At 39.6% G+C, this 115,343-nt stretch carries 90 protein-coding genes, 4 tRNA genes and 2 pseudogenes (2 of these 96 only partly in view); 29 read left to right on the forward strand and 67 right to left on the reverse strand.

Going from position 1 to position 115,343, the window contains the following annotated elements:
* The 14 genes and pseudogenes from QWY93_RS03980 to QWY93_RS04045 form a co-directional block, all read right to left on the reverse strand.
* Nucleotides 1-33 carry the 5' portion of a glycoside hydrolase family 88 protein gene (locus tag QWY93_RS03980; protein ID WP_290246888.1) on the reverse strand. Its footprint begins 1,182 nt before the window's first position, so the window shows 33 of its 1,215 coding nt (coding positions 1-33); its start codon is at nucleotides 31-33; its stop codon lies beyond the left edge, outside the window.
* 45 nt (nucleotides 34-78) lie between these two features.
* Complete coding sequence (locus QWY93_RS03985) at nucleotides 79-1,395, reverse strand: BNR repeat-containing protein (RefSeq protein WP_290246889.1); 1,317 nt, start codon at nucleotides 1,393-1,395, stop codon at nucleotides 79-81.
* Complete coding sequence (locus QWY93_RS03990; RefSeq protein WP_290246890.1) at nucleotides 1,395-2,636, reverse strand: DUF2264 domain-containing protein; 1,242 nt, start codon at nucleotides 2,634-2,636, stop codon at nucleotides 1,395-1,397. The genes QWY93_RS03985 and QWY93_RS03990 overlap by 1 nt, the downstream gene beginning before the upstream one ends.
* Before the next feature lie 76 nt (nucleotides 2,637-2,712).
* Nucleotides 2,713-3,570 (reverse strand): glycoside hydrolase family 16 protein, encoded by an 858-nt coding sequence (locus QWY93_RS03995; protein ID WP_290246891.1) that lies wholly within the window; start codon nucleotides 3,568-3,570, stop codon nucleotides 2,713-2,715.
* A 165-nt stretch (nucleotides 3,571-3,735) separates the two neighbouring features.
* Entirely contained in the window at nucleotides 3,736-5,412 is a 1,677-nt protein-coding gene (locus QWY93_RS04000; RefSeq protein ID WP_290246892.1) for a RagB/SusD family nutrient uptake outer membrane protein, read from the reverse strand.
* Nucleotides 5,413-5,436: 24 nt separating this feature from the next.
* Nucleotides 5,437-8,406, reverse strand: coding sequence for a SusC/RagA family TonB-linked outer membrane protein (locus QWY93_RS04005; protein WP_290246893.1), 2,970 nt, complete (start codon nucleotides 8,404-8,406; stop codon nucleotides 5,437-5,439).
* Between the two features lie 445 nt (nucleotides 8,407-8,851).
* Nucleotides 8,852-9,655, reverse strand: coding sequence for a 3-keto-disaccharide hydrolase (locus QWY93_RS04010; protein WP_290246894.1), 804 nt, complete (start codon nucleotides 9,653-9,655; stop codon nucleotides 8,852-8,854).
* Between the two features lie 406 nt (nucleotides 9,656-10,061).
* Nucleotides 10,062-11,270, reverse strand: a complete 1,209-nt coding sequence (locus QWY93_RS04015; protein WP_290246895.1) for a hypothetical protein — start codon at nucleotides 11,268-11,270, stop codon at nucleotides 10,062-10,064.
* Nucleotides 11,271-11,517: 247 nt separating this feature from the next.
* On the reverse strand, nucleotides 11,518-12,717 hold the full coding sequence (locus tag QWY93_RS04020; RefSeq protein WP_290246896.1) for a DUF4998 domain-containing protein: 1,200 nt from the start codon (nucleotides 12,715-12,717) through the stop codon (nucleotides 11,518-11,520).
* A 26-nt stretch (nucleotides 12,718-12,743) separates the two neighbouring features.
* A complete protein-coding gene (locus tag QWY93_RS04025; protein ID WP_290246897.1) occupies nucleotides 12,744-13,943 on the reverse strand; it encodes a DUF5000 domain-containing lipoprotein in 1,200 nt (399 codons plus the stop codon).
* 25 nt (nucleotides 13,944-13,968) lie between these two features.
* Nucleotides 13,969-15,876, reverse strand: coding sequence for a RagB/SusD family nutrient uptake outer membrane protein (locus tag QWY93_RS04030; RefSeq protein WP_290246898.1), 1,908 nt, complete (start codon nucleotides 15,874-15,876; stop codon nucleotides 13,969-13,971).
* A 10-nt stretch (nucleotides 15,877-15,886) separates the two neighbouring features.
* Nucleotides 15,887-18,919: pseudogene (locus QWY93_RS04035) on the reverse strand (SusC/RagA family TonB-linked outer membrane protein); the annotation flags it as partial.
* Between the two features lie 980 nt (nucleotides 18,920-19,899).
* Complete coding sequence (locus QWY93_RS04040; RefSeq protein ID WP_290246899.1) at nucleotides 19,900-20,544, reverse strand: hypothetical protein; 645 nt, start codon at nucleotides 20,542-20,544, stop codon at nucleotides 19,900-19,902.
* 86 nt (nucleotides 20,545-20,630) lie between these two features.
* On the reverse strand, nucleotides 20,631-25,046 hold the full coding sequence (locus QWY93_RS04045; protein ID WP_290246900.1) for a LamG-like jellyroll fold domain-containing protein: 4,416 nt from the start codon (nucleotides 25,044-25,046) through the stop codon (nucleotides 20,631-20,633).
* Nucleotides 25,047-25,811: 765 nt separating this feature from the next.
* On the opposite strand from QWY93_RS04045, the gene QWY93_RS04050 reads away from it, so the two are divergent.
* The 3 genes from QWY93_RS04050 (at nucleotide 25,812) to QWY93_RS04060 (ending at nucleotide 29,395) form a co-directional block, all read left to right on the forward strand.
* Complete coding sequence (locus QWY93_RS04050) at nucleotides 25,812-26,960, forward strand: helix-turn-helix domain-containing protein (RefSeq protein WP_290246901.1); 1,149 nt, start codon at nucleotides 25,812-25,814, stop codon at nucleotides 26,958-26,960.
* A 215-nt stretch (nucleotides 26,961-27,175) separates the two neighbouring features.
* A complete protein-coding gene (locus QWY93_RS04055; protein WP_290246902.1) occupies nucleotides 27,176-28,120 on the forward strand; it encodes a glycoside hydrolase family 43 protein in 945 nt (314 codons plus the stop codon).
* Nucleotides 28,121-28,414: 294 nt separating this feature from the next.
* Nucleotides 28,415-29,395, forward strand: a complete 981-nt coding sequence (locus QWY93_RS04060; RefSeq protein WP_290246903.1) for a glycoside hydrolase family 43 protein — start codon at nucleotides 28,415-28,417, stop codon at nucleotides 29,393-29,395.
* Nucleotides 29,396-29,427: 32 nt separating this feature from the next.
* Here the strand turns inward: QWY93_RS04060 and QWY93_RS04065 are convergent, their stop codons facing one another.
* The 6 genes from QWY93_RS04065 to QWY93_RS04090 form a co-directional block, all read right to left on the reverse strand.
* The gene (locus QWY93_RS04065) at nucleotides 29,428-29,883 is read right to left on the reverse strand and encodes an NUDIX domain-containing protein (RefSeq protein ID WP_290246904.1); all 456 of its coding nucleotides are present in this window, start codon (nucleotides 29,881-29,883) and stop codon (nucleotides 29,428-29,430) included.
* A 332-nt stretch (nucleotides 29,884-30,215) separates the two neighbouring features.
* Nucleotides 30,216-31,376, reverse strand: coding sequence for an aldose epimerase family protein (locus QWY93_RS04070; RefSeq protein WP_290246905.1), 1,161 nt, complete (start codon nucleotides 31,374-31,376; stop codon nucleotides 30,216-30,218).
* Between the two features lie 23 nt (nucleotides 31,377-31,399).
* The gene (locus QWY93_RS04075; protein ID WP_290246906.1) at nucleotides 31,400-32,104 is read right to left on the reverse strand and encodes an L-ribulose-5-phosphate 4-epimerase; all 705 of its coding nucleotides are present in this window, start codon (nucleotides 32,102-32,104) and stop codon (nucleotides 31,400-31,402) included.
* A gap of 315 nt (nucleotides 32,105-32,419) precedes the next feature.
* Nucleotides 32,420-33,430, reverse strand: a complete 1,011-nt coding sequence (locus tag QWY93_RS04080) for a zinc-binding alcohol dehydrogenase family protein (protein ID WP_290248820.1) — start codon at nucleotides 33,428-33,430, stop codon at nucleotides 32,420-32,422.
* Between the two features lie 116 nt (nucleotides 33,431-33,546).
* The gene (gene fucP, locus QWY93_RS04085; protein WP_290246907.1) at nucleotides 33,547-34,860 is read right to left on the reverse strand and encodes an L-fucose:H+ symporter permease; all 1,314 of its coding nucleotides are present in this window, start codon (nucleotides 34,858-34,860) and stop codon (nucleotides 33,547-33,549) included.
* Nucleotides 34,861-34,877: 17 nt separating this feature from the next.
* Nucleotides 34,878-35,912, reverse strand: coding sequence for an aldo/keto reductase (locus QWY93_RS04090; protein ID WP_290246908.1), 1,035 nt, complete (start codon nucleotides 35,910-35,912; stop codon nucleotides 34,878-34,880).
* A 149-nt stretch (nucleotides 35,913-36,061) separates the two neighbouring features.
* Between QWY93_RS04090 and QWY93_RS04095 the strand changes: the two genes are divergently transcribed.
* The 4 genes from QWY93_RS04095 to QWY93_RS04110 all read left to right on the forward strand — a co-directional run bounded on the left by QWY93_RS04095 (nucleotide 36,062) and on the right by QWY93_RS04110 (nucleotide 40,800).
* Nucleotides 36,062-37,078: a LacI family DNA-binding transcriptional regulator gene (locus QWY93_RS04095; protein ID WP_290246909.1), complete on the forward strand. Its 1,017-nt coding sequence runs from the start codon at nucleotides 36,062-36,064 to the stop codon at nucleotides 37,076-37,078.
* A gap of 150 nt (nucleotides 37,079-37,228) precedes the next feature.
* Entirely contained in the window at nucleotides 37,229-37,978 is a 750-nt protein-coding gene (locus QWY93_RS04100; protein WP_290246910.1) for a VIT1/CCC1 transporter family protein, read from the forward strand.
* 1,051 nt (nucleotides 37,979-39,029) lie between these two features.
* A complete protein-coding gene (locus QWY93_RS04105; RefSeq protein ID WP_290246911.1) occupies nucleotides 39,030-39,191 on the forward strand; it encodes a hypothetical protein in 162 nt (53 codons plus the stop codon).
* 376 nt (nucleotides 39,192-39,567) lie between these two features.
* On the forward strand, nucleotides 39,568-40,800 hold the full coding sequence (locus tag QWY93_RS04110) for a DEAD/DEAH box helicase (RefSeq protein ID WP_290246912.1): 1,233 nt from the start codon (nucleotides 39,568-39,570) through the stop codon (nucleotides 40,798-40,800).
* A 146-nt stretch (nucleotides 40,801-40,946) separates the two neighbouring features.
* On the opposite strand, the gene QWY93_RS04115 is transcribed toward QWY93_RS04110, so the two are convergent.
* The 11 genes from QWY93_RS04115 to QWY93_RS04165 form a co-directional block, all read right to left on the reverse strand.
* The gene (locus QWY93_RS04115) at nucleotides 40,947-41,846 is read right to left on the reverse strand and encodes an SAM-dependent methyltransferase (protein ID WP_290246913.1); all 900 of its coding nucleotides are present in this window, start codon (nucleotides 41,844-41,846) and stop codon (nucleotides 40,947-40,949) included.
* Between the two features lie 265 nt (nucleotides 41,847-42,111).
* Entirely contained in the window at nucleotides 42,112-43,797 is a 1,686-nt protein-coding gene (locus tag QWY93_RS04120) for a ribulokinase (protein WP_290246914.1), read from the reverse strand.
* Nucleotides 43,798-43,984: 187 nt separating this feature from the next.
* Nucleotides 43,985-45,502, reverse strand: a complete 1,518-nt coding sequence (locus tag QWY93_RS04125) for an alpha-N-arabinofuranosidase (RefSeq protein WP_379945333.1) — start codon at nucleotides 45,500-45,502, stop codon at nucleotides 43,985-43,987.
* A gap of 70 nt (nucleotides 45,503-45,572) precedes the next feature.
* Nucleotides 45,573-47,513, reverse strand: coding sequence for a glycoside hydrolase family 97 protein (locus QWY93_RS04130; protein WP_290246916.1), 1,941 nt, complete (start codon nucleotides 47,511-47,513; stop codon nucleotides 45,573-45,575).
* 89 nt (nucleotides 47,514-47,602) lie between these two features.
* The gene (locus tag QWY93_RS04135; RefSeq protein WP_290246917.1) at nucleotides 47,603-49,096 is read right to left on the reverse strand and encodes an arabinan endo-1,5-alpha-L-arabinosidase; all 1,494 of its coding nucleotides are present in this window, start codon (nucleotides 49,094-49,096) and stop codon (nucleotides 47,603-47,605) included.
* A gap of 11 nt (nucleotides 49,097-49,107) precedes the next feature.
* A complete protein-coding gene (locus QWY93_RS04140) occupies nucleotides 49,108-50,700 on the reverse strand; it encodes an alpha-N-arabinofuranosidase (RefSeq protein ID WP_290246918.1) in 1,593 nt (530 codons plus the stop codon).
* A 36-nt stretch (nucleotides 50,701-50,736) separates the two neighbouring features.
* Nucleotides 50,737-51,717: an arabinan endo-1,5-alpha-L-arabinosidase gene (locus tag QWY93_RS04145; RefSeq protein ID WP_290246919.1), complete on the reverse strand. Its 981-nt coding sequence runs from the start codon at nucleotides 51,715-51,717 to the stop codon at nucleotides 50,737-50,739.
* An 82-nt stretch (nucleotides 51,718-51,799) separates the two neighbouring features.
* Nucleotides 51,800-52,477 carry a DUF3823 domain-containing protein gene (locus QWY93_RS04150; RefSeq protein ID WP_290246920.1) on the reverse strand — a complete coding sequence of 226 codons (678 nt, stop codon included), beginning with the start codon at nucleotides 52,475-52,477 and terminating at the stop codon, nucleotides 51,800-51,802.
* 12 nt (nucleotides 52,478-52,489) lie between these two features.
* Nucleotides 52,490-54,340 carry a RagB/SusD family nutrient uptake outer membrane protein gene (locus QWY93_RS04155; protein ID WP_290246921.1) on the reverse strand — a complete coding sequence of 617 codons (1,851 nt, stop codon included), beginning with the start codon at nucleotides 54,338-54,340 and terminating at the stop codon, nucleotides 52,490-52,492.
* Between the two features lie 13 nt (nucleotides 54,341-54,353).
* The gene (locus tag QWY93_RS04160) at nucleotides 54,354-57,557 is read right to left on the reverse strand and encodes a SusC/RagA family TonB-linked outer membrane protein (RefSeq protein ID WP_290246922.1); all 3,204 of its coding nucleotides are present in this window, start codon (nucleotides 57,555-57,557) and stop codon (nucleotides 54,354-54,356) included.
* A gap of 498 nt (nucleotides 57,558-58,055) precedes the next feature.
* Nucleotides 58,056-60,011, reverse strand: coding sequence for a M1 family metallopeptidase (locus QWY93_RS04165; protein WP_290246923.1), 1,956 nt, complete (start codon nucleotides 60,009-60,011; stop codon nucleotides 58,056-58,058).
* Nucleotides 60,012-60,437: 426 nt separating this feature from the next.
* On the opposite strand from QWY93_RS04165, the gene QWY93_RS04170 reads away from it, so the two are divergent.
* On the forward strand, nucleotides 60,438-60,902 hold the full coding sequence (locus tag QWY93_RS04170; protein ID WP_290246924.1) for a COG2426 family protein: 465 nt from the start codon (nucleotides 60,438-60,440) through the stop codon (nucleotides 60,900-60,902).
* Between the two features lie 326 nt (nucleotides 60,903-61,228).
* Here QWY93_RS04170 and QWY93_RS04175 read toward each other — a convergent pair whose 3' ends face one another.
* The 3 genes from QWY93_RS04175 to QWY93_RS04185 form a co-directional block, all read right to left on the reverse strand.
* Nucleotides 61,229-61,351 (reverse strand): GIY-YIG nuclease family protein, encoded by a 123-nt coding sequence (locus QWY93_RS04175; RefSeq protein ID WP_290248821.1) that lies wholly within the window; start codon nucleotides 61,349-61,351, stop codon nucleotides 61,229-61,231.
* Between the two features lie 51 nt (nucleotides 61,352-61,402).
* Nucleotides 61,403-61,476 (reverse strand) — tRNA-Asn (locus QWY93_RS04180).
* Nucleotides 61,477-61,619: 143 nt separating this feature from the next.
* Entirely contained in the window at nucleotides 61,620-63,983 is a 2,364-nt protein-coding gene (locus QWY93_RS04185) for a mechanosensitive ion channel family protein (protein WP_290246925.1), read from the reverse strand.
* Nucleotides 63,984-64,420: 437 nt separating this feature from the next.
* Between QWY93_RS04185 and QWY93_RS04190 the strand changes: the two genes are divergently transcribed.
* From QWY93_RS04190 to QWY93_RS04235, 10 genes are all read left to right on the forward strand, one after another.
* Nucleotides 64,421-64,849, forward strand: a complete 429-nt coding sequence (locus QWY93_RS04190; RefSeq protein ID WP_290246926.1) for an Hsp20/alpha crystallin family protein — start codon at nucleotides 64,421-64,423, stop codon at nucleotides 64,847-64,849.
* A 223-nt stretch (nucleotides 64,850-65,072) separates the two neighbouring features.
* Nucleotides 65,073-66,569: a Do family serine endopeptidase gene (locus tag QWY93_RS04195; protein WP_290246927.1), complete on the forward strand. Its 1,497-nt coding sequence runs from the start codon at nucleotides 65,073-65,075 to the stop codon at nucleotides 66,567-66,569.
* A gap of 112 nt (nucleotides 66,570-66,681) precedes the next feature.
* Complete coding sequence (gene amaB, locus QWY93_RS04200) at nucleotides 66,682-68,226, forward strand: L-piperidine-6-carboxylate dehydrogenase (protein WP_290246928.1); 1,545 nt, start codon at nucleotides 66,682-66,684, stop codon at nucleotides 68,224-68,226.
* A gap of 155 nt (nucleotides 68,227-68,381) precedes the next feature.
* Nucleotides 68,382-68,456: transfer RNA gene (locus tag QWY93_RS04205), tRNA-Val, on the forward strand.
* 102 nt (nucleotides 68,457-68,558) lie between these two features.
* A tRNA-Val gene (locus QWY93_RS04210) sits at nucleotides 68,559-68,633 on the forward strand.
* Nucleotides 68,634-68,671: 38 nt separating this feature from the next.
* Entirely contained in the window at nucleotides 68,672-68,920 is a 249-nt protein-coding gene (locus tag QWY93_RS04215) for a GIY-YIG nuclease family protein (protein ID WP_290246929.1), read from the forward strand.
* A gap of 106 nt (nucleotides 68,921-69,026) precedes the next feature.
* Nucleotides 69,027-69,275 carry a GIY-YIG nuclease family protein gene (locus QWY93_RS04220; RefSeq protein WP_290246930.1) on the forward strand — a complete coding sequence of 83 codons (249 nt, stop codon included), beginning with the start codon at nucleotides 69,027-69,029 and terminating at the stop codon, nucleotides 69,273-69,275.
* A tRNA-OTHER gene (locus tag QWY93_RS04225) sits at nucleotides 69,274-69,343 on the forward strand. Before QWY93_RS04220 ends, QWY93_RS04225 begins: the two co-directional genes overlap by 2 nt.
* A 279-nt stretch (nucleotides 69,344-69,622) precedes the next feature.
* A complete protein-coding gene (locus QWY93_RS04230; RefSeq protein WP_290246931.1) occupies nucleotides 69,623-70,951 on the forward strand; it encodes an ammonium transporter in 1,329 nt (442 codons plus the stop codon).
* A gap of 227 nt (nucleotides 70,952-71,178) precedes the next feature.
* Complete coding sequence (locus QWY93_RS04235; RefSeq protein ID WP_290246932.1) at nucleotides 71,179-71,847, forward strand: response regulator transcription factor; 669 nt, start codon at nucleotides 71,179-71,181, stop codon at nucleotides 71,845-71,847.
* 44 nt (nucleotides 71,848-71,891) lie between these two features.
* Here QWY93_RS04235 and QWY93_RS04240 read toward each other — a convergent pair whose 3' ends face one another.
* From QWY93_RS04240 to rpmB, 8 genes are all read right to left on the reverse strand, one after another.
* Nucleotides 71,892-72,896: an adenosine kinase gene (locus QWY93_RS04240; RefSeq protein WP_290246933.1), complete on the reverse strand. Its 1,005-nt coding sequence runs from the start codon at nucleotides 72,894-72,896 to the stop codon at nucleotides 71,892-71,894.
* A 52-nt stretch (nucleotides 72,897-72,948) separates the two neighbouring features.
* Complete coding sequence (locus QWY93_RS04245; protein WP_290246934.1) at nucleotides 72,949-74,112, reverse strand: hypothetical protein; 1,164 nt, start codon at nucleotides 74,110-74,112, stop codon at nucleotides 72,949-72,951.
* Nucleotides 74,113-74,326: 214 nt separating this feature from the next.
* Nucleotides 74,327-74,575 (reverse strand): hypothetical protein, encoded by a 249-nt coding sequence (locus QWY93_RS04250; protein ID WP_290246935.1) that lies wholly within the window; start codon nucleotides 74,573-74,575, stop codon nucleotides 74,327-74,329.
* Nucleotides 74,576-74,813: 238 nt separating this feature from the next.
* Nucleotides 74,814-76,127 carry a 30S ribosomal protein S12 methylthiotransferase RimO gene (rimO, locus tag QWY93_RS04255; RefSeq protein ID WP_290248822.1) on the reverse strand — a complete coding sequence of 438 codons (1,314 nt, stop codon included), beginning with the start codon at nucleotides 76,125-76,127 and terminating at the stop codon, nucleotides 74,814-74,816.
* Nucleotides 76,128-76,589: 462 nt separating this feature from the next.
* Nucleotides 76,590-77,549: a signal recognition particle-docking protein FtsY gene (ftsY, locus tag QWY93_RS04260; RefSeq protein WP_290246936.1), complete on the reverse strand. Its 960-nt coding sequence runs from the start codon at nucleotides 77,547-77,549 to the stop codon at nucleotides 76,590-76,592.
* Between the two features lie 95 nt (nucleotides 77,550-77,644).
* Entirely contained in the window at nucleotides 77,645-77,797 is a 153-nt protein-coding gene (locus tag QWY93_RS04265; RefSeq protein WP_290246937.1) for a DUF4295 domain-containing protein, read from the reverse strand.
* Between the two features lie 51 nt (nucleotides 77,798-77,848).
* Nucleotides 77,849-78,031, reverse strand: a complete 183-nt coding sequence (gene rpmG / locus QWY93_RS04270; RefSeq protein WP_015264419.1) for a 50S ribosomal protein L33 — start codon at nucleotides 78,029-78,031, stop codon at nucleotides 77,849-77,851.
* A gap of 28 nt (nucleotides 78,032-78,059) precedes the next feature.
* Nucleotides 78,060-78,302, reverse strand: coding sequence for a 50S ribosomal protein L28 (gene rpmB, locus QWY93_RS04275; protein WP_290246938.1), 243 nt, complete (start codon nucleotides 78,300-78,302; stop codon nucleotides 78,060-78,062).
* A 271-nt stretch (nucleotides 78,303-78,573) separates the two neighbouring features.
* Between rpmB and rocD the strand changes: the two genes are divergently transcribed.
* The 5 genes from rocD (at nucleotide 78,574) to QWY93_RS04300 (ending at nucleotide 85,855) form a co-directional block, all read left to right on the forward strand.
* The gene (rocD, locus tag QWY93_RS04280) at nucleotides 78,574-79,818 is read left to right on the forward strand and encodes an ornithine--oxo-acid transaminase (protein ID WP_290246939.1); all 1,245 of its coding nucleotides are present in this window, start codon (nucleotides 78,574-78,576) and stop codon (nucleotides 79,816-79,818) included.
* A 216-nt stretch (nucleotides 79,819-80,034) separates the two neighbouring features.
* Complete coding sequence (hemB, locus tag QWY93_RS04285) at nucleotides 80,035-81,009, forward strand: porphobilinogen synthase (protein ID WP_290246940.1); 975 nt, start codon at nucleotides 80,035-80,037, stop codon at nucleotides 81,007-81,009.
* 744 nt (nucleotides 81,010-81,753) lie between these two features.
* Nucleotides 81,754-83,064: an ammonium transporter gene (locus QWY93_RS04290; RefSeq protein WP_290246941.1), complete on the forward strand. Its 1,311-nt coding sequence runs from the start codon at nucleotides 81,754-81,756 to the stop codon at nucleotides 83,062-83,064.
* Between the two features lie 125 nt (nucleotides 83,065-83,189).
* Complete coding sequence (locus QWY93_RS04295; RefSeq protein ID WP_290246942.1) at nucleotides 83,190-84,350, forward strand: porin; 1,161 nt, start codon at nucleotides 83,190-83,192, stop codon at nucleotides 84,348-84,350.
* A gap of 1,196 nt (nucleotides 84,351-85,546) precedes the next feature.
* Nucleotides 85,547-85,855: a hypothetical protein gene (locus tag QWY93_RS04300; RefSeq protein ID WP_290246943.1), complete on the forward strand. Its 309-nt coding sequence runs from the start codon at nucleotides 85,547-85,549 to the stop codon at nucleotides 85,853-85,855.
* Between the two features lie 57 nt (nucleotides 85,856-85,912).
* Here the strand turns inward: QWY93_RS04300 and QWY93_RS04305 are convergent, their stop codons facing one another.
* From QWY93_RS04305 to QWY93_RS04360, 12 genes and pseudogenes are all read right to left on the reverse strand, one after another.
* On the reverse strand, nucleotides 85,913-86,647 hold the full coding sequence (locus QWY93_RS04305) for an RluA family pseudouridine synthase (RefSeq protein WP_290246944.1): 735 nt from the start codon (nucleotides 86,645-86,647) through the stop codon (nucleotides 85,913-85,915).
* A gap of 104 nt (nucleotides 86,648-86,751) precedes the next feature.
* Nucleotides 86,752-88,332: a peptide chain release factor 3 gene (locus tag QWY93_RS04310; RefSeq protein WP_290248823.1), complete on the reverse strand. Its 1,581-nt coding sequence runs from the start codon at nucleotides 88,330-88,332 to the stop codon at nucleotides 86,752-86,754.
* A gap of 127 nt (nucleotides 88,333-88,459) precedes the next feature.
* Nucleotides 88,460-89,695 (reverse strand): sensor histidine kinase, encoded by a 1,236-nt coding sequence (locus tag QWY93_RS04315; RefSeq protein ID WP_290246945.1) that lies wholly within the window; start codon nucleotides 89,693-89,695, stop codon nucleotides 88,460-88,462.
* A 247-nt stretch (nucleotides 89,696-89,942) separates the two neighbouring features.
* Nucleotides 89,943-91,255, reverse strand: a pseudogene (locus tag QWY93_RS04320) (ABC transporter permease).
* Nucleotides 91,248-92,150, reverse strand: a complete 903-nt coding sequence (locus QWY93_RS04325) for an ABC transporter ATP-binding protein (RefSeq protein WP_290246946.1) — start codon at nucleotides 92,148-92,150, stop codon at nucleotides 91,248-91,250. The pseudogene QWY93_RS04320 and the gene QWY93_RS04325 overlap by 8 nt, the downstream one beginning before the upstream one ends.
* A gap of 257 nt (nucleotides 92,151-92,407) precedes the next feature.
* Complete coding sequence (locus tag QWY93_RS04330; RefSeq protein WP_290246947.1) at nucleotides 92,408-93,277, reverse strand: toast rack family protein; 870 nt, start codon at nucleotides 93,275-93,277, stop codon at nucleotides 92,408-92,410.
* A gap of 120 nt (nucleotides 93,278-93,397) precedes the next feature.
* A complete protein-coding gene (dnaJ, locus tag QWY93_RS04335; RefSeq protein ID WP_290246948.1) occupies nucleotides 93,398-94,513 on the reverse strand; it encodes a molecular chaperone DnaJ in 1,116 nt (371 codons plus the stop codon).
* Between the two features lie 5 nt (nucleotides 94,514-94,518).
* On the reverse strand, nucleotides 94,519-95,136 hold the full coding sequence (locus QWY93_RS04340) for a nucleotide exchange factor GrpE (protein ID WP_290246949.1): 618 nt from the start codon (nucleotides 95,134-95,136) through the stop codon (nucleotides 94,519-94,521).
* Between the two features lie 74 nt (nucleotides 95,137-95,210).
* Entirely contained in the window at nucleotides 95,211-96,203 is a 993-nt protein-coding gene (gene obgE, locus QWY93_RS04345; protein ID WP_290246950.1) for a GTPase ObgE, read from the reverse strand.
* 90 nt (nucleotides 96,204-96,293) lie between these two features.
* Nucleotides 96,294-96,866, reverse strand: a complete 573-nt coding sequence (locus QWY93_RS04350) for an adenylate kinase (protein ID WP_290246951.1) — start codon at nucleotides 96,864-96,866, stop codon at nucleotides 96,294-96,296.
* Between the two features lie 38 nt (nucleotides 96,867-96,904).
* Entirely contained in the window at nucleotides 96,905-97,432 is a 528-nt protein-coding gene (gene hpt / locus QWY93_RS04355; RefSeq protein WP_290246952.1) for a hypoxanthine phosphoribosyltransferase, read from the reverse strand.
* An 85-nt stretch (nucleotides 97,433-97,517) separates the two neighbouring features.
* Nucleotides 97,518-98,426, reverse strand: coding sequence for a M20/M25/M40 family metallo-hydrolase (locus QWY93_RS04360; protein WP_290246953.1), 909 nt, complete (start codon nucleotides 98,424-98,426; stop codon nucleotides 97,518-97,520).
* A gap of 179 nt (nucleotides 98,427-98,605) precedes the next feature.
* Here QWY93_RS04360 and QWY93_RS04365 point away from each other — a divergent pair, with 179 nt between their 5' ends.
* The 3 genes from QWY93_RS04365 (at nucleotide 98,606) to QWY93_RS04375 (ending at nucleotide 101,534) form a co-directional block, all read left to right on the forward strand.
* Entirely contained in the window at nucleotides 98,606-99,880 is a 1,275-nt protein-coding gene (locus QWY93_RS04365) for an OmpA family protein (RefSeq protein ID WP_290246954.1), read from the forward strand.
* A gap of 70 nt (nucleotides 99,881-99,950) precedes the next feature.
* On the forward strand, nucleotides 99,951-100,598 hold the full coding sequence (upp, locus tag QWY93_RS04370; protein ID WP_290246955.1) for a uracil phosphoribosyltransferase: 648 nt from the start codon (nucleotides 99,951-99,953) through the stop codon (nucleotides 100,596-100,598).
* 6 nt (nucleotides 100,599-100,604) lie between these two features.
* Nucleotides 100,605-101,534: a calcium/sodium antiporter gene (locus QWY93_RS04375; RefSeq protein WP_290246956.1), complete on the forward strand. Its 930-nt coding sequence runs from the start codon at nucleotides 100,605-100,607 to the stop codon at nucleotides 101,532-101,534.
* A gap of 563 nt (nucleotides 101,535-102,097) precedes the next feature.
* On the opposite strand, the gene QWY93_RS04385 is transcribed toward QWY93_RS04375, so the two are convergent.
* Genes QWY93_RS04385 through QWY93_RS04395 form a run of 3 tightly spaced genes read right to left on the reverse strand, consistent with a single transcriptional unit; the run spans nucleotide 102,098 to nucleotide 104,916 of the window.
* Nucleotides 102,098-103,057, reverse strand: a complete 960-nt coding sequence (locus QWY93_RS04385; RefSeq protein ID WP_290246958.1) for an FKBP-type peptidyl-prolyl cis-trans isomerase — start codon at nucleotides 103,055-103,057, stop codon at nucleotides 102,098-102,100.
* A 10-nt stretch (nucleotides 103,058-103,067) separates the two neighbouring features.
* Nucleotides 103,068-104,387, reverse strand: coding sequence for an outer membrane beta-barrel protein (locus QWY93_RS04390; protein WP_290246959.1), 1,320 nt, complete (start codon nucleotides 104,385-104,387; stop codon nucleotides 103,068-103,070).
* Entirely contained in the window at nucleotides 104,368-104,916 is a 549-nt protein-coding gene (locus QWY93_RS04395; RefSeq protein ID WP_290246960.1) for an RNA polymerase sigma factor, read from the reverse strand. The genes QWY93_RS04390 and QWY93_RS04395 overlap by 20 nt, the downstream gene beginning before the upstream one ends.
* Before the next feature lie 574 nt (nucleotides 104,917-105,490).
* On the opposite strand from QWY93_RS04395, the gene QWY93_RS04400 reads away from it, so the two are divergent.
* Together QWY93_RS04400 and lipA are read left to right on the forward strand one after the other, a co-directional pair.
* Nucleotides 105,491-106,222, forward strand: a complete 732-nt coding sequence (locus QWY93_RS04400; RefSeq protein ID WP_290246961.1) for a hypothetical protein — start codon at nucleotides 105,491-105,493, stop codon at nucleotides 106,220-106,222.
* Between the two features lie 60 nt (nucleotides 106,223-106,282).
* Entirely contained in the window at nucleotides 106,283-107,161 is an 879-nt protein-coding gene (gene lipA, locus QWY93_RS04405) for a lipoyl synthase (RefSeq protein ID WP_290246962.1), read from the forward strand.
* 69 nt (nucleotides 107,162-107,230) lie between these two features.
* On the opposite strand, the gene atpG is transcribed toward lipA, so the two are convergent.
* From atpG to QWY93_RS04455, 10 genes are all read right to left on the reverse strand, one after another.
* Nucleotides 107,231-108,109, reverse strand: a complete 879-nt coding sequence (gene atpG / locus QWY93_RS04410; RefSeq protein WP_290246963.1) for an ATP synthase F1 subunit gamma — start codon at nucleotides 108,107-108,109, stop codon at nucleotides 107,231-107,233.
* Between the two features lie 54 nt (nucleotides 108,110-108,163).
* Nucleotides 108,164-109,741 carry a F0F1 ATP synthase subunit alpha gene (atpA, locus tag QWY93_RS04415; RefSeq protein ID WP_290246964.1) on the reverse strand — a complete coding sequence of 526 codons (1,578 nt, stop codon included), beginning with the start codon at nucleotides 109,739-109,741 and terminating at the stop codon, nucleotides 108,164-108,166.
* Between the two features lie 34 nt (nucleotides 109,742-109,775).
* Complete coding sequence (atpH, locus tag QWY93_RS04420; RefSeq protein ID WP_290246965.1) at nucleotides 109,776-110,336, reverse strand: ATP synthase F1 subunit delta; 561 nt, start codon at nucleotides 110,334-110,336, stop codon at nucleotides 109,776-109,778.
* A gap of 9 nt (nucleotides 110,337-110,345) precedes the next feature.
* Complete coding sequence (locus QWY93_RS04425) at nucleotides 110,346-110,840, reverse strand: F0F1 ATP synthase subunit B (protein ID WP_290246966.1); 495 nt, start codon at nucleotides 110,838-110,840, stop codon at nucleotides 110,346-110,348.
* 79 nt (nucleotides 110,841-110,919) lie between these two features.
* On the reverse strand, nucleotides 110,920-111,177 hold the full coding sequence (gene atpE / locus QWY93_RS04430; RefSeq protein ID WP_290246967.1) for an ATP synthase F0 subunit C: 258 nt from the start codon (nucleotides 111,175-111,177) through the stop codon (nucleotides 110,920-110,922).
* Nucleotides 111,178-111,211: 34 nt separating this feature from the next.
* A complete protein-coding gene (gene atpB, locus QWY93_RS04435; RefSeq protein WP_290246968.1) occupies nucleotides 111,212-112,231 on the reverse strand; it encodes a F0F1 ATP synthase subunit A in 1,020 nt (339 codons plus the stop codon).
* 19 nt (nucleotides 112,232-112,250) lie between these two features.
* Nucleotides 112,251-112,637, reverse strand: a complete 387-nt coding sequence (locus QWY93_RS04440) for a hypothetical protein (protein ID WP_290246969.1) — start codon at nucleotides 112,635-112,637, stop codon at nucleotides 112,251-112,253.
* Between the two features lie 54 nt (nucleotides 112,638-112,691).
* A complete protein-coding gene (locus tag QWY93_RS04445; RefSeq protein ID WP_290246970.1) occupies nucleotides 112,692-112,934 on the reverse strand; it encodes an AtpZ/AtpI family protein in 243 nt (80 codons plus the stop codon).
* Nucleotides 112,882-113,355, reverse strand: a complete 474-nt coding sequence (locus QWY93_RS04450) for a bactofilin family protein (RefSeq protein ID WP_290246971.1) — start codon at nucleotides 113,353-113,355, stop codon at nucleotides 112,882-112,884. Before QWY93_RS04450 ends, QWY93_RS04445 begins: the two co-directional genes overlap by 53 nt.
* 2 nt (nucleotides 113,356-113,357) lie before the next feature.
* On the reverse strand, nucleotides 113,358-114,239 hold the full coding sequence (locus QWY93_RS04455; protein ID WP_290246972.1) for a M23 family metallopeptidase: 882 nt from the start codon (nucleotides 114,237-114,239) through the stop codon (nucleotides 113,358-113,360).
* Between the two features lie 109 nt (nucleotides 114,240-114,348).
* On the opposite strand from QWY93_RS04455, the gene porW reads away from it, so the two are divergent.
* On the forward strand, nucleotides 114,349-115,343 hold the 5' end (the start) of the coding sequence (gene porW / locus QWY93_RS04460; protein WP_290246973.1) for a type IX secretion system periplasmic lipoprotein PorW/SprE. Its footprint extends 1,651 nt past the window's final position; only the first 995 of its 2,646 coding nucleotides appear in the window; its start codon is at nucleotides 114,349-114,351; its stop codon lies off the right edge, out of view.

Raw genomic sequence — 115,343 nt, forward strand, 5'->3', positions numbered from 1 at the left:
GGCCAACAACAGGAATAATAATCGCTTTTTCATATAAGTATTTAATTAATTCTTTTATCCAATCTCCTCAAATACAAACTAAGGATTTAATTCTATCACCTTAACTGCTGTATTCATTTCTTGAGCAAGTCCCTCACTGTCTACTTGCTGGACCTCCTGAACAAAAACATGAAGTTGTTTTTTTTCCTTCCATAATTCAATATCATAATTTGGTTCCCACTGCCCAACACCATATTGGGTCAGGTCCATGACTTCCCAAAATCCATTATCCTCGAGTGCAGAAGTGTAGGCCAAGGAAACTTTATTTCCCCGTTCTTCATCCCTAAAAAGGATAAACAAAGACTTGTCGGAGCCATTTTCCTCCACCAATATCTGTGGCCTTGAAATGGGAATCCGTTTGGTTCCACCACCGCCTAACTGAAAGCTGGTATTCCGGAATCCAGTATTGGCTTTTTTCCACTCCTGTCCGTCCTGATATACAACCTGATATTGAGTAACTCCATTTTCTTCCCAATAGGTCACGATATAAGGCTGACTATTCTCATCCGCATACATAGCAGTTTGATTGATCAAATTGCTTTTTTGTGGAATATTCCAGGCATATTCTGCTGTAGAATTGGTAATAGGCAATTGGTATTTATCACCATTGGACCTTTCCCAGCTTTGGCCCCCATCGGTTGATCTGGCATAAGCCAAATCATGATTGGTAGAGACATCCCAGGTTTCCCGCCACACCCAGCTCAGATGAACCGTGCCAGCCTTATCCACAAAAGCCTGCCAATAGGCATTTCTTTGGCCTTCACCATCAATTAATTTGTCATGAAGTTGTATCCAGGATTGTTGCTCCACATCATACCTATTCATAACCAAATTTCCTTGCCCGGAAGCGCCCGACCGATAGAAAAACAGCAAATCTCCATTGGGTAAAGCATGAAATTCCGGATAAGTCACCTTTTCTTCTTCTACCCCAGTCATTGGCTCTTTAGGTCCCAATTCTAATCCCAAAGGGGCTTTACTTTTTGCATACCTTAATGGATTGTCGTGATGATCCCAGGAAACATGTAAATATCCAGCTCCATCCACTGCAATGCTGATGGTATTATGGGCATCTTTTACATTGCCCGTGTATTTAGTTTGATGGGTTTCCCAATGCTCATCGCCCAATTCCCTCTTGGCCAAAACCACATGACCGGAAGGGTCATAGTAGGCGGTGAATTGGGTGTCTTCAAATGTTGTCAAGGCATTTCTTCTGAAGATAACCGTATTAACAGAATTATTGCCCCAGCCTTCTCCGACATAAGTTTCCCGAACCTGGCTGTCCTGGAGCATTTGGGCTTTACAAGCTCCCAATGCCAGGATCAACCCCATTTGTACCCAAATTTTTTTGACATTCATTAGTAAAGCGCTTTATCAATATTTGCTTCTCCTCCGCTCCAAATCTTTTTCTGGGTCCAGGGCTGGGCGGGTGCAGCCCAAAACTCTCCATCAGCAGGAATCCCCAATACCAAAAACACTTCAGCACATAGGTACAAGCTTCCAGTGGAAATATAAGGTTCGGCAATTTCCCGTTGGTGTCCATAAAAACCAAGGGTCAGCCATCCTTCTTCATCAAACATATCTTCTGCTTCCATATGCTTTTTGATCACGGCTTCAAGGGCTTCCCTCACTTGGGCAGGGGAAATTTCCTGTGGCAATTCTTCCCAAAGGGCCACTTGAGACAACAACTGGAATGCTCCAAATCTATAGGCCATTGACCTTCCGATAACAGGATAGGTTCCTTCTGGTGAAATCAGCCTTTCTTGAATTTCTGCGTATCTTTTGGCTCTTTTAAGGAAAAGATCGTGGTCTTTGCCCATATCATTCCCTTTTTCTTTAAGGACTTTCGAAATGTCCAGTAGCATTGGCTGGATCACAAAACTATTATAATAATCCCAATGGAAATCCGGCCCATCACCGTACATACCATCTCCCAGGTACCACTCCTTATGCTTATTCAGCCCATACGCCATTCTAACATGGTCGGCTTTACCGTCAAACTTAAGCAAGGCAGCTTCAACCATTCCTGAAAAAAGTAGCCAGTTGCTATAATAGGGTGAAATAACCCGGGATGATTTCAAGGCATCAATCACATTCTCCTGTGTTTCGGGTTCTAGCCTTTCCCATAATTGGTTAGGAGCTCTTAATAAAGCATGGGCAAAAAATGCAGCATCTACCAAGGGCTGTCCAAGTTGGGTAAAATTCATAAAATCCGGAGATCCCGGATCTGTGGCATTGTGGATGCATTTTAATGCCAATTGAATATATTTCTCTCTTAAATGACCTTCCACTGTTTCATCAGGCCCCAATTCCAGCCAGGGAGCCATACCTGAAAGCAAGCGACCAAAAGCTTCCAGGTAGGTCACTTGATCCCTTCCTCCATAAGCATTAGGGGCCACTTCCACAGGCATCTTAGCTTTGAGTTGGTTCTCACTCAAAGCCTTTAAAACGGGGTCGGCAATTTTTGTCATCACCTCGATATAATATTTCCTGGCTTCCTTTCCCTCTTCCCCCACCTGGTTGGACTGAGCCAAAACAAGTTGGTTTACACTCATTAAAAATATTATTGTGGGGAATACTTTTCCCAGGAAATTTTTCATCAATCTCATTTTAATGTCTTTTTTCTTGAAACTTAAATCTTGATACGGGATTCTGTTTTTCTTTACTCAATATGCATTACTCGCTACTATCCTCTTGAAATATCCTCACATAATCCACCAAATATTCCCGTGGAAAGTCAGTTTCAGCTGGATCGCCCCCATTTGATCCCAAGGCCAGGTTTAACAAAATATAGTGGGGTTGATGAAAAGGGTTAAACCCATCGGGGTTTTGGGTTTGGCTAAGGTCAATTTCATTTAACAATTCATCATCCAAATAAAGGCGGATAAAATCCTCTGTCCAATGCATTTTCCACAAGTGGAATTTGTTGGGCCAGTCAGGATCGCTTTCCAAAAAATTTGAAAATGGTATTTTACTTTCATCCCACTCAGCTTCATATCTACCACCAGCCTTTTTCCAGGCTGCATTGGCCAAAATGGTGGCTTTGCCATCCACTCTATAATATTCCATTATATCCACTTCACCATTAGCAGGCCAGCCTTTGGTTGTTCCCAAAGTCCAGATGGCAGGCCACATACCAAGAGCAGTATCTATTTTTGCCCTGACTTCTATGATGCCATATTGAAATTCTTTTTTACCACGGGTATTGATACTTGCGGAGGAATACTGGGCGAATTCCCTGCTTTTCCTCCAATCATTGCTTTCAGAATTAAAAAATTCATTTTTAATTTTTTCTCTTTTCCCCTCAATGACCAAAAAACCATTTTTAACATTGGCATTTTCTGGTTGGTACCATTGCAGTTCATTATTGCGGACAAATCCAAATTCAAAAGACCAAAAAGTTGAATCAGGTTTTCCATCTTCCTCAAATTCCTCACTCCAGACCAGTTTATAGCCTGGATATTCCACCAACTCATAAGGAACATACCTATCCACAGCCCTGGTATTAGAATTGGAGCAGGAGGAAAATCCCATTATCATTAAAAAAGAAAATAGAAGAGTTATTGAGTTTAGTTTCATTTTTTGAAGGCCAAAACCAGGCTTAACTTTATTGGTTGGGTTCATTAGGGGACGGCCGAAACCATCCCCATAACAAACCTCAAAATGAACTTTAAATTTCAGCTATTAAATCAAGCTTAATTAGTTATATCCAGGATTCTGCTCCAATTCAGCATCCTTATTTAATTCAATTTCTGTCAATGGTATTGGCATCAAGGTATGGGTTTCAGTAAGTCCATTGGTTGTTTCAATGGCTCCATCGGCCAAAGGAGTTGTTCCTGTCAATTCTTTTGCTCTATCTACTAAGGTTCCGGTACGCACCAAGGTTTTCCTTCTGTTTTCTTCTGCCAACAATTCCCTTACCCTTTCATCAAGAATAAAATCCAGGGTTATATCTGATGGTTCAACTAAACTGGCATTGGCTCTTTCCCTTAGTTCATTGATATCATCCGCAGCTCCGGAAAGGTTTCCTTGTTTAAACCTGGCTTCTGCACGGAACAGGTAGGTTTCACCTAATCTCATTAGCATAAAATCCTTCCACATACCAAAACCAAAATTGTCCCTTTCATCATAATGTCCCCATTTTCGGGTATATGGAACGTACTTGAAAATAGTATCAGCGGCAAAGATTCTAATAACCGTTTCACCATCCGCAAGGGTAAATTCCGCATCCTCCCCATATGGAACTGGCAACCCTCTGATATTGTCATAATTTTCACCTGGATGGTTAAAGTATAATTGGCGTTTGAGATTGAATTTAGAATTCCTCATATCCTCCTCCTCGTAGAGTTCATAAACTACCCAATTATTCAAACGGACTCTGGCAATCCCTCTGCCTCCTAAAGAATCAGTAGGCTGCATTCCGGGTAGGTCATGGTAGGAAGAACCCCAAATCCTTCTTTGTTGTGGAAATCCTGAACTACCACCAGTTACATCGGTTGGATTTTCAGCTTCCAGCACCCAAATGGCTTCTGAATTTCCCTCTCGTCTTCTTTGGTTACCAAATAAAAACATATCGGAAAAAGCATCCCCTGGTTCATTGGCGTTGACTCCATATCGTTCTTTTACCAAGCTTAGGTCACTATTGATGATTTCATCACACTGGGCTTCTGCCAGTGCATTTTCACCTCTTCTCAAATAAACTTCAGCCAATAGATGCCTTGCCATTTCCTTATTTCCTCGGGCATCATAAGAGGCGGTTCCAATGGTAGGCAAACCATCTATAGCAGTCATTAAGTCATCAATAATTACCTGATCTACTTCATTCACCGATGTTCGGACAAAATCCGTTTTAGGGCTCCTCAATGGTTCGGTAACTAAGGGCACATCCCCATACAATGTTACTAGCATATTATAAGCCAGGGCTCGGAAAAACCTTCCTTCTCCATTATAGATGGCCAATTCCTCTTCAGTCACTCCAGACACGCTTTCAACATTGGTACTGGATATCAAGATATTGGCATTATTGATAATGCTATATAACCATTGCCAAACCTTACGGGAAGCGTTGTCCGCCGGCATAAGGGTTTCATAATTGAAATAATGCCGGGCATCCCCATTGGATCGGCCAGCAGGAGCCCATACTATGTCGGTACCCAGATGCCAGATTCCCTGCAGGGTTTGGTCATTTGTAGTAGTTAAGAAAGTTCCATATTGATAATGAAGACCTACAACTGCAGCTTCAAAGCCTAATTTATCATCCAATACCTCAGGAGCATAACTGTCCAGAACTTCCTCATCCAAAAAGGAGTCCTTACAGCTATTCATCGTGGCCAATAAGCAAAAACCACTTAAGAATAATTTTATATATCGATTCATAACATTCATTTTTTCTGGTGAAAATTACAGGGTCAGGTTAATACCAAAGGAAATGGATCTAACCAATGGATAATTGTTGGTCCAGTCACCGGAACCTCTGGGAGAGTAGTTGTTTTCCGGATCCCATCCAAACCAGTCCGTAAAGGTGTGCAGGTTCCTGCCAGCGGCATAAACCGTCAAACCTTTGATGTGGTATTTCTCCAACATATAAGCAGGCACCACATAACTCAAGCGTGCATCTTTGATCCGCACATAGCTGTAATCTTCTGCAAATCCATAACCTCTATAATTCCTAAAAGCTGCTAATGAAGGCCAATAATTGCTCGGGTTTTCAGGGGTCCAGTAATTAAATTCAGCTGGTAGGTTTCTCCTTCCTGCCTCATCAGCATAGGTAAGGTTATTATTGTTTTTCATGCCTCCCTGGGAGGTTTGGATAAATACACTTAAGTTCCAATTTTTGTACCTGAAGGTATTAGTCAGACCTCCTATCCACTTGGGGTCTACTTGACCTACAATTACCCTATCTGCATCAGTAATTTGACCATCATTATTTTGATCCCTGAATTTGATATCTCCAGGATTGGCCAATGGGTCTGTATCAGAAGCGTCCTCACCTTCTTGCCAAATGCCTAATTTCTCATAGTCATAAATCACCCGGAGAGGTTCTCCAATAAACCAACGGTTACCAACATCATCCTGGCCATCACCATACAATTCAAGAATCTCATTTTTATAAGTAGAAAAGTTTAAAGAGGTTTCCCAGGAAAAATCCTTATTCTCAATATTTACCGTATTAATGGTAAATTCAATACCCTTATTCTGCATTTCTCCTAAATTAGTCAAAACACTTCCATACCCTGTTACAGTTGGTAGGTTTCTTCTAAGCAATATGTCCTTGGTTTTGGTTTTATATACTTCAACCGTACCTCGTACACGGTTATTTACCACACCAAAATCCAATGCCAAGTTGGTGGAGGTCGTTGTCTCCCAATTCAAGTTGGCATTCCCCAGGGAATTATATATAACTCCTACTAAGGCTGCTCCTCCAAAAGGTTGCAAAACAGTTGCTGCTGTGGAGGCAGTTTGATTGACACCAATGGCTTGGTTCCCTGCTTGTCCATGGGATAAACGCAATTTGAGTTCCCCTACGGATGGGTGATTTTTCATAAACTCCTCATTATGGATATTCCAACCTATGGCCATGGAGGGGAAAAATCCATATTTGTCCGTATCAGCTCCAAATGCGGAATATCCATCCCTTCTACCGGTTACGGTCAGTAAGTAACGGCTATCATAGGAATAATTGATCCTACCCATTTGGGAAAGTAAAGTATAGCTATTTCCTTCCGAATCCGTGGATTGCGTAGTACCCGCACTCATATTATAATAGGAAAGGGCATCATTGATAAAACCCCTGGATTGGGCTGAGTTATTAAAGTAAGTAACTTCCTGGGCACTGTACAAGCCAGTAATATCGATATGATGTTTGTCAATGTCCTTTGCATAGCTAATGATATTTTCCAATACCCAGTTAGATCTTTCAGTATTAGATACATTGGCCGTACCACTTTGGTCATTTGCTGCCCTACCAGTGTATTGAGCAGTCCTGTCAATGTTGTAAACGTAAGTTCCGTTTAACCTATATTTTAATCCAGGAATAAAGCTAGGTGTAATCTCTGCATAACCACTCCCTGATAAGGTCTTATCTCTATCTACCCTGTCAACTGTTAATCCCAAAAGTGGGTTTCTGAACAATTCCTCCGGAGCCATTGGAAAAGTGATATAATTACCTTGATCGTCAAAAGGGACGGAATAGGGACTCATTGCAGTAGCCTCCAATAAATTCACCCTTCCACCATCAGAATTATTATCGGAGAAGAAAGCAGAGGTTCCCACCCTTAAGAAGTCTGTAATATTGGCATCCAGGTTGGAACGGATGCTGGTCCTTTGAAATTGATAACCTCTTACAACACCTTTTTGCTTTAACCTGCTTCCTGAAACATAATATTGAACATTTTCTGTTCCACCGGTAATGCTCAGGTTATGTTCGTTAATGCGTCCTTGTTGATCAGCCTGATCCAACCAATCCGTAGTTATTCCAGCATTGTAATTTTGAACCTCTGAAGCATTGGGAAGAACATCGGTCATTGGAAGGTCATTGGCAGATACGAAATCTGCATATTTTTGAACATACCTATCAGGTCCCATTGGTTCTAATACATGGGCCATATTTTCAAAACCAGTATATCCACTGTATTTAATGACGGGCTCACCAGCAGTTGCCGAACCGCGTTTGGTAGTAATAAGAATCACCCCATTGGCACCTCTGGTACCATATATGGCCACAGCAGAAGCATCTTTAAGGATTTCGATAGATTCAATATCATTGGGATTCAAGTCATTGATGGATCCAAAAAATGGAACTCCGTCTACCACAATAAAAGGGCTGGTGTTTGCATTGATGGAGTTCACCCCACGTATCTGCATATTAGCTGAACTCCCAGGAACAGAAGAAGTCTGGGAGACATTAAGTCCGGCTGTGGTTCCCTGAATGGCCTGGGTCACATCGGTTACAGGAAGGTTGGTTAACCTTTCTTTTGGGACAGAAGCAACTGAACCCGTGATATCTGATCTTTTTTGGGTACCATAACCTACTACTACTACTTCATCAAGCTGGCTGATATCTTCACTCAATTCTACATTGATCTCAGAGGCATTGCCCACTTCGATTTCCTGAGTAGTATATCCAATAAAAGATACTTGTAAAACCGCATTTTCAGTGGTTAATTCCAGGGTATAATTCCCATCCAGATCTGTAGCGGTACCATTAGAAGTCCCCTTCTCAAGGACAGTTGCCCCGGGGATGGGCTGTTGGGTGGCTTGGTCCACCACCATTCCATTAATTGTTTTGCCGGACTGTGCCCAAGCGGACAAGCTGACCAAAAGAAAGCAAAGCACTAAAGCCGCCATCTTTTTTTGTAAATACTGTTCCATTTGTTTTTGGGTTTTATTTTTTTAAGAATTGATTAATCTCCTGATGGACCAAAGGGAAGCCAATCCTTTCTCCAACTGAAAATCAAATCAACTGCGTCACACAACGCTTAGTAAATGAACCTAAATGAAGCCAAAAACAAAAGTTAATCTGACTTTTAACGGTAGTTTTAACGGTTAAAAGCGCACCCTACCCAGTATGAAAACCAGGTAATTAATGGATTTTCAAAATAAAATTTGGTTGTCGCTTTCAAAAAATTCTGCCTAAACTCAAGCAAAAAGAATACCTAGTAATAGTTTAGTTACCCCTCATTGTTTACCCATTAATTAAATCCAGATTTCTTAACTTACATCCTCTGAAAAAAAATAGAGCTTAACCTTCAATAATGAAGTTTGGATTTCTCGGAATGCCCCCAGTTCAAATCCCTATACTCATCTCTAAAATCTATTATTTCAAATCTAATATCTCAATTTTTCTAAACTCCACACCTTGCCCTTCTGACTGTAAACCAATATAACCTTGCCTTAATGGTTTCCCGTCTTTTTTCACTTTAGGGTCATACCCATTTACCACTCCTCCACCGATTTGGGGTTTAGTGTATTGCAATACCGTATCCCCATTTATTAAGTGAGTGACCAAACTGTCCTCATAAACAATCAAATCAGCTTTCACCCATGCATTCCATTTATATGTGGGTGATGAAGAGTTGATACAATGTCTGGGATCCATTTCTCCATTGTAAAACACCTCTGTTCCTGGTGAACACATATTACCGGTCGGCCTTTCTACTCCTTCTTCCACTTCTGCCAACATCTGAAATTCCACGGATATTGGCCAATCCTGTTCTTTGAAAATACTTTCTGGTGACTGGGAATGAAACATTACTCCACTATTGCGATAGGTATAGCTAGGGGCATCTTCCAGCCATTCTTCTGTAAAACGATATTCCCATTTCAAGTGAAATGAAGAAAATGGCTGTTTATAAAACAAATGCCCATACCGTTCCTCAAAACCTTCATAGCCTTCATAATTAACCTGGATTTTATCATTTACAACCCTGAATGTTTTGGCATAATTATCACCCAATTCATGATGATGGATTTTGGGCACCCAACCCTCCAGGTTTTTCCCGTTAAATAAGGAAATCCATTTTTTATTTGCTTTTGAATTCCCGGAAGCGCAGGAAAAGCTTATTCCCAATAGAAGGATTCCTACAATTAGCTTATCTACTTTAATTTCACTTGCTAGCATTTCGATTTAATTTATTTGCCTTCTAAACTACATAATCCCGATCATACCTTTCATCATATTCAACTTGGTATTTCTCCAAAAAATGAAAAAATCCCGCCCCTTCGGGGCTCAAGGATTGGAGATTATGAGAAAATAATACCTCAATTCTTGCCCGAGGTGGATCTTCCATAATTCGACCGGGCAGGTTGTTAAATTTGTTTGAGGCGGATTAGTGGACCTCTTTTTTTCTTGAAAGAAGGTATGGCCTCAGAGAAATGGACCTAAGAAGCCTTTTTAAGGCTCCAACTAAAATAACCCCGGGTCAAAACCCGGGGTATCTCGTCAAAATTTCTAAACAACCCTGGAAGGGTTAAACTAATTTGAGTTCCAGTTCTGGAATAAATGTGCATAATCAAATCACCTTTTATCAAAAACTTGGAAGTCCATCATCTTTCATTCCCTGCATGATCAGCGCATGCCAAATATAAAGCTCAGGACTTCCTGAATCTTCATGGGCACCATTGATACCATAGGGCCAAAAATGAGTTCCATCTCCTCTGAGGATTGAATTATTGTCTCCTGATAAAATCTGTATTATTTCATTGGCCCTTGGACCGACATAAGTCCCCCCTTGAATGAGTTCTCCCCATTTCCAATGGGTTCCTACCCCCACAACATGGGCAATTTCATGCATTGCCGTTCCTGTTCTTTGATAACTGACATTCGATCCTATCCGAATGGTGCCATTAATATTGCCGTCTGCTGTAGGCACTCCTGGGTTATAGTATACATTAATATGTTTTTCAATACTTGTATAACTATTATAGTATTCAACTGCCTTTTTAAATGCTTCCTTAATCCGGTCATAATTTTCCTGTAATTCGGTAGAAGGATTGGGATCCTCATGGAGGGTAAAAGTGATATTGCCCTTCTTCCGGGTTGTCACCTCAAGGGTATTTCCATAACTGACCCCTTTTTCATTTTTTGCATAAGCCCTGAGGTAATATTTCTTTTCAGGATCCAAACCTTTTATTTCAGCTAGAAAGCTGTTCATTCCATTACCCATCTCTATAACCTCCTCATCAATGGAAGGAGAAGGTTCTAAATCCCAGCATACCCCTTTCTCAGTTATTGGAAAACCTCCATCATTGTTTAACGCCACCCTTAGATGGATGCTATGGGCTGCCGAGATATATTTCACACCTGTTTCCACTTCAGGCTTGTCGGCAGCAGGAGTCTCGAATTTCAATTTCTCTCCATATCCAACTCCAATTTCATTTACTGCATAGGCCCTTGCACTGTATTTTATTCCGTCATTAAGTGCGTTTAATGATGCACTAAACTCTCCACTTCCTTTTACAGATGATGCTTCGATATAATGGTTTTCCAAAGTCGGTACTCCATCTCCCTCCATAAAACAAACTCCTCTTTCCAAAACAGCATATCCCCCATCATTTTCAACTTTACTATCAAAAATGGCACTAGAATTGGTGACCTGAACCATTTCCAAACCTTGCAAGGTAGGCACCTCCCCTTCATTGTTGGATGGCTCTTCTTCAATTTTCGGTGGGTCGACTTCCTGATTACAACTTAAAATCAACAGGACTAATAAACTGATATTTATTATTTTATTCATTTAAGAATACATTTGAAAGGAATTAATAAAAAATCCTTTTTGGTTAATAAATCAATAAAAACAAATCCCCTTCTGCAAGAGATAAAAACCAGTTGGGTAACCATTTTTTAAGGGAGGTAATAAAAATTGTTTTAGGGTCAAAACCACGGTAACCTTGGACTGTTAACAGTGGATTGTCGCTCCCTAATTGAAAAAACAACCCTCCCCAACCTCAAAAAGAGCCAGGGAAGGTTGTCAAACCCCAAAATTAATTCTGTACAAAATCAAATGCACGGATATTGCAATACCTACCTGGCCAACCATCTGGCTGCGTTGTCAGGTAACCCACTGCTATTTGTACCGGTCCATCTTGAATTTCAAAATCAACTTTTAAATCAAGAACGGATTTTCCACTATAGATATGGCTATAACCTATTGCAGAATCAATATTTTCCACATCCGGCAACTCATCTCCATAGGCTACAACCAAGTAAGCATTATCATTTTCAGTCAAATTGGTATTCATAAGATCCTTAATCTTAAAGGTAAAGCTCCCTGCAGGTACCTCAAAAGTCTGATAAATCTTTCCATTAGAAACAGCAGGAGCACCCCAACCTGATTCAAGGTTGAAAATATTATTATTCCATTCGTCCCAGCCTCCCTGGCCATTATGGATTTTTGCTGCATCATTAGTGATCCATCCAGCTTGCGTTCCCCAACGTCCACTCCTAGTAGCTGCTTCAAATGGAACCTGCATATTTCGCATATAAGTAACTTTAGGCACAATAGCTTCAAAACTGGAAGGGAAAGTGTCCAAGCTGTGTTGTTCAGGCTTGTAGTAGGTTCTGACCTTAAATTCATTACCCACTTGATAATTTTCCAATACTACCTCCGAAACATCAATTGGGATCTGAATCGTGTGCTCATCCTCATTTACATCAATGTATTTGACTTCAGTGTAGATTGCCCCGGAAGCTTCATCTGCTTCTCCAAAAACCAATTTGGTATTAGAATTCCAAACAGTCAAGTTAGAGGCCTCCAAAGGTCTTTGGTTCAAAGAATTCTGGTACCGCTCTCCATAAGCAGCACCCGTTGCAAACACGGGTACAGATTCATTACCTTGATTGTCTATGGTTACTACTTCAAAGGTATAATTGTTCTCCTCCAAACCTTCGATGACATATTTCATCGTATCCACAGCAGAAGTCCTTTCAACTGGAACCGTAACAGATTCCGCTCCGGCATTCCAGGAAATTCTGGCTTGCTCTATTTTGGGATCTGCTTTAAACAGCCCCCAAATCATTACTTTATTTTCCCCTCCAATTATCTGAAGGGAATCGATTTTTCCACTATAGGTCTTTTCGCCATTGGGGACAAAATCCTTGTAGGCATCCATCTCACTGCATGACCAGAAGGCCATGGTGAGCAGGGACAATGCCAAAATATATTTATTGATATGCTTGATCATGTTAATTGATTTTAAGATGGAACAAATTATCTTGGATCACCATAAACCTGGATTTCTCCAATGGCCATATAGGAACTACCCCCCCAATTTTGTATAGACCGGATTCTCAAATACCTTACCTTAGGAGCATCGATATCAAACTCCCAATTGAAGCCTTCTACAGCTACGCGGTAATCTTCGTCACTTTGTTGACCAAAGGGCAATCCAGAAGGTTTGGTTGCATTATAAGTACCCAATTTCACCCAGTTGTCATAACTTCCATCAGATGGTGGGTCATTAGAACCCCATACTTCAAATTTTTTCAGGTTACCCAAGTAATAGTAAGTCCTTCCATTAAAATACTCTGGATAGTCCCAAATGACAATTCGGCTCATTTTTGCTTCCACTCCTGTATCAATAGTAATGGTATGTGGACCGGATATTATAGATTGGGTCATGTATATGGCTGGCCAGTTCATGATTTCTCCATCCCACATACCAGCCATAGAAGTGGATGGGTGATGGGGAGCATCGCCAGGGAGATGGACTCCTCTATAGTTTGACTTAGGCAAGGCTGATTCATAAAGTGGATAAATATCCGAAAAAACAGTGTCTGTATAATTCAGCCATCTATCTCTTACTGTAAAGGCAAATTCATGCTTTAAGGTATCCATCCCGCGAAGGGCATAATCAATGGAATCTGTAGAAGTATAAATACTATTAGGGTCAGCCACCCATTCCCCATATTCATTCTGCTCCATGATTAGAATGGCAACATCTTCCCTGTTGGGATTTAATGCATCGACCTGGATTCCTCCAAAAGAAGCTTTCACCTCCATGGATTCATAAACATCCCATAATGGAGCTTTTTCTGGTTTGATGGTTACTGTAACCGGTTCTGATTCTTGCTGAGCCCGGTTTACTGCATATAATTTCACCTCATGTTCCTCAGTATCGGCGAAGCCTTCCACCATAAGGGAATTGTTATAGTAGGAGGATTTCACCTCTGCAGTCTTTCCGTTTGATCGCTCAAATTCTGCTTTGACATACAATAAATCCCCATCATCTGGAAGCGCATAGGAAATCTTTGCTTTCCCAGGAAGGTTTTCTACAGTGGTTTCATATACCATTCCAGGTGCCTTACCGGAATCCGAATAAGGTGAATGGATTTCTTCTACCTCACAGGCCCAGGTCCCTGCTAAGAGGGACATGGCCATGATGTATTTATATTTTTGGAATAATTTCATTTTTGGATCAATTTAAATTTTCAGATTACCAACCTACATTTTGAACCAGGTTGGGATTTTGAATTAAAGTTCCCTCATTGATCGGCCAGAAATAATCCCTAGGAGAAACAAATTTTTGGGAATAGATGGTATTAACCTGATAATAGCTGTTGGTAGTTTCACCCTGCATATTCCAACCTTGGATAGGCTGGTTCAACATTTCATTGGCTTTTTTCCACCTTTTAAGATCCCATAACCTGTGGCCTTCAAAGGCCAATTCGATTAATCTTTCCTGATGGATAATTTCACGCAAACCGTTTTTGGTGCTGTACTTATCAGGTTGGGTGGAGTAATTTTGCCAAGCCTCCTGAACCCCGGCCAATCCAGCTCTTTCACGGATCTTATCCAAATATTCAAATACCGTAGCATTAGGGCCTTCCACCTCATTAAGGGCTTCTGCATACATCAGGTAAAGGTCAGCCAACCTGATCTCAGGCCAGTCATAAGTTCTGTAATTGGCACCTGAACTACTCATTGCTTGGTTCCAATCCACCAGTTTTTTAATAAAATAACCGGTTACATTTTTATGGAATGCATGGTTACTTCCTGCATAGTCCACAAACTTAGACCTTACCACATAGGTATCTTCATCGGAATTGGAAGGGCTATCATACTTATACCATTTTCCGCCATCAAAACTTAAAGAAGCATAGAATCGTGGTTCCCGGTCAAAATTGATTCTTGCTGTTTCAAATCCTTCCTCTATATAGAAGCGCTCTTCAGAGGTGGCAATTCTCAATTCATCGATATCACTGAAGTCCAAAGTTCTGTCCTCATTGATAGGCACCCCATTTTCAGAATAAAACTGACGGGCAATTTTAAGAGGGGCTGAAAAGATTTTTCTGGCATTATTGTGATTATGTTGGGTAGAAAGTGGCGCCATGGCATTGGCCTGTAAATCCCAGCCAGCTGGAGAATTTGAATTTCCCCAAACATGTTCTAAGTTCCATCGCTCACAAACTGCCTGACGAATGCTCAGTTCAGTTCTGGTGGTATCGGTAATTTCAACACCAACTTCATTGAACTCATACAATTTATGACCTGCTTCCTCAGCAACAGCAATAGCTTCTTCTGCAGCATCCGCCGCCAACCTCCATTTGTTTTCATCATAGTCCAAATTAAACAACTGTTCTCCCCCTGGACTTTTTAAGGAAGCCATATCCGGGTTACCATTAAATAATGGACTGGCAGCCATCAAAAGCAACTTAGCTTTGAGGCCTTTGGCCACAGGTCTGGTCACCCTGCCCAGTTCGGTAATTCTATCAGATATGGACATAGGGAGTTTTTCTGCTGATTGATCCAATAAATCGGAAATATAACTAACCACCTCATCCACAGGCTGTCTCTCCACATTGACCAACTCTTCAGGAGCATCAATGGGTAAATTCTCATCTACAATTGGAATTGGCCCATACATTCTCAACAGGTAGAAATGAAAATAAGCTTTCAAAAACTCCGCCTCACCAATCCATCTTCTTCTTTCGATTTCACCAAGATCAGGAACGGCTCCTTGTTCCAAATTTTCTATGAAAATATTACAATGGCGGATTCCTACGAAAATCCCTCCATTCCATACATCCACGTAGGGATTGGATACTCTTTGGTTCCCTCTTGCAATTTCAAAAGGGTTACTCAGTAAACTTGTTTGATAGGGAATCCACATTTCATCCCCAGCCAAAAAACCTAAATTCCCGTTGGGATCGCCATTATTTGGCATATAGGAATAACAGGTAAACAGGTATTTTTCCGCTTCATTTCTCAGTTTAAAAGCATGGTCAATGGTGGCCACATTATCCGGCACCACATCCACAAAACTCTCGCAAGCTGTTCCACCCAACAGTCCCATAAGACCCAGGGCACAAGCTGTTATTTTATATTGAAATTTATTCATCATTAATACTTTTTTAGAAATCAACCACAACACCCAAGTTATATACTGATTGCACCGGATAGCCCAGTCCATTTCCTCCCATTTCGGGATCCCACAGATCGAACTTGCTCCATACGCCTAGATTGGTTCCATTGGCATAAATCCTACAATGGTTAACCTTAAACCGGTCGGTAATATGCTTAGGGACTGTATATCCCAATTCCACATTTTTCAGCCTTAAGAAGGCACCATTTCGCATCCACCAAGAAGATGGTTGATTGTTATTTTCAACAAAATAATTGCTCAATCGAGGCCAGAAAGCATACAAATCCCTGTTTTCTTCAGACCAATGGCTTTCAGCAATCACATCCAAAAGTCCATTTTGTGCGCCACCATTAATCACAAATGGTGAAATGTTTTGAGAATTAATAAAAAGCGAGGTACGGGCAACTCCTTGGAAAAAGGCAGATATATCCCAGTTTTTAAAACCAAAAGTACCACCAAAACCATATACAATTTCAGGAGTTGTAGGATGACCAATTGGCACCTGGTCCAAAGAGGAAATCACGCCGTCATCATTCATATCGTAATACTTGATATCACCGCCACTGTATTCACCAAATTGGGCAGGAGAGTTGGCTACCTCTTCATCATCCACAAATAAACGTTCGGCGATATATCCAAAAGGTTGACCAATCCTTTGCCCTACTCTTGATAGGTAACTTACTTCCTCAGGATAGGCATTTTCGTCTCTCTTAAGAATTTCACTGGTCGCATAAGTGAAATTCCCTCTTAAATTCAACCAGGTATCACGTCCAATGGACTTGTTATACCTTAAGGTCAAATCTATACCTTTACTCATGGCCTCACCGGTATTAGCAGATGGTTGGGCCATTAAGCCCATGGTTGAGCCAATATGTGAACGTACTTCAAGGATATTATACCTGTTCTGTTGGAAGGCATCAAAAGTAACATCAAAGGCATTGAACATGGTCAAGTCAAAACCTAAGTTGATCTGTCTTGATTTTTCCCAGGTAATGTTTCTATTGGGATATCTGGAAATGGATACTCCAGGGCGGTAATATCCAAATTCCTCACCAAATGTCGCTCCATAACCACCATTGTTTAGGTTAACTTCGGAAAGGTAGAAGAACCTGTCTTCATCCCGGCCTATAGCATCATTACCGATCCAACCCAAAGTACCTCTTAATTTCAAATGATCGATGGCACCTTTGAGCGGATCAAAGAAGTCTTCATTAGAAATACGATAGGCCAATCCAATGGAAGGGAAGAAACCAAAGCGGTAGTTTTCTGCAAAACGCTCAGACCCATTATAACCAAAGTTAAATTCCGCCAAATAGCGGTCATCATATCCATAAGTAAATCGGCCTGAAACCCCCGTATTTCTAAAAGGAAGGGATTCCTGCACGGTAAACTTACTCCCATCCTCATAGCTATTGAAAATAGCTATTAACATTCCGGAAACCGCATGTTTATCATTAAAGGTCCTGGAATAATCAAAAGCTGACTGCACATAAGAACGGAGAGTAATGTCCCTGTCTCCTGGCTCAAAGCTCAGGTATTCGGATCCAGTTGGTCCTACAGAACTCGGACCTCCATCATTCAATACAGAAAGATCTATTTCTCCAGTTGCCGGATTTAGTCTAGAACTGTAATAAAAAGGATTGTAGGACCTAGCCACATCAAATCGGGCATATCTTTTCAAATACCCCATAGTACGGAAACTCAAACCTTCTGTAATCATTCCCAAATCCTGTTTGATCTCCATTTGAGGTTGGATCATGGAAGTTTTATAGGTTTGATAACCTTTTACCATTTCCGCATATGGATTTGTCAACAGGGTAGTGCTTCCTCTTCCGGTAATGGCACCTCCAAACAAAGGATGTTCTACATAAGGCAACAACTCCTTAGGATACACAGCAGGGAATTTGACGGGGTTAGACCAAATCGCTCGGTTAAAGGTAGTTGCCCCTCCGCCAATTGGACCATTGTAATCATCAAACTGGCCATACATTTTCACACTAAGATCCGTAGTTGGGGTCAAAGTAACATCCACATTGGTACGCAAAGAATAATTTCTCAATTTAATGTTACTGTTGAAATTGTTGATAGGATCAACCTTAAGCACCCCATTATCCTGATTAAATGTACCAGCGATATAGAATCTCGCTTTATCACCCCCACCACTGGCACTCATATTATAGCCTTGGTTAATCGTATAATCCTTAATCAACTGTTGGATCCAATTATTGCTCGGGTAAAGCAAAGGATTGGTACCAGCCTCAGTATTGACGATTTTGGTTTGAGAATAAGGCAATACAGCATTCCGGTCCCTGGTTAGGGCTGCCTCATTGGCTAGATTCATATAGGTGATATTGTCCGCAAACTGGAAGTTTTTGGTATTGGAAGAAACACGGGTTTCGGCTCGGAAGTGAAATTTTGTTTCTCCTTTTGTACCTGTTTTGGTATTGATCAATACCACACCGTTGGCACCTCTTGCACCATAAACAGCAGAAGCGGTAGCATCTTTCAAAACAGAGAATGATTCAATATCATCCGGCTGCAAACGGGCCATATCAGTTGTGGTAGATTCCACTCCATCAATCAAAATTAAAGGGTTTACCTTACCTGCACCAAAAGAGCCCAAGCCCCGGATAAAGAACTGGGAATTATCCATGCCTGGCTCACCACTTCTTTGGAAAGCAATCATTCCCGACACCCGGCCTGCTAACATATTGGTCAGGTTACTGGTGGGTCCTTTTAGTTCTTTCGGGTTAACAGTGGTAATGGAACTGACCAAACTGGCCTTTTTCTGCATACCGTAACCTACTACAACTGCTTCATCAAGACTTTGAAGGTCCTCCTGAAGGGTTACATTGATTTTATTCCGGCCATTGATGGGCACTTTTGTTTTTTGGAAGCCAATAAAACTGAAAACCAGATTCCCATCAGCTGGAGCCATTATTTCATAATTTCCATCGATATCAGTAACTACCCCTCTGGTAGTTCCCTCAACGAGGATATTGGCTCCAATAATTGTTTCTCCACAAGGGTCCGTCGGTACCCGTCACCTTAATGTCATTGCCCTGAGCCAGCGTTTCCTGGAGGCCAAACGCCATCCATAAGCCAGCACAAAGCAGCAACACTTTGTGTTGTAATCGTCTTTTCATAGGGTCAAGAATTGATTAAAATTTGTTAATTGATTGTTGAATTAAAAAACAAAGGGCATGTCTTTTCAAAAAGAAGTTGGCCAATAGAAAACACCAACAATTGTCGGGGTAATTCATAATGGTTTTGGGTTTGATTTAATTAATTGGACTATTTTCGAAGAGCTTTTTCAGGCTGATTTTGAATCAAGGATTATGACCAAACAAAAACCTGATTCCAGATACCTTTTCAGCAATTTCGATGGTTTGAATATGGTAAATAACAAATAAAAAGTACGTATTTAACGTGGTTTTAACTGTAGTTTTAACGGTTAAAAGACCTACTCAAAAGCTTTTAATTGTGGTTTTTACACTTTTATTAGCGATAAATAATTCTTCTTTATTTCCCCTTATTTTTGAAAATAATAATAGGTTTGGATGTGACACCCCATCTCCTATTCTAAATTTTCCATTTCGAATCCGAATATTCCAGATTTATAATCTTTGGAAATGGAAAATAGAAGCCATTGTTGTGCTGACTTTACCTGGCCTTAGCAAGATTTAGGCTTTCACTAAAAAGTGTAGGCTGGAATTATTTATTAAATACTAAAGATTGCGAAATCCTCTCTATTGAGATTCGGGTTTCCAAACCCCAAATAATAGTGAAAGAATAGTCTAATCAGGGCTATATTCAACATTACGGATTAATATTTAATTTAATAATAGAAAAGTGTTTGCACTTTCCAACATTTAAGCATTTCAGAACGCTTAATTCAACCATTCAAACCAACCCCTCCAAACAGAAAATGGGTCAGACAAAATTATGCCTGACCCATTTTAGTTGAATAAATGTTATCTCCCCTTTATTGGAGATACCTATTTACTTCACGAAAATCCTTCTCATTTTTGACCTTTCTGCTGTATTGGACTTTGTCTTAAGCTCTTGCCCTGCATAGCGTTCAACATCCCCTTCATAAGTCATCTCTAAACTCACTCCTGATTTTGTATTGGTTATTTCACCATCACTATAATAAGTTGCAGTTCCAAAACCTGTAAAACTCACTTTATATTTTTCACCATTTTCAGAAACAGCAAATGTTCCGCTTGTTGGTCGAATGCTTATCCCTTCATTTATGGTGTAGTCATTTTTTGATGAATCTATTATCAGGTCGGAACCTAATGCAATTTCCCCCCATTTAGTATAGGTATTCGATTGGGCATCTTCATATTTACCCAAACTGTAAGTTCCGGTAGCTAAATCATCTTCTTTGGATGAAAATAGTTCAAAATAAACTACTGATGCAGCCTTTTCACTGTTCGCCCCCCTGGCCGAAAAATCAAGGTTATAGGAACTTCCTATTTGCCCATAATCTTCAATATATCCTTGGGACAGGTTAATAGTAATATCATCTACTGAAACCGCCCCAAAATTCCCCCCAGGCTCATTATCACCTTTAGATTCATCACTACATCCCGTACCAACCAATGCAAAGAGTATCGCTATAATGAAATATTTCTTTCTCATAGTATTTTTATAATGATTAACTAAATTATTAATCCTAAAAAGCAGCCCTAAGGCACTTAAAAGCACCTTAGGGGTTTAGGAAAAAACTATTTTTTAATTATTCGGGTTGTTAGACCTGTTTTCAAACTCCTGGCCACATAAAGCCCTGTTGGTAGGTTACTAAAATCAAACCTTTCCTGAACTGAAGAGGTTTGCAGTCTTTTTACGATTACTCCAATGGAGTTGGATAAAATGATCATATCATTGGCCTCACTAGACCTGAAGGAAACTGTCCCTTCAGTTAAAGTAGGATAGGCAATAAATTCACCCTTTAATTTCCAACGTCCATATATCTCCATATCTGAGCTATTGTTTCCCTCTATGCTGGATATTTCACTGGTAAAATCAGCATTTAAATACCACCCCATAAAACGATAACTAGAAGCTATTGCACTTTGTAATTCTAATACTGTACCTACTTCCTGCTCTGTTGGGTTTGGATTTACCACTCCTTCAAAATCAACATTATGGTAAGTAATGGCATATACTTCAACAGGAATTTCCTCCCAAATGGCAAATAGTGTAATACTTCCATCAGCATCTGCGGGAATAATGGCAGATAACTCCGTCACCAATTCACCATCAGCTTTTTTCCACCCCTGAAACAAATGGGTATCAGTATCTTCCATTTCCGGAAGATCAGGAATTTCATCAACCGAGGTAAATCGCATTTCCTGTGGCATTTGACCATATTCTGATTCAAACGATATAACATATTGGAAGGGCGCTGGGGTAATTTCTTCTACAAATAAATCCCCAATCTCTCCAGAATTCAGGGCATAATTATATATCCTAAACTCATCCACATTTCCTTTCATCAGAGGGTCAGGCCATTGCGATTTCCCGATCCAGTTTTGGGTCGTTGTTCCCAGATCGGTTGGGTTAAGATCCATATTTTCATTTCGACCCACTTCCTTACCATCAATATAAAGAATCCCTATTGTATCTTTTTGGGTTAATGCCAAGTGATGCCATTCATTTAGTGAAAGCGGTGAAAGTCCATTAATCCGTTGTTCATTCCCTCCTTTTTTAATAGCATATCTTACCGTATTATTGCCACTTTTTGGAGTCAAGAACATATAGGTGCCAGTTCCTGAGCCAAAATCAAAGATTCTATTCCAGGTAGGATTTTCTTCCAGTTTAACCCAAACTGAAATGGTGTATTCTTTTATGCTTTCCATCACCCCATCTACCAAGGCTACATGGGAATTATTATTTCCACTTAGAAAAGCTGATTTCCCAGCTTTTCCTTCCGACCAGAAAGCTCCACCAACGAGTTTTCCATCCAAACCGGACCAAGAGTCCTCGGCAATTTCTCCTTCCCCTTCATCAAATCTGAGGTAAATATACTTATCTGATTGCTTAGTGCTAACCCGATTCGAATGCGGTGACTCACCAAACTCATTTACAGCCACCACTAAATAATAAGTAATGTTCCCATCGAAATTATCCTTAAAATCCGTAGTAGTTATTCCTTCAGCAATTGTTTCAAAAGGACCTCCCCTTGAGGAAGACTTTTTGATTTTATAGGAAGTGGCAAAGGCTGCTTCCTCCCAGTTCAAGGAAGCTTCATTTTCATTGACCTCAATGAACAAATTTCCGGGTGCCTGAGGAGGATCATTCCTCAGAATTTTCACCGTTCGGGAATAGACGGATTCGGTATCCTTATAACTTGTAGCCTTTACGCGATAATTAGCGGAATTGTGTCCAAGACTATCGGTGTATTCTACTGTGGTTGATCCATATTTATAATCCTTTGCTGCAAAAAGTGTATCTATTGGGGAGTAAGAACTTTCACTGTCAAGTTTCCTTTCAATGATATAGTTCTTTCCTGTTTCACTGTTATGGTCATACCAGGAAAGCGTTACATTATGGTAATCTTCTGACTCCCAAGATCTACAAAACGGGGGTGCAATCTTCCATATATGTTTATATTCATTCTTCTTTTTGAACCCTACTTCAGATTTAAAAGCATTAAAAGCCTCCCCTGCAGGAGTTAGTTCGCCGTTAATTTCAAGTTGACGAGCATCATTTACCCATTGATACAAGAATTGGTGCTCAAATATATCCACGGTTTCGAAATGATTGAGAACCTCCAACAGTTTATTTTTTTGCCTTTCTGCATTGGCAGCCGTAAGGGGAAGTGCAACATTTACTTCATTTCCATTTTTATCTAAAATTGGATATCCGTTTACATCCACGCGGACTCCATTATCATCTGGCCATTTTGAAGCATCCGCACCATTGGTCCAGTTGGCACCATTGTTCCATTCTGTTATCCAAATGGGTCTTCTCGGGGTCTCTCCTGCAGCCATTCCTCCAAAAGAGGCCATATAAATAAACCAATCCCACCAACCTGTAGATTGATCCTGGTAGGCATGAGTTGCGATAAAATCTACTCGCAAATTCGTGCTGTCACAAATGTGCATAAATTCTGTAAGCCAAGCCCTGGGCATGTCTGCTGGAGCTGGAGACCCGATTCTTAAGCCAGATTCAAACAAATTTGGCCATTGCCTGATTGCTTCAGTAACCGGCATATTGGCTTGATCAGGTCTTTCAGGTTCATTAAATCCAAGAACATGACTGGTATTTTGCCTATTGTTGATAAGGCCGTAGCTATCCCAACCGGCATTATGACGCATGGGAATATATTCAGTATCTAAGGTGGATTGCCCTCCCGCACTCCAATCATATACAACATCTGCATTTATAGGACCTATATTTCCCGCAGTCCCTTTTTTGGAAGTCCATCGCCATCTGAATACTCTCACAAATGAGATAAAACTTTCACCTGTGGTTTCGGAGGCAACAAAACCTTCAGGCATCGTACTGATTTCCAAATCCTCATCGCTGGCAATAAACATCCTACTATGTCCTGTACCATCAGGATTATTGGCAAAGGTTGCTGCAAAACCTTTCTTTAATTTGAAGGATTTGATACTATTATTCCATTCCTCAAGATTGTTATAATAGGTTTCTATTTCAATTGCTTTGGAATCCCCTCCGAAATTGGGTTCACTATATACAATCAGTGCACTTTCATTGGCAATTTTCATCCCATTTGGAATGATAACACAACCGGACCCATAAATTTCAACCCTGTCGATAGTTTCATCAAAAACACGCCCGTTTACCGTAACTTGGCCTGATAAATCAGATAAAAACTGTGATGGCCGGAACTCGGAAAAATACAACCAGGAATCATTTGACTGTAGATCAATAGAACTATTGACCAATGGATCCCTGCCACTCAGATGGAGTTCTGATTCCCCGCTTACGGAAATATGGCTATTGATAAGTTTGGTGGCTGAAAAGGTTTCATCTGAAATACTTTTTGAAATGGTCTCCACTTCCATATTGGGTAGTGGGGCAAAGGCTCCATCTTCATCAAGAGTCACCGATGACAAATCAATATCTACGGCCCCATCCTTGTAATTCTTACCGATAATTATCCTGGATACGGCATCAAGTTTTTTAACCTCAGGATCAGCTACTATCCAAATTCCGTTACCATCATTTTGAAACATCAGGTAATAGGTACCTGCTTCCGATGTGGTGAAGGATAATGACCCATCAAATAGCTGTTGCTTTTCATTATATGATCCTTCGAAGCTTGTTTCACTAATAAGATTATTCCCTGTTATTTCTTTGCTCACTCCTACTTTTAGAGAATTAGGGGAACCATTATCCCAGTAGCCTTGAAGATAACTAAAATTGTAAGCTGTGTTCGCTTCTAATTCAACGGGATAATAATAAGAGGAACCATTGGTCACCCCACTTTCCCAGCGAAGGAGGATTAAGGGATAAGTATAAGTTTCTCCATTGTAGGAGGTGCCATTCAAGGGATCCATTATCCTAACCCCACTGCCACTGTTGGTGGTTTTCCAGGGAACAGTGCCCGCACCATTATTCCCCCAGTCTATTTCATTTGGAGTAACAATTTCTCCGTATCCAAAAATATCAGAAACAATATTTTCCCCATAGGTGGAAACTAAAGGATTTTCAACGCCATCTACGATATCATAAATAGAAGTAGCTGGTTTGGAAACTATATAAAAGCCGTTTTGATAAATATGTACCTTGTTTCCTTCCACTGCAAAACGAAATGTTTGTTCCTTTGTAGAAGAAAAGTAAAGCATATCCGAAACGGAAAGCGGAGCCCTCCAGTTGAATGTTTCAGTATCTGCAGAAGTTCTGAAACCATTTAAGTCTCCTTTTCTGGCTTCAATATCAAGCCCTCTGCCCTCCGCTGAATTTATCCGGGCCTTCACCTCTAAGGTAAAATCCCCTGGTAATTGCGTTGGGATAACTACAGTGTCCACATCAGTCGCACTGTTAAAAGACTTTACCCCATAAAGTTGTACTGGCAAAGTCTCCTTTTCCGTTAAGTTGGGTTCTTGGGCCCGGATTTGGTTTGAAAGCATAAACAATGCAATCAAAACTAAAAGTAAACGTACTTCCATAGATTGATTTATTTTTTTGTAAATAGTTTAGGTTATTATTAGAGTTTATTTTTTCCGACATAAGGGAATCTTGCTGTATCAATTGTTCATTAGAAAAACTTTATTGAATAACCTTTAGTAGACTCAAAGACAAAGCCCATTGGATATTTCTTGATCCTTTGATATGGTTTTCATTGATCACTTACCTTCGCATTTGAGCTGTTATCCAAGAAATTTTAATGAAATCCAATCATCCCATTTTTTTGAGAATTTCAGATTTTATCATCTCCCGGAGTAAATTTCAATTAAGTGTCATTGCTGCTTATCTTCTTTTGACCGGAGATAAAAAACAGGAAAGCCATTTGGTTTAAAAAAAGGAAACCAGCAACCTGGCCTTATTAAAAATTACAGCTAATTGCCTTTGCATTTTTTTCTGTAATGAAAACAGGGGACTCTTAATCACTTTGACATGGACAAAAATTCTTATTCCTTGAAAAAACCAGTTGTTGTAGATTTTATTCATAATCATTTTGGGTTATAATTGTTTATTGTATTTTCTTTCTAAACTCCTTATCATACCAATTTCAGAATGAAGCATTTGACAAAACAAACTTTTATTTCCAATTCGCTTCCCAGTATGATCAATGGTTTGAATATGAAGAATTAAAAATAAAAGCGTACATTTAACGTGTATTTAACTGTAGTTTTAACGGTTAAAAGTATTGTCTTTAAACCTTTAAAACTTGATTTTAACAAAACCCAAAATTGATTATTAACCCTATTGTAATGGAAAAAAAGTTAAAAAAAGAAGTACTGGATGATGTATTGCAGAGCCCTCCCTTTAGAAGATCCCCCTCCAGCTGTACTCTTTTGAAATTTTTGGTAGAAGCCACCCTTGCTAACAAAGACCTAAAGGAAGCAACTATCGGTATGGAACTTTATGGCAAATCTTATGAGGACGAAAAAAGTGCTGCCAATATTCGAGTCAATATTTACCACCTCCGGAAAAAGTTGGATAAATACTATCAGGAGGAAGGAAAAGACAATGCCTATCGAATAAAGATCAAAAAGGGACAGTACCAGGTAGAGTTTTTAAAAAACAAGGAAGAACAACCCCAGGAAAAAACCAATCAAAAAAAATATTATATCGCCGGAGGTATTGTTTTGGCATTTTTGGCTTATTGGTACTTCAGCAGTAACAAGTATGTACCCTTATGGAATGAATATTTTGACAATAATGAAGAAACCACCCTTTTTATTGGGGATTTCTTTGGGGTAATGGGCACAACTGTCACCGGTAGTCATGGATGGAACAGGGATTATAATATTAACAACTTAGAAGATTACTATAGGTTTTTAGAACAACATCCAGATAAAAAAGAAGATATAAAACCTGCAAATTACCCTTATGTCACAGGGATGGCCGCAATCGGCACAATGAATATTTCAAGGCTTTTTCACAGGCAAAACAAAGATTTCAATATTCTTTTCAGCTCCCAAACCAGTATAAAAGATATCACCGAAACCAATTCCATTTATATTGGCCCCATCAAAAACGGCAACCTTTTTATTGATTTCTTCAATGATGCCAATCCCAATATTTCTATAACAAGGGGAATGCTTTCCTATACCAACCCTAAAACTGAAAAAGATACTTTAATCAACCTCAGCATAGAAGATGGCTCCATTTATGAACATGCTGTGGTTTCCCGTTTTCAGGGCCCTAATAATAGAGAACAATTCATCTTCTTTTCCGACCATGATATTGGCGTAAAGGCTACCACAGAAAGGTTTACTGACATAGAATGGATTGATAGTGATTTCAAAGAAATGATTGGTGAACACCCCTATTTTACTGCCATTTTTCTGGTTAAAGGAAAAGAAAGAACCAGCATGCAATTGGAATTGCTGCTTTGGGATGTTTTGGAGGAATGAGCTTAGGAAAGCATTCTGCTTTTGAATAAATTGGGGTGCTACTAATAAGTATTTGGAATTTGAGTTGCTAGGAATATTTGTCTTAGCTTTCTCAAATCCACCATCACAATTCTACCCAAGTTTTAACTGTAAAAAACACACCATACTGTATTGTTTGTTGTTTTAAGGTTTTATTGGCACTATTTTGGCCCTTTGATCAATAAACCTATTACAGCATGAAGAAATCATTATTCGGATTATTACTTTTTTTCGCGGCAAGTTTTCAATTATTTGCCCAAACGGATGAAGTGTATCTTTTCTCCTATTTTATGGGCAATGGGGAAGATGGATTACATCTCGCCTACAGTGAAGATGGCCTCAAATGGAAAGCATTGATTGATAATAAAAGTGTACTTGCCCCAACTGCAGGAGGAGACAAATTGATGCGAGATCCTTGTATCATCAAAGGCGGGGATGGAAAATTCCATATGGTATGGACTGTAAGCTGGAATGAAAAGGGAATTGGCTATGCCTCTTCAGAGGATTTGGTAAACTGGTCCGAACAACAATTTATTCCGGTAATGGCCCATGAAGAAGGTGCCAGAAACACCTGGGCACCTGAAATCTTTTATGATGATAAAAAAGACAGGTATATGATTTTCTGGGCCAGTACAATTAAAGGGCTTTATCCCGAAACCCAGGATACCTTGGAAAGTGGTTATAACCACAGAATGTATTATACCACTACCAAGGATTTCAAAAAATTCAGCAAAACAAAATTATTTTATGAACCAGGCTTTAACGTAATTGATGCTACCATCATCCCTCATGATGGAGAATATGTCATGTTTGTTAAGGACGAAACCCGCACTCCGCCTGCCAAGAATATTAGGATTACAAAAAGCGATAAACTGACACAAGGATATCCTGCAGCAGGTGAACCCATTACTGGAGATTATTGGGCAGAAGGGCCTACTCCATTAATGGTAGGTAAGCGTTGCATCCTTTATTTTGACAAATACCGGGAACACCAAATGGGCGCGGTGGCCTCAACAGATATGAAAAACTGGAAGGACATTTCGGACCAAATCCATTTTCCTAATGGAACCCGACATGGTACAGCTTTTAAAGTAACAAGGGAAGAATTCAAGCGACTGAATAAGTTACTGGCGGAACAATAAGCTTCCTTTATTTGAGATTTCTCGTTTAGGAAAGGTTGAAATGTTAAAAGGATTAAAGGTTGGAAAGTGGGTTTTCCAACCTTTAATTCCAAATCTTCAAAATAAGTTGTTTAATAGCTTTTTCCCTCGATAAAACACTTCCCACCTACCCTCACTTAGGCCCCCTGAGACTTTGAGAGAAACTAATATGAAATTTTCGTGTATTTTTTACACTTATAATTTTAAATTATAAAAACTAGTACTATTTTTGATAAAGCTTGTTATATCAAGTCATTACTGAAAATAAACCCTGTTATGAAACTAAAACACTTCCTTTTAACTGCTCTTATCACAGGAGCTGCAACTTATTCCCAAGCACAAAGCAAAATTGAAGCGGTAGAACCACCAGTACCCGGCAATCCAGTTATTACTGAGAAATATACAGCAGATCCAGCAGCCATTGTTCATAATGATACTGTATTTCTTTATGCAGGTCATGATCAGGCCCCTCCAAGAAAAGAGTTTTATGAAATGCACGAATGGCTGATTTATTCCTCTACTGATATGGTCAACTGGGAGGAAAGAGCTGCTGTCAATGTCAAAGAAACTTTCTCCTGGGCAAAAGATGATGCTTGGGCAGCAGAGGTAATCGAAAAAGACGGAAAATTCTATTGGTTTGTCACCGTAACCCACAATGAAATCCATGGAAAAGCCATTGGTATCGCTGTTTCTGACAACCCGGTTGGTCCATGGAAAGATGCCTTAGGACATGCCCTGATTACCAATGACATGACCACGGATACCAAAATCAGCTGGGATGATATCGACCCAACCGTTTTTATTGATGATGATGGTTCCGCTCATCTTTTCTGGGGCAATACCATTTGTTATTATGCAAAATTAAAGGACAATATGATCGAATTGGATAGTGATATCCAATACATTGACCTTCCCAACTTTACTGAAGCCCCATGGGTGCATAAAAAAGGCGACTATTATTACCTTTCATATGCTTACAAATTCCCTGAAAAAACAGCCTATGCCATGAGCAAGAGCATTGAAGGCCCTTGGAAATTTAAGGGCATCCTCAATGAGGTAGCCGGAAACTCTAATACCAACCATCAGGCTATCATTGAATATAAAGGAAAAGATTACTTCATCTATCACAATGGAAGTATTCCAAATGATGGAGGAAGCTTTAGAAGATCTGTTTGTGTAGATTATCTGTATTACAACCCTGATGGCACTTTAAAAAGGGTTCAAATGACCACTGAAGGTGTAGATCCAGCAGAATAAAATTCTAAAATCCGCAGTTGCAAGGCTGCGGATTATTTTTTTGCATAACCATAATAAATTGGTTTACAATAATCGGAATTTTTTCCCTTTAACCACTCCTCAAAAAAAGGCCGAACAAATCCTCCCAGATCATAATCAAACAATTTTTCAAGTGCAACCCAAACAAACCCATCTGCTTCATCATTTAACTTAACTTCATACTGATCTGTTTTGCAGGTATAATCAATGAAGATAAAATGCCGCATTTCTTCAAAATGATCTGAATTCACACTCTCCTGAACACTGGCCAATTGGAGGTCATAAATATCCAACTCCGTTTCCTCTTTCACTTCCCTTATTAGGGCCTCCTCCATTTTTTCTCCCTTTTCAATATGCCCACCGGGAATAACGTATTGATTATTCCACTTAGCAGATTTGCAAAGCAAAATTTCATTTTTTGGATTAAAGATAATGGCGCTTACGGTGGGTTCTGGATATATGGATTTCATGGTCTAAAGATCAATATTATAGGATAGAAATAAAAAGGTATCGACCTGTGGAATCTATTACTTGGTTATTAAGTTATTCGAGTTTCATCACCCAAATTTCCCCAGGAATTTTCCATAAGTTTCAAAATGATAGGTTTAGGAGCAGTTAGTATTTTATGTTAAAAATAAACCGAAATTTGTTCCTCCACATTCTTTTGGTATACACAGTTATGCAAGGCTGTTGACTTAAAACAAAAAAACCACAGTCCATCGAAAGTTTCAATCTTTTCATGATCAAAATTGATCATTTGACAAACTTCCCGAACTGTGGTTTTTCAGGTATCAAATGAGAGTTATTTCACCCCAAAATGATATTTGATATTATGCGTATAAGTTTCTCCTGGTTCTAATTTGGCAGAAGGGAAACTCTCCTCATTGGGAGAATTTGGGAAGGTCTGTGGTTCAAGGCACAAACCAAAATGCTTTTTGTAGGTCACCCCATCCACCGTGATAGTTCCATCCAAAAAGTTTCCGGAATAAAACTGAACTGCAGGTGAATCCGCATAAAGCTCCATAACCCTACCGGTTCCGGGGTGGTAAAGCTCAGCCATTTTACTCATTTCACCGTCAGGTTCTGTTTCTAATACATAATTATGGTCGTATCCTCCCTCAACCTGATCTATTCGCTCTCCAATGGTATGAGCTGAAGTAAAATCAAATGGAGTTCCTGCAACAGGCTTCACCTCTCCAGTTGGGATTAAGGTATTATCTACCGGGGTATAGAGCTCAGCCATAATGGTCAGCTTATGCCCTAATATATCTTCTTCCAAACCACTCAAATTGAAATAACCATGGTGAGTCAAGTTAACAATAGTTGCCTTGTCCGTAGTGGCTTCAAAAGAAATGGAAAGGTCATTTTCATTATTCAATTCATAGGTCACCTCAGTCGTCAATTCACCAGGGTAACCTTCTTCTCCATCAGCACTGACATAGGTCAGTTTAACACCAACGGACTCCTCATTTTCGATGGGTTCTGCATCCCAAAACACCTTATCAAAACCTTTTTCTCCCCCATGGAGGTGGTGGTCACCATCATTGGTAGCAAGTTGATAAGTTTCTCCCTCAAGGTCGAATTTCCCTTCAGCAATCCGGTTGGCATAGCGGCCTACTGTGGCACCAAAATAATTGGTACTGGTGCTATATCCTTCAAGGTTTGCATAATGCAAAACTACGTTTTCCAAATTGCCTTCCTTATCCGGCACAACCAAACGGGTAATAACCCCTCCATAATTGGAAAGATCCACTTCAACCCCATTGGCATTTTTAAGGGTGAAAATCTGGGCTTCTTTTCCTTCTACTGTAGCAGTTTGTGAAGTGATACTTAGGCCGGAGACTACTTCCTCGGCCGATCCCTCTTCTTGGTTTTCTGATGATTTTTTAGGTGAACAACTGTAAAATGACATTGCCCCTGCAAGCAGAAGAACACCGAAAAGGTTCGATTTTAATAGGTTCATATGAGTTTATTTAGGTAAAAAGATTAACAACCTTGGCCATAATAGGCATCTTTCCCATGCTTCCGTTCATAGTGTTTTTTGATCAAAGCATCCTTCAATCGTGGAGCATTAGGGTTAATTTGGAGCGTAAGATAAGCCATTTTTGCAACTTCTTCCAAAACTTTACTATTGTAAACGGCTTTGGCTGCATCCTTACCCCAGGCAAATGGACCATGGCTTCCTACCAGGATCATTTCAACCTCCTCATAGTCTAGCCCTTTTTCTTCAAAGCAATCTAAAATCTGCTTGCCAGTCATGTGTTCATAATTACCCTCAATCAGCTCATCAGCCATAGGTGCAGCACAAGGAATGTCTTTGGTCAAGTGATCGGCATGGGTAGTTCCAAAAATCGGAATATCCATTTGAGCTTGCGCCCAACTCACACCATATAGAGAGTGTGTATGCACAATACCACCGACCTTTTCCCATTCTTTGTATAAGTAAGCATGGGTTTTTGTATCGGAAGATGGTCTTTTATTTCCTTCAATGATTTTATTGTCAAAATCACAGATGACAATATCCTCAGCTTTCAACTCTTCATAGGGCACACCACTGGGCTTAATGGCAAACACTCCTTCATTCCTATCCACAGCACTCACATTTCCAAAAGTGTAAACCACCAAATCCAATTTTGGAAGCTCCATGTTGGCTTCGTAACATTCTCTTTTTAGCTCTTTAAACTTGCTCATAAGGCTTAATTATTTATCTGCTATTATTATTTTCTAAATCTGCTTCTCAAAAATTCAACCGTCAATTTAACGTCTTTTTTATCCTTTACCTTTCCATAGGGATAATATTTGTCAATTTCCACTCCTTCTCTTTTTAAGGCCGTAATCAGGTTGAATGCTTAAAGCTACCAAATTTAAAAATTATTATTTGTATTTTTTACACTTATACTAATAAATCAAAAAAATAGCTGTCAGCAATAACAATACTGACAGCTATTTGTCAAAAGCGGTTCGGAATTTGCATTTCGGAACAAATCGTATCTTTAAAACAGGATTTTACAAATTCACCATAGCTTTTATCACCTTATTGGCAGGGTCCAACCAGGTTGCAAAATCCTGCTTTACTTGATCAAAAGCCACTTGGTGAGTGATATAGGACTCAGCTTTCACCTTTTTGTCCCTCAATGCTGTTAATACCGTATCAAAATCTTTCCGGGTAGCATTTCTGCTGCTCATCAAGGTAGATTCACGCTTATGGAATTCCGGATGGCTGAATTCAATTGGCCCTTTTTGCAAGCCAACCAATACATACCTGCCACCATGGGCTAACAATTCAAACCCATTATGAATGGCCCTGGAGCTTCCTGTGGCATCAATGATCACCTCAGCAAAACTTCCTCCAGTGATTTCATCAATTTGTGCTTTAAAATCCTCCGTGGCATTGACGGTATATTCCACTCCAAGGACATCCCGGCAGAACTTCAATCTGTCTTCATTGATATCCATAGCAATAACTTTTCCTCCGGCGATACGGGCAAATTCCATTACACCCAAGCCAATTGGGCCTGCACCCATGACCAAGACAAATTCTCCCTGGTTCACTCCTGCTCTTCTCACACCATGGGCTCCAATGGCCAATGGTTCAGCCAGCGCCAATTGATCCAAGGTCAACCCTTCTTTTTTGACCAAAGCAGAGGAAGGAACGGTAATATATTCTTTCATCCCTCCATCTTCGTGAACGCCAAACACACTGATTTTCGCACAACAGTTAGGCTTTCCGGCTTTACAAGCCACGCATTCCCCACAATTAAAATAAGGAATGATTGTTACCAGATCACCCGGGGAAAAACCCTCAGCACCATCCGCCTCTACCAATTCACCCGCAAGCTCATGGCCCAATACCCTTGGGTAATTGAAATATGGCTGAGTACCTTCATAAGCATGAAGATCGGTACCGCATATACCTATACGCTTGATTTTTATTATGGCCTTTCCTGACTCCAAGGCTGGTTTTTCGTCTGTTCCATAGGTAAATACACCTGGTTCATCACAAGTTAGAATATTCATCATTTTTCTCAAGTATTTATTTCGTTCTCCTTCTTGAGTAATTTATTAGGGGTAATTTTCATTGGAGGGACATAATTCCCTCCTTTAGTTCATTTGTTAAAGGCTAGGCCTATTTACTAATTCTTTGCTTTGGCTGCTGCCATTATTTCTATTTTGTGATTATAATGGTAAATGCCATAAGCCATTACCACCAAGAAACAGCCAGCTGGAACATAATAAGACAGCTGAATGCTTTGCAAATTATCAGAAATAAGGCCCTGAATTACGGGGAAAACTGCTCCACCCAGGATTGCCATGATCAGCCCTGAACCTCCAAGCTTGGTATCATCTCCCAATCCTTGGGCTGCTAAACCATAAATTGTAGGGAACATCATGGACATACATCCTGAAATGCCTACCAAGGCTATGGCTCCTACCATTCCATTGGCATAAATAACAACCAAGGTACAGCAAATGGCCAAGCCAGAAGCTAGTGACAGGAGCACACTTGGCCGGATTATCTTCATCAAAGCGGTAAAGACAAACCTAAAACCGGTAAACAAGAACATGGCAATCAAATAATAATTTGATGCATCACTTTCATTATGGCCAAGCTCCTGCATTACATACCGGATGGTAAATGACCATACCCCAATTTGGGCACCCACATAAAAGAATTGGGCCAAAACACCAAAGACATAGTTTTTATTGGCCATTAGCCTTTTAAATCCATTGGCCAGTTTATCAGGTACACCTAACTCCGAAGCTTTGGGCATAGGGGTCATTTTGATCAGGATCCACACCAAAACCAAAAACAAAGCCACACCCACATAGGTCCCCATCACGGAAGAAAGCTCTTCTTGTTGAATGGACCGCAACATCTCCGGACTCATTTGACTCCTTTCTTCTGCCTCTGCCACATTTAATTTGGAAAGGATAAACACTTTACTCAGTAACACTCCAATAATGGATCCAACTGGATTAAAGGACTGGGCAAGGTTTAGCCTTCTGGTAGCTGATTCTTCTGGCCCCATCACAAGGATGTATGGATTGGCAGAAGTCTCCAGGATGGAAAGTCCCCCTGCCAAAACATAAAGGGCAAAAAGGAAAAAGCCATAGGACATGACAATGCTGGCAGGATAGAACAACATCCCTCCCACAGCAAATAAGCCTAAACCAAGCAATACACCTGACTTGTAAGAATATTTCTTTATAAAGATGGCAGCTGGCAGAGCCAAACAGAAATATGCTCCATAAAAGGCCATTTGAATCCAGGAAGTCTGGGTATCCGTCATGCTCAGGATCTTCTTAAAGGCCGCCAACAAGGTATCTGTCATGTTGTTGGCCAGTCCCCAAAGCAAAAACAAACTGGTTATTAATATAAAGGGAATCAAGGTTTCCCTGGAAACCAATGCGGCTTTCCCCTTTTCTTTCATTGTTTGAACGGGCATATTGTTAATCTTTTTTATTAAACAGGACTGTATTCATGTAGAAGTGACCTGTTTTTCAGTTCACTCCAAAAGGCTTCAGGTAACTTTTGCTCTGTAGCAATTACGTTCCTTTTTACCTTGGAAGATTCGGTGGTACTTAAAGCAACGCTGGACACCCCAGGGGCTGAGAGGCCAAATTGCACACAAGCATGCGCCGGGGCAATTTCAAATTCCTTACACACCTGGAAAAATTGATCCCTCCAGTCAAATTTCCTTTTTGATTCCTCGGTGTCAGGATGGATTAATTGGTAATCATAATGATCTCCTCCTACCAAAAATCCGGATTGGAATATGGCAGAATTAATAATTCCGACACCTTGATCAGAAAGTTTTTGCATAAAGTCCAGCAACTCCTTGGGATGGGAAATAATGGTCATGCTATTAGCAAACATAACCCAGTCCAAATTGACATGCTCATAAATCCTGGGTATTATTTTCCAGTCCTTGGCACCCACTCCAATGCCTTTTACCAATCCTTGCTTTTTCAAATCTTCCAAGGCACGGTAGGCCTCCAAAATATCCTCAAAAAGTCTAGCTTCTTCTTCAGGATTTTTGGCCTGAGCTAAATATTCATCCGGGTCATGTACGGACACCAGCTGGGGCACATAGCCTTGTAGCAGTTCATTACCTTCTTCAAAACACCTTAAAATGCCTTCATAACTGATTTTTTGAACAGCATCATATTTCAACCCTTTCCAAATTCCAGGTTCAAATTGGGGCTCATAACCTACTAAGGGACTTCGCACCCAACCCAATTTATTGCTGATCACTACATTTTCCTTGGGGATTTCCAGGGCTTTGAGACTTTTGCCCAAAGCTTCCAGGGCCAATCCGGCCCCATATTTTCCGGCTGAGTCAAAAACTGTTTGCGGCTGAGTAAACCGGATACTTTCTCTTACAATATCCAACTTCACCTCGGGATCCAATACCTTAAAAAGATTTCCTAAAGCACTGGTTCCGAATACAATCGCAGGGACTTGGATTCCTGTTTTTCCTAATGGTTTTAACTTCATAATTTGATCGTTATTCTGGGAAACGGCTTCCAATTTAGCCAATAATTTGATCCAAAAAACACGATAACCAACCGATTTTTAGGCCACTATACCTGCAAAGGTTTGTGCAAAGGTTTGCGGGTTAAAATTATTTTCAATTATTTTAAGACATGAAAAAAAAGCGGGTTACTCTAAAGGATATTGCTAAGGAATTGGAGGTTTCCATTTCCACAGTTTCCCGGGCATTGAAGGATCATCCAGACATCGACAAAAAGCTAAGAGAGAAAATCCAAAAATTGGCCCAAAAGTGGAATTACATCCCCAACCCATTGGCCATGGGCTTGCTCCGCCAACAAACCCGGGTAATTGGGGTCATTGTTCCGGATATAGTGACTTATTTTTTCTCTTCCATCATTGAAGGAATTGAAAACGAACTTAGGGAAGCGGGCTATTATATTGTAATTTCATCTTCTAAAGAATCAGTACAAAAGGAGATTGAATGTGTCAACAACCTTTTAAACCTTCGCATTGATGGATTAATCGTATGTTTGGCACAAGACAGCCATTCTACTGCCCATTTTAAAAAGGTATTGGAGCATGAGGTGCCATTGGTTTTCTTTGATAGGGTATGTCTGGAAAAGAAGGTATCCACTATTGTAACGGACAATATCAGCATGGCCAGGGATATCACCACTCATTTTTTTGAAAACGGAGCCAAAAAAATTGCCCATATTACAGGGCCCAAACATCTTAATATTGTAAAGGAACGAGCGGAAGGATACCTTAAGGGCCTGGAAATTGCTGGAATTAACTTTGATAAGAAATACTTGATCCATACTGACCTTTCCCCTGAAAGTGCAGGAAGGGCAACCAAAAAACTATTAGCTTTACCGGAAAAACCTGATGCCATCCTAGGGGTAAATGATACCGTTATTTTTTCTACCATGAAGGCTATAAAAAGAATTGGCCTAAGGATACCCGAAGACATTTTGTTAGCTGGTTTTTCAGATGAATTCCATGCCACAGTAGTAGAACCTCAATTGACCTCAGTAGCTCATCCCACCCATGAAATAGGCAGAAATGCCGCCAAACTCATCTTGGAACAAATCCTGGAAGGCCGCCCAATTCAGAAAAAAATAGTACTGAACACAGAACTCCATATCAGGGAGTCTTCAATTAGAAACTGAGCCTCCAAAAAAGTATTTCATTCCTAGTTTCCTACATTTTTCCTACATTTAATTAATTGCAATTATTGCCCAAAAGACCATATTTTTTAATATTTTGTATCAGCAGTTGAAGTCTTATCCTGATGGATAAAACAAATTCAATCAATACTGATGGAAAACCCAGAAGCTTTAGATGAAAACACCCTCCATGGGGAAAAGGGATTTTTATCCAAACACGAAAAATACCTTGGTGAATTTGTATATGGAGGCATCGATGGTTGCGTCACCACTTTTGCAGTGGTAGCAGGTTCGGTTGGTGCAGGACTCGACAGCTCCATCATTATAATTCTAGGTTTTGCCAACCTGTTTGCTGATGGCTTTTCCATGTCCATCGGGGCTTATTTATCTTCCAAATCTCAAATTGACAATTTCCATAAACACCAGGAAATAGAATATTGGGAAGTCAAACACATTCCAGAAACGGAAAAAGATGAAATCAGGTCTATTTATAGGGAAAAAGGATTTGAAGGAGAAATGTTGGAAAGAGTAGTGGAGACAATAACTGAGGACAAAGACCGATGGGTAGATGTGATGATGAAGGAAGAACTTGAGATGATGAAAGACAAAAAATCACCCCATATCATAGCAGGAACTACTTTTTTTTCATTCCTTTTAATTGGATTCATCCCCTTGTTGGTTTATGTTTTGGATTACATAACCTCTATCGGACAGCATCTGTTTTTTCTTTCTTCATTAATGACTGGTGCAGGATTCATTATTATAGGGGCTCTAAAAACCTATGTTACCAACACCAATATTTGGAAAGGCATATTAGAAACCCTTTTCCTGGGACTTATAGCTGCAGTAGTAGCCTATTATGTTGGAGATTTTTTGGAAAAATTGATAACCGGGGGGTTTTAGGATTGGAACGGTATTTTCCGTTTGAAGTTTTTAAAGTTGAAATGTTGGAAGGATATTGCAGTTTCTAAAATGTTGGGCAGGAATTAATAATATATGATGGACTGAAACCTTGATAAGGAAAGGCCAGTTGGAATTTGAAACCCCAATTAGCGTCTAGATGTCACAAGGCAAAAATTTGATGGTAAGCTTTAACCTTGAAAGGACAAATTATTTCAACATAGAGTGAAGCCTGGTCAAAATAAAATGACTTCCCTTGGCTTTTGCAGCTAAAACTTTATTACAGCCAACACTTTTCCGCTAAAGCCCAACCTACTATTGACCTTAGATAAAGGAAGTGCCAAGTTTTCAAATCACGCTCTCCATGATTACAAATCCTTTCCATCAAAAATGAGGGATTACAAATCCCGAATAGCAGATTAGTTATTTGACCTTCAATTATCGAATAGCTCAAAAAACTAAGTACTCCATTTACCTTTTAGATTTATTATCGCATCTGGTCTAAATTTTAGGCACAAAAAAAGCTATGAATAGAACCCATAGCTTTTAGTCAATTAACAATAAACCCAAAATAACCTGCTGTAGGGGAAGGATTCGAACCTCCACGGGGCAGTTAGGCAAAACACGAGCTCGATATTTGCTTTTTCCTGGACTCCCCACCTCTGAGACAGAGAGGCATGTCTGCCAGTTTCAACACCCTACAGTATGTAAAGCTTTTAAGCGCTTTTCGCTTTGCATTATATTACAAACGTAATACACACTTGATTAATTTTCAAATATTACAACAATTAATTTTATTTTTTACATATTTTTCAACATAAACCAGATCCTACCAGCAAAACAATAATTTAACAACTACTAAAAAGCCCTGGTTTTCATTTTTGAAAATCAAATTAATCCCTATTAAACCGGCAGACCAAAATAGCATAAGCTTTTTAATTTTGCTTTCTGGATTTGTTTGGGTTGAAAGGCAGAAAAGTTAAATTGTCAGTAGGGTATCAAAGCATCCAATTTGTTTGAAAACCTGTTGATTGGGTCAATAGCAAAACTCCAAATGGGGCAAAATAGGACACATCTGAGTCAAGCCCTGGTCAATATAACCACCCCACAACGCTATAGAAGACTTGCAGGCATTATTGGCGCCACTTTTTCCCTAAAGCCCAATTTCGAATGGTCAGATTTGGTCTCTCTTAGCTATGGGATCTTGACTTTGTAAAACCAATAGTTATGAGGAACATTGGCCCCAGATAAACTCTTGCTAATAAATTCCTCTTTTTTGATAATTTCTATAATCCAAAGATGTTATAATCCCTCCTATTTATCCCTATCTTAAATAATCCCTCTAAAACCATTTCATTATTTTATTTTCATGGTTATTTATTGGTTTAATATGGGTACCTTTGGGTTTAATTAACTTTACCCCTCAACATCAATCCAATCCATTAAGATTGCATTCTCCTCAAAATAAATAAATAAAGCGCCTTTCCATTTCCTTTTTCTCCAATCTACCTTAACGTTTTTTAGTAAAGAGGACTTGGCAAAGTCTCAGCATAAATCCGGAAAATGAAATCCGGAAAAAAGAACAAGAAATTATGAGTTTTAAAAAATTGAATATCATTCCGCCTATTTTAAAAGCGTTAGAAGATAAAAATTATACCCAGCCTACATCCATACAAAAACAAGCCATCCCTCTTATTTTGGAAGGCAATGATGTATTGGGCTGTGCCCAAACTGGAACGGGAAAAACGGCTGCCTTTGCCATTCCTGTTATCCAACACATTAACGAAACTACACCCTCAAAAGAGTCCCGTCCAAAAATACGGTCCTTGATCGTCACCCCCACCAGAGAATTGGCCATTCAAATCGAGGAAAACATTCAAAAATATGGCAAATACACCAATGTAAAACATGCCGTCATCTTTGGAGGGGTAAAACAAAGTCAACAGGTGGACAAACTAAAAGAAGGAGTCCACATATTGGTGGCCACACCTGGCCGGTTATTGGACTTAATGGACCAAGGTTATATCAGTTTGAAAAACATTGAGCTTTTTGTCCTGGATGAGGCAGACCGGATGTTGGATATGGGATTTATCAACGACATCAAAAAGCTCCTAAGATTGCTCCCGGTCAAAAGACAATCCTTATTTTTTTCCGCTACTATGCCTGAAAACATCCTCAACCTTTCGAAGGAAATCCTGAATAAACCTCAAAAAGTAGAGGTCACCCCGGTTTCTTCCACTGCGGAAACGATCCAACAATACCTTTATTTCACCAATAAAAGCAGTAAAAAAAGCTTGCTATTGCATATTTTAGAAACAGAAGAAATTGACCAGGTGCTTTTGTTTTCCAGAACCAAACATGGTTCCGACAGGATAGTCCGTGACCTGAAAAAGAAAAAAATCAATGCCGCTGCCATTCATGGTGATAAAGCCCAAAACCAAAGGCAAAAAGTCCTGAGGGATTTTAAAGCCGGTAAAATCCAGGTATTGGTTGCTACCGATATTGCTGCCAGGGGAATAGATATCGATAAGTTGAAATATGTAATCAATTTTGATATTCCTGATATTGCAGAAACCTATATCCACCGGATTGGCCGATCTGGAAGAGCTGGGGAAGCAGGAATTGCCCTTTCCTTATGCGGTCCCGAGGAAAATGCTTATATCAAGGATATAGAAAAGCTGGCAAAAAAGCGGATAAAAATTATAGAAAACCATCCATTCCCTCAAACAGAAAAGCCTATGACTGCTCTGGAAAAAAAGGAGTGGAACAAAGAAAAACAACTGCGTAAACAGGAATTTTTTACCAAACGAAAAAAGAATAGATAACCATTGAAATTGTTTTACTTCAGAATGATGCATTGGGAATTCTCTGCTCTGCCAGGTAAATTCTAATGCATTTTTTTTACCCAATTCTCCCCCTTAATCTATGCCGGCTGTTTCTTATTAGGTTGGTAAATTTTACAGAGGGAGGGTTATTTTTCAAACACCAACCGATAATGGTCCATTATTTCCTTTTCAAAGCAAATGCGATTAGGACTTATACGAAAAATCTCCACTCTGTTTCTGAAGGCTTTGTCGGTAAAAAATTTAGGAAGAAGGCTGAGGTAAAGCATGTACTTTTTCAAATTGAATTTCCGGAACCGTTTTCTCCATTGCCCTATTGTCTCAATGTAATCCAGCCTTCCACTGCTATGGGAAATCAGATTAAAATAGGGATTGGCATTTTTTTGGATCATTTCAAGTCCATATGGTAACCATGAACCCGGAAATTGTTCTACCATCAGGGCACAGACATGGGCGGGTGAGCCTTTGGGGGCATCGATATTGATATCTTCAAAATCGATCATATTCTTTCCAAAAACCATAGTTTGCAAATATAACCTGCCTCCTTTGGGCAATAGGTTATAAACTGTATGGAAAAAATCCTTGTACACTTTTTCCTGTTTCCCTGATTTCCAATCCTCTATGGAACAGAAATGTTCGAAGGCCCCAACACAGGAAATGGCATCAAACATTCCAAAATCTTCGGGCTTTACTGTTCGGCAATCTTTCACATAAACATTCAGGCCGTTTTTTCGACAAGCCTCCGCCTGCCCTTGGGACAAAGTCAGCCCAATACTTGAAGCGCCCAATTCCTGTACATATTTCGAGAATGGGCCCCAGCCACAGCCCATATCCAATACACGACTTCCACTTTTAATATCGAGGCTTTCTGCAATAAATTTGTGCTTGGCCTTTTGGGCTTCTTCTAAAGAAAGTGAAAAATCTCCATCGTATTTTGCACCACTAAAATCTCCCGTCTCTCCCATGCTCAATCGGAAAATTTCATCAATCGTCGAGTAGGTGAAGTCCAGATCCTCCTTGTCAGCCATATTTCCCTTTTTATATATTGGATATTTAATAATTTAGGTAAAAAAGGGATAAATCTCCCAGATTGTAGATGATATTTTTCCCAAAATTCCCTTAACCACTATTTAATATTGGTTCTTTAAAAATCCAGTGGATAAAAATCAATTTTACTTATTTCAAAAAGTTCTTAAGTGGGATTGAATCTTTAATAGGTTTTTCATCAACCACTCTAAAGAAAAAAGCCCATCAGCAATTGCTGATGGGCTTTTTACACATAAATTTTCAACATTAATTGGTTACTGCAATGGTTTTTTTTCCTTCCACAAAGTCTCCAAATGCTTCGTATTTTTCGTATAGTTTTTCATAAACCTCCACATTTTCCGGATTCGGCTCATAAACCGCATCAAATCCATTGGTCATGGTAGCGATAGCTGTTTCCGTGTCCGGATGGATGCCTGCTGCTACTGAAGCATACATGGCTGCTCCCAAGGCTGGGGCCTGATCAGAAGTGGCAATTTTAATTGGCATATTCAACACATCAGCCATTGTTTGCATTACCAATTTGGATTTTTTGGCAACACCCCCCATACCAATAACAGTATCAATTTGCACTCCTTCTTCCTTAAAGCGGTCCACGATCTTTTTGGAACCAAAGCAAATGGATTCAACCAAGGCTTTGAATACTCTGGCAGCATCAGTTCCCATATTCAGTCCCATCAGGGCACCTTTCAAGGATTGATTGGCATCAGGAGTTCTTCTACCATTTACCCAATCCAAAGCAACTGGAGCAGTTTCAGAAAGTGGTATCTCCAAAGCCTCATTAGTCAATTGGATCAGCAAATTATCATCCATTTCGTGGATCAAACTCTCTTTGGCAGCATCGTCCAGTTTATTACTTGCCCTGATCAGTTTGGCAGCAGGTTCGATCAACAATTTCTTGAACCAAGCCAGTACATCACCGAATCCTGATTGGCCGGCTTCCAACCCAATGGTACCTGGGATAACGGAGCCATCCACCTGACCGCAGATACCTTTCACCAAATTGTCACCAATGGCATCATAAGAAGCCACCATAATATCACAGGTAGAGGTACCCATTACTTTTACCAAAGTATTTTCGGCAACTTCCCCTCCAACGGCACCAGCATGGGCATCAAAAGTCCCCACAGCTACTACTGTATCTTCGTTCAAGCCAAGCTTTTTGGCCCATTCAGGACTTAGTTTTCCTGCAGGCAAATCCGAAGTATAAGTTTCGGTATATAAACGGTCCCTCAAATCTGCCAATCTTGGATCCAATTGGCCCAGAAATTCTTTGGGAGGAAGTCCATCCCAGCTTTCATGCCATAACGCTTTGTGACCTGCTGCACACCGGCTTCTCTTGAATTCCAAGGGATCATTTGCCCCGGTCAACTCAGCCGTGATCACATCACAATGCTCCACCCAAGAATACGCTGCTTCGGACACCGCTTTATCTTCACGGATCACATGAAGGATTTTGGCCCAAAACCATTCAGAAGAATAAATCCCCCCTTCATATTTGGTAAAATCCTCTCCACCCCAATTTCTTGCCAATTCATTGATTTCATCAGCTTCCTTAATAGCCGTATGATCTTTCCACAATACCATTAAAGCATTGGGATTTTCAGCAAATTCTGGGGTAAATGCTAAAGGTTTCCCTTTTTTATCCACTGCCATTGGAGATGAACCGGTGGTATCCACACAGATACCTTTTATTTGATCCGCAGGAATTCCAGACTCATTTACCACGGCTTTTATGGTCACTTCCAATCCTTCAAAATGGTCCAGGGGATGTTGTCTGAATTGGTTCGTAACAGGATCACAATATTTCCCTTCTTTCCAGCGGGGATACCAGAATACATGGCTGGTTTTCACCTCCCCATTGCCTGCATTGACAATTACCGCCCGAACAGAATCGGAACCATAGTCCAGGCCTATGACAAAGTTGTCCTTCATTTTATAATTTGTTTATTATTTAATACTCCTAATTTCTTTTTCTGGTCAAAAGCCTTCCAAATAACTGAAGGAAGTGCCCTAGAGTTGGACACTTCCTTTATTGAAATAAGGAAAATTCACTTTTCCACGATGGCATTTTATACCTGGTTCAGGTCACCAATTATTTCTATCCATTTTCAAATTTACACTATTTAACCTGAAGAACTACCACGGACTTTGCTGGTACCTTTACATTCAAGGCATCCTTGTTCCACTTGTAGTCTTTAAACTCCTGGATACCTACCACATCTTTATTTTCAAATGAATTGTGGGAATTCAGTTCAGGTGCTGTCAAATAACGGCCACTTACAGATTTAGCATCCGACCCTCTCAGGGCAACTTCAAGATCAATGGCTTTGTCAGGATGGATATTGGCAATACTGATATTGACAGTTCCATCTTTAGATAGGGAAGATGAAACATTCAAAGCATCAATCTGCACATCTTCAATTTTCACATCTTCAGACTCCAAGTGGGTTGGTAGAAGGATTGCATCCATATGTGGCTTATAAAGATCAAACACATGATAAGTTGGGGTTAACAACATTTCTTTCTCATCAGTCAAGATCAAAGCTTGCAATACATTAACTGTTTGGGCCAGGTTGGCCATGTGCACCCTATCGGCGTGGTTATTGAAAGTGTTCAAGGTAATAGCTGCTACAAAAGCATCCCTTAGGGTATTTTGCTGGTAAAGGAATCCTGGGTTGGTATTTGGCTCTACATCGTACCAGGTACCCCACTCGTCCACGATCAATTTCACCCTTTTCCTTGGATCATATTTATCCATGATGGTTTCATGTTTGTCCAAAAGCTCATCCATAAAAGCAGCTTTCTCCAGGGTCACCAAATATTCCCTTTCTGAAAATTCTGTAGATGAACCTTTGTCCCCCCAATTTCCAGGAATAGTATAATAGTGAAGGGACATGGCATCCATCATGCGTAAAGGAATCTTTTGCATCAACACCTCTGTCCAGTTGTAATCGGTAGAATTGGCTCCGCCTGCAATTTTATAGAGTCTTGCTCCAGGATAATTTCTTGCAAAAGTGGCATACCTTCTATATTCATTGGCATAGTATTCTGGAGTCATATTTCCTCCACAGCCCCAGCTCTCATTGCCAACTCCCCAGTATTTGATATTCCATGGCTCTTCTCTTCCATTTCTCCTTCTCAGGTCTGCCATGGGACTCACACCATCAAAATTGATGTATTCCACCCACTTGGACATTTCCTCAACAGATCCACTTCCTACATTTCCTGTGATATAAGGAGTAGTCTCCAACATTTCGCAGAAATTCAAGAATTCATGCGTCCCAAATGAATTATCTTCAGTGACACCGCCCCAGTGGGTATTAATCATTTTTGGTCTTTCACTTTTTGGGCCTATACCATCTGTCCAGTGGTATTCATCTGCAAAACATCCTCCTGGCCACCTAAGGTTAGGGATGTTTAGGTTTTTGAGGGCTTCGAAAACATCAGTTCTATAGCCATTGATATTTTCAATATCAGAATCAGGTCCAACCCAAATTCCTCCATAAATACACCGGCCTAAGTGCTCACTGAAATGACCATAAATGTGCTTGCTAATTTGGGTTTTGCCCTGGTCAGCATTGACAATCAATTTATTTTGAGCCAAAACCGTGAGGCCTGACAGCATCATCACTGTCATAAAAAGTCCTCCAAAAATTGTCTTTTTCATGATTTTATAGGTTTATTATTAAGTGTCAAATTTACATTTTTTATTTGATTTGGAAAAGCACAAATCCCCCAGATGAAGAAATTTTTACTTCCTCCAATTCATTTTCTGTTAATTCTTGAAATTCAAAACCAGTTTTTTCAGGATTGTCAGTAATCAGCAACCAACTGCCAGTTCCTTCCACAAAGGAAAGGTCCAGCGATTGGACTATTTCTTCATGGCTGCCATTGATCCCTGCCAAATACCAATTCTCTTTTCCTTTCCTGGCCATTACCGCAAACTCACCAGGAAAGCCATCCACAAACTTTGTTTCTTCCCAGGTATTTGGTAACTGCTTCAAATAACCCATAACTTCTTCAGGCTGCTTGGCCATGCCTTCAGGAGATTCCGCCAAATGTTGAATACCGGATTCATAAATTACTGTCAAGGCTAATTCAAAAGCTTTACTGGTTTTCCTTTCAATATTAGGGATTCTATCCAAGGACATTGGGGTAAAATCCATGGGGTCAAATACATTCCTGGTAAATGGTAGAACAGCACAATGCTTAGCAACCCTGTCCGCAAACTCTTGATTAAAAGTAATCATTTCAAATCCCTTCACGGATTCCATTGTCATCAAGTTTGGATAAGTCCGGTGCCAACCTCTTGGAAGGGTAGTCCCATGGAAATTCACCATCAATCCAATTTCTGCTGCATCTTTCAAAATATCATGATAATAGGCAATCATGGATTGACCATCACCACCAAAGAAATCAATTTTAACCCCTGCAACACCTAAATCTTTTATTTTTTGGAATTCTTCCCTTCTGGATTCATGGGTCAATAGCATACCCCTTGGATGGTAGGGCGTTGTATTCCAGGAACCGGCAGAATTGTACCACAAATGTACCTTAACCCCTTTTTCTGCTGCATAATTTACCAATTCACCAATCCCATCGTACCCGATGGTGGTGTCCCAATTGACATCAATTAAGCAATGCTCATAATCCATTTGGGCAGCAAAATCAATATGCTCTTTTTGGATATCATAGGTGATAGAAGGATCTTTTCCCAAAGCCCAACTCCAGGCTGCCTGGCCTGCCTCTACAAAGTCAGTGTCCATATCAATCTGTGGATTGGCCAAATCGGTTCCCAAAGTGGATTCCACTACGGTTCCCAAATCACCGACGGCCAAAACCCTCCATGGAGATTTCCAGGGAAGGGTGCTGGTTGGATTTGCCGGGCCATCAGGAAAAACCTCCTCTGGGCCTGGGAAGGCTACATGATATTCTCCTTCCGGGGATTCGGGTGCCAAACGCGTTGCACAATAATCTCTGCCCAGTCCTGCTTCGGAAATCAACACCCAGATATCATTGCTTTGGAACAAGGCAGGATAAACCCAACCTGCAGAAATCGGAGATGGCGAACCTACAGGAACACCCATTTCATATTCTTCTTCATATGAGGGATTACTGGCTTCCCAACCCGTGTTAACTTCAGCAATAGGCTGCATCCAAGCTTTGGCGGAAGAAGGAAAATTGTAAGTGGTCATTTCCTCTTCTATTGTATAAACCTTCTCACTTTCTCCCTCTAACCGGTATTGCAAGGCCAATCCATCATTGGAAAGCCTGAATGCAATGGTTAATGATTCCCCAGCAGCATTTTCAAAGTGGAAAAGTTTTTCCTTGGCCTGGTAATTAATTTCTCTTTGTTTCCCATGAAGCAAAGTATAATTTTCAGTAACCAGCTCACCTTCTGAAACTTTACTTATTTGTAGGTCATTATAAAAATCCGCATTGTCAAGCAATAAGCCTAATTGGGACCATTCCAGCACTTCCTTCCCATTTCGGCTCAAATGGTAAAATACTTTCCCCGATTCCGTTTTCACTTCCAATTCCAAAGCCCCATCTGGGGATTGTAGATTTTTATTTTGTTTTTTGCTACAAGCCCCAAGGCTGATCAGCAACAAAAAAAAGGGAAGCAAATATTTAAATTTTCGGTTCATTTGGAGTTCTATTTTAGGATTAAAACTATCAACTACTGGTGATATATTTCCTTTATTTATCAATTGAATCTATTTTTCATTTAATGCTATTATTTTTTCTTTCCCCAAATTGCCGTCCCTTCATTGTTTAAACCCGTATAGATCAATGTTTTTTGATGGTTTTCCCAATCGTAACCCTGATCTACATAGACTTTATCTACAAAAACTCCATTTCCATAATTCAGGGTCAGCCAAGGCGCTTGGTATGACCAAACATTATCTGAATTACCGTCTATGGTTCCATTGGCCTGAAGGTTGATATCATAGGAAACTTGATGATTAGGATCAACTTGCTCTGCGGCAAAACCAGGGACCACTTGATAACCCAAAACGATCTGTTCCCAAAGACCAACCAAATCCTCCTCTTGGATAGATTCTCTTAACAAATCAGCAAATCGCTCAGGTGAGGCCACTGGCCAGCCATCCTCAGTCCAATAAAGTTTCCTGACATGCATGATCATATAAAACCGATCTGCACTAGGTCTTCCCTGGTGGGCAATAAAATACTGGTCATCATCTTTAAATGCAGCATTATGGGCAGTTCCCTGCCATCCAGCATGTCCCTGGAATTTATAGGGCGCCACGATCATAGGACCATTATCCTGCTCAACATTCATATCATTCCCATGAAAATCTAAAAATGGTCCTTCTGGGTTTCGGGAACGCCCCACCCGGATGTTGTATTTGCTTTCCAACCAATCATAGGAAAGGAAAAGGTAATAATAGCCATTTTCTTTCCGGTATATCACTTCAGGACCTTCAATATTACCGTTGATCACTCCATCGGTAAACCCACGCTGGGCAATCCGTTTCCCTTTATCTCCAGAAGTTTTGGCCAAACCAGTTTCAGGATCCAACTCTACAACATAAATCCCGTCATATGCTGAGCCATAATACATCCAGTGCTTTCCTTCCTGGTCAATGATCACGGAAGGATCTATTGCATTGGTCATGGGTAGGTCTGTGTCAGAAGTAACAGCTAAACCTGCCTGCTGCCAAGGACCTTCCGGTGAATCAGAAGTTAAAAGCCCTATTGCACTTAATTTGTGTATCCCTGATGAAAGGGAATAATACAACCTAAATTTACCTTCTACCTGAAGGATATAAGGAGCCCACAAATTTTCAAAAGGTTCTCCTCCATTGGATTTGATGTAGTTGACTGCTTGCTGGGGGAGCCCATCATAGGCCCAGCCTACAAATTCCCATTCCACCAGGTTTTTAGATTTCCTTACCTGAATGCCCACTTTAATTAATGGTTGCCCGTAGGCTACATCCGTACTATAACTGTAAAACCAATCCCCAACTTTTATCACTGAAGGATCGTGGACATTATATGGCCCCCATTTGGAGGAATTACTAAAGGAAGAAATGGAACCATAGGAATCTTTAATATCCGTTAGCTGAAATCCAATTTCATCCTCAGGATTTTGGTCAACTCCAGGTTCCTCAGAATCTACAGAACATGCCCCTACCCCAATTATAATTAGGAATAAATTGAGGAGGGCACATTTCTTATAAAGATATTTTGCGCTAATCAACTTCACATTTTTAAGCTTTAGCGTTTAATTTTAGCTTTGATCATGGTAAATGAATGAGCCGGGAAATTATAAGTAACAGATTCACCCTTTCCTTTCAATTCTTTCGAAACCGTTTCAACCTCTGTTTTCCCAAAATCATTTCCTGCCTTAAGGTCAGGCCCATTAATTTCAAATACTTCAAAATCACCGGTAAACTCCCCTTCTTGGGCAATAATATCGGTAGTAATGGCCTTATCCTTATGACGGTTTACCACATTGATAATCAACTCATCATCCTGTTGGGTTACAGACACATCCAAGTAAGGAACTGATTTTAGTTCAGCTCTTTGCTCTCCCAAACCAAGGGCAAAATCTCCGGTATCATATTTATCAGAATCCACATAAACATCTAAAGAAGTTCCATGTGCATGCTCGGCAAATAAGGACAAAGGATAATAAATGGTCTGAAGGAACATATCGTCTTCACTGGTAAAAATTGGGGCAATCACATTAACCAGCTGCGCCATGTTAGCTATTTTCACCACATCTGCGTTACGGATAAAGGCGTTTAAAAAACCGGAAATTACCAAAGCATCTTCCAGGTTATATCTTTCTTCAAGGGCCCTTTCCCCGGTCATAGTTTCTTCACTCCTCCATCTGTACCAGATATTGTATTCATCCCAGGCAATATAAATCGGATCCCGGTCTCCTCTATCAGCTCTGCTCATGGCCTCATCGATCAACCCTTCAACCAATTGGGTCCTTTTTTCCAGCACTAAAGGGGAAGCAACAAAAGAATAATAGTCATCATCCACATTCCCTACATACATATGCAAGGCTATGTAATCGACTACATCTTTAAGTTCATCCAGAACCACTCTATTCCACTGCATTGGATCGGCTCCTGGACGAAAGTTGGAAGCCCCGGCGGCAATCAATTTGATGGAAGGGTCAGTCAGTTTCATTAACTTCCCAGCCTCCCTGGCCTTTTTGCTGTAATCTTCAGCATTGAGATGGCCCATTTGCCAATACCCGTCCATTTCATTTCCAAGACTCCAGTATTTAATACCATAGGGTTCTGGATACCCATGTTTTTTTCGGAGTTCTGCATAATACGGTCCCTCTTTAACATTGGTATATTCCACCCAACGCTGTGCTTCTTCTATGGTACCAGTCCCCATATTTACCGCAAAGTAGGGTTCTGTATCAATTTCTTTGGCATATTCCATAAATTCATTGGTGCCAAAATGGTTGCTCTCCAACCGCCCCCAGGCAAGCTCCATTCGCGTTGGACGGTCTTCTTTAGGACCTACTCCATCCAACCAATGGTAGTTAGAAACAAAATTACCCCCTGGATAGCGAGTCAGGGATACATTTAAGCCTTTCACGGCTTCCAAAACATCTTTTCGGAAGCCGCGATCATCAGAAAGCGGATTACCGGGATCATAAATTCCTCCATAAACACAGCGGCCCAAATGTTCAACAAAGTTTCCGTAGATTTTTTCGTCCACTTCGCCAATTTTCCGATCCAGGTCAATTTTAATCCTTGCATTTTGAGCATTTACGGGAAAATTCCCGATTAACAAAATGACTAAACAACCTATAAAAAAAGAATAATGATTTAATTTCATAAGGTTTTTAATTGAGGTTTATTTAAATATTATTCTTCAATAACTTATTTCAGGCCAGCCCTCTTTATCCCAGCTAATTTCCCGAACAAATAATCTAGGCCTTCCATTTTGGTGTGCATCATAGCCATGGAAAATCAAATAATCTTTTCCCTCAAAAGAATAAGCTGAATTATGGCCTACACCATACCAATCTTGATTGCCCTGAAGTACCAAAGTACCACCTCCTTGGTCCATCCTTTGGCCTTCTTTATCATAATAAGGACCTTTAATTAATTTGGATCGGCCAACCATCATTTTATAGGTACTGTTTTCCCCTCGGCAACAAAGATCAAAGGATACAAACAGGTAATAAAAGCCGTCCTTTTTGAAAATAAAAGGGGCTTCAATGGCAGCATCCCCCGGATCCCTTTCATCCAGCTCAAAAGACCTTTCTCTCCTGGCAATGGTAAACCAATCTTCAGGGCCATTTTGTACAGACAACATATCCTCAGTCAGTTTTACCAGCTTCAATCCGCCCCAAAAAGAGCCAAATGTCATCCATTTCCCCCCACTTTCATCTGCAATGATATTAGGATCAATTGCATTCCACATATCCCTTCCGGGGACACTTTCTATCACTTTGCCATGATCCACCCAATTAAAGTCTGGTGAATTAGGATCCAAGGTCTTGTTGGTTGCTACTCCAATGGCAGAAGTGTTTTTGGCAAAACTTGAAATAGAGTAATACAGGTAATAACTTCCATTGTGATAGGAAATATCAGGTGCCCAAATATGGTTTTTAAAATCCGGGACCACATCCCTTGCCCAACCAGGCGCTTCCTTAAAAACTGCCGGTTGTCTTTCCCAATTTTCCATATCTTGGGAAGACCAAACAGCAATTCCCCTTCCTGTGCAAAACAAATAATAGGTATTGCCTTCTTTAGTCATTACAGGGTCATGTACCGAAATTGTTTGGCTTTGAGCTCCAGAAATTGAAAAAGCCAAAACAAACCAAAATCCTAGCAAGTATTTTTTCATAGGGTCGTGCTTAAAAAAGAAATTCAACCACCTTTGCAGATCGCTGAATTTCCTTGTTTAATAGGTTTTGATAAGTAATTAATTAAAGATCAACATTTTCCACCTGGGAATACAGCAATTCCTGAACCCCCAAGGTCTTTACACCAACACGGACAAAAACATCACTTCTTCCTGCCAAACCTGCTGGTATTTCCACATCAACACTCATAGGAGTTCCTAGTGTAATATCACCAGCAGGAATGATTACTGCTCCTTCATTTCTTACTGCATCAGTAATCAATGTTCTTCCCATGTAAATACCAGCCAATTCCAAATCACTGGAAGTATTTACCCCATTCACAGTAAAGTTTACTGTCATGGTACTTCCACTCACAGAATAACTTGGCTCGGAAATCGTGTAATAGGGATCTACCTCTACGTCCAACATTTGGGTTCCACTAACTTGTACATCGATGGAATCCGTTCTATCCATCCAAGGGCCATTTCCACGGATAAATGTCAATTTATAGTCACCGTTAAATAGTTTGGCCGAAAATGTACCATCTTGAGCAACGTAAACTGGAATCTTTTGGAAGAGCTCATAACCATGTTGCCAAAGCTCAAGCTCCACACCCTGACTTCGCAGCCCTATGGGCTCTCCTTCATATACAATTCTTCCTGTTAAGGTTGATTTGGGTTCTTCGAAATTATCATACTCGCAACTGGCTGCAGCAAGCCCCAAGACCAATAGAAGGCATGATTTTATTATATTCAGCTTCATAATTTCAATATTTTAATGGAATGGGTTTCTAACTAGTTTCGGATTAGCATCGATCAGGTTCTGGCCAATTAGAGAGTAGTAATTCCCTAATTGGAAAAATCTAGGAGCCCTAAACCTCGGCGCCACCATCTTTACAAAAACATACTGATCATCTCTTGGATCTCCTGGTCTGACTACCCTATAAGGGTAAAGGGCAAACATTACACTGCTGTCGTCCTGTTCACTTCCTGTCCATTCCTGATGGGCAATTCTCCATCTTTTATAATCCCAAACCACATGGTCTTCAAAAGCTAACTCCACCCTTCTTTCATTTCTGATTCGATCCAAGGTAAGGGAAGTTAAGCTGTTTTCACCAAAACCTGCTCTCTCCCTTAAGGAATTGATATATTCTAAAGCTTCAGCTGTTTCACCCAATTCAAAAGCAGCTTCCGCAGCATTTAGGTATATTTCTCCTAATCTAAACCTTACCCACCAAACTTCACTGCCAATTCCACGGGTACTGGAACCTGCACTGTTGTCCACATATTTTCTCAAGTAAAATCCGGTATTGGAAACTTCTTGAATTGATCTATGGGGGCCAGCTGCAGCAGTCAGGATTCCTCCATCCTCATATTCCGTATTAAGGCCATTGGATTCTACCACGTCATAGCTACTTCCATTCCAAACCATCACACCAGCTTGCATAAACACTTCCTGTCCTCTGAAGTTGGAACCAGGGGTTACCACTGTTCCAAATAGCCTTGCATCTTTATTTTCAAAGATGTCTTCTACATTATCATAATAGATAAAGTCAGACCCGTCTGCAGTTCTAGTCACCAGTTCACCTGAGGAACCATCCAAATATTCAAAATCTTCAACCAGGTTCAACACTGGAGTAATGGCAGATGAACCCAGGTTATCTTCCCTTACTGATCTGGCAATATTGTCATAGGTAAATCCATGACGTTTATCCGCTTCAGTGGAGAAATCCTTAGCCCAGATCACTTCGGGGTTATTGGATTTATTAATAAATAACTCATAGAAGTTAGCTCCCAGATCAGGGTTGTTATTATAAAGATCATAACCACCTTCCTGGATGATGGAACGGGATGCTTCCAGTGAGGCATTGAAATATTCATCAGCCCGACCAGCAGGAATCCCAACTTCTCCACCTGGTAAGGTGATAGGGGATGGCATGGCAGAATTATATTTAGCCAAGGAGGCTGCATATAACATTGCACGGCTTTTTAATGCCAATGCGGTAAACCTATTGGCACGAGTTTGACTACCGGCATTTCCAAGGGTTGGAATTATTGCATCAACTTCATCTGCAATAAAATCATAGACTTCAGCTTCCGTATTTCTAGGGAACTGAAGATCAGAAGGATCTCCATCAAAATCATAGATCAATTGCTCAGTGATGATTGGCACCCCCCCCATTCTTTTCACATGCTCAAAGTACACATATGCCCTAATAAATCTCAACTCACTAATGAACTGGGTCTTTTGGGCCTCTGGCAGGTTGGAAAGATTATTCAACTTGTCAATTGACAAATTGATATCCCGGATCAACCCGTAATCCCAAAGTCCCCAACGGCCAAAACTATAAGTCACCAGGTTATTTAAGAAATCGTTTCCAGAATATCCAGACCAGATGGCTTCATCATAAGCCGCAAAATCCGGCCATCCACCTGTAAGTGTGGTATGGGAAGGTAGCCTGTCATAAAAATTCGACAAAACTCCTGTTACCAGGCCGACATCATTCCAAACTTGATCATCCAAAAGGATATTAGGCGGCTCACGATCTAACCAATCGTCTTGGCATGATGAGATAACAAAACCGACTAGCAGTACCGCCAATATATTTATTTTCAATAGTTTCATTATTTCGGGGTTTTTATAGGGTTAGGCTAAATCCAAAATTAAACAGACGTTGCTGAGGATAAACCAGACCATTGGCTGAACCAATTTCCGGATCAACACCAAACTCTTTGGTATTGTCAATGGAGAAAAGATTAGTTCCATTAGCATATACCCTCAATGCATTGATTCCATACTTGTCAAGGAAAGAAGAAGGTACACGGTAACCAATTTCTAGATTCCTCAATCTCAGGTATTTAACATTAGTCAACCAGAAATCATTATGTCTATAAAGGTGATCGGCTCCAAATCTTCGAATGGCGGGATAGGTACCAGCTACCCATTCACTATCTGGGTTATAAAGGTCTTCCCTGTGCCATCTGTCAGCAAACATAAATTCCGGGGAATTACCATTATTTTGGAATGGATATCTCAGCTCCCAGTTACGGGTAAAAGTCTGCATGGAGGCACCTGCAAAGCTGAAATACAATTCAAAACCCTTGTATTTAGCGGAACCGTTCAATCCAAAGCTGACATACGGGTTAGCTCCTTCAGCATAACCAATTGGACGTTCATCCAGCCCATTGATTAATCCATCACCATTAACGTCTTCATAGATAAAATCTCCAGGAAGGACATTTCGATTGCCTAATCCATCAATATTTACTGGGTAATTTTCAATTTGCTCTTCACTTTCAAATCTTCCGATGATATTATAACCCCAGTTGATATTGGCCCATCGGCCTTCCTGATCAAAACGATATTTATTCCAACTATTTCCGAATCTTGGCTTATAGCGATCAATGATTTTCAACCTTGAAATAGTACCATTGGCACTTACAGAAAAGTCTATGCCACCAACTTTATCAGAGTAGGTCACAATACCTTCAACACCCCTATGAGCATCAGATTCAAGGTTTTCTGAAGGAAGGGAATAGCCTACCTCGGCAGGTAAAAGCACATCATATCTACCAGCAGGAAGCCCTGTTCGTTTTCTTTCAAAAACATCTCCTTGAACAAACAATTTATGGTCAAACAGGTAAGCGTCTAAACCAATATTAAAGTTGGTATTGGTGATCCAAGACAAATTGGTAACTGGTAGTCCTCTAGGATCTACCCCTGCTACAAAGTCTCCATTTAATACAGAACTACCTCCAGCACCCGGGATAAAATTATACCCGGCATAATAGCTGAATGGAGCAACAATAAATTCATTATTGCCGATAAACCTGTCGTTCCCGGTTTGCCCATAAGAAATCCTGAATTTCAAATCGGAAAGGACATTGCCCTTGATATTATCCATAAAAGGCTCATCGGTCACCTTCCATCCCAAAGAAACCCCTGGAAAGAAACCAAACCGTTCGTCCGGTGGGAAAAGGAAAGAGCCATCATAACGACCCAATAATTCTACCAGGTATTTTTCCTTATAATCATAATTGATCTTGGCAAGATAACCTTCCCTTGCTTCTTCATAAATCTGATCAATTAATAAATCCTGGTCGGCAAAAGACATTAATGGGATATAATTATTAGGGGGGACGGTATGAACTACCATCCGGTGGGACTGTTGGTCCCACCGCTCATAACCAGCAATGGCAGACACATTGTGAGCTCCAAAATTTTTATTATAGTTAATTTGGAATTGCCCAACCCTATCGACAATATTTTGCTTCCTACGCTCTCTCCAAGGGTTTTGGTTCCCCAATTCTGGTCTTGTGATATAGGAATCAGTAGCCTCATCATAGATATAAGCATCATAGGTGTACTCAAAACCATTAAAGTCCAGGGTTGTATAGTTATAGGAATAGGTGCCTTTCATGGTTAAGCCATTATCAAAATCATAACTGGCATAAAAGTTACCTTTGATCGCTCTCCAATATTCATCAATATAACCTGTTATTTCCTTGGTGTAGGTTGCAGGATTCACATTGATATTATGAACATCCCCATTGACATAATTGGGATTATCATTGGCATATGGTCTTTCGGTTGGCCACATGGTAAAGATACTCAAGAAGGGGTTAAAGTAATCATCCAGACCTGGAACCCCCACTTGCTCTCTCTTTTCAACCCTTCCACTTAACTGGGTACCTACAGTCAATCCTTCCGTCAATGTCATATCAATATTGGACTGGAAGTTGGTTCTTTGGAAGTTATAATCCTCAATAAGCGCATCTTGGTTTAAATGGCTTAAGGAGAAATAGTATTTAGTATTTTCCGAACCACCTACAGCACTCCCATTTAAAGAATACTGAGGAACATTGGGCTTCATGATGAAGTCGTAATAATCAAAGCTTCTATACCCCGGCTCAGTTCCTTCCTGCCACTTTTGCAATTCATCCTGACTGATGCTTGGGGTTCCGCCTAGGTTCACCTCTGACTCTGCATTCGCCCTTAAAAATTGATAGGCATTGGCAGGTTGAGGGTAGCGGGTAAAGTTCTGCAAACCATAATAACCAGAAAGGTTAATTTCTGCTTTTTGGTTGGCCTTACCTTTTTTGGTGGTCACCAAAACCACACCGTTGGCAGCCCTCATGCCGTATATAGCAGCAGAAGCATCTTTAAGTACCGTTATACTCTCGATATCTTGTTGTCCAAGATTATTAAACTGGCCCGCATCGGAAGGAATTCCATCAATTACAAATAAGGGTTGCCCCATGTTCCGGATTTGGATGGAGGCACTTGATCCTGGGCGAGCATCACCTTGACGTGCAGTCACACCTTGGATTTTACCTACAAGAGCTTCTGATGTAGTTACCGATGGGGTTTTGATCAAGTCTTCAGATTCTATTTCACCAACAGCACCAGTAATGGTTCCTTTTTTCTGAACACCATAACCAACAACAACAACCTCTCCAAGATCACTCAAGTTTTCCCTCATGGTAATATTGAATGTTGTTTGATTTCCTACCGTTACCTCTTGGTCATCATAACCCAGGTAGGAAAACACCAAAACACTTTCACTGGAAGGCACAGTCAGGGAGAATTTCCCGTCCAAATCTGTAGCCACACCAGTAGTTGTCCCTTTTACCAAAACCGAAACACCTGGAATGGGAAATCCAGAATCATCCACCACAGTTCCAGAAACCTCTATTTCTACACTTGAAACGTGCCCTGCACTTAGATTTGAATTTTCGGATGGTTTTAAATGGGAGGAATTATGAGCAAAACCATGCTGTGACACCAATAAGCACCACATAAAAAACACAGCCATGCCCCTTTGTAAAGTTTTACATCTCATAATAATGGGGTTTATTATCAACAAATACTTCTTAATGAACAACTCACCAACCGGTAGATATCCGGTACCATAAATTACTAATAATCTTAATCTTACAAAACCAGGCGTAGGCCTTATATCCTGCCTTATTCTTTCATTTCCTAGGAATTATTTTATCAAATGACAACCTAATATTAGAGAATAAAATTCAGACCCACAATTTTTAAGTGTCTTTATTACACAAAAAATTTTCAAAATCAACTTTCGGCAGATTCAATAAAGAAACTTTATTTTAAATATACAAACATAAAGACCTATAATCGGATTTTTAATTTAAAATCACACTCATTAAAAAAATTTAATATTGAAAAAAATATTATTGAAAATAAGTGTCAAAAAACATCTTATAACAATGTAATCGATTGCCCTATTTAGCCAAAATGAAAAAAAACCACCCAATCCTCTACTTGTGGGACAGGGTGGTGAAAAATTTTAAAACAAATAGTTTAATACTTTATTTTAATTTTCCGTATAAATAGCGGCTGGCCATTTGTCATTCGAGATATTAATATCCGGCAAAATTTTGTCAGGATCAATTTCAATCCCTACCACCTTCTTATCAGTTTCATACAAATGGTTCCATTCGTCTCCCCGTTGCCAAATTTCAACTGGCAAAGTAATTCTTTCCGAAGAACCATCCTCAAAAGTAATTTCCAGTAATACAGGCATGGGCACTCCTCCCTCATTAGAAAGAGCAATCAAATAATTTCCACCATATGGGTAAACGGCCGCTAAGGAAAGGTCAATATTTTCATTTCCGTAGAACCATCCTTGCCAGAACCAGGAAAGATTTTCACCAGCCACATTTTCTATATGGTTAAAAAAGTCTCTTGGCTGGGGATGTTTGTAAGCCCAGGTTTCGATATAACTCTTAAAGGCATTATCAAATCTTTCCTCACCAAGAACGTACTCCCTAAGCATAATTAGGCCTATTGCGGGCTTCATATAAGCAACCATACCCAAATTCCTGGTATCCACCACGTCCGGATAGGTTTCTATCCCCTCTCTGGATTCATTCGTAAACCATTTCAAATACTTTCTGGTCTGGTGCAAATCAGACCCATATTCCCCCTCATTAAATCTCAAAGAACTATAGTGATTAATAAATGTATTGAATCCTTCGTCCATCCATGGATAACGTCTTTCATTGGACCCAACGATCATCGGGAACCAGTTATGGCCAAATTCATGGTCAGTTACCCCCCACAAGGATTCCCCCTTGCTTTCATAGCTGCAAAAATTCAAACCAGGATATTCCATCCCTCCAATATCTGCTGCTACATTTATAGCGGTTGGGTATGGGTATTCATACCACATTTCAGAATAATGCTCTACTGAGGCTTTGCTATATTCGGTAGAACGGGACCAAGCTTCTTCCCCATCACTCTCTTTAGGATAAACCGATTGGGCCATAATTTGTTTACCACTTGGCAAATCTATTTTTGCAGCATCCCAGATAAATGCTTTAGAAGACGCAAAAGCAACATCCCTTGCATTTTCTATATTAAAATGCCAAGTCAAATTTCCTTCTTGTTTAACCATTTTTGTGGAATCGGTTACTTCCTCAGGTTTTACTATATAAACTGCTGTATCACTTTTTGATGCCTTATCCAACCTGTCTTGCTGAGTTCGGGTAAGGACATCAGATGGATTCTGAAGCTGCCCAGACCCTACCACAATATGGTCATAAGGGGCTGTAATCTTATAATCAAAATTACCGTACTCAAGATAAAACTCCCCAGCTCCCAAATATGGCTCTACATTCCAGCCCTCCACATCATCAAAAACTGCCATTCGTGGATACCATTGGGCAAGGGCATAAATAACTCCATCTTCAACTTCTACCCTTCCCATTCTATCCATTCCTTTTATGGGGATTTTGTATTCAAAACTCATTGAAATAGTTGCTTCCCCTCCATTGGCTGGAATCGGTTCCGCCATAAAGACCTGCATTCTTGTATCAGTAATCAGATATTTATCGGAAACATCTCCTCTTCTACCGACTTTAGCTGATACGTTGGACAAAGAATAACCACCATTTGTATCTCCACTGTAACGGTTTCCCTGAATAGGGGTAGTCAAAGTCCCTCTTGAGTTTTCCGTAAATCTATTTTGCTCCAATTGCAACCAAACGAAATTCAAAGCCTCGGGACTATTATTCGTATATTGGATGGTAACATTCCCTACAATAGTATGATCCTCATCATTTAACGTGGCTTCAATCTGATAATCAGCTTTGTTTTGCCAATATTCCGGCCCGGGCTTACCCGATGCAGAACGAAATGAAGAGCCTTGCCGGTACATAAATTCATCAAAATCGCCCTGGTTATTGTTTTCTACATTTTGCGCATAAGTCAAGCTCCCAAAACAAAGGGCAACCAATAATAACAGTGATTTCTCTAAAGTATATTTCATAAGCTCCATTTTTAAATAATATTCTTGCAATATTACATAAAGATTAATGAAGGGAAAACTGATTTATTTTAACGGTAATGGGCATTTGCGCGTTTTATTTTAAACCTAGATTTATTTTTGTTCACAAGGCAGCCTAAGGCGAAGACACCTTACCTAATTGGTATCAGAAAAACAGTTAAAAATTCATTTACCTGATTTTTCAACAATAAGAGAACAACCTCCCAAATTTGTTTCACTCAATTTCCTGACACCATTGTTTTCAATTGAACTAAATTATTCATAATAAAACATCTGATAATATTTTCTCTCCTTTTTTTAAACTTTAATTTTGCACCCTTTGTTAAAGCTGAGAACAAACCTTCAAAATGCGAAAAAAATTGTTTTGGTATGATTTGTGCCGTGGTAGAATAATAAAAGAATAAAGCCTTGATAAACATCCTGTTTCACACCTTTTTGTTGAGTATTTCCCCATTTGGGGAATCCCGGGTTGGCATACCTTATGGCATCATCAACGGGTTACAACCTGGCACAGCATTCATTGTGGGGTTGTGCTCCAACTTATTGGTATTCCCACTATTACTTTTTCTGATTGATAATTTTGATGCCAGGCTCTGGAAATTCAAACCCTACAAGCATCAATCTATAAAGTTGATGCGAAGAGCAAAAAATGGTGTAGGAAAAAAAATCCAAAAATACGGCTTTTGGGGCCTAATGGTATTCGTCATGATCCCCCTTCCTTTCACTGGGGTTTACATGGGTACCATTGCCGCCTATATCTTTAAATTACCCAGAAAAGAATCTTTTGTAGCCATTAGTATAGGAGCTGTTATTTCTTGCATCATCCTAGCATTAGGTTCCCATTTCGGAAAAATTGGGGCTTCATTAATTTAAGTAAGAGAAAAATATTTGTAAAAAGGATAACACACAAGGTCTTGATTTGTGGTCAGGACTTTTTTTGTAAAAATTTAGTTCCTTTGTCCCAATGGATTCCTCTTGGGCTTCACGAATCTTTTTTCTTGGGACCGGCGTACCAAAGACCCTTCCCGGTGTATCGGGATCAGATGCCCCAACCCTTATTTATTCCATCCATTTTTGATTATAGAATCAATGGTTTTTCTGGATTTTTGGGTTTTAATGAATTTTTCAATTTTTATCGCTTCCGTTCTATTAAGGCATTTGATTTTACACCTTAGTTCCCAGGCTATTCCCCGTTTAGTCTATATTTTATTGCTTTTTGGATTGTTATGGTAATTCAATCTGTTTTCTAAATTTTGAGTTTTCCCAACATAAAATTTATCGATTTTAGAGGAGTAGAGAATGTAAACAAAAAAATTATCCATAATGACTAGTCCTGTAAAAAGAAAAGCCCTGCATTTCTGCAAGGCTTTTTGCTCCTCCTCTTGGGCTCGAACCAAGGACCCTCTGATTAACAGTCAGATGCTCTAACCAACTGAGCTAAGGAGGAATTTTGTTGTCTGCGTTAATCCGTTTGTTTAACGTGATGCAAACATAGCAGGTTGTTTATTTTTTTCCAAATGGTTGCCAGAAAAAATATTATATTTTTCGCCTTTAAATGCTTTGAGGGCTCGATTTCAGAGAGTTAAATTTTTAACTTTTTTCGCCCTGATTGTCGCTGTCACTGTTTTCCTGGGAGTCCAACTTTGGAAAGGTCTTAATATAAAGATCCCTTTGAGGGAATGGAATTTGAATTCCTTCTTCCTCAAATGCTTTCTGGATTTCCCCCATGACTTCTCCTCTGATCTCAATCCAAGTGTCAAAATCGCTGACCCAAAACAAGAGTCTGAATTCAATAGCACTATCAGCAAAGTTTTGGAGATAAACTTCAGGTTCGGGGGATTTTAAAATATTTTCTCGATTCAATACTTTTTTGAATACCTCAACTACTTTTTTGGTATCACTACTGTAAGCCACCCCAATAATCAATTCGATCCTTTTCTTCTTGTCGGACAATGTCCAGTTAATCAAGTGCTGGGAAAGCAAATCGCCATTAGGAATGATAACCTCAGACCCGTCATAAGCTTGTATTCTGCTGGACCGGATACCGACTTCTTTCACCATTCCGCTCCTTCCCCCGACTTCAATAGCATCCCCAATCTGGATAGGTCGCTCAAAAGCAAGAATCACCCCTGACACCAAATTATTGACAATGGTCTGCAGACCAAAACCGATACCTACAGAGAGAGCCCCCACTACTATAGCCACTTTATCCAATGGAATTCCGGAGGCGGTCAGGGCAAAAAGAAAACCAACCATTAATACCGCAAGGCGGATAAGCAGGACTGATGAACCAAGCCTTTGCTTCCTACTCCCTGCCTTTTGCTGGTCTTTGATTTCCGCAAAATAAGCGATGTATTTGGCCAGGAAAAAGGAAATCCAGATCACCAAAATAAAAATAAGAACACTGCCAAAATTAAAGGTATTACCACCCAAGGTCCTGGGTTCCATCAAAAATTCAACTGCATTATTATACAGAAAATCATAAACACTCAGATTAAAAGCCAAAAAGTAAGCCCAAATAATCAGTGAAATTCCAATAAAAAGGGTTTGGACTCTTTCTTTGATGTTTTGGAAATCAAAATAGGCGGTATAATGGCTCTTGTTCTTTTTACTCATTTCTACCTGCAAGTACAACGCCTCCATAATGACTTTGACAAACATGTACAAACTAATGGCCTGCATCAGACTGGTTATACCCGCAACCCCAAGAATTTTGGATAAACTATACCTTCCAAGGATGTTAGCCACCAGGGAAAAGCTCTGAATTAGTAAGAAAAATTTAATCAGCAAGTGAAGGTAATTCGGATTTTTTTTAGGAGTCTTCCGAATGGTTTTTAAGGTGAAAACCCCAAGCAGAATTCCAATTACGGAAGTAAATAAAAGGATATACCTCTCCTGGAATGCGATTTCAACATATAGATTACTAATGCAATAAATGGTGAAAATGACCACAAAAATAATCCAGGATGTAAAAAGTTTTTTATCTATATTTTTATGGATCAAATAAGTAGTCAAAAGTACAGTAATAAATAAAATAGAGGTAGTAAAAACCACAGGAGGAGAGCGATAGAAAAACGGAGCAACCGAGAAGACCACTATTAAAGCTGAGGTAATTGTTTTTTTGGGGATAAATTGAACCCTGTGCAAAATAATATCTGAAAATTCCTTTTCTGATTTTATATGCTTGAGCATATATTTGTACCAAAAAAGAAGAATGGCGCTAAAAGCTAGGACCCAAATATGTGCCGGCCAATGAAGCTGAATGAACCCTTTAAGGATGATTTCATTCAGTTTCAAGGACCGGGAAATCACCTGACCCAGCCCCTGTTCCTCTTTTGGGTCGCTCCCCTTTTCCCAGAGGTAATTGTTTTCTTTTTGAAAAAGCTTCCTTTCTAATAGCCGTCTCCTCTCCTGTATTTCATCCCTAAAATCTCCAATCTCAACAATTGTTCGAGATAATTGACTTTGAAAGGAGCTAACCTGACGGTATTTGACCCTATATAGACTATCAGCTGTTTGCCACTTATCTTGAAGGTTATCTACCTGCTTCTGGAACTCTGGAATAAAAGTGGTATCCCCCTCAGAAATCTGAGGGGTAAGTTCCCGTTTTATTTGAGCTAGGGAGTCATATGCTGTTTTTATCTCAAAACCTCTTTCATCAATATCTTTTTTCCATGACTTGATTTGAACCCTGATATTATCAGACAAATCACTTAAGGCACTTAAGTATCGGAGGTTAATTGGACTTTGATCCCTTTTAAGTTTTTGCCGGACAAACTGAATGGTGTTTGCAGCTTCCGGGAGATTAGAACTAATATCTGTAGTATCAAGCCCCCTCTCCAAAACGGTAATAAGATGATTCAAATCAATTATATACCGCTCTATTTCGTAGATCAAATTGGTAGAAGTATTATTCTCTTCATTCTTATCAATTGTATCTTTTTTTGAATTCATTAAAAGAGAATCAGCTGATTTTAAATCAGGCAGGATTTGAGCAGCACCCCCCCCTTGAGGAATGGAAATACAAAAAAGGGTTATGTTAATAAACAGGAGAATGTGCTTTGTTATTTTTTCCATATTGACAAAACGGGTGATTCGCTAAAAGATTAAAAATAATAAGTTAGTGTTTTTGGGGACAATTTAAGTACGTATTTCCAGTTTTCAATTATTGGTTGATTTGAATTTAACAAATGATTTACTGCAAGCTCTTTGGCAGGTAAAAAACAACCTCTACCTCCAATATAAATGACAAAACGACTTGTTTTTTATTGTTTTGGATGCATTATATGACAAAATGACTTAAAAAGTTTGGTTTTTGGTTTTGGTACGAAATTGTATGTGAAAGAGAAAAAGATCAAAATTAAAGTAAAACCTAAAAAATTTATAACATTATGAAACTAGTAAGATATAATCAATTAGAACCACAGTATCCTTCTACTTTCAGCGGATTGTTAGATCGTGTCTTCAATGATACAGTTCATTCAGATCATCCGAGATTTACACCTTCAGTGGATATCTCCGAAGATGAAAAAAATTATGAAATAGCCCTTTCAGTTCCAGGGGTTAAGAAAGAGGATTTTAAAATTGATTTGGAGGACGGAAAATTGACCGTATCTGGTGAGCGTAAAAAAGAAGAAAAAAAAGAAGGCAAGAATTTCCATAGCCTGGAAAGCCAATATGGAGCGTTTAGCAGGTCTTTCTATTTGCCGGAAGATATCGCAGCTGAAAATATTTCTGCCCAATATGAAAACGGTATATTGACCATTTCACTTCCCAAAATTGAAAAAAAAGTTTCAAAATCAATGATTGAAGTAAAATAAATGAAAAGTGGGGAAACCCACTTTTCTTTTTCCTAGTTATAAATACAGGCGAGTAATTTATGCATGGGCCACCCTATCAGGAGAGGAAAATAGGTAAATGGGCGAATTTACTGTTAAAAGGTGTTAAAAGACCATTATCTGGTAAATGTTAGCTTGATAATTGGAAACTCGATTAATTAAATTACGTGTATCGAAAGTACAACACTAAAACTAAAGGAGAAAAATGAATAAAAAGCAATTCTTACTAAGCATCCTATTAGCCTCTGTGATTGGCGGGCTAGTGGCTTTAGCGGGGGTAAGTTTACTGACACCCTCAGAAAAGGTCGCCAATTTTGAGGAAAAGCAAAATACTAGTTTTGTCAATTGGCTGAACAACGACAATTTTAACATTCCTGATGGGATTAATTTTGTTGCTTCGGCATCACAGGTAACCCCGGCAGTAGTTCATATTAGAAGCACTGTTACTATTCCGGAAGGAAGAAGAGGAGGAAATCCCCTTGAAGAATTTTTTGATTTTCGTTATCCTGACAGGGATGGGCAGGGTCCCATGCGGGAAGGTAGAAGCTCTGGTTCCGGAGTAATCATTTCTAAAGACGGATATATAGTCACCAATAACCACGTCATAGAAAATGCAAAGGAAATCAGCGTCACCCTTCATGACAATACCAGGTACAGAGCAAAAATAATTGGTACTGATCCTACAACAGATTTGGCATTATTGAAAATTGAAGCTGAAAAACTACCTTTTGTTCCATTTGGAGATTCAGATAAAACCAAAGTTGGGGAATGGGTATTGGCAGTGGGTAATCCATTTGACCTTACCTCAACGGTAACTGCAGGAATTGTAAGTGCAAAGGCCAGAAATATTGGGATTTTAAGGAGCGAAAGCAACAACAACCTTCAAATTGAATCCTTCATCCAGACCGATGCCGTAGTAAACCGGGGAAATTCCGGTGGGGCATTGGTAAATTTGGCTGGAGAATTAATTGGGATCAATACGGCTATTGCGAGTCAAACCGGAACGTTTAATGGTTATGCATTTGCGGTCCCCAGTTCTATTGTAAAAAAGGTTATGGATGATCTACTGGAATACGGAGCAGTTCAAAGAGGCCTGTTGGGAATTCAAATTCAAGATATCAGTCCAGAATTAGAAGATTATTTGGATAAAGATTTCTCAGTCTCACAAGGCGTTTATGTAGCTGAAGTAAATGAAGGTAGTGGAGGCGAAGAAGCAGGATTGGAATCTGGAGACATTATTATCGGTGTGGATGGAAAAGAAACCAATTCGGTATCCAGACTACAAGAATTGGTGGCAAGAAAAAGACCCGGAGATCAGGTTGAGGTGAAGTTCTTGAGGAACGGAAAAGAGCATGTTGTTAAGGCAACCTTAAAAAATATTTCAGGAACGACAAAGGTTGTAAAACGAGAGGAACCTGAAACGGCCGATTTCGAATCTGTAACCTTTGAAGATTTAGAAGTTGGTATAAAACAAAGGTTAAATCTGGATGGCGGAGCAGTTATTATTGAAGTGGATAATGATAAATGGAAAGAAGCCGGAGCCAGGGAAGGTTTTATCATTACCTATGTTGGAAGAGAGAAAATATTAAGTGCCAAAGACCTTAAAAAAGCACTTTCAAATGCGAAAGGAAAGGAGATTATGGTATTAGGAATTTATCCAAACGGGCAACGCTCTTATTTTGAGATTACGTTGGATAATTGATTTTAGTGTTTAGTTGGTTTATGTATGTGTTAAAAAGACCATCCGTTTTGGATGGTCTTTTTTTTTGTTAGTTTTGATCTAGGCTAATCATAGAGAAAAATTAAATAAACCCATGTCAGATAATTATGGAATTAAAGATGCTCTTAAGAGGCTGGGCATCAAGGATGAAAATCTGGGAACTTCTACCGGATCACACTGGGTAGATACAGGGGGTGAGCTTATTAAAAGTTACTCTCCAGTAGATGGAAGTGAAATAGGCACAATTCAAATCACCAACCGGGAGGCTTATGAAAGAGTTATGCATGAAGCAAATGAAGGATTTAAGGTGTGGAGAATGGTCCCGGCCCCTCAAAGGGGAGAAGTAGTCCGGCAAATTGGGGAAGCGCTCAGGGAAAGGAAAGCTGACTTGGGGAAATTGGTGTCCTATGAAATGGGAAAGTCTTATCAGGAAGGGCTTGGAGAAGTTCAGGAGATGATAGATATATGTGATTTTGCGGTAGGGCTCAGTCGTCAGCTTTATGGCCTAAGCATGCATTCTGAACGCCCGGGGCACCGAATGTACGAGCAATGGCATCCCTTGGGGGTCATAGGAGTTATTTCAGCCTTTAACTTTCCGGTAGCTGTTTGGTCCTGGAATGTCATGATTGCCTGGGTATGTGGCGATGTTTGTGTTTGGAAACCTTCAGAAAAGACCACTTTAACTGCTCTTGCCTGTCAAAATATCGTTGCAGAAGTGTTTAAAGCAAATGAACTTCCTGAAGGGATATCATCTGTAATAACAGGCAATTATTCTGTAGGAGGCTTTTTGGCCGAAGACCCCAGAGTACCATTGATCTCCGCAACGGGATCTACAAGAATGGGAAGGCAGGTTGGAGAGGCTGTAGGAAGCAGGCTTGGAAAGGCTTTGTTGGAGTTGGGAGGCAATAATGCTATCATTATCTCTGAACATGCCGATTTGGAAGTGGCGATTCGAGGTGCCCTTTTTGGAGCAGTTGGTACAGCGGGGCAGCGCTGCACCACAACCAGAAGGCTAATTGTTCAGGAAAATGTTTATAATGAAGTAAAGGAAAGGTTGTCTTCAGCTTATGAGAAGCTGGTAATTGGCAACCCGTTGGATGAAAAAAATCATGTTGGCCCCTTGATAGACAAAAAGGCAGTGGAAGCATATCTTTCAGCGATTGAGCGAATTCATGCTGAAGGAGGAAAGGAACTGGTGCCCGGGGGCATTTTAGAAGGAAATGGCTTTCAGTCTGGTTGCTATGTAAAGCCTTGCATTTATGAAGTTGAAAATCATTTTCAGATTGTTCAGGAAGAAACCTTTGCCCCTATTTTATACCTGATCAAATACAAAACCCTTGAGGAAGCAATAGCTTTCCAAAACGATGTACCACAGGGTTTGTCTTCTGCAATAATGTCAACCAACTTGCGGGAAACCGAGCAGTTTTTATCAGCAATAGGTTCAGACTGCGGAATTGCCAATGTCAATATCGGGACTTCTGGAGCAGAAATTGGCGGAGCTTTTGGTGGGGAAAAAGAAACAGGCGGAGGCCGTGAGTCAGGCTCAGATGCCTGGAAAGCCTATATGAGACGGCAAACCACCACAATAAATTATAGCACTCAATTACCCTTAGCTCAAGGGATTCGATTTGACATTTAACAAATAACAAACCGGAAATACCCAAGCATAATTTTATTATTCATTATCAATAAGTTACCATTAGGGGTGAAATTTTTTCACCCCTAATGTTTGCACCTATTAATTTTAAAACTACCTTTGCAATCCAATTAGATAACAAAAGGTTATCAAAACATGGGAATTTAGCTCAGTTGGTTCAGAGCATCTGCCTTACAAGCAGAGGGTCGGGGGTTCGAATCCCTCAATTCCCACAAAGATATCACAAAAGGTGATTTCAAAAAAATTTAATAACTCTGGGGATTTTTCTTATTAGTAAATGAAAAGTTGAGAGTTAGAATTCAGAGATAAAAAAAGGGAATTTAGCTCAGTTGGTTCAGAGCATCTGCCTTACAAGCAGAGGGTCGGGGGTTCGAATCCCTCAATTCCCACAATGTCAGCCTTAAGTAATTAAGGCTTTTTTTATTTTATGAGGTACTATTTTTACATATTATACTCTTCGGCCTTAGATAAATATTATATCGGTCAAACAGGAAAAGATCCCCAGGAAAGACTTCGAAAACATTGTAGTGACCATAAGGGTTTTAAAGGGAAAGCCAAGGATTGGAAAATAGTTTATCTGGAGGAGTTTACCAGTAAGAACCAAGCTTATTTACGGGAAAGGAAAGTAAAAAGCTGGAAAAGCAGAAAGCTCATTGAGCGCCTGATCTCAAAGTAGCTCCGTTGGCTCAGAGCATCCCGACCACCAAGTCGGGAGGATCGGGGGTTCGAATCCCTCAATTCCCACAATGTCAGCCTTAAGTAATTAAGGCTTTTTTTATTTTATGAGGTACTATTTTTACATATTATACTCTTCGGCCTTAGATAAATATTATATCGGTCAAACAGGAAAAGATCCCCAGGAAAGACTTCGAAAACATTGTAGTGACCATAAGGGTTTTACAGGGAAAGCAAAGGATTGGAAAATAGTTTATCTGGAGGAGTTTTCCAGTAAGAACCTAGCTTATTCACGGGAAAGGGAAGTAAAGGGATGGAAAAGCAGAAAGCTCTTGGAGCGTCTGATCTCAAAGTAGCTCTGTTGGCTCAGAGCATCCCGACCACCAAGTCGGGAGGGTCGGGGGTTCGAATCCCTCAATTCCCACAATGTCAGCCTTAAGTAATTAAGGCTTTTTTTATAATTTGTTATTTTTTAAGGTCATGCTCCTCAACCAGAATGACCATTTTTTACATGCCCCGAAAACACTCACTAGTGAAGCCCATAATTGGTTCAACACGAAAAAATTTTCAACTTGGATCTCCCACCTTCAAGCGCTATTTACTTTTCATTTCAATAATAAAAATTTTACTAATATTGAGTTTTCGCAAAAAATTCAAAAAAACAGGAAATTTGACTTATTTTTGAGCCCAAATTAAAAAAACTATGAAGAAAAAGTGGAAAGTTGCCTTCGGGACGATAATTGCAGCCTCTTTGTTGGGTTTATTCTGGAAAACTGCCCATCCGGTAGTTGACAATTTTGGGACCGAAAAAGATCTTGTTTTTGCTGATGTTGCCTGGTTATTGACGGCTTCCTGTTTGGTACTACTGATGACACCAGGGTTATCCTTATTCTATGGGGGAATGGTGGGAAAGAAAAACCTAATCTCCACCATGCTTCAAAGTTTTATTTCCCTTGGTGTAGTTACCATGGTCTGGACGGTAGTGGGGTTTAGCTTAGCCTTTGGAGATCCTATCGGCATTGAAATAGATGGAACCCTTTATGGAGTTATTGGCAATCCTTTCCAATATATGTTTTTTGACCAGGTTGGAAACCTACCTCATATTTCCATTGCCAGTACCATTCCTTTTGTCATGTTTGCCTTGTTCCAAATGAAATTTGCAGTCATCACTCCAGCCATTATTACCGGTTCATTTGCTGAGCGTGTAAGGTTTATTGGCTATGTGTTTTTCATAGGGATCTTTGTTGTTCTGGTATACGCCCCCTTGTGTCACATGGTTTGGCATCCTAACGGACTAATAGGCTCCTATTTTGGGGTATTGGATTTTGCAGGAGGGACTGTAGTACATATCAGTGCCGGATTAGCCTCCCTGGCAGGAGCCATGTTTATCGGCAAACGAAAAAATCAACACCATGCTCCTTCCAATATCACATATGTTATGCTAGGGACAGGGATGTTATGGTTTGGATGGTTTGGCTTTAACGCTGGCTCTTCATTAGCAGCAGATAGCACTGCAGCCATTGCTTTTGCTACAACAACCATCAGTTCAGCTACAGCCATGATGACTTGGGTATTTTTTGACAGAATACAGGGACGGAAGATTTCTGCCATGGGCGCCTGTATTGGAGCGGTGGTTGGACTGGTAGTCATCACACCTGCTGCAGGATTTATTACCATTCCTGAAAGCATGTTTTTCGGGTTTATTGGTGCCATCATCTCTAATTTGGCAGTTAATTTAAAATCTTTGAAGCAAATGGATGACACTTTGGATGTATTTGCTTGTCACGGTGTAGGAGGAATTACCGGGATGATCCTAACTGCTATTTTTGCCCATCAAGAAGGATCAAGCTTACTTCATGGAGGCTGGTCCGTATTTGGTTCCCACATGGTAGTTTTGATTGGGGTATCCGTATTTTCCTTCGTAGTGGCTTATTTGATCTTCTTTATACTCAATAAATTTGTCACTCTGAGGGTCAGAGATGAATATGAAGAAGTAGGCCTAGATGTTTCCCAACATGGAGAAACTGCATAGGATGGGCCTTATCAATTAAATTAACATTGTAGGAAAGGTAAACCCAGTTTTTGTGTTTACCTTTCTTTTTTCCATGGTACAGTTCTAATCGACCAAAATTCTCCTGACTCCTTACTTTATTAAAATACCTTTCCAATATTTTTACAACTGAAACCATTTTCCTTTCTCCTATTTTTTTATTGGAAAGCTTAATATTTATAAATTGGCCAATATCTATCAAACCACCCATGATTCACAGAAGGCTGGACCAACTTATTGGCGAACTAAAACAAAAAAGAATCATTTACAAGGACCAACTTGATTATGAAGAGTTGGCCGATCATTGCAATCAGGTAAATGATTTAATCACCCTACATGACATTGGGAATTACCGGCCCATTTTCATCAATGAAGTAACCAGAAAATTTTATGGGTTTAATCATCAATTTTTAAGAGGGATGGACTATTTGTATTATCTCAAAACCATACACCCCTCTTATTACCCTACTCTTTTTCGGAGTTTGACCTTTTTCAATAAAAATCAAAAAGGTTTTCTGGATCTTACTTATAAGTTAAAAGCGGCAGATGGGAGCTGGAAAATAATGGTAGGGAGTACCAAAACCATCACCAGGACTAAAGATAATCAGCCTTTACATGCCCTAACCCTGATGTTGCCGGAAGAAGGAGTGGATCAATTTCCGCAATCCCCCATGCTCAAACTGGAATCTTTGACAAAAAGAGAATTGGAAATTTTCTCACTACTTACCGAAGGGCAGTCTGTGGCCAATATCAGTGAAGAACTTTTTATCTCAGAAGAAACCGTCAAAAAACACAAGAAAAACATCTTTCAAAAACTGGATTGTAATAAAACCCAGGAACTGATAAAAATGGCTTTTGAGCTGGGAGTTAAATTTTAAAAAAGGCCTTTTGGCTGTCTGTCCCAACCAAAAGGCCAATAATATTAAAGTTCTGGCACCAGCCTGTCCAATATCTCTTTCGCTTCATGCCAATGCAACCTTGGACCAAACTGGCTTACAATCTTCGAGGAGGCCAAGCTAGCTAATTTTCCACTGGAAGCATAGGTATGGCCATTGGTAATCCCATAAAGGAAAGCTCCAGCAAACATATCACCAGCTCCATTGCTGTCAATAGCGGTAGTTTTATATGGCTCTATATCTATGAAGGTATCCCCATCATAGATCATGGCCCCATTTTTACCTTGGGTAATGACAAAATGACGGGCCACCTTTTTCAGTTCCTCTCTGGCTTCTAAAATATTATCCTTGCCTGTGTAAAGCATTGCTTCCTCCTCATTTGAAAAAAGCAAATCAACACTTGCCCCAATCACTTCATCAAAGCCTTCTTTGAAATATTTTACCATGGCTGGATCGGAAAAAGTCAAGGCCACTTTTGTTCCCTGCTGTTCTGCCTTTTTCTTGGCCTCCACCATAGCTGCTCTTCCATTGGGAGAAGTCACCAAATACCCCTCAATATATAGGAATTCTGCATCATTGATAACAGATTCATTCAGGTCTTGAACAGAAAAATCCTGGGTAATCCCCAAAAAAGTGTTCATGGTCCTTTCCGCGTCTTTTGTAACCATGACCAGGCATTTTCCTGTGGTACCAGCTTCCAGTTTATCTATATCCAAATGATGGTCAACACCAGCTTCTTTCAGGTCTTCAAGAAAAAAATGCCCCATGGCATCATTGGCTACTTTGCAATTATAATAGGCTTTTCCTCCAAACTGACTCACTGCAATAACCGTATTGGCAGCAGAACCTCCACATTGCTTTTTGACCTCTTCGGTATTGATAACCTGCATTAAGGATTTCTGACGATCTTCATCCACCAAAGTCATCAAGCCCTTTTCCACTTGATTGGAGGAAAGGAATTCATCACTTACCTCAAATTCCATATCTACAAGAGCATTGCCCATGCCCACGACATTGTATTTCTTTTTCATGATTATCTATTTTCGAGCGATTTTTTTCGCCTAATTAAAAAAAGGTGATTATTTACTCAAATATTCTGTGCCTTTCAAATGGCTTTTCCCTATCAAACAAATACCTGTAAGTATGGTGGGTTTTGTAAATGCTTGCATTAAGTTGCTCACATACCCGCATCATCTTGGGACTAAAATCCCCGATCCAATTCATCTCAATGGTTTCATAATTGAAATTGGGAAGCTTGGCCATTTCGTAATATTTTTTTACCATGGCACTTTCCACCCCTTTGCCCTGATGATCTGGTACCACACCAAAAACCAACCCCAGCATTTTATTGGGTGGATTGAAGTTTTTATAATAAAGGAATTTCAATTTTCCCCATATATCTAATTTGCCATTTACTTTTCTGAAAATCTGGTTGAGCTCGGGGATGGAAATAAAGAAGCTGATGGGTTCTCCTTTATAAAACCCAAAATAGATCAACCTGGGGTCCACTACGGGCTTTAGCTTTTTGAGCATCATTTGGGCCTCCCGGATAGATAGAGACTTACCCATATGCTTTGCCCAAGCTTTATTGTAAACGGCAACAAAGTATTCGGGGAATTTGGACTCTAATTCAGTTTTTTTCAGATAGCGATAGGTATAATCCGGATCATTAATGGTAAGATCGGCTCTTTTGTGAAACTTGGGGTCAAATTTTGACTCTTTCACATACCGCATATAGGTAAATTGCTTAAAGTAAACTTGGAAGCCATAGTTTTCAAATAAGTCCTTGTAATACCGGAAGTTCCAATTCATATTATAATTTGGAGGGGTAAAGCCCTCCACGAGAAGCCCCCACCATTTATCCCTTTCACCAAAGTTAATGGGGCCATCCATGGCTTCCATCCCCTGTTCCTCTAACCAGGCTTTTGCCGTATCAAAAAGCAAAAAGGCAGCTTCCTGATCATTAACACATTCAAAAAAGCCCATGCCACCTGTGGGCTGTTTATCCTTCCATTTGGGATTGGTAAATGCGGCAACCCTTCCTATGGTTTTATTTTTATCGTTTTTCAGCAACCACCTTTTGGCTTTGGCCCCTTTTCTAAAAAGCTTGTTTTTTTCTGGATGAAAAAGTCCCTCAATATCCTCATCCAAAGGCCGGATCCAATTTTTTTCATCCTTATAAAGGCGCACTGCCATATCCAAAAATTCCTTGGCTTGCGCAGGACTGGTAACTTCCAGTACGTTCATTTTTACTTCCTGTTTTTTGAAAGGCTAAAAATAGGGAGTTTGGAGGGAAAGGAAAAACAACCCATCATATTAGGGACTGAAATCTCTATGAATTTAGTGGATTATGAAAAATCAGGTACTCTCATTTTGGATGGGAGTAATTTAAATCAAAGAATGAGGATGAAAACTTTTAATCGTAAAATTAGGAATTAATGCTTCATTTCAATATATCCCCTTATTTTTCAAACAATAATTCCTGATAGTATTTGAACCGGATAAACCCCCAGGTCCTGACATACTGTTTCCAATTGACCAGACCTTTTGATTTTAGTCTTTTATAATCCACTACTGGACGGTAAATAAAGAAATAAATAAAAAACATCTCAGAAAAATTGATCCAATCAATGTAATCAAATACAAAAAGTTGCATCACGATCATCATAGGCAGTATGGCTACAATATGGTAAATTATTAACTTTTTCATTTCTCCATTTGAAAGCCTCTCCCGGGATCAATGCAAAACCCCTAAGGGGACAAATTTTTAACTAAGCAATAGGAAAATTTATTCCCCAAAAAATCAAACTCTTTTATTCCCCAGCAAACCTTTTAATGTAAAAACATCTAAGTAAAATTACAAAAAAATAAAAGGCCGGTAACAATACCGGCCTTTTATTTTTTTGGATTTTAAAATGGATAAACCTTAGAAAAAAATCAAGCTTATTTTAACCCACCACATCTCCATATAGATCAAACTCAGTTGCTTCATTGACTTTTACCTGCACAAAGTCACCAACCCGGCAATAATGTTGAGAAGCATCCACCAACACCTCATTATCAACATCCACAGAATCAAACTCGGTCCTTCCTACAAAGTAGCCATTCTCCTTTTTATCTATTAGGACTTTGAAGGTCTTGCCAACCTTTTCTTGGTTTAAATCAAAGGAAATTTGTTCTTGGATATCCATCAGGTGATTAGCCCTTTCCTGCTTCTCTTCTTCGGAAACATGATCATCCATTTGATAGGCATGGGTATCCTCCTCATGGGAGTAGGTAAATACCCCCATCCGCTCAAACTTCATCCGCTCCACAAAATCAACCATTTCCTGAAATTCTTTTTCCCCTTCTCCGGGATGTCCAGTAATCAGTGTGGTCCGGATAGCAATGCCCGGAACCTTTTCCCGAATTTTATGAATCAACTCTTCTTGTTTTTCTCTCGTAGTGCCCCTTCTCATGATCTTCAGCACATCACTAGAGCCATGTTGTAAAGGAATATCCAGATATTTGCAAATATTTGGATGATCCGCCATGACGTCTAAAATATCCATCGGAAAGCCGGTAGGGTAAGCATAATGCAAGCGCACCCAATCAATACCATTGACATCACCTAAGGCTTGCATAAGGTCTGCCAACCTTCGTTGTTTATAGATATCTAAGCCGTAATAAGTAGAATCCTGCGCAATCAACAATAATTCTTTAGTACCATTTGCAGCTTTATGTTCTGCCTCTTTCACCAATTCCTCAATGGGCTTGGAAACATGCCCACCCCTCATCAAAGGAATCGCACAGAAAGAACAAGGTCTATCACAACCTTCTGAGATTTTCATATAAGCATAATGGGAAGGATGGCTCAACAGCCTTTCACCCACCAACTCATGTTTATAGTCTGCCTTAAACTTTTTAAGCAAAGCAGGCAAATCCCTGGTTCCAAAGAAAGCATCCACCTGGGGGATTTCCTTTTCCAGGTCATCCTTATACCTCTGTGAAAGACATCCCGTCACATAAACCTTCTCCACCAGCCCTTTTTCTTTGGCATCGGCATACTGCAAAATAGTATCTATTGACTCCTGTTTGGCATTATCTATAAAGCCACAGGTATTGATGATCACTATATTGTTATCCTGCTGCTGGGATTCATGGGAAACTTCAACTCCATTTCCCTTAAGTTGGGTCAACATCACTTCAGAATCCACCAGATTTTTGGAGCATCCCATAGTGATGATATTAACCTTGTCTTTTTTTAATGTTCTCGCCTTCAAATCTTTTCTGCTTTGCTGCAAAAGTACAGAAATTTAATGGAAAGCTTAAGCCATTAAAGAATAAGTACTCCACCCAAAGAATAGCCAACCCCAAAAAAGGCCTTAATTGTACCTTAACTCATAATCTATTGAATGCAAACAAATACAATCCCCTTGGCTATTTTAATATTATCAAAACATTAATACCAAAACATGGATTTAAATTATTCATAACCAACCCAATTCAACAGCCGATATATAAATTGATACTTTTGAAACACGTACAGCAAACGATAATTTTTTCAACTCCTTGCTTTACTTTTAAAAAGGGCGCTGATGTGAATCAGCGTCTTTTTATTTGCTGTAGGTTTAGTCCTGGATCCTCCTGAATGAGCCTTGAAAAATTGATTGAAGAATAAAAAAATGCAATAAAAAAATCCCCAAGGAGCTAACCAAGGGGATTAAATATATTCAATAATGATTTTACAGCTTTTGCTTGAAAAGTGAGTCCACAAATTCTACCCGGTTAAAAATCTGTAGGTCGGTTACTTTTTCACCCACACCAATATATTTTACTGGAATTTTAAATTGGTCCGATATCCCTATCACCACACCACCTTTGGCTGTTCCATCCAGTTTGGTAATGGCCAGAGCATTGATTTCTGTTGCCTTAGTAAATTCCTTGGCCTGGATAAAAGCATTTTGACCGGTGGAACCATCCAACACCAATAAAATCTCATGTGGAGCTTCTGGGATAAACTTCTGCATCACCCTTTTAATCTTACTTAGCTCATTCATTAGGTTTACTTTAGTATGCAGCCTTCCTGCAGTATCCACAATAACCACATCAGCCTCCATGTCCACTGCCTTCTTCACTGTATCAAATGCCACTGAGGCGGGATCTGCATTCATGCCATGGGAAATAACCGGTACATCTACCCGCTCACCCCATAGCAACAACTGGTCTACTGCAGCAGCCCTAAAAGTATCGGCTGCACCCAACACTACAGATTTCCCCGCAGATTTAAACTGGTGAGCCAACTTTCCAATGGTGGTGGTTTTTCCCACGCCATTAACACCTACGACCATAATCACATAGGGCTTTTTATCCGCTGGAAGCTCAAAATTGGTCAGGTCTTTTATATTGCTTTCCTCCAGGAGACCTACAATTTCTTCTCTTAAAATTTTATCCAATTCCGTGGTATTGACATATTTGTCCTTCGCCACACGCTCTTCTATCCTCTTGATGATTTTAAGAGTAGTGTCCACGCCTACATCAGAAGTAATTAAAATCTCCTCAAGTTCATCCAGCACATCATCATCCACTTTGGATTTGCCGACAACAGCTTTTCCAAGTTTAGAAAAAAGGTTTTCACTGGTTTTTTGGAGGCCTTTATCCAGGCTTTCCTTTTTATCTTTAGAAAAAAATCCAAAAATTCCCATAGTGCTTATAAATTAGACCTGAATATAATCATAAAATCCCTCCCGAAAAGCATCAGGAGGGATTTTCAATATGCATTACGATTTAGCAAGGCAAATTATTTCTTTAAAGTTTCCTGCACCATAGTGGTGGGAACCATTTCTTCTCTGAAAGTGTATGCACCGGTTTTTTCAGACTTAACTGCTTTGATCACCTTAGCATATGATACGCCACCTTCTTTCTTCAGGGTTGCTACTACTTTTTTCGCCATATCTTTGAGGTTTTATGGTCAAACCAAAAGGCCCGACACGTATCCTTAAAATTATTTAATTTCCTTATGAACCGTTACTTTCTTCAGGATAGGATTGTATTTCTTCAATTCCAATCGCTCAGTAGTATTTTTTCGGTTTTTAGTCGTGATATATCTTGAAGTTCCTGGAACACCACTGCTTTTATGCTCGGTACATTCCAAAATCACTTGCACTCTGTTACCTTTCTTAGCCATCGCTCTATCTATTTATTGATCCGGAAAATTACTTAATGATAATATGTCCTTCTGCCTGAGCTTCTTTCAATACAGCACTGATGCCTTTTTTATTGATAGTTCTCAATGCCTTTGAGGATACCTTCAACGTGATCCAAGCATCCTTTTCTGGCACGTAAAAACTTTTCTTATGCAGGTTAGGATAAAACTTACGCTTGGTCTTGTTGTTCGCATGCGATACATTATTACCTACTCGAGGTCTCTTACCGGTGATGTCACAAACTTTTGCCATGATATATGATCGTAATTTTTAAAGACGTTTTTCTAATTGAGTTTGCAAATATCGCAAGTTTTCAGAAATAACCAAAGATGCCAAACAAAATAATTGGCTAAATAGTTGTAATTCATATTCCTGAGCGTGAAGAAAAGCCCCTCAAAAACAATCCCAAACGAAAACACGATCTTTTGGCCTTTCCTTCAGATATCCAATGGCCTTTTATTATATTTGTTAGAGACCCTTGGGGCAAAGCCCAATATAACACAATTATAAAACAAAAAAGCTTATGATGGAATCAATAACATCCAGCCAACAGGCTATCGATCTGGAAAAAAAATTTGGCGCCCATAACTACCACCCGCTCCCTGTGGTACTGACCAAAGGGGAAGGGGTTCATGTCTGGGATGTGGAAGGCAAAAAGTATTACGACTTTCTTTCCTCCTATTCAGCAGTAAACCAAGGGCATTGCCATCCACGGATCAAAGAAGCCTTGGTAGAACAAGCCGGAATCCTTACCCTTACCTCCAGGGCATTTCACAATGATATCTTGGGCATTTTTGAAAAATTCATGTCAGATTATTTTGGTTTTGACAAGACCCTGCCCATGAACACCGGTGTAGAAGGTGTTGAAACTGCTATTAAAATTGCCAGAAAATGGGGGTATGAAAAGAAAGGAATCCCCGAAAATGAAGCTTTAGTCATTGTGGCCGAAAATAATTTCCACGGAAGGACCACTACGGTACTATCCTTTTCCAATGATGAAAATGCCAGAAAGCATTTTGGACCTTACACACCAGGTTTTATATCTGTCCCATATGATGATCCCGAAGCTCTGGAGAAAACCCTCGAAAAACATCATGAAAAAGTAGCTGCTTTTCTGGTCGAACCTGTCCAAGGTGAGGCTGGGGTTTTCGTTCCTCAAGATGGATACTTAAAAAAGGTACAGGCATTGTGCAAAAAATACAATACCATTTTTATAGCCGACGAAATCCAAACTGGAATTGCCAGAACAGGAAAACTTCTCGCCTGTAACCATGAAGATGTAAAACCCGATATGCTAGTTCTTGGAAAAGCTATTTCTGGCGGTTTTTATCCGGTTTCTGCAGTATTGGCAGACACCCCTATTATGGAGGTCATCCAACCCGGCCAGCATGGCTCCACCTTTGGAGGGAACCCGCTAGGTACCCGTGTTGCTATGGCGGCACTGAATGTCGTTAGAGATGAAAAACTTGCAGAGAATGCGGATAAAATGGGTAAACTCTTTAGGGAACGTATGCAAAACCTGGCGGACAAATCCGATTGGGTTAAATTGGTAAGAGGAAAAGGCTTATTGAACGCAATATTAATTAATGACAGCCCGGAAAGCACCACTGCCTGGGATATTTGTATTGCCTTAAGAGATCATGGACTACTGGCCAAACCTACCCATGGAAATATAATCAGGTTTGCGCCTCCTTTAATAATAACAGAAGAACAAGTTCACGATTGTTGTGATATTATTGAAAAAGCTATATCCGGTTTTAAAAAGTAATAGACCTTTCACAGATCCCCTATTTCATCAATGAGATAGGGGATTTTTTGATTCTAAAATCCTCTTTCCGACTTTTAAGATTCTCCATCAGGTTTTCTTTAAAAATTTGCATTTACTTACCTATACCAACCCAGTCTGAAATCTTCAAGATCAGAACAATCGCCTCCTTTTTTATTACCTTTGAGCTTTCATTACCAAAATCGACCATTTGGAACCATGAATAGAAGACCAAGAAGAAATCGGAAATCTGCGGTTATCCGCAGTATGGTGGAAGAAACCAACTTATCCGTCAAAGACCTTATTTTCCCGCTTTTCCTGATAGAAGGAAGCAACCAAAAAGTTGAGGTAAGCTCCATGCCTGGGATTTACAGATATTCCCTTGACCTAATGCTGAAGGAAATCGAATCCTGCATTCGATTAGGAATTAAAGCATTTGATATATTTCCAGCCTACCCTGAAAGTAAAAAGGATAAATTCGCAACAGAAAGCTATAACCCTGAAACTTTTTATTTAAAAGCTATTCAAAAGATCAAAAGCACTTTTCCTGATATTTGTGTGATGACAGATGTCGCCATGGACCCCTACAGCTCGGATGGCCATGATGGCTTGGTGGAAGATGGTGAAATATTAAATGATGAAACCCTGGAGATCCTGGGAAAGATGGCTATGGCCCAGGCGCAAGCCGGGGCTGATATAATAGGACCGTCGGACATGATGGACGGCAGGGTTGGGTTTATTAGAAACATTCTGGACCAAAACAACTATAAGGAGGTTTCCATAATGTCCTACACTGCCAAATACGCAAGCGCATTTTACAACCCATTCAGGGATGCCCTTGATTCTGCCCCAAAAGCAGGAGATAAAAAAACCTACCAAATGGATCCTGCCAACCTGCAAGAAGCCCTGCTGGAAGCAGACCTGGATGAAAAGGAAGGAGCAGACTTCTTAATGGTAAAACCTGCTATGTCTTATTTAGACGTAATCAGAACCTTGAAAGAAAACACTTACCTCCCCATAGCAGCCTATAATGTCAGCGGGGAATACTCTATGATCAAAGCTGCTCAGCAAAAAGGATGGCTTGACGGGGAAAAAGTTATGGCTGAATCCCTGCTCAGCATGAAAAGGGCTGGAGCAAACATCATCCTGACCTATTTTGCAAAAGAATTCGCCTTACTTCAGCAAAAACAATAAAGATTCCACTATTGTTTAGAAAACCTGCCCCAAAAAGGCAGGTTTTTTTATATCCTCTATGGTTCTCAAGTTCTGTACATCGGAAAAATTTCCGATGTCCCAACCTAGGAAACTCCCCTCTTACGGTTCCTCCTTGGTATTTCTAAAAACTCACCCTCTTGCTATTGGATTTTTCAATCTTCACACAAAAAATCCCAAGATTAGCTTATTTTATTCCCCTGCCTTTCCGGAAACATTCCATATAGTCACGATAAACAGCACCACACTCCTCCCCCAACACTTGCGGGAAAAAGTAGAATCACTCCAAATTTCGGGAATTAATTAGGCCCCTTTCATACCTCCAATCATTACACCATCCCCTCCCAACCCCAAAACCAAACCTTGGTTTAAAATCACACCATTTTTTTATATTTTTCCATAAAAACAAAATTTTAAGGTGTATTTTTAAACAGCCTAATTTAAGACCTCAAACCATTTAAAATTTTACATATCAAAAAAAAACACCAGACATTTGAAAATTTTTTACAACTTTTTCACCAATCACAAAAAACCCCTTAAAATTAAAAATTTTCAACAATTTTAAATTTTAAGGGGTTTTTTCAACCCTATTTTTATCGTTTTAATGTTTTTATCGTAAAAACCTGTTTGTTTTTTTAGATAAAAAATATTTACCTTTAGATCATTAAATTCAAAGCTAGCCCATAAATTATTTCGAAAAATAAGTCTACCTAAACATCTAAATGTATGAACTGGAGTTTACATGAATTAGCAAAAGTAAGTACTGATGTCCTCGCACAGGGCGCAGATTTGTCAACAGACATTACTCAAAACTTACTAACAACAAACAATGTGTGGATGATGCTATCCACTGCCTTAGTATTCATCATGCACCTTGGGTTTGCAGGTGTTGAAGCCGGGTTTGGCCAGGCCAAGAACACGGTGAACATACTTTTTAAAAATACGGTAACACCTATTATAGGAATTGTATCCTATGCTATATGCGGATTTTTTCTAATGTACCCAGGATTTGACGTACCTGGATGGTTTGGTTTCGACGGAGCAGGATGGAGCATGTTCTGGTTTGCACCCGAAAATGCAGATGTATCCGCAGGGTATGCTGGAGCAGGTTACACCTACTGGACAGACTTCCTTTTCCAGGCCATGTTTGCAGCAACTGCTGCTACTATTGTGTCTGGTGCCATTGCTGAACGGGTTAAACTGGGTGCTTACCTCGCCTTTACAGTAATATATGTAGGTATTATTTACCCCTTGATCGGAAGCTGGAAATGGGGCGGCGGTGTCCTTGACGATTGGGGATTCTATGATTTTGCTGGATCCACCTTAGTACACTCTGTAGGTGGTTGGGGTGCCCTTGCAGGAGTAATCCTAGTTGGCCCCCGTATTGGTAAATATGTCAATGGAAAAACTGTGGACAAACCCGGAGCCAGTGTACCTTTAGCAGTAATCGGTGTATTCCTGCTTTGGTTAGGTTGGTTTGGATTTAATGGAGGTTCCGTGCTTTCAGCAGATCCAGCGCTAGTATCCTTTGTACTAGTAACCACATCTTTGGCAGCTAGTGCTGGTGGTCTTGGCGGATTCCTTGCCGGATATATTGCCTTCAAGCGTCTTGACTTGGGTATGGTACTGAACGGCGTACTGGCCGGATTGGTAGGTATCACAGCAGGCGCGGATGTCATCAACCCAGGCCCAGCCCTATTTGTTGGCTTTGTAGCTGGACTTTTGGTGGTTGGATCAGCAGTTTTATTGGATAAATTAAAACTTGATGACGTAGTTGGTGCGGTATCAGTACACCTTACCTGCGGTGTTTGGGGAACTTTAGCCGTAGGAATTTTCTCCACTAACCCTGAGCACTCCTTTTTCACCCAATTGACCGGTGTATTGATCTGTGGAGTTACAGCTTTCGGCGCTGCATTGATCATTTTCTACCTTTTGAAAGTAACTATAGGTATCCGGGTTTCCGAAGAACACGAAAGAACTGGATTGGATTCCCACGAACATGGTATCAGAGGTTACACTATCGTTTACGACGAATAATCGAATTACTACCACAACATTTCAAAATAATTTCCCCCTGCTCAATTCCCCACAACCAAAAATAAGGGATTGGGCAGAGGGAATACCCTAGCTAATATTTATAATCAACCAATAATTTCAAGAGTATGAAAAAGGTTCAACTGCTAATTGTTCTATTAATGATGTCTACTTTCACCTTTGTAAACGCCCAAGAGGAATCAGGGTCGAGAGTGACAATTTCAGGTTCTGTTGATGCTTATTTCAGAGCCAACTTCAATGCACCTAACAAAGGCGATTTTGCACAAGCACCCGCCACTTCTTTTGCTAACAACCCAGGATTTTCTCTGGGCATGGCCAATATTATTGCAGGTTACGAAGGAGAAAAAGTAGGCTTTGTTGCTGACCTGGTATTTGGCCCTAGAGGCGAAGACGCAGTGTTTGCTTCTCCTTATTATTCTGAAGGAAGAGGTAGTTCTCAAATCGTCAATCAATTGTATATGTACTGGAATGTAAGTGACATCGTCACCTTAACATTTGGTAACTTCAACACCTACTTGGGTTACGAGGTTATTTCTCCAGCTGCAAACTTTAACTATTCCACTTCCTACATGTTCTCTTATGGGCCATTCTCCCATACTGGAATAAAAGCCGATTTTGCACTTTCTGACAACTGGTCATTTATGGCTTCAGTAATGAACCCCACTGACCTTACCGAATTCAATCCCTTTGGTACCTATACCTACGGAGCTCAATTGGGTTACACAACCGATGCGGGTGGTACCTGGTTAAACTTCCTCTATGGAGATCAGGACGGAAAACTTGACGAGGATTTTCCTTTATCTGCGGGAGAGATGTCTTCCGGAAACACTTTCCAAGTGGATTTAACAACCGGATTTGACGTTTCTGAATCCGTTTACCTTGGCTTAAACGCCACTTATAACACCACTTCTACGGGTGAAGAATATGATGGGTCATCTATTGTTGACCTTGATGGAGAGGATGCTGGATTTTACGGAGTCGCTGGCTATGTTCAAACTGCTGCTTCCGATAATTTCTCTTTAGGACTTAGAGGAGAATATTTCAGTGTATTCAATGGCGGATTGGAAGGCGTAGTTGGTATTGATGGAGAAGGAGACGGAAATGTTTTTGCTGTAACCCTTTCCGGAAATGCGAAAGTAGCCAAAAACCTAACTCTTATTCCTGAAGTAAGGTTAGACTCAATGTCAGAGGAATTCTTTCTGGACAATGGTTTAGATAACACTAAAAGCTTATCGTCCTTCTTACTAGCAGCCGTATTTGCTTTCTAATTTTTCCACTAACAATCTGAATTTTTCCATAAACCACGGACTTTGAAAAAAGCCGTGGTTTTATTTTTTCCTGTTTTTACGTAAAACACTTAGACAAACCCTATAATTACTTATTTTTTTACGTACTTTTACGTACGGAATAATATTTTAATTTTTCAACATTTATAATATTTTATGTATTTATTTAACTTTTTATATTTTTTTTATATTATTTTTTAGACTTTACTAATAATATATTACAATTAATTAATCTTTTTAATACATAATTTGATTATTTTTTTCTTCTATATTTGCAAGCTAATCACTTAATTCACTAACACTTACAAAAATTATGATCGGATTAACTTTACTGTTAACTGTAAGCTTAAACACGAACGACCCCTTAGACAACATCGAAAAAGAACCTCCCCAGCTAATGGGTCCAAAAGCAAAAAATTATAGTCATAAGAATGACTTTACCCACAAAAAGGCTGTTTGGATAAACCTAAGGGAACCAAGCCTAAAAGGACCTTGCTTTAAAAACCAGAAAAATCACCCCATAAGCCTTAAAAAGGAGGAGGTGAACACTAAGGTTTCATCTGGTAACCGACTTACTGGTCCTGAGGCAAAAAACAGAAAGCCCTGGGACTGATCAAAAATCATCTTACATAGTTGCCATACATATTTTAAAGGGAAGCGGTTTTAATTACTGCCTCCTTTTTTTGTATAATGTGAATTGTTTTAGAATAAATGTTATTGCTTCTTCTCAATTGGGAATATATTTTCTAAATGAAAAATGGAAAAACCTTAAACTCCCACTTTCCCTCAAATTTGTAAAAATTTACAACAGACCATGATTTTTGCCAAAAAACTATTGATTCGATCAAAATTCTTTTGGATTCACCACTTTTTTCTCTGAAAATCAACTTTTTTTCATCATTTTCCATTGGTTCAAAAAACAACCATGAATTTGAACCCTTGCATCAAACCAAATTTTCAAGGGATGGAAATTACTCCTGATCTCTTATTTTTTCCAAGCAAAGAATAAAAACAAGTCTCTTAAAAAACCAATTTTCAAACACATTTACTTTTATAAGCAACATATAATTTTACTTTTTTAAAAAAAACTTTTAATAAAACCTGTTTTTAATGTAACCTTTACCCTCAAAAATTCGATATTTGAAGTGTAATCTCTTAAAGACTAAAACAAAATAATTATGGTAAAAATTGCTGTAATGGTGGCTGCTGGCTTTTTTGGAATGGAAACATTTGAAGCCAAGGGGCAAGAATATCATGAACTAAAAGGACCAAAAGCTAAAAACTATAAACCTTGGAAAGAAAAAGCCAGAAAAAGCACATTGGTTATCAACACAGGAGAACAAACTAAAAATGGTCCCTCTTTCAAAAATGAAAAAGCTTGGGAGAAAAGTGGAGTCAAAAAAGACACTATTAGCACAGACCTTCATTTAGTGTCCAGGCTAAAAGGACCAAAAGCTAAAAATCAAAATCCTTGGCAAGGGGATTAAGATATAAAAATCACATACGTTAATAAAAAAAGGCTATCGTTTGATAGCCTTTTTTTATTAACCACTAAATGTATTATCAATATGCTGATCTTTAGCTTTTACTTTTTCAAATTCCAAAAACTGCTCCCAAAATGGCTCTTCCGGTAAACCTGCACGGAGATATAGTTTTTCTTTTTTAACAGGGTGGACAAAAACCAAATGAAAAGCATGAAGGCTAATACTGGCATCTTCATTGGGTTTACTAAAGCCATATTTAATATCACCACGGATCGGACAGCCCATAGAAGCCAACTGCACGCGGATTTGATGAGGTCTTCCTGTCACAGGCCTTACCTCCACTAGCCAGTGGTCATTGAGTTTACCCATTCTTTTGTAGTTCAGTTCAGCCCTTTTTGCCCCGGGGACTTCCCTATCAAAAGCTTCTGTCACATTTCTTTTCTCATCCTTTACCAACCAATGGTTCAATTTACCCACTGGTTCAGGTGGTCTTTTCTTTACAATGGCCCAATACACCTTATGAATTTCTCTTTTTTTGAAAAGCTTCATCATCCGCTCCAAACTCTTTGAAGTCCGGGCAAAGATCACTAATCCACTAACAGGCCTATCCAAACGGTGAACAGGATGTAAAAACACAGCCCCAGGTTTATTGTATTTTTCAGCTATATACTCTTTACAATAATCTGTAAGCGTTTTATCTCCTGTCTGGTCACCTTGTACCAATATCCCGGCAGTCTTATTGACCACCAGGAGGTGGTTATCTTCATATACTACGGTAAAGGGAGGCTTTTTCATAATCGGCTTTTATTTAAAGAGAACAAGATGAGATTGGGTGAATTTAATGATTCCCGGATCATTCAGGAAGTTTCCCAATGCTTGGACACCTTATCAGTTTTTTGTTAAAATTCTGAGGTAAAATGGAAGTCAATATCCGGATAGTTGTCCTGAACCATTTGCAACCAGGCTTTTGACTCCGCCATAAACACTAATTTCCCCTCCTTGTCTTTGGCAATATGCCGGTTTTTTGACCGGACAAATTCATCCAATTGTTTTTTATCAGTACTACTGATCCAACACGCCTTATACAGGTTTAAGGGGGAAAACTCCACGGTGGCATTGTATTCATTTTTTAATCGGAACTGGATTACCTCAAACTGCAACTGTCCCACAGTCCCCACAACTTTTCTGGAACCTATATCAAAAGTAAATAACTGGGCCACCCCCTCTTCCATCAACTGTTTCAAGCCTTTATCCAACTGTTTGGTCTTCATAGCATCCTTGTTGATCACTTCACGGAATATTTCCGGTGAAAAACTTGGGATGCCTTTAAAATTCAGTTTTTCGCCCTCTGTAATTGAATCTCCGATTTTTAAATTCCCGGTATCATATAAACCTACAATATCGCCTGGAAAAGCCTCGTCAATTATTTCTTTATCCTGCGCCATAAAGGAAGTAACATTGGAAAAACGCAAAGGTTTGGTCCCTCTAACATGTTTATATGGCTTATTTCTTTCAAATTTCCCGGAACAAATCCTTAAAAAGGCGATGCGGTTCCTGTGGTTGGGGTCCATATTGGCATGGATTTTAAAAACAAAGCCACTGAATTTATCTTCCTCAGGATCTACCTCCCTTTCCTCAGTTGTTCTTGCTTTTGGAGCTGGAGCAATATCAATAAAAGTATCCAACATTTCCTTTACCCCGAAATTATTGACCGCTGATCCAAAAAATACGGGAGCAACCTTTCCGGAAAGATAATCCTCTTTATTTAATTCTGGATAAACACCTTCTATAAGCTCAACATCTTCCCTAAGCTGATCTGCATTAGTCCTGCCTACAAGATCCTCCAGTTTTTGTTCCGAAAGATCTTCAATAGCAATATGCTCATCAGATAATTTCCTTTGGGAGGGGGTAAATAAATTAAGGGACTTTTCATAGAGATTGTAAACCCCCTTAAAGGTTTTCCCCATGGATATAGGCCAAGACAAAGGCCTGACCTGAATATTCAGCTTTTCCTCCACCTCATCCAAAAGTTCATAAGGGTCACGACCTTCCCGGTCAAGCTTGTTGATGAAACAAATAACCGGAGTATTCCGCATCCTACAAACCTCCATCAGCTTTTCTGTCTGAACTTCCACCCCCTTCACGCAATCAATAACCATAATTACAGAGTCCACAGCAGTCAGGGTCCTATAGGTATCTTCGGCAAAATCCTGGTGACCAGGGGTATCCAAAAGGTTGATTTTTACATCCCGGTATTCAAACCCCATCACAGAAGTTGCCACAGAAATCCCCCGTTGCTTTTCTATTTCCATCCAATCGGATTTGGCATGGGTGTCGATCTTATTGGATTTCACTGCCCCTGCCGTCTTAATGGCCCCTCCAAAAAGCAATAACTTTTCAGTAAGAGTAGTCTTACCGGCATCGGGGTGGGAGATAATACCGAAGGTTCTTCTTTTTTGTATTTCTTTGCTCAAATTCATGGCTCTGGAGATGCTAAATTCAAGCTGCAAAGGTAGCTTTTTATATCGAAAGTTCTAAGGACTATAAAATCAATCCCCTGACCAGTTGAAGTTCTACCTTGAATTAGAAAGGCAAGTCGAAAATCATTTAGGCAATAAAGACAGGTTCACTTTTAAATTCGGTAGAGGCTTCGGTGGCGCCTCTTAAAATAATCCTAAAGGTAGTTCCTTTGCCCAGTTCGGACTGATAAACAAAAATCCTTCCCCGGTGATATCCTTCAATTATCCTTTTGGCAAGAGTAAGTCCAAGTCCCCAGCCTCTTTGCCGGGTGGTAAAGCCTGGATAGAATACACGTTTAAACATGTTCTTGTCAATCCCTTTGCCGGTATCGGAAATATCCACATGAACAAATTGTTCACTTTCTTTGACGATACTGATAGAAATCTCCCCTTTTCCTTTCATGGCATCCACTGCATTTTTGCAAATATTTTCAACCACCCATTCAAATAGGGATTTGTTCATCATCGCCTCCACTTCTTCTGCATGGGAATTTAACTTAATATCAACTTTACTGGAAATCCTGGGGCGGAGATAATTTACCGCCTCATCCACAACCTGGTACACGTTTTCTTGCTTGATCACCGGAGCACTTCCAATATTGCTAAATCGTTCCGTTACCATTTTCAATTTGGAAACATCTTTATCCAATTCACGGATAACTTCCTTATTTTCTTCCCATACAGGTGAATTCTTCAAATAATCAATCCATGCCATTAAGGAGGCAATCGGAGTCCCCAACTGATGGGCAGTTTCTTTGGTCAACCCAGCCCAAACCCTGTTTTGTTCGGCGATTTTGGATTGGTTAAATACCGCATATGCCAATATTCCAAAAACAATAATGACAGAAAGTTGTACATAGGGGTAAAACTTTAGCCGGGTGAGCAATTCGGAATTGGTATAATAAATGAATTGGTCCTCGTAAAGGGGAATAGGGTCATAATCGGCCTTCATCCGGATGATTTCCTTCCTCAGTTTTTTATCTATTTCCTCTTCGGTCGCATTTCTTTTAAAATTGATATTTCGGTATTCCCCTGTTGGATTCCCGTATGAATCTGCCACTATTACAGGGATATTATGGTTTTCCTGGATAATGCCCTGATAAATAAAAGTAAGGTTATCAGAATTGTTAGCAACATACTCCATGGCATTGGCATACAGGTTAATTTGCTTTTTTTCCCTTTCCTTAAGTTCTGCCACCAAAGTATTGGTATAATAAATGGAGCTTAAACTGATCACCAGCGAGGAAACAAAAATAATCCACTTTACCTTGCTTCTATTTTGATACAAATCCAGCCCTGCCAGATCCTGAAAACGATTCTTCATTACTTATTTAACGTTCCTTTACAGGCAATTCAGCCTGTATAAATAACTATTAATCCCCTGGCTTATTATAGATAAACCCTGGAAATTAATTAAGGTTAAATATTCCCTTTCCCCTGTAAATTGGAACATATTTTAATAATAAACAAGCCATTAATACAGGTCCTGCCCCAATTGTAGATCCATTTGAAACAGGAAAAACTCCCCCATCTTTAAAATAATTTTCAAAGACCCATTTTCAAAATTTATTTCAACTGGTTTGCTTGATCCATTTCCAAAGGGTTTTGTATCCTACCTTGGAACCATGAACCAAAACACCTATTCTGTAAACCTTTCCGGCCACCCAGGTGGTAAATAAAAATCCAAAAATCAAGAGGACCATGGAAATCAATAAGTCAAATACAGGAATACCAAAGCTCGCCCTGCCCACCATAGCAATTGGAGAAGTAAATGGAATCACTGACAACCAAAAACTGATATCGCTCTCCGGATCATCCAAAACAAAGATAAAAAGGGCAAAATAACTAGCTATCAATGGAATGGTCACTGGAAACATAAACTGTTGTGCATCTGCCGGAGAATCTACTGCTGCCCCAATTGCCGCAAAAAATGCCCCATAAAGTAAATATCCCCCTAAAAAGTAGAACAAAAAGGTGAATACCAATTGAATAAAATCAATACCCTGAAGGACCTGCATTATCTTGGCAATATCCCCGGTTGGCTCCATAGGGATATTACCACCAGTGCTTACCATATCCAAGGCTTGTTGCTGGGGCATTTGCATGCCAAAATACCCCATGACCACGGAGGAAACAACACTAATCAATACGATCCAAATCATAAATTGGGTAAGACCTACCGCCCCAATCCCAATGATTTTGCCGAGCATCAACTGAAATGGGCGAATAGAAGACAACAATATTTCTATAATACGGCTAGACTTTTCCTCTATCACCCCTTGCATGATTTGGGTACCATAAACGAAAATAAAAGTGTAAATCAATATACCCGAAAGGAAACCAAGGGCATAATTCACCCCTGCATTGGTCAGTTGTTCCTTTCCTCCTTTGTCCAATGTTACAGCTTGAATATTTACCTGAGTACGGAGTTGGTCAATCAGCTGGGGATCAATTCCTGATTGATATAGCCTAATATCTTCAATTTTTCTCTTGAGCTCCCTTTCAAGGTAGCCAACAAGACCAACATTCGGGTTCTTTGAGGAGTAAAATGTAATCCCTTTTGGAGAATTCATTTCAATATCTGGGATATAAAGAAACCCAAACCTTTCCCCTTCGTGAACCAGTTCTTTGGCTTCTTCAACAGATTTTTGGGAATAGGAAAAAGCATATTGCTCGTTGCTTTCCAAAAAAATGCTTCACTCTCATCCACTACTTCAATAATGCGCAATGCGTTTTCACCACTATCCTCTACCATTGAAATCCATAAAAAAATCCCCAAGATGGTGGGAAAAATCAAAGGGGTGATCAAGGTTACCAACAAAAATGACTTTTTTCTCACGCGGGCTAAATACTCCCTTTTGATCACCAAAAACACCTTATTCATAATTATACTCTTTTACTTTTTGGATAAAAATTTCACCAATGGAGGGGATGACCTCTTCAAATCCCAACACCTCACCATAATCCAAAAGTTGACGCAAAACTTCATTTGTCGATTTCCCGGACAATGAAAGATCAAAACAGGTCACTCCTTCCCTTTCTACTGGAAGGACATTATCAAAAGGCAGGGCATCGGAATATTTTTTTAATTTAACCGCAAACCTATCAGTCCTGGCTTCATTTTTTAATTTTTTTACCGGGCCATCCAAAACTTTCCTAGATTGGTGGATCATGGCAATATGGTCACAAAGGAGCTCAACGGATTCCATCCGATGAGTGGACAGGATAATGGTTACCCCCTGATCCCTCAGTTCAAGGATTTCATTTTTTATCAATTCAGCATTGACTGGATCAAATCCTGAAAAAGGCTCATCCAAAATCAAAATTTTTGGTGAATGGATGACGGTGGCCACAAACTGAACCTTTTGGGCCATTCCTTTGGATAAGTCTTCCACTTTTTTTTCCCTCCATGCAGCCATATCGAGTTTATCCAGCCAAAAAGCAACTTTTTCCTTGGCAAAGCTAGCACTCAACCCTTTCAAACGTGCCAGGTAAAGTAATTGCTCCCCTACTTTCATCCTTTTGTACAAACCTCTTTCCTCTGGCAGATATCCTATATTTTGGATATGCCGAGGAGAAAGAGGCGCCTCATTGATCAATACCTCCCCACTATCTGCCCCAATTATTTGGTTGATGATACGGATCAAAGTAGTTTTTCCGGCCCCGTTTGGCCCCAACAATCCAAAAACAGATCCAGATGGAACTTTTAAATCCAAATCGGTCAGGGCATATTGCTGACCATACTTTTTATTAAGTTTTTCAACTTTTAATATATCCAATGCTGATTGTTCTTAATTTAAACTCCGGTAATAATAACAAAAATCATAGCCTTACACCAACCAGAGAAACATAATTAAATTCATTACCTTTTTCCCTTACATTAATTTTTGAATAACCACTTGCCTAAGAGCTGGACATTAGAATGAAAAGAATCGGTTGGATAAGTGAATTCAATCAAAAAATTGTTTCATCCTTGAAGTCGGTGGTCTTTTTTTAAACAATAAGGTTTTAGGAACTATAAAAAATGCCAATTGAATTATTTTAAAACCAAAGACCCCACAGAAACATCAAACTCAAATGTCAACAAATTTTCGGCATTTTCGCGGTACCCTTTGCTTACATAGGTTTTATTACCTTTTTCTACTAAATGGCCGGGGAGACTGGTACGGCACATGGCTGTGGATTTAATTTTCACCCGGTAAGAGTATTGGGTAGGTGGCAAAACCACATATACCGCTCCAGCACCAACTGTTGTGGCTATCCGACAGGATTTTTTGATGGATACCGGGTCTGGAAAATTCAGGTTGACTTTTCCATAATTCACATCAAAAATGACCTGACTTGCATTGGCATGGCCAATATTTACGGCATTTACAGTCCCCATATTAACCTTTACCATCATGGTATCCATTTCGGAAGGATTGTGTTCATGACCTTTATAATTCAGGTCAACATCAGCAGTTACCGTTTTGATTTTACACTTTTTGACATTGAGTTCTGACAAATCCAAATTGGCCTTCCCAATCTCAAAATTAAAGTTGAGATCATATGTGAATTTTTCACAAAGGCCTACATCCCAAGTATGGTCAAAATTGGCTTGTTTATTGGAAAAAATTTTGGAAGAGAGGCTTTTTCCCAGGTTTTCATTTTCGACATTTTGATGATTAAGGACCACCTTAAGCACATTATTATCAATGCTGTATTGAAAATCCGGTAAGATATTTACTTTCGAAAGGTGCCCATGAATATGAATTGGACTGGTGATATAACGCTTTCCAATATCAGAAACCCCTTTATAAGATGAAAAATCCAATTGCACTAAATTAAACCCGTGCTTTTTCTCTACCGTAAATTCTTTTATTATTTGAGCATCCACTTGCTGAGACAACCCAAACACTATAAACACAAATAAGCACAATTTATTCAACATACGAATAAATTACGACTACCATAAAAAAAGGTTTCCTTACTACAAAAAAAGCCGGATTTTCATCCGGCTTTTATATTTTCTTAAATGGATTTCCTTTTAAAAGAACTCCTTCATTTTATCAAACAAGCTCTTTTCGGAATTTCCTGGATCGGGAATAAAATTCTCCGAATCTCTTAAGGATTCCAATTTTTCTCTTTCCTCTTTAGTAAGCTGTTTGGGTGTCCAAACATTGACATGGATCAATTGATCCCCTCGACCATATCCATTCAAATCCTTGATCCCTTTCCCTTTTAGCCGCAAAATTTTACCACTTTGGGTACCTGGGTCAAGTTTGATTTTCACCTTTCCATCGATGGTTGGGACCTCAATATGAGCACCCAATGCAGCATCAATAAAGCTGGCATAAAGATCATAAACCACATTATTACCATCTCTTTGAAGGATTTCATCCTCAATTTCTTCAATGACAATCAATAGGTCTCCAGCCATCCCTCCAGGGATCTCATTACCTTTTCCTGAAAGGCTCAACTGCATTCCATCAGCTACACCACCAGGAATGTTAATTGGAATCACCTCTTCTTTTATTTCCAAACCTCTGGCATCCGCATGGTCGGGCTTTTTGTCAATCATTTGCCCGCTTCCCCCACAATTAGGGCAAGTGCTTGCTGAAACCATCTGACCAAGCATGGTGTTGACCACTTTTTTGATCTGTCCTGTTCCCTGACAGGTTGAGCAAGACTTAAACGTCACTCCATCAGCAACTATCTGGCGTTTAACTTTGATTTTTTTCTCAACACCATTAGCTACTTCCTTAAGGTTCAATTTTAATTTTACACGAAGGTTGGTTCCTTTTTTGGCCCTTCTTCCACCACGGGCTCCCCCGCCAAAGAAAGACTCAAATCCGCCTCCTCCACCAAAAATATCACCAAATTGGGAGAAGATGTCATCCATATTCATGCCAGCACCGCCGCCAAATCCGCCATTTCCACTGACGCCTTGGTGGCCAAAACGATCGTATCGCTCCCTTTTTTCGGCATTGCTTAACACCTCATAAGCTTCCGCAGCTTCTTTAAATTTTTCTTCCGCACTTTTGTCATCCGGATTTTTGTCCGGATGATATTTTAGGGCAAGTTTACGGTAAGCTTTTTTAATTTCTCCCTGGCTAGCATCTTTGGATACGCCTAAAATTTCGTAATAGTCTCTTTTTGTCATAATTATTAAGATCCAATGACTACCTTGGCAAACCTCACTACTTTATCACCAAGCATATAGCCTTTTTCCACCACATCTATTACCTTTCCTTTCATATCTTCACTTGGAGCAGGAATTTTTGTGATTGCTTCCTGATGTTCGGAATCAAAATCTTTTCCAACTTGGTCTTCCATAACCTTGAGCCCTTTGGACTCCAATACCTTAATCAGCTTATTATAAATGAGCAAGCTTCCTTCAAGGGCATTTTTATCTCCCCCTTCTTTTTCCTCAGCTTTGATAGCCCTCTCAAAATCATCCACAACAGGAATAAGGTCCTTCAAAACATCTTCAGACGCTGTTTTGATCAATTCCAACCTCTCCTTGCTAGTTCTCCTCCTGTAATTTTCAAATTCGGAATAAAGCCTCAGGAACTTGTCCTTCAATTCCTGGTTTTCAATTTGAAGCTTTTCTTCAGCTGACAATTCTTCCTTTTCCTGAGCTTCCTGGTTCTCTTCAGCCTCTGCCTCTTGGTTTTCCGTACCCTTCTCGGCTTTAATGTTTTGTTCTTGCTCTCCAACCTGCTCTTCTGAAGCTAATTTATCCTTATCCATTTTCTCTTTTGATATGTTTTCTTTCTCAGTCATAATAAATTTGATACACTAAAGCACCCACATCTTATCAATTAGTTTGCCACTTTCTTTTTCCTGACAAAGTGGCATTATTCTACTATTGCCTTCCAAATCAAATCTTTCAACCTGTCAAGGTTATATGCACTTACTGAGGAAACAAACAGATAATCTACTCCTTCCGGCACATCTGATTTCATTTCTTCCATCAACTCTTCATCTAACATATCAGATTTGGAAAGGGCCAATATCCTCCTTTTATCCAATAACTCAGGGTTGTATTTCTTTAGTTCCTTTACCAGTATTTCATATTCCTTTTTGATACTGTCAGCATCCACTGGAACCATAAATAATAAAATGGAGTTCCTTTCGATATGTCTTAAAAAGCGAATTCCCAAGCCTTTACCTTCAGCGGCACCCTCGATTATACCTGGAATATCTGCCATGACAAAGGATTTGTCTCCACGATAAGGCACTACTCCCAAATTGGGCACCAAGGTGGTAAAAGGGTAATCCCCGATTTCTGGCTTAGCTGCCGAGATACTGGATAACAGGGTAGATTTACCAGCATTGGGAAATCCCACTAATCCCACATCGGCCAACAATTTTAACTCCAGGATTATCCATTCTTCTATTCCCGGTTCTCCTGGTTGGGCATAATGCGGGGCTTGATTGGTTGAAGTTTTAAAATGATCATTTCCAAGACCTCCTCTTCCCCCTTTGGTTAAAACAACTTCCTGATCATGCTCGGTAATTTCAAACCGCACGTCTCCTGTTTCCGCATCCTTAGCCACGGTTCCCAACGGAACTTCCAAAATCACATCTGCACCGTCTTTCCCCTTTCTACGGCCTCCTTCCCCACCATTTCCATTTTTAGCGATGACGTGCTTTCTATATTTAAGGTGTAGCAAAGTCCAAAGCTGGGAATTTCCCCTAAGGATAATATGGCCACCTCTCCCTCCATCTCCTCCATCAGGCCCACCCTTAGGCACATGCTTTTCCCGGCGGAAGTGGGCAGACCCAGCTCCACCAGCACCCGACCGGGAACAAAACTTTACATAATCAATAAAATTCGAATCTGCCACGTTTAATATTATTTACCCATAAATAAAATTGGCTAAGAACAAGCTCTTAGCCAATAAGATTTCCCACAAAGGTACAATTAATTTTCAGGATTAATACCGGTCGATCACTGCACAGATCAGACTAAATATCTCATCAATCTCACCTACCCCATATATTCCGGAAAATTTCCCTTGCTCTTTGTAATAAGTTGCCACAGGAAGAGTCTCCTCCTGGTAAACTTTAATTCTTGTATTGATTTTTTCCTCATCCTGGTCGTCAGCTCTCCCTGATGTTTTTCCTCTCCCTCTTATCCTTTCTTTCAATTCCTCTTCAGGGACCTCCAAAGCTATCATACCGGAGATATCCATTGATTTTTCCTCTAATAAATTGTCCAAGGCTTCCGCTTGGGCGACCGTCCGTGGAAATCCATCAAAAATAAAACCCTTAACGTCCGGAGAATTTTTTATTTTATCGTCAACCATTCCAATGACTACTTCATCAGGAACAAGCCTTCCCTCATCCATATATTTACGGGCAAGCTTTCCTAGCTCAGTACCATTTCCCAAGTGCTTTCTAAAAAGATCCCCGGTGGAAATGTGTTCCAGTTCATATTTATCAATAAGTTTTTCACTTTGTGTCCCCTTTCCGGCACCAGGAGGTCCAAATAAAACGATATTAAGCATGATGTTTAATTTTAAAGATTGTATCCGGCCGAAACCGCTTATTTAAGTTGATAAATTTCTTTAATATTCCTTCCCACCCCCTCATAGTCCATCCCATATCCTACGACAAACTTATTGGGTATTTCAAAGCCAATGTATTCTACATCTACAGGAGCCCTTAAAGCTTTGGGCTTAAACAACAAACTGACAACCGCTACATTTTTTGGCTTTTTTTCCTTTACTGCTTTTAGCATATGTTCAATGCTTCGCCCGGTATCAACAATATCTTCCACGATCAAAACTTCCCGTCCCTCCAACTCCTCATTCAACCCAATCAACCCATTTATTTTCCCTGTAGAACTCATCGATTCATAGGAGGAAATTTTGACAAAGGAAACTTCCACCTCCAGGTCAATTTTTTTGAGAAGGTCCGAGAGAAACATAAAAGAACCATTGAGAACCCCAATTACCAAAGGCGTTTTCCCTTTATAATCTGTTGTCAATTGATCTCCCAACTCGGCAACTCTTTTTTTCAGATCCTCCTCAGGAATAAAGGAAACAAACTGTTTGTCTTTTAGTGTAATCATATGATTAACAAAAATGCCCTATATCAGGGCAATACAAATATAGAGAAATTTGGTGGCCCATTCCTATTAATATAGGGACAAAGGCTTACAGGTGAACCATTAAGTACCGGTACAGTGCCAGCATAGATTCCAAATCCTTTAAAGCCACCTTTTCATTTGGGGTATGAACATGGTCCTCTGGTGCTCCAATAAAGCACCAATCCACTGGATAAGGGCTCATCTGGATTTCCCTGCCGTCACTCCCCCCGGCACCTTCAACTTCTATTTGATAGGGAATTCCACTCTTTTCTGCCAATGAAACAATTTTATTCAAAAAAACTTTTCTAGGGATAAATTTATCCCTCAGCGAAATAGCGGTACCATTTCCATGAATCACCCCATCAGTCACCCAGGTAATATCAGAAACCAATGCCTGCCTGATTTCCCATTGCTCGTAAATAAATTTGAGTAAAAAAGGGACACTTCCACCCCCATGTTCCTCATATGTGGAAAATACAACTACCCCATCAGTTAAATCCTCACACAATTTCAATGCATTATATACACCCAGCCGATTATCCAAGTAGGCCCCTTGGATAAATTCTTCACCTATCCTTAAATTTTGCCGGAAACTTAAATTGGTACCAGGCAAAATCCCTCTGGGGAAATCATGAAAAACTTTTTCATCTTGTATTTTAATTTTACAAGCTATGGGCCCAAGGAGATCCTCCCCTTCCAATTCATCTCCATCATTTACATCGGGGCCACCTACTGGAACCAACTGATTTTCATACCTTGAGGTAAAACCTATGGTATCTATATGGGCAAAAACTGCAGTTCTTGGATCACCAAATTTTAATACAACATTATCTTGAAATCTATCCCCATAGAATACCTCTGGGACAACCTTCCATTGGTTCCTCCGTTGGAGGACATAATTGATTATAAAGGATGAAATTTCATGTTCATCTCCGGAAACACCCCTTATGTTGAGGATTTCTTTCAAAAGCTCCATGATTGGCACAATTTATGAGTTGAATATTTTGCAAAGATCGGACTAATTAGTTCAAAACAAACAGTCAAAAATTTATAGTTTTTGAATAAAAAATATACATTTGCATATCAGTTAACAGTTACTAAGTTTGGATTTAAATCAATTAAACACTTAATTTTGGAAAAAAATTTTTTGTAATCATGAAAAAATTATTACTATCAAGCTTAATGGCAGGAGCATTGGCAGTTGGAGCTAATGCCCAGGACGACTTCAATAAGTGGTCAATCGATGTAAACGGAGGATTCAATAAAGCCATGGCTCCTTTGACGCCAGGCTATTATTCTCCTACCTTAAATTTGGGACATGCTGACTTTGGTGTCAGATACATGTTTAATGAAAAATTCGGTGCGAAACTGGATTATGGTTTTGGTAAATTTCAAGAAGCTGAAGGGCACCCATCTTTTGAAACAAATTATTACCGAGTAAACCTTCAGGGTGTGGCCAACCTTGGGGCAATGATGAACTTTGAAACTTTCAGCAGAAGTCTAGGATTGCTAGGTCACTTCGGTGCAGGTTTCGGCCAAATCACCCCTAAACAAAACACTTGGGCTGATGAAGAAGATCAAGTTTATAACTTTATCGCCGGTCTTACCGGTCAAGTTAAGCTTAGTGAAAGAGTAGCCTTGAATGGTGATATCAGCACCATTATTGCTGGCCGTCAGACCATCGCATTTGACGGAGCTTCTTCGATTAATGCCATCGACCCAGGGTTTTATGGTACCAACGCTGTTTCTTGGACAGGTACCTTAGGTCTTTCTTTCTACCTAGGCGGCAACGATACGCATGCTGACTGGTATGTAAGAGAAGACAAGTATGCCACCAAGGATGAGTTGGAAAGCCAAATCGGAGAGATCAAGGATATGTTGAAAGACTCTGATGGCGACGGTGTTCCTGATTACTTGGACAAAGAGCCAAACACTCCTCAAGGTGCCCGTGTAGATTCTCACGGTGCTACTTTGGATTCTGATGGCGACGGTATTCCTGATCACACTGACGAATGTGCTTTCGTTCCAGGCCCTGCTTCTAACAACGGTTGCCCAGTTGAAGACAGCAGCGACGAAGTAGACTACTTCAAGAAAGCCATCAACGAAGGTTATGTTAACGTTTATTATGCATTTGACAGTGCAAAACCACTTGGTTACTCTTCTTCGGCAGCTAACTACGTAGCTAACTTCATGAAGAGAAACCCAGGTGTAAATGTTGAAATCAAAGGTTATGCTGATGAAATCGGACCAGAAGATTACAACATGAAGCTTTCTGAAAGAAGAGCCAAAGCAGTTCATGACCTATTGATTGAAGCTGGTATCGATGCTTCCAGAATTTCTTACAAAGGATATGGAGAAGATACTAGTGTGGACAAGAGCTCTGCTGATGCTCGTCAGCTAGCTAGAAGAGCTTCTTTCGAGGTTCAATAATTCATAAAGAATTTGATAATCAAAAACCGGCCTTTTCAGGTCGGTTTTTTTTTGCTTATTTTTGGCCAGTATGTTTATATTAAACCAACATAACTCCATTGCCAACCAATTTCTTTTGGAGCTTAGGGATGTCCAAAAGCAAGAGGACCGTCTACGATTCCGTAACAATTTGGAAAGGCTAGGCGAAATCCTCGCCTATGAAATCAGTAAAAAACTGATTTATAAATCCCAAACCATCTCAACCCCCCTCAAAAACACATCTGTACAAACCCTATCTGAACAACCTGTTCTCATTTCAATCCTGAGAGCTGCCATCCCATTTTTCCAGGGGTTTATCAATTATTTTGACCAGGCAGATAGCGGTTTTATTGGGGCCATTAGAAAATCATCGGAGAGTAATCCCGAAATTTCGGTAGACCTTAACTATCTGGCAGCCCCTCTGGTGGAGGATAAAGAAGTCATTATCGTGGATCCTATGTTAGCAACAGGAAAATCGCTTTTGGCGGGATTAAATGAGCTTAGGAAAAACGGAAAACCCAAAAAAGTCCATATTGCCTCAGTCATTGCTGCCCCGGAAGGGATCGATTATATTAGGAACAACCTGGATATTCCTTATCAATTTTGGACTTGTGCCTTAGATGAAAAATTGAATCCCAAGGCATATATCGTCCCTGGCCTTGGGGATGCGGGGGATTTATCATTTGGCCCTAAAATGTAATCAAAAGTGATTTATTTATTAATTTTTATTGGATTTCTTATCCTCCTCCTTGGAGGTAAGGTTTTGGTAGATGGTGCCTCTGCAGTTGCTGCCAAGCTAGGATTAAGTCCCAGTGTGATCGGGATGACCATCGTTGCTTTCGGCACTTCCGCCCCAGAGCTATTGGTGAGCCTCACGGCTGCCCTCAAGGGCACCAATGATATAGCCGTTGGAAATGTGGTGGGCTCCAATATTTCAAATATTACCTTGGTTTTAGGTTCTAGTGTTTTGGTGTACCCAGTTGCCTTAAGAACTTCTGCGGTAAAGTGGGATTACAGCTTCACCCTTTTTGCCACTTTGCTTTTTTATGCCCTAGCTTTGAATGGAATGATTTCCATGGTTGAGGGAATCATATTATTCACCCTTCTAATATTAATCAATTGGTTCCTTTTCAAAACCATGCATCACGGACTGGATGAAATAAGTGATGAAGAAACGGAAAAGATCAAACAAGCTCCTTTGGTAAGATCTATTTTATTCATCATTGGAGGGATTTTAGGACTGTATTATGGTTCAGAATTATTGGTGGAAAATGCCATCCTATTGGCTCAAAAATTTGGGGTAAGTGAAAGAATTATTGGAGTAACCATCATAGCCATTGGGACTAGCTTACCTGAATTGGCCACTTCCATTTTGGCAGCGATAAAAAAAGAAACCGATATAGCAATTGGTAATATTTTGGGGAGTAATTTGCAGAACATTCTTTCTATTATTGGTGTTACTGCTATTGTAAAGCCTATCGAAGTAACTGATGCTTTTTTATCCAGTGATTTTCTTTGGATGATTGGTTTCACTCTTCTTCTGTACCCTATTATGAGGTCAGGACACCGAATTACGAGAATGGAAGGCGGCTTATTGCTTCTGGTTTACGGCTTATATATTTACTTTCTTTTGTAATGATTGAATACATTTTAGAATTTTTGGGAATTTACATCGTCTGCCTCTTTAAATTTATAGGTGGACCGGTTTTGGGGACTGCTGCAAATTACACAATCCTTGAAATTATGATTGTAACGGTTTCTGGAATGATGACAAGTGTATTCCTTTTCACTTTTCTAGGAGAATGGATTAAACACAAATGGAAAATACATATTAATCCGAACCCAAAAACCTTTACTCCAAAAACCAGAAGGATTATTACCATTTGGCAAAAATTTGGGGCACCAGGTGTAGCTGCCCTAACCCCACTTATCCTAACCCCTATAGGAGGCACTATTATTTTAACCTCATTTGGGGTGAAAAGAAGAAAGATCTTTCTTTATATGCTAATAAGTGCCGTGATTTGGTCCTTATTCCTTGGAGCATCCATTAACAAAATTCTTGAAATTCCCTTTTTTAGCAATATGATAAATTAATAACAGGGCTGCCCTGTAAGTCAATATTCTTATTGCTTCCAATAATATTCATAAAAAAAGCCCTTGATAAAATTCAAGGGCTTTTGATTTCCAGAGCTTGGTTTATCAAATATTAATAATTTTCGATTTGAAAATTAGAGGTTCGAATGGTCTGCCAGTTACGGGCACCCCATTAAAATTGAAATAATCTTCCCGGATTTCAAACGGCAAAACCTGTTGAGTTATTCCAAATGCTGCAGTGGAAGGTGTAATTACTTCTACCACAGCTCCCTCATGGAGATCTTTCAAAGCAACATTGAGAAAATCTAAATTATTATTTGAACCCAGGGAAATTGCTGCGGGTTGTTCCTCATCAATTTCAGCAAAAGGTTCCTCTCCCAATTGTCCCAATTCGTAGCTGATTTCCAGAACGTTTCCATTTTTACTTGGTTCGGACTCAAGATTCCCCACTTCTACAACCCTGACATAAACCCCTTTTTCTACCATCTCAAATCCTTCCAGGGAGTTGGTTTCAATATAGTCCTGAATTTGTTGATCCTCTATCTCCTCCACTTCTTCTTCTGTAAATTTTCTCACGAATTTTACCCGAATGATAAAATTCCCGTCCTGGGGAATAAGTTGGTCAAAACCATAATCATAATAAGCAAGATAAGAGGGGGAATAAAGGGTAAATGTTTCACCTTCTCTGGCCAAACTGAGGGCTAGATTCATAACCTGAGGGAACAATGTAACCTGATTCAGGTTATAGTGAAATAACAGGGGAGCTCCATCTTCTTCCCAATAAGAGGCTATTGGTTGTCCTCCCAAGGTTTCCATTTCATAATAAAAGCCCACAATTGAATTTTCAAGAAATTCTTCCCCATCCTCATTGGTTTCATCTTTGGTGTAATAAAATCCTGCTTGGGTTTGGTTGGCCATTATAGCATTTGCATCAATATAGCTCTTCAATATAGCATCATCCCTCTCAACATCTTTTTCATACTGGGTTTCGGAATCCCCCAAACAGCCGAACAGAAATGAGGAAAATGCTAAAAGAACTGCAGAATTAAGTAATCTGTACATCATTAAAATATGTTTATTTTTTAAATTGAAAATTCACTCTCAAATTCATCCCTCCAATGGAAAACTGTTGATTGGCAAAAGTGAGGTCCCCTAAGGGAATTTTGTAAAATGGTTCCAATGATATGAATGTCCCATTGCTTAATTGGTACTCATATCCTAATGACAAATTGAGCATTCTTCCCAAATCCATCTTTTTTTGCCCACTCTCCGGAGAATATTTTGTTTTATATTCCTGAATGGAAGGTTCAAAAAGCAGAGCTCCATTCACATGGGCAGCTTGGGCAAAATTGGACTGTACCGAATAGGTTTCTACCGTGTTTTGATCTAAATAAACCATGCTTGAAAGGCCGGTAATCAGAAACAAATTGGATTGTGACTTTTCCAACACCTTGTATTTCACATTAATGGGAATATCAAGGCTTGCATAACTCAGGGTATATTCTGATCCCATATAATTATTGGTATAGGCATTATTTTGAGCCCTAAGGGTCATGGATTCGGGAAGTGCATTGGAATTATCAGGTTCCAATTTTTGCTGGGCATAAGTCACTCCAAAATCAATTTTCACTCTATTACTCAAGGACAATTCGGACATTATTCCTCCTCCTAAATTCATCCCTGATTCTGGGTTGGAGGCTGCTTGTGGTCCTAAAACTAGTCCCAATCGGAATTTTTTGAGATTATCAGCATTTTCCATTCCGCTTTTTTCTTCAGACTTAGAGTCTCCATTTTTCCATTGATCAACCATGGACTTCGCCTGGTCCAATTCCATAGCTCCCTTAGAACCTGTTTCCCCTTCCTGATGGCTAGTCAATTTTTGTTGGGAATTACTCCGCAATGCAAATAAATCGCTCTCCTGTAAAAATTGAGACGCGGAAACAAAAGGAACATTTAATAAATCATCTTTATTATCCCGACCTAAGACAATTCCTGTATGGTCTTCCCTACCTATTTTATAAGTTTTTTCTTTTATTGCTTCGGTTTTGGGGCCTTTAGGCTCAGAAATTCCAGATGCCTCCTTTTGGATTATTCCCGGAGATTCCAACGGTTCTATACCGTGGAATGGTTTGCTCTTTATTATAATGGAATCGGTCAAAGTTTGAACATTTTCTTCAATTCTTTCCCCGAATGGCCAAAACACAAGTACCAATAATAAGGAAGCAGCTAACCCTGACACCCAAAATGGCCAGTGAACCCATCTTCTTTTTTGGACAGGTTTATTGAAATAAGCCTGGGAAAACCTTTCCCATTCTCTGGGTTCCAGTGGCTCCTCATGGCTTAGGAAGGAGTCCTTTATCTTCTCCACAAGTCTTTTATCGAATTGCTCCTTCATCTTTAATTTTATTTAATGCAACTATTTTCTCCCGCAACTTCTTTTTTGCCCTTGCCAAATAAGTTCTGCTTGTACTGGCAGGTATATCTAATTCTGCACTTATTTCATTATGGTTATAGCCTTCTATTTCGTACATATTAAAAATGATCCGAAGCAGCTCCGGCAATTCCCTTAATACCATCAATATTTCCTCTTTGGTTAGGTGGTCGATAATGGAGGGATCATAAGTTTCCGAACTGGCTTTTTCAATTTCCATCACCGCATAGTGCTTTACATTTTTCCTGTAATAGTCTATAGAGGTATTGATCAATATCCGCCTAAACCAAGCTTTGAATGAATTATTTTCGGTGTATTGGTGAAGGCGGTCAAAGGCTTTCATAAAACTGTCATTGACGATCTCACATGCCTCATCCCTGGAATTTGAATATCGCAGGGCAATACTCATAGCATACCCGTAGAAATGCTTATAAAGCTTTTCAAGCGCCTTGGGATTTCCACCCTTTGCTTCTTCTATCAGGTATTGGTCCAAATTCCCGGTTTTAATATGCTTTTTATATTAACAAGACGTGACCTTTTTGCAAAATGCTACACATCCAATAAAAATCAACGTGAAAATAAGCAAATGGATGGACCTATCGCATAACAAAATTATCTTCCCATATAATTTAATGCAAAAGGCTTATTATTATTTTCAAATAGGAGAAGTTGGCACAACAGATAAAACATTAGGTATTTTAAAAGGTTGAAAAGAATGATAACTTAAACTATATTTTATTTTTGTGTGGAGCATTTAGCATTTTGGGAAAGGGTTGGTTTTTTAGTTGAATTAATTTTTTGTTGAATTTATTGCTTTCCAATCCAAACTAAATCCATGGATTTTAAAATTGAAAAATGAAGCTTTGCCTATCAAGTAATGATCAATCGATGGGCTGGATAAATGCCAAAAGGTTTCATCAAATTACCCTAGAAATTTCTTTAGCAGGATATAATACTACTTACCGAAATAAAATTTCAGTATTTTTAAAGTCCCAATAAAACCTTAATTTTTCTTTTTTGTTTATTAACTTATAGGTCTATATTAAAGAGTTAATCCCTTTCATCAGATGTTTATTAAACCCAAATATTTGTTTTTATTCCTTTTTGGAGTAATCACTAATTTTTCCTTTGCCCAAGGCTTGGAAGCAGGGGATTATGATTATGACAAAGAAGTACTATTCGGTGTAAACAAAAACACCAATGGAGGTCTTATTGGTGGAGCCTATTTCAAACTGGGCTCACGGGTTACGGACATGAACTTTCAATTTTTTTCATTGGAGTTGGTAAATGTAAAAAACCCTAAGGAAGTACGCTACAATACCGTACTTGGCAATAGTTACATATATGGGAAATCCAATTATTTGTATTCCATACGGCCACAATACGGCCGGGAATTGATTTTATTTAAAAAAGCCCCACAACAAGGTGTTCAAATTTCGGTATTATCGGCTATTGGACCATCTTTTGGAGTGGTTGCGCCCTATTACATTGAGTATGCCTATAGCCGTACCCAGACCAGAAGAGAACAATATGACCCTGAAGTCCATCAAAGCAGGTTTAATGTATTAGGGCCAGGAAGGTTATTTGAGGGCTTGGGTGAATCTGAATTAGCTATTGGTGCAAATGCCAAAGCAGCAATAACCTTTGAGATGGGAGTATTTAAGTCAAATGTAACTGGGGTGGAACTAGGTTATCTATTGGAGGGTTTTACAAAGAAAATAGAACTAATGCCCACTGTGGAAAACCGGCAATTGTTTCAGTCCGTTTACCTTACCTTATTTTACGGATTCAGGAAATAAGCTACAAATTGGGTTTTCATAGGGTTATGCATTAATTTTGCGATAAGCTAAGAAAAAGACATGATTGAATTACCTGTAATTTCCGAAGAAGCTGCCAAAAAGAAAAAGCCCGATTGGCTAAGGGTGAAATTGCCAGTAGGAAAAGAATACGCCAAAGTAAGGAAATTAGTAGACGAACATAAACTGCATACCATCTGTGAAAGTGGAAACTGCCCTAATATGGGTGAGTGCTGGGGAGCCGGCACTGCTACTTTTATGATCCTTGGGAATGTTTGTACCCGTTCCTGCTCCTTTTGTGCGGTAGCTACTGGAAGGCCACCTGAATATGATGAGGAAGAGCCAAAAAGAGTAGCAGAAGCCATTAAATTAATGGGGGTAAAACATGCTGTTATTACTTCTGTCAACCGAGATGAGTTAAAAGACAGGGGAGCGGAAATTTGGTACCAGACCGTCGTGGAAACTAAAAAGCTTTCACCTGAAACTACGATTGAAACCTTGATCCCGGACGTAAAATCAAGTTGGGATGCTCTTTACCGTATGATCAGTGCAGGCCAGGAAGTTGTTTCCCACAACATGGAGACTGTGGAAAGGCTTTACAGAAGAGTAAGGCCACAAGCCAAATATTACCGTTCATTAGAGCAAATTAAATTGACTAAGGAATACGGGAAAAGGACCAAAACTGGGATCATGCTTGGTTTGGGAGAAACCAAAGATGAGGTATATAAAGCAATGGATGACCTTGCCGAACATGGATGTGATATTTTAACTCTTGGCCAATACCTCCAACCAACAAAAATGCATATCGAGGTTGCGGAATTTATCCATCCAGACCTTTTTGACCATTACAGAGAGGAAGGTTTGAAAAGAGGACTTAAATATGTGGAATCAGGGCCATTGGTAAGATCCTCTTATCACGCAGAAAGACATGTAAATGTTTAAAAACAAAAATTAATAAAAAAACCTCACTGAGAAGTGAGGTTTTTTTATTACCTATTATTAGTATTAGCATCAATTGCTACTTTCCAAAGCTTCCGCTCCAGCTACAATTTCAAGAATTTCATTTGTAATAGCTGCTTGACGGGTTCTATTGTACATTAATCTCAAATCCTTCAGCAATTCACCGGCATTATCTGTTGCTTTGTCCATGGCCGTCATTCTGGCCCCATGCTCAGAAGCATTGCTTTCCAAGATTGCTTTGTAAAACTGAATTTTAAGGGATTTAGGGACCAATTCCTTTACAATATATTCCCTGGAAGGTTCCATGATATAGTCTATATTAGTCGCATTGGTATCCTTTTCTTCAGCTGCACCTTCCATTGGAAGAAATTGCTCGTTTCTCACAATTTGAGTAGCAACATTTTTGAATTCATTGTAAACCAATATCACCTTATCAAATTTCCCATTGGTAAAACCATTCATGGCAAACTCTGCTGCTGCCCGGGCTCTGTCAAAAGAAACATCTGAGAATATATCATAAAATTCTGTAACACTGGGGAAATCTTTCTTTCTGAAAACATCATAGGCCTTTTTTCCCAATGGCATTACCGTAATATGCTGATCTGTATATTCAGTATTGATGGATGCCATGGTTGCTTTGATGATATTAGAATTAAAAGCACCACAAAGCCCTTTATCAGAAGTGATAGGAACTATCAGGACATTATTGATTTCCCTTTTATCGGCATAAATCAGATCTTCGCTTCCTTCATTTTCAGAGGAAACGTTGTTCAGAATGGCAGTTAATTTCTGAGAATAAGGCCGCATTTGGATAATCTTGTCCTGTGCTCTTCTTAGTTTGGCAGCAGCCACCATTTTCATTGCTTTGGTAATTTGCTGCGTGGAAACTACAGAGTTAATCCTTTCTTTTACTTCCTTTAAATTAGCCATAATTTACTAGTAGAGAATATCGAAATCCTCCCCCTAATGGGGGAGGTAATAGAATTATTTTGCGTACTTAGGGGACAATTCTTTGGCTGCTTTTTCCAAAAGATCACCGGCGGTTGCCAAATCACTTTTAAGAATAGCTTTCAATGCCTCAGGATACTGAGCTTTCAGCAAGGTATAAAATTCCTTTTCAAAATCCCTTGCTTTTTCTACAGGCACCTGGTCCATCAAACCTTTGGTAGAAGCATAGATAATGGCGGTTTGATATTCTACAGGAACTGGAGAATATTGATTTTGTTTCAAAATCTCTTGGTTTCTTCTACCCCTTTCGATGGTTCTCTTAGTAGTGGCATCAAGATCAGATCCAAACTTGGAAAAAGCTTCCAATTCACGGAACTGGGCTTGATCCAATTTCAAGGTACCTGCTACCTTTTTCATAGATTTAATTTGTGCATTACCCCCTACTCTGGACACGGATATACCTACGTTAATTGCAGGGCGGATACCAGAGTTAAACAGGTTGGTTTCAAGGAATATCTGACCATCTGTAATGGAGATCACATTGGTTGGGATATAAGCAGAAACGTCACCTGCCTGAGTTTCAATGATTGGAAGGGCAGTTAAAGATCCTCCTCCTTTTGCCAAAGGCTTAATTGACTCAGGAAGGTCATTCATTTCTTTGGCAATTTTATCAGAAGAGATGATTTTGGCGGCTCTCTCCAACAATCTTGAGTGCAAATAAAATACATCACCAGGATATGCTTCACGTCCCGGAGGTCTTCTCAAAAGCAATGAAACCTCACGATAAGCAACTGCTTGCTTTGAAAGGTCATCGTAAACTACCAAGGCAGGTTTACCAGTATCCCGGAAAAATTCCCCGATCGCAGCTCCGGTAAAAGGAGCAAAGAACTGCATTGGAGATGGGTCTGCAGCAGAAGCACATACCACAACCGTATAAGGAAGTGCACCACCTTTTTCAAGGGCAGCAACCACACCAGCTACCGTAGAAGCTTTCTGACCAACTGCAACATATATACAGAAAACAGGTTCTCCTTTATCGTAAAATTCTTTCTGGTTCAAGATGGTATCGATGGCCACAGCAGTTTTACCTGTTTGACGGTCACCAATGATCAACTCCCGCTGACCTCTACCAATTGGAATCATGGAGTCGATAGACTTGATACCGGTCTGAAGTGGCTCATTTACAGGTTGCCTATAAATTACACCTGGAGCTTTACGTTCCAGTGGCATATCATATAGTTCACCTTTTAGAGGACCTTTTCCATCAATTGGATTTCCCAAAGTATCCACTACACGTCCCAACATGCCTTCACCCACTTTGATGGAGGCAATTTTTTTGGTCCTCTTTACAGTATCGCCTTCTTTAACTTCTTTAGAATCCCCAAACAATACAGCACCCACATTGTCCTCTTCGAGGTTAAGTACCATTGCTTTGAGGCCATTTTCAAACTCCAGCAATTCACCGGATTGGGCTTTAGACAAGCCATAAATACGAGCTACACCATCCCCTACTTGTAGAACTGTACCTACTTCTTCCAGTTCCGCTTCCGTTCTCACTCCTGAGAGTTGTTCCCTCAGGATTGCTGAAACTTCATCAGGTCTTACTTCTGCCATTCTTGAATATAGTTATATAGTTATTGCTATAAATTTAAATTTGTTTCTCAAATCCATTTTGAGAAAACTCCAAACGTAGTGTTCTTAATTTACTGCTCAATGATTCATCCAACAACCGATCATTGACCTTCAGTACAAAACCCCCGATTATATTTTTATCCTTTTTCTCGATCAATTCCACCTTGGATTTTCCGGAAATTTCCTTTACAATATCCGCAAATTTCCCCTTCATTTCCGGATCCACCTCAAAGGAGGTAGTCAATTCAGCAATCTGTATACCCTTATATAGATTATACTGATCATGGAATTCCTTGGCAATTGCAGGTAGTATATCCTCCCTGCTTTTGCGGGAAATAATATCAAAAAAAGACAATGTAAGATCTGAAGAGGCTTTGGAAAAAATGGAATTCAGAACCTTTCCTTTAGTTTCTGATTTGATAATCGGATTTTTCAATAGGAGTGCAAAATCTCTATTAGACTTCACCACATCCAGAAACTGCTGCATGTCTTGGTGAACATCTTCCAATATTCCCTTTTCCAATGCTAACTCCAGCAATGATTTTGCATACCGGGAAGCAACTCTAGTAACAGACATGGCGTTTGATTAATTTAACTTAAGGTCATTTACAAATTCTTCCACAAGCTCTTTTTGAGACTCTTCAGTTTTCAGTTGCTTGCGCAACAATTTTTCCGTCACATCTAGAGCAAGGGTTGCCACTTGGTTTTTCACCTCAGAAAGGGCTGCTTTTTTCTCTGTTTCAATTACCGCTTTGGCATCTTCGATCATCTTCGCACCTGCCTTAGAGGCTTCCTCTTTGGCTTCTTCGATCATTTTTGCGGAAGTTTCATTAGCAGACTTCAAGATTTGATCTCTTTCAGTCCGGGCTTTCTGAAGGAGTTTTTCATTTTCTGCCTTCAGGTGGGCCATTTCATTTCGGGCATTTTCTGCTGCCTTTAAGGCATCCTCAATCGCCCCTTCTCTTTCTTCCAATGCAGAAAGAATCGGTTTCCAGGCAAATTTTCCCAGGATAATCAAGAGTATCCCGAAACCTATTATTTGCCAAATAATTAATCCAGAACCAGGAATGATAAGATCCATCTATATATTTAGTTTATGGTTTTGTCCAAATGAAAGTATGGGGACAAGCCTAACGCCTGTCCCCAATTCTTTTTACTTCTTAGAAAGTGATTGCATCATTAAGTGCGATAAGTAGACAAACTACTACTGCAAACAAAGACACCACTTCAATAAGGGCTGCAATAATCAACATGGCGGTTTGGATTTTACCAGCTGCTTCAGGTTGACGAGCAATTCCTTCCATAGCCTGACCACCAATTCGGCCGATACCAAGACCTGCGCCTATCGCTACAATTCCGGCACCGATACCTGCACCCAAAAGTGCAAGACCTGCAGACAATAATAATGAAGTTAACATACGTGTTATGATTTATAAATTGAACAAAGAAATTTTAATGATCATGCTCCGCTACGGCTTGCCCGATATACATTGCGGAGAACAAGGTAAATACATAAGCCTGAATAACGGCTACCAATAATTCTATCAAGTTGATAAACACTACCATCATGGTACTGGCTACTCCTACTGCATAGGATTCAAACACAAAGATCAATCCGATAAAACTCAAAATAACAATGTGGCCGGCCGTCATGGCAACAAACAATCGGACCATCAAGGCAAATGGCTTAGTAAATAATCCAATGAATTCTACGGGTACTATTACCACCAAGAGTGGAAGCGGAACGCCAGGAGTGGCAAACACGTGTTTCCAATATTCTTTATTTCCATTAAGATTCGTTGCAAAAAAAGTAAACACTGCCAAGGTCATTGTCACTGCAATATTTCCAGTAAGATTGGCAGCACCCGGGATAAGCCCCATCAAGTTTCCTATCCAAATAAAGAAAAATATAGTTAAAAGATAAGGGGTGAATTTCTTATACTTATGACCAATATTGGGTTTGGCTACCTCATCCCTGATAAAAATAACAATCGGCTCAATAAAGGAGGCAACGCCTTTTGGAGGAGCACTGGGATGTTTTTTATACCTTTTAGCAGCTGATAGCAATAGGAATAACACCACCACCAAAACAAGTATCAGCATAGCCACGTTTTTGGTGATGGAAAGATCAACTATACTCCTTGAGTCATCTACAGCATGTAGGTGATCATGACTATCTATGTAGTAACCTTTATGTTCTTTCCCAAATTTGTGTGTTTCGGGGTCAACAAAGTTCGAGGAAGAATAAATTTCCACCCCCCTATCTGAAGAATAAATGATAACAGGTAGAGGGAGTGTCACATGGGTATGACCAAAAGTAGCAAAATGCCATTCATGCGAATCCTTTACGTGGTGCATGATGAAACTTGTCTTACTTTCTTCACCTTCTTCGGAGGAGGCAAAAGTCGCAGTAGAAAAAGCCAGTATGAACACTGACAACAAGGCGCTTATGCACAGAAACTTACGAAACATCAACTATTTTGTTATAGACCTACTTAGAATGAGCGCGCAAGTTAGCTATTAACCCGTATATATCAAACAACAAATACAATAAATAGATGACAAAAAAATTAACCACAAACAAAACAATGTCATCCACCCCGCGCCAAATAAAAACTGTTATAAACAGCAAACTTGCAAAGAACCGGAAAACTGTTGCTCCCAATATGGCATTGACAGAATTTTCTTTGTTTGATTTTATTAATTTTTGGGTGATTAATCCGCTCAGTAAAACCAAGCCAAAATAGAATCCAATGATTTGCCAGATTTTGTCATGGACCCACTGTGGCTGTATAATTTGCTGAATAAAAAGGGCCAATCCGATTACAAAAACCGAATAGACCACAAGTTGACCTGTCTGAGATTGAAATATTTTCATTTATTACCCTTATTTGGGCACAAAATTAAGGGTTTTATTTCGTCTTTCCACGATTCAATGATTATTCAAAGATTTGAAAATCTGATAAAAAGCAAGTATAATAGACAAAAAACAAAAAAGCAGGATCCAAACAGGAAACTTGATTTGGCTTTTTTCTTGAATTTTCCACCCCAACCAGGTTCCCAATCCAATCACGGCAAACATTTGAAATGCAAGCCCGATATATTTTAAATATTCGGGATAATTATCCTGTGAGGATTTCTTTTCCTTGGGAGGCTCCTGATTTTTCCTTTTCATTGTTTTGACCTTTACCTTTTTCTGGTTTTTTTGTATCCTCTGGGTTGTCAGATTGATTTTTATTTTCGGCCATTTTACATTCTCCATTAAATACAGCCCCATTTTCAATAACTAACCGTTTGGAATAAATGTTACCTTCAATTACGGCGGTTTTTTTCAAAAATAGAATTTCAGTGCAACGTACTTCTCCAACAATTTTTCCAGCAATCTCAGCCTCCTTGGAATCAATATTTCCTTTCAAAAAAGCAGAGTCTCCTATTACAATTTTTGTTTTGGAACTTAAAGTTCCTTCTACCGTGCCTTCAATCCGGATATTGCCATAGGTTATGATATCTCCTTTGATGGTGGTTTCTTTTGCAATGACATTACTGGAGTTTACCATCTCCACTGCTGCTTTTTTTTCTTCGGTTTTATTAAACATGGTTAATCAAATGTTATAAATTCTTGCGGGTTTAATGGGTTTCCTTTATACCATAATTCAAAGTGTAAATGTTGCCCAGTGGTTTGCTCTCCGGTATTGCCTATTACGGAAATTACTTCTCCACCACTTACTGGTTCTCCCTCGGATTTCAATAATACAGAATTATGTTTGTAAACTGAAATCAATTCATTGGAATGCTGGATTCCGATAACATAGCCTGTTTCCAAAGTCCAATGGGAAATAATCACCGTTCCATCTGCCACTGATTTGACTGGTTCGTTTTCCTCCGATACAATATCCAAGCCAAAATGGTTTTCACTGGGCTTAAAACCTCCGGTCACCACCCCTTTTATTGGTGGGAAAAAATAATTGTCTGTAAAAGAACTTACAGAAATCCTCTCAAAACTTCGTTCATCCGGTGCCATCGATTCAAACTCTTCAACAATCTTTTGAGTAGCCTCTCCTGCTACAAATAAATCTGGTTTTAGATTTTTTTTCTCCAAAGAATCCATTCTCCTTGGCACAGGTACCCCAGCTGAGGAGGTATCCCCCAAGGCTTCCCCGGAAATAATCCTTTGAATATTATCTACGTACCTATCCTTAGCTTCCACTTCCAACATCAATGAATCTATGGTTTCAGACAAAGCATAAATCTTCTTGGTATTTTCTGATTCTTGAAATGTGGGGTCAAACCAACTGGCCAATAAAGACTTTGATAAGACAAGGGAAATAGCAAAACAAACCATAAAAAACAGAATCATTATCAAGCCCACTTTTAGCTTGGTTATGCTTAGGGATGATATGACCGAAAAGTCTTCCTCCCTTCGAATGACAAAGAGGTATTTCTTTTCTGCCCAACTCTTTATTTTCTCCTGAAGATTCAATTGACTATTTTTTCTAATCTAAATAAGATACAAAAATATAATAATAAACGATAGCGTTTACATATTTGATTATAATACCCTAATTTGGCATTTTATAACCTGGAAACACGTGTTTATCAAAAAGAACATATTTATTTTCCTGATATTATGTGGATTGGCATGGGCATGCTCCTCTCAAAAGGATACCTTTACCAATCGCCTTTACCACAATATTACTGCCAAGTTTAATGCTTATTTTTTAGCTAAGAAAAAAATTGATGAGGTAAAATCTAACATCAAAAAAGCTTATCAGGAAGATTACTCCCAGGTCTTGCCTGTCTTTTATCCCATTGACAGTGCTGTAATCGACAGCAATGAAGAACTCCTGGAAGAAGCAAGGGAAATGGCCTCAAAAGCAATTGATTGGCATAGGATCAGTAAATGGGTGGATGACAGTTATTTTCTGATCGGAAAGATTGATTACTTACAAGCCAAAACAGATGATGCCATCAACACCTTTAAGTACCTAAATGTTAATAGCAAGGAGGATGAAGTAAGGCACCAGGCACTGATCCAACTGCTTCGGATTTTTATTGACCAGCGGAAATATGATGATGCCAATTATGTGATTGACTTTTTGACCAAAGAATCGGAAATCAACAGAGAAAATAAAAAGGAGCTTTACAAGACCTTGGCTTATTATTATGAGGTTCGTGGAGAAAGGGATGGTTTGATCACTGCCTTGGAAAAAACTCTTTCCCATACCAAATCGCAAAAAGAGAAATCCAGAATATATTTTATCCTTGCTCAACTTTACCAAAGGGAAGGATTCGATGCCCAAGCCTATCATTATTATCAGGAATCCCTTAAGGGAAATCCACCTTATGAACGGACATTTTTCTCCCAGCTTTTTGCCCAGCAAGTTGCTGAATTGGAAAAGAGCAAAGATTTCAAGAAAGTCCGTTCCTATTATGATGACCTATACAAAAATCCGAAAAACAGGGACCTGAGAGATGTTGTGCTTTATGAAAAAGCCCTCTTTGAATTAAAACAGGGTAATAAAAAAGATGGAATCAAATTACTCCATAAAGCCGCCCAAGAAAAAGGAAGTAACACTAAGCAAAA

It is taken from the genome of Echinicola jeungdonensis (assembly GCF_030409905.1).
In the GTDB taxonomy this organism is placed as follows: Bacteria; Bacteroidota; Bacteroidia; order Cytophagales; family Cyclobacteriaceae; genus Echinicola; species Echinicola jeungdonensis.

Coding starts and splice junctions, on each gene's coding strand:
- QWY93_RS04425 (WP_290246966.1), bottom strand. CDS start 110,840: ATGGATCTTATCATTCCTGGTTCTGGATTAATTATTTGGCAAATAATA.
- rocD (WP_290246939.1), top strand. CDS start 78,574: ATGATGGAATCAATAACATCCAGCCAACAGGCTATCGATCTGGAAAAA.
- QWY93_RS04060 (WP_290246903.1), top strand. CDS start 28,415: ATGAAACTAAAACACTTCCTTTTAACTGCTCTTATCACAGGAGCTGCA.
- QWY93_RS04310 (WP_290248823.1), bottom strand. CDS start 88,332: ATGAATTTGAGCAAAGAAATACAAAAAAGAAGAACCTTCGGTATTATC.
- QWY93_RS04295 (WP_290246942.1), top strand. CDS start 83,190: ATGAAAAAGGTTCAACTGCTAATTGTTCTATTAATGATGTCTACTTTC.
- QWY93_RS04025 (WP_290246897.1), bottom strand. CDS start 13,943: ATGAAATTATTCCAAAAATATAAATACATCATGGCCATGTCCCTCTTA.
- QWY93_RS04160 (WP_290246922.1), bottom strand. CDS start 57,557: ATGAGATGTAAAACTTTACAAAGGGGCATGGCTGTGTTTTTTATGTGG.
- QWY93_RS04055 (WP_290246902.1), top strand. CDS start 27,176: ATGAAGAAATCATTATTCGGATTATTACTTTTTTTCGCGGCAAGTTTT.
- QWY93_RS04155 (WP_290246921.1), bottom strand. CDS start 54,340: ATGAAACTATTGAAAATAAATATATTGGCGGTACTGCTAGTCGGTTTT.
- QWY93_RS04000 (WP_290246892.1), bottom strand. CDS start 5,412: ATGAATCGATATATAAAATTATTCTTAAGTGGTTTTTGCTTATTGGCC.
- QWY93_RS04385 (WP_290246958.1), bottom strand. CDS start 103,057: ATGATGTACAGATTACTTAATTCTGCAGTTCTTTTAGCATTTTCCTCA.
- atpA (WP_290246964.1), bottom strand. CDS start 109,741: ATGGCAGAAGTAAGACCTGATGAAGTTTCAGCAATCCTGAGGGAACAA.
- QWY93_RS04220 (WP_290246930.1), top strand. CDS start 69,027: ATGAGGTACTATTTTTACATATTATACTCTTCGGCCTTAGATAAATAT.
- QWY93_RS04445 (WP_290246970.1), bottom strand. CDS start 112,934: ATGAAAAGGAAAAATCAGGAGCCTCCCAAGGAAAAGAAATCCTCACAG.
- QWY93_RS04315 (WP_290246945.1), bottom strand. CDS start 89,695: ATGAAGAATCGTTTTCAGGATCTGGCAGGGCTGGATTTGTATCAAAAT.
- QWY93_RS04175 (WP_290248821.1), bottom strand. CDS start 61,351: ATGGATAATTTTTTTGTTTACATTCTCTACTCCTCTAAAATCGATAAA.
- QWY93_RS04100 (WP_290246910.1), top strand. CDS start 37,229: ATGGAAAACCCAGAAGCTTTAGATGAAAACACCCTCCATGGGGAAAAG.
- QWY93_RS04095 (WP_290246909.1), top strand. CDS start 36,062: ATGAAAAAAAAGCGGGTTACTCTAAAGGATATTGCTAAGGAATTGGAG.
- QWY93_RS04005 (WP_290246893.1), bottom strand. CDS start 8,406: ATGGAACAGTATTTACAAAAAAAGATGGCGGCTTTAGTGCTTTGCTTT.
- QWY93_RS04150 (WP_290246920.1), bottom strand. CDS start 52,477: ATGAAGCTGAATATAATAAAATCATGCCTTCTATTGGTCTTGGGGCTT.
- QWY93_RS04240 (WP_290246933.1), bottom strand. CDS start 72,896: ATGAAAAAGAAATACAATGTCGTGGGCATGGGCAATGCTCTTGTAGAT.
- lipA (WP_290246962.1), top strand. CDS start 106,283: ATGATTGAATTACCTGTAATTTCCGAAGAAGCTGCCAAAAAGAAAAAG.
- QWY93_RS04265 (WP_290246937.1), bottom strand. CDS start 77,797: ATGGCGAAAAAAGTAGTAGCAACCCTGAAGAAAGAAGGTGGCGTATCA.
- QWY93_RS04130 (WP_290246916.1), bottom strand. CDS start 47,513: ATGAACCGAAAATTTAAATATTTGCTTCCCTTTTTTTTGTTGCTGATC.
- QWY93_RS04365 (WP_290246954.1), top strand. CDS start 98,606: ATGAAAAAATTATTACTATCAAGCTTAATGGCAGGAGCATTGGCAGTT.
- QWY93_RS04050 (WP_290246901.1), top strand. CDS start 25,812: ATGGAAAAAAAGTTAAAAAAAGAAGTACTGGATGATGTATTGCAGAGC.
- QWY93_RS04120 (WP_290246914.1), bottom strand. CDS start 43,797: ATGAAGGACAACTTTGTCATAGGCCTGGACTATGGTTCCGATTCTGTT.
- QWY93_RS04105 (WP_290246911.1), top strand. CDS start 39,030: ATGGGGCAAAATAGGACACATCTGAGTCAAGCCCTGGTCAATATAACC.
- hpt (WP_290246952.1), bottom strand. CDS start 97,432: ATGATTACACTAAAAGACAAACAGTTTGTTTCCTTTATTCCTGAGGAG.
- QWY93_RS04040 (WP_290246899.1), bottom strand. CDS start 20,544: ATGAGAAAGAAATATTTCATTATAGCGATACTCTTTGCATTGGTTGGT.
- upp (WP_290246955.1), top strand. CDS start 99,951: ATGTTTATATTAAACCAACATAACTCCATTGCCAACCAATTTCTTTTG.
- QWY93_RS04165 (WP_290246923.1), bottom strand. CDS start 60,011: ATGAAATATACTTTAGAGAAATCACTGTTATTATTGGTTGCCCTTTGT.
- QWY93_RS04360 (WP_290246953.1), bottom strand. CDS start 98,426: ATGGAGCTTTTGAAAGAAATCCTCAACATAAGGGGTGTTTCCGGAGAT.
- QWY93_RS04110 (WP_290246912.1), top strand. CDS start 39,568: ATGAGTTTTAAAAAATTGAATATCATTCCGCCTATTTTAAAAGCGTTA.
- QWY93_RS04015 (WP_290246895.1), bottom strand. CDS start 11,270: ATGAATAAAATAATAAATATCAGTTTATTAGTCCTGTTGATTTTAAGT.
- QWY93_RS04245 (WP_290246934.1), bottom strand. CDS start 74,112: ATGAACGTACTGGAAGTTACCAGTCCTGCGCAAGCCAAGGAATTTTTG.
- QWY93_RS04070 (WP_290246905.1), bottom strand. CDS start 31,376: ATGAACCTATTAAAATCGAACCTTTTCGGTGTTCTTCTGCTTGCAGGG.
- QWY93_RS04300 (WP_290246943.1), top strand. CDS start 85,547: ATGGTAAAAATTGCTGTAATGGTGGCTGCTGGCTTTTTTGGAATGGAA.
- atpB (WP_290246968.1), bottom strand. CDS start 112,231: ATGTTTCGTAAGTTTCTGTGCATAAGCGCCTTGTTGTCAGTGTTCATA.
- QWY93_RS04140 (WP_290246918.1), bottom strand. CDS start 50,700: ATGAAATTAAATCATTATTCTTTTTTTATAGGTTGTTTAGTCATTTTG.
- QWY93_RS04250 (WP_290246935.1), bottom strand. CDS start 74,575: ATGAAAAAGTTAATAATTTACCATATTGTAGCCATACTGCCTATGATG.
- QWY93_RS04215 (WP_290246929.1), top strand. CDS start 68,672: ATGAGGTACTATTTTTACATATTATACTCTTCGGCCTTAGATAAATAT.
- atpH (WP_290246965.1), bottom strand. CDS start 110,336: ATGTCTGTTACTAGAGTTGCTTCCCGGTATGCAAAATCATTGCTGGAG.
- QWY93_RS04065 (WP_290246904.1), bottom strand. CDS start 29,883: ATGAAATCCATATATCCAGAACCCACCGTAAGCGCCATTATCTTTAAT.
- QWY93_RS04185 (WP_290246925.1), bottom strand. CDS start 63,983: ATGAATTCAAAAAAAGATACAATTGATAAGAATGAAGAGAATAATACT.
- amaB (WP_290246928.1), top strand. CDS start 66,682: ATGTCAGATAATTATGGAATTAAAGATGCTCTTAAGAGGCTGGGCATC.
- QWY93_RS04400 (WP_290246961.1), top strand. CDS start 105,491: ATGTTTATTAAACCCAAATATTTGTTTTTATTCCTTTTTGGAGTAATC.
- hemB (WP_290246940.1), top strand. CDS start 80,035: ATGAATAGAAGACCAAGAAGAAATCGGAAATCTGCGGTTATCCGCAGT.
- QWY93_RS04020 (WP_290246896.1), bottom strand. CDS start 12,717: ATGATCAAGCATATCAATAAATATATTTTGGCATTGTCCCTGCTCACC.
- QWY93_RS04145 (WP_290246919.1), bottom strand. CDS start 51,717: ATGAAAAAATACTTGCTAGGATTTTGGTTTGTTTTGGCTTTTTCAATT.
- QWY93_RS04090 (WP_290246908.1), bottom strand. CDS start 35,912: ATGAAGTTAAAACCATTAGGAAAAACAGGAATCCAAGTCCCTGCGATT.
- QWY93_RS03990 (WP_290246890.1), bottom strand. CDS start 2,636: ATGAAAAATTTCCTGGGAAAAGTATTCCCCACAATAATATTTTTAATG.
- QWY93_RS04450 (WP_290246971.1), bottom strand. CDS start 113,355: ATGTTTAATAAAACCGAAGAAAAAAAAGCAGCAGTGGAGATGGTAAAC.
- QWY93_RS04190 (WP_290246926.1), top strand. CDS start 64,421: ATGAAACTAGTAAGATATAATCAATTAGAACCACAGTATCCTTCTACT.
- QWY93_RS04440 (WP_290246969.1), bottom strand. CDS start 112,637: ATGAAAATATTTCAATCTCAGACAGGTCAACTTGTGGTCTATTCGGTT.
- QWY93_RS04340 (WP_290246949.1), bottom strand. CDS start 95,136: ATGACTGAGAAAGAAAACATATCAAAAGAGAAAATGGATAAGGATAAA.
- QWY93_RS04230 (WP_290246931.1), top strand. CDS start 69,623: ATGAAGAAAAAGTGGAAAGTTGCCTTCGGGACGATAATTGCAGCCTCT.
- QWY93_RS04030 (WP_290246898.1), bottom strand. CDS start 15,876: ATGATGAATAAATTTCAATATAAAATAACAGCTTGTGCCCTGGGTCTT.
- QWY93_RS04390 (WP_290246959.1), bottom strand. CDS start 104,387: ATGAAGGAGCAATTCGATAAAAGACTTGTGGAGAAGATAAAGGACTCC.
- ftsY (WP_290246936.1), bottom strand. CDS start 77,549: ATGGGAATTTTTGGATTTTTTTCTAAAGATAAAAAGGAAAGCCTGGAT.
- QWY93_RS04290 (WP_290246941.1), top strand. CDS start 81,754: ATGAACTGGAGTTTACATGAATTAGCAAAAGTAAGTACTGATGTCCTC.
- QWY93_RS04115 (WP_290246913.1), bottom strand. CDS start 41,846: ATGGCTGACAAGGAGGATCTGGACTTCACCTACTCGACGATTGATGAA.
- QWY93_RS04235 (WP_290246932.1), top strand. CDS start 71,179: ATGATTCACAGAAGGCTGGACCAACTTATTGGCGAACTAAAACAAAAA.
- atpG (WP_290246963.1), bottom strand. CDS start 108,109: ATGGCTAATTTAAAGGAAGTAAAAGAAAGGATTAACTCTGTAGTTTCC.
- rpmG (WP_015264419.1), bottom strand. CDS start 78,031: ATGGCTAAGAAAGGTAACAGAGTGCAAGTGATTTTGGAATGTACCGAG.
- QWY93_RS04080 (WP_290248820.1), bottom strand. CDS start 33,430: ATGAATATTCTAACTTGTGATGAACCAGGTGTATTTACCTATGGAACA.
- QWY93_RS04045 (WP_290246900.1), bottom strand. CDS start 25,046: ATGGAAGTACGTTTACTTTTAGTTTTGATTGCATTGTTTATGCTTTCA.
- QWY93_RS04075 (WP_290246906.1), bottom strand. CDS start 32,104: ATGAGCAAGTTTAAAGAGCTAAAAAGAGAATGTTACGAAGCCAACATG.
- rpmB (WP_290246938.1), bottom strand. CDS start 78,302: ATGGCAAAAGTTTGTGACATCACCGGTAAGAGACCTCGAGTAGGTAAT.
- QWY93_RS04125 (WP_379945333.1), bottom strand. CDS start 45,502: ATGACAGTGATGATGCTGTCAGGCCTCACGGTTTTGGCTCAAAATAAA.
- fucP (WP_290246907.1), bottom strand. CDS start 34,860: ATGCCCGTTCAAACAATGAAAGAAAAGGGGAAAGCCGCATTGGTTTCC.
- QWY93_RS04305 (WP_290246944.1), bottom strand. CDS start 86,647: ATGAAAAAGCCTCCCTTTACCGTAGTATATGAAGATAACCACCTCCTG.
- QWY93_RS03995 (WP_290246891.1), bottom strand. CDS start 3,570: ATGGGATTTTCCTCCTGCTCCAATTCTAATACCAGGGCTGTGGATAGG.
- QWY93_RS04010 (WP_290246894.1), bottom strand. CDS start 9,655: ATGCTAGCAAGTGAAATTAAAGTAGATAAGCTAATTGTAGGAATCCTT.
- dnaJ (WP_290246948.1), bottom strand. CDS start 94,513: ATGACAAAAAGAGACTATTACGAAATTTTAGGCGTATCCAAAGATGCT.
- QWY93_RS04350 (WP_290246951.1), bottom strand. CDS start 96,866: ATGCTTAATATCGTTTTATTTGGACCTCCTGGTGCCGGAAAGGGGACA.
- atpE (WP_290246967.1), bottom strand. CDS start 111,177: ATGTTAACTTCATTATTATTGTCTGCAGGTCTTGCACTTTTGGGTGCA.
- QWY93_RS03985 (WP_290246889.1), bottom strand. CDS start 1,395: ATGAATGTCAAAAAAATTTGGGTACAAATGGGGTTGATCCTGGCATTG.
- QWY93_RS04195 (WP_290246927.1), top strand. CDS start 65,073: ATGAATAAAAAGCAATTCTTACTAAGCATCCTATTAGCCTCTGTGATT.